The following is a 115,343-nucleotide window of genomic DNA, read 5'->3' as shown; positions in this document are numbered from 1 at the left end:
ACCTCCCCCCTGCAGGCATCAGCCATACCCGTCGCAGTTCATACTTTTTTTCAATTTATTCAAACCTTCACAACGCTTTTGCCGTAAAACGTGCGGCTGTTTCCGTTTCGTTTTAGAAATTTTCTCTCCCGTGCAATTAAGGATGAAGTGTTGAAAAGGCGTCTGCTGTTCACCGTTACCGCTACTGTTTTTTGGGCCTCGCTGGCACAGGCTGATGCGATTCCCTTTCCTGTGACGCCTCCGGCGATTGATGCGGCTTCCTGGGTGCTGATGGATGCCACCACAGGACAGGTTCTGACCGCTGGCAATCCCGATGAACGCCGTAATCCCGCCAGCCTGACCAAACTGATGACCGGTTACGTGGTTGATCGCGCCATTGACCAGAAGAAAATCAGCCGTGACGACATGGTTACGGTCGGAAAAGATGCCTGGGCGGCGGGTAATCCGGTGTTCAAAGGCTCCTCGCTGATGTTCCTGAAGCCAGGCGATAAGCTGAGCGTCCGGGATTTAAGCCGTGGCGTCATCATCGACTCCGGTAACGACGCCTGCGTTGCCCTGGCTGATTATGTGGCGGGCAGCGAAGCGAACTTCGTCGGCATGATGAATCACTACGTTGAGAAGCTCGGCCTGCAGAATACCCATTTTGAAACGGTTCATGGTCTGGATGCGCCGGGTCAGTTCTCCAGCGCGCTGGATATGGCGAAACTGTCACGCGCCATTATTGATGGTGAGCCTGATTTTTATGCCATGTACAGTGAGAAGACCCTGACCTGGAATGGCATTACCCAGAACAACCGTAATGGCCTGTTGTGGGATAATAATCTCCACGTTGATGGGTTGAAAACCGGTCACACTGAGACCGCGGGCTTTAACATCATCGCCTCGAATGTGGTGGGCAAGCATCGCCTGATCGCCGTCGTCATGGGCGGTAAAAGCCCGAAAGGCCGCGAAGAGCAGGCGCGTAAACTGCTGGTCTGGGGACAGAACACCTTTGATACCGTTCAGCTGTTCCATGCCGGTAAGAAAATTGGCAGCGAAAACGTCTGGTATGGCAATCCTCATCAGGTGGATGTGGGTACCGCAGAAGATGTTTATCTGTCACTGCCGCGCAGTGAAGTGCAGAACGTGAAGGCGAAGTACGTCATCGATCGCAAAGATCTGGAAGCCCCGCTGAAAGCCAACGAAGTCATTGGTGAAATTCAGGTGATGGATAAAGATCAGCAGATTGCCCACTATCCGCTGGTGGCGCTGAGTGCGGTTGAACCTGCAGGCGTCATTACCCGCCTGACGGATTATCTCAGGCAGAAGTTCTGATTAGCCGATTGTCAGCACTAAAACGGGTAGCCTGCGGGCTGCCCGTTTTTACTTGCACGCTGGCTGCCCTGAATGTGTTACTGAGAGCCGATAAAGGTTAAAAAATCGCATTAAGTTGTTTTTAACTACCGGGAAAGTATGTGAGGCGGATGTTGATAATTGTAAGCGAACGTCAAAACTGTTTTAAATATCCGGCCCGCGCTAAGCCTGAGCCGCGTTCAGCGTTAAGATAGCCACACCATGTTCCCGCAACCGGAAAGTCATTTTGCGTCCCGATAAGCCCATATCAAAACTGGAGTTCTGGTTTTATCGCCATTATCGCTCCGTCCACGGTGTGCGTATTGCCATCGCCTTTTTGCTCTGCTTTATCTTTGTGCGGGCGACCGATATCCCTGAAGGCACCTGGCCGCTGATTACGCTGGTGGTGGTGATGGGGCCCATCTCCACCTGGGGAAATGTCTTTCCACGTGCACTGCAGCGCATCAGCGGCACGGTCGCCGGGTCAATATCCGGTCTGATCGCCCTGAAGCTGGAGCTGATCTCGATGCCGATGATGCTGGCCTGGTGCGGCATCATCATGATGATCAGTGGCTACCTGACGCTGGGCAAACATCCCTACATGGCGTTGTTGATCGGGATTACACTGAGCGTGGTCGTGGGCGCACCAACCGGCGATTTCACGATGGCACTGTGGCGCGGCGGTGATGTGATTCTGGGATCGCTGATGGCGCTGCTGTTTACCGCTATCTGGGCGCAGCGTGCCTATACACACTGGCGCATTCAGCTCTCCGACGCGCTGGCGGAAATGGCAAAAATCTATCACGCCGGCTTCTCGCCAAATCTGGTTGAAAAGCCACGCCTGAACAAGCCGCTGGGCAAATTGCTGAGCAGCGTGATCAAAATGCGGGCGCTGCTGGAGCCGTCAAGCAAAGAGACGCGCATCCCAAAATCGGTGCTTGAAGCGATCCAGACCATCAACCGTAATATGGTTTACACCATTGAGATGCAGATTAATGCCTGGTGGGCATCGCGCGAGAGCCATCTGATTATGCTTAACGCGCCTGCATTGCGCCGCACCCAGCAGATGACTGAGAACACGCTGCGGGCGCTGTCGGTCATGGCGATTGAAGGGGAAACGGAAGAGGTGGTGGCTAACAGTCACGAGCTGACCGAAATCAGTGGCGAACTGCGGCGACTGATCGCGGAAGCGGGCAGCGAAGGTCTGGAGGAGACGCCGATCTACGGCTACGTCTGGCTGACACTGGAACTGGCAAAACAGCTGGAACGGATGACCGACCTGATGCGGATGGCGCTGCGCAAATAATCACCTCAGACAATGACTTAATGTGAAACAGGGTTTCTTTGCGCTAAGATAAGAGCCAGTCTGAATTTAGCTGTGAAAATTGCTTACCTGGCGGGCTAGCCGCTAAGCTGATCGTTTTGACTCTCTCCCTGCGTCAGCAGGCTCAAAGAAAGGTGCCATCATGGAAAATGCCAAGCAATCATTTCAGGACGTACTGGAGTTCGTGCGTATGTTCCGCCGCAAAAACAAACTGCAGCGTGAAATTGTCGACAACGAGAAGAAAATTCGCGACAACCAGAAGCGCGTACTGCTGCTCGACAACCTGAGCGAATATATCAAACCCGGCATGAGCGTTGAGGCTATTCAGGAAATCATCGCCAGCATGCGTGTGGATTATGAAGATCGCGTGGATGAGTACATCATCAAAAACGCCGACCTGTCTAAAGAGCGTCGCGAGCTGTCGAAAAAGATCAAAGCGATGGGCGTGGGCGAACACCCGAAAGCGTAAGGGCAGACAGCAGCGCGCAAGCGCCAGACGTCCTATGCCAACCCGCATCCACTCTGGTGGGGCGGGTTTTTTATTGCCTGCGTCAGCGCAGGGTTATTTTCCCGCCAGCCTGCGGGCGATCACCTGTAACTGCTGTGACAGCGCCACTAAATTGACCCGCTCATCAGCAGGCGGGGCGGTGGTCTCTCGGATTACCAGCGTGGTTTCCAGCGCGTTGTCTGACGCCTCTGCTCCCTGAAGCCGGGCCAGCATCCGCTCGACGCTCTGCGCGCCGAGAAATTGCAAATCCTGCCGCACCGTGGTCAGCGGCGGCTGATACCACGCACTCTCAGCGGTGTCATCATATCCAATCACCGATATCTCGCCAGGAATGGCTACGCCATACTGATGTAGCGCCCGCATCGCACCCAACGCCATCTGATCGTTCGCCACCAGCAGCGCCTGCGGCAGATCGTCGGGAAGCTGCGCCAGCAGCGCCTGATAACCCGACTGCGCGCTCCAGTCGCCGCGCAGAGAACAGTGCGGTGTCAGCTGATGATCGGCCAGCGCCTGACGCCATGCATTTTCACGCTGACGGGCCGAGACCGAGCGCAGCGGCCCGTTTAACAAACCAATCTGACGATGACCCAGCGCCACCAGATGTTCAACGGCGGCACGTGCGCCAGACTCATTCGGGTACTGACACTGCGCTACCGCCGCCTGGGGTTCGACATCCAGAAACAGCACCGGTTTGCTGCCGCAGAGCAACTGGATCTGTTGCGCCTCATCTGCCTCCAGTGGCAGGTTGATCAGCAGTCCATCGACCCGCTGTGCCAGCAGTTCATTCACCGTTGCTGCCGCATCGTTACCACTGTCCATGGCGATCACCAGATGATAACCCGCCCCGGCGGCGCGCTGCTGGATCGCCGAGGCGATCTGCGCAGGAGCCATCAGGGCCAGGTCGCTGGTGGCCAGACCTAGCGTGCGCGTCGCCTTACCGGCCAGCTGCTGCGCCACACGATTGGGCACATAATTGAGCTGCAGCATCGCCGCCTCAACCCTTTCCCGCGTGCGGGCTGACACCTGTTCAGAACGGTTTAAAACACGTGAAACGGTTTGATATGAGACGCCGGCAAGTTGAGCGACATCATCGAGGGTCACGGAGCGGGAAGTCATTGAACTCTCCAAAAGATGAAGCGACGAGTGTAGCAAATTTTCCTGCCGCACTGCTGCTGCACACCACACTTTCACGACCACAAAAACCGGGTCCGTTGCGGCACCCGGTCACGGCATCTGGCAGGGCCATTAACGCTGCTGCAGATAGACCTGAAGGTTCACATCCACCGCGTTAAGCAGTGGCGTGGCGAGACTATGGCGTTTCGCCCGCAGCAGCAGGTCACCTATCACCTGATCGGCTTCGATATCAAAGCCCTGGGTTAAATCGCGGTACATTGAGGAGGTCATCGGGGTGGCCGGATCGCTTAACAGCTCAAGAATGCGGGCAGTGGCCGCCGGACGCGTCTGATAGCCTTCGGCAGTAATGACTGACAGAATCTCCGAGAAAACACCCTGTAACAGCGCTTCGCCGCCGCGCGAGGTGAGTATCTGTTGGGTATTTCCGCGCGCCAGGCAGCAAACCGCGCCGAGCGTGCTCAGCAGCAGCCACTTCTCCCACAGCTCATCCATGATGTTATCGCTGAATCGGGTATCGACCTGACAGTCACGCAGCGCCGCATCAACCCGCTGCAGTCGCGCATCGTTGTTACCGTCCAGCGCGCCATAATAGAGCTGATGCAGCGGCGTCATCTGAATTACTTCGCCATTGTCACCCAGCGTCGCGTTGATTTTGCACAGGCCGCCAATCACCCTATCTTCGCCGAAACGCTGTTGCAGCGTTGCGATGTGCCGCAATCCGTTCAGAATCGGCATGATCAATGTTTCCGGGCCCACTGCAGGTGCAATATCCTCCATCACCTGATCAAGGGCAAAGCTCTTCACCGTCACGATAATCAGATCATAGTGGCCCGTCAGGCTGCTCGCCTGAGCCAGCTGCGGCTTTAGCGTTTCAGTGCCCTGTGGCGTCTGCAACACCAGGCCGCTGGCCTGAAGCTGCTGATAACGCCGTTCACGGACCAGAAAAGTCACGTCCTGGCCCGCCTGAGCCAGCCTTGCACCAAAATATCCACCGGTCGCGCCGGCGCCTGCCATCAGAATGCGCATCCCACTCTCCCTCTGCTGAAAACCTCTACCTTAGAACGCCGTGACCGGGCTTACCAGTCTTAGCCTCGGTCAGAGCGCGTCGGGGAGCATGAAATGAGAGGCCGGGAAAGCGCGGGCAGGGAGGTGACGATGCAGAGAAATCAGATTTTCCCTGCCCGGTAAGCAGTTCGAAACAGAGGGGTGTGTTACAGCCGGGTGACGCCCAGCGCGGCAGCCTGCTGTTCCCACGCCAGCACGCCCTGATAATCGTCTCGCTGCACCGGGCTGAATCCGCCGATCAGGTTATCGTCGCAGACGGTGCGCCAGGCGGGATCGTTCACCAGCTGATGCAGTGCCGAGCGGAGTCTCTCCAGCCGGTCCACTGACGTCGGGGCTGCCGTGATCAACGGCAATCCGGGTGCGGCTGGCGTCTCACCGATGATATGCAGGCCGCGCAGCGCATCCGGCTCATAGCGCGCCAGCAGCGCCCAGCTGACGCAGTCGATAGCCGCGATATCCGCCTGTGAATCGCGCAGCGCCGCCAGCGACTGACGATGCCCGCCGCTCAGCAGCAGCTGCGAAAACCTCACGCCCTGAAGCGCAGCCACAAACCGCAGCGCGTTATAGCCGGAGTGAGAGTCCAGGCTGTTAGCTACGGCCCGCTGGCCGTTAAAATCGGCCAGCGTCGCCTGTTTGTCCCGCGCCACCAGCCAGCTGCGATAGTCACGGCCGGTGCAGCCTGTGGCCTGATAGTGAAAGGTGCCGACCAGCTGAACCGCAGGAAGCTGGCTGACCAGCGGATAGCCGCAGGTCTGGCTCAGCAACAACCGGTTATCCTGCCAGTGTGTCAGCAGGTCCTCAGGCCAGACCGGCTGCGTAGCGATGCCGTGCTGCGTCAGCAGGGCAACCACAGCCTGCATCAGTGCCCGTGTGGCGGGCGGGTGAATCGCATACATCGGCAAGGCGAGCAGGTTATTCATGCGTTTTCTCCGCTGATCGTCCCGGATGGACATTGACCCCGACCGGTCTGACCCAGAACTGACGCAGCCAGACCCGATAACCCGCCACGCGAAAGCCATGATTGCGCTGGTAGTAATGCTCGCGGTCGCGCAGATAGAGACGACGCAGGCCATACCAGGGGACGCCGGGGAGGTCGTGATGCACTGAATGGTAGTTCAGATTCAGGAATAGCATGCGCCACGGCCATGCCGCTTCATTATTCACTGACCGTGCCAGCGGATCGTCCGCCGCACGATGCTCGTAGAAGGATCGCACTTTGGTCAGCGCCAGCGCCGGATAACTCACCGCCAGCAGATACCACAGCGGCGAAAATCCCTGCCGCGCCATCCAGAAAAACAGCAGTGCCAGCAGCGTCCCGTGCAGCAGCCACATCGCTATCGCGGGCCGATCGCCACGGCGCAGTGCCTGCCACATCCCGCCGAAGGTCGCCGCTACATCCAGCAGCGGGCCGAGCAGCAACCGTCCCAAAAAAGTGTTACGCAGATGAATCAGCTGCTGCTGCCAGCGCGGTAACTTCGCCCAGCGAGCAGCGGAGAGGTAGTAGGTTTCCGGATCCTCATCCGGCTCGGTCAGGGTGTGATTGCGATGATGGGCCAGATGAGAATCGCGATAGAGTCCGTAGGGATACCAGACCGCCAGCGGCAGGGTGCCAAATAGCTGATTCACCCGCGGCCAGCGGGTGGGATGCCCGTGAATCAGCTCATGCTGGAGCGACATATACCAGCCAGTGAAGACGATCAGCAGCAGGGTGGCGGGCAGCCGTCCCAGCGTCTGCGCGTTCAGCATCACCGCAAACCAGCCGCCATAGATCACACCGATTAGCAGCCAGGTCGGCAGTTCGCTGCGCCAGAGCCAGCTGCGTGCGCGCGCTTTAAGCCAGGCGCGCTGCTGTAGAGAGAGATAACCGGTGTGCATGATTCACCTGACAGCGGAAGCGGGAATCTGAACAGTGAAAGAAAGGGCGGGCAAAGGCAAAGTGGATAATCTGCTTAGCTATGTCGAAATTCCTGAATATGGCGCTGAAAGATATTGACTATCAGTGGCGGCTCCGGGGGCGTAACCTTTCTCTATCAGAAATCGCCTTGCATCCACGGGCGTTTACCGCCTGTCAGGAGAAATACAGATGAAAAATATTGGCTTCTTATCCTTTGGTCACTGGACGCCCTCGTCGCAGTCCGCCACCCGTACCGCGCAGGATGTGTTACTGCAATCGATCGACTTAGCGGTCGCCGCCGAAGAGCTGGGCGCAGATGGCGCTTACTTCCGCGTCCACCATTTTGCCCGTCAGCTCAGCTCGCCATTTCCGCTGCTGGCTGCCGTTGCAGCGCGCACTAAAACGATTGAGATCGGCACCGGTGTCATCGACATGCGCTACGAAAACCCACTCTACATGGTGGAAGACGCCAGTGCGGCAGACCTGATCTCCAATGGTCGTCTGCAACTGGGTCTGAGCCGCGGTTCACCTGAGCAGGTAATCGATGGCTGGCGTTACTTCGGCTTTGAACCGAAAGCGGGAGAAAGTGATGCGGATATGGGCCGTCGTCACACCGAAGAGTTTCTGGAGGTGCTGCGCGGCGAAGGTTTTGCTAAGCCCAATCCACAGCCCATGTTCCCCAATCCGCCAGGCCTGCTGCGTCCTGAGCCGCTCTCTGAAGGCCTGCGCGACCGCATCTGGTGGGGATCCGGCTCCAATGCCACCGCAGAATGGGCGGCAAAAATGGGCATGAACATGCAAAGTTCAACCCTGAAAGATGATGAAACCGGCGAGCCGTTCCACATTCAGCAGGCTAAACAGATCCGCGCCTACCGTGAGGCCTGGAAAGCAGCGGGGCATCAGCATGCGCCACGCGTCTCGGTCAGTCGCAGCATCTTTGCGCTGGTGAATGATATGGACCGCGCGTACTTTGGCCGCAGCGGTAACGACCAGGATTCCGTGGGCTTTCTCGATGAGAAAACCCGCGCTATCTTTGGCCGCAGCTATGCCGCAGAGCCAGAGGCGTTAATTAAGCAGCTTGCGCAGGATGAGGCGATTGCCGAAGCCGACACCCTGCTGCTCACCGTGCCTAACCAGCTTGGTGTCGCCTACAACGCCCATGTGATTGAGGCGATCCTGAAGTATGTCGCCCCGGAACTCGGCTGGCGTTAAGTGACAGAGCGCCCTGAAGAGCAGGGCGCTGTGAGATCCACCGCAGGCGCAGATGACAAAGCGCCTGCGGTGATTCTTCTGTAAACGCGCGTCATCACTCCCCGCTTTTTCTGCTTTATTCTCTCTGAACTTCTCTCTGAACTTCTCTCTGATGAGCCATTCCATGCCCTGACAGAGCCTTTTCGTCACTCTGTTTCCAGTGTACGGAATATGCAGATTTTGTGACTTATAATTTATTTCGTCACTTATTGCTGAATGGGATGTTTCCTCTGCTCAGGGTGGGTCTGAACCCTTCATCAACGCATCTCCCTGGTTTAACGTGTTTTCATATCCTGCATGAACGGACAATGCTTTACGCAATTTGTGACTATTGACAGTATTGGTCACATGATAAGAGAATGGCGGCACTCTCCTGCTTACTGTTGAAGGTAATCTATGCTCAGGTTCAATCCTGCCATTCTGGTTGTTTGTCTGCTGCCACTGGCGCTGGCGGGTTGCCGGGATAATTCACCCAAAGACGATCCGCGCACGCAGCCGCCGCTGGTCAGGGTCACAAAGGTCATCAGCGCCACCGATGGCAGCCGTGCGTTTAGTGGCGTCGTGGTTGCCCGGGTTCAGAGCGACCTCGGCTTTCGGGTCTCAGGAAAAATCCTCGAACGGCTGGTGGACAGCGGCCAGCGGGTGAAGCGCGGTCAGCCGCTGATGCGGCTCGACCCGGCAGATCTCCGGCTGCAGGCCCAGGCTCAGCAGCAGGCCGTTGCCGCCGCGCAGGCACGCGTCAGACAGGCCAGCGCCGATCAGGCGCGTTACCGCACTCTGGTGGCAACCGGGGCAGTTTCTGCGTCGGCATACGACCAGATTCGGGCCGCTGCGGCCACCGCTCAGGCTGAGCTGAAAGCCGCCCAGGCGCAGGCCAGCGTGGCAGGTAACGCCAGCGGATATGCGCTGCTCCTGGCTGATGACGATGGCGTGGTGATGGCAACGCTGGCGGAGCCGGGTCAGGTTGTGAGTGCCGGTGAGGCTGTCATCAGACTGGCCAGAGCCGGACAGCGCGAGGCAAGTGTTCAGTTGCCGGAGACCCTGCGCCCGGCAGTGGGAAGTGAGGCAAAGGCAACGCTGTATGGTGCGGGCAGTGCGCCGGTTTCTGCCCGGCTGCGCCAACTGGCTGATGTGGCCGATCCGATGACGCGCACCTTTGAGGCGAGATATGTGCTGGAGGGCGCACTGGCCAGCGCACCGCTGGGAGCCACCGTCACAATCACGCTGCCGAATAAACCGTCGCAACCGCTGCTGCAGGTTCCGCTGGCGGCGATCTACGATGCCGGTAAAGGGCCAGGCGTCTGGGATATTACCGGCCAGCCCGCTACCGTTGCCTGGCGGCCGGTGACGGTGGTGTCGATAAGTGATGAGGCGGCCACCGTCACGGGTCAGCTTAATGCTGGCGATCAGATAGTGGCGCTGGGCGCGCATCTGTTGCAGCAGGGGGAGCGCGTGCGCCCCGATGACGCTGCCGTTGCCGGGAGCCAGCCATGAGCCAGGGACGCTTTAATCTGTCAGCGCTGGCCGTGCGCGAGCGCGCTATTACGCTGTTTCTGATCATCCTGATTACCGTGGCGGGCGTCTTGTCCTTTTTCGAATTGGGACGGGCAGAAGATCCACCGTTCACCGTAAAACAGATGACGATTATCTCCGCCTGGCCGGGTGCGACGGCTCAGGAGATGCAGGATCAGGTGGCCGAGCCGCTGGAAAAGCGTCTGCAGGAGCTGAGGTGGTATGACCGTAGCGAGACGTACACGCGCCCCGGTCTGGCTTTCACTATGTTATCCCTGCAGGATAAAACGCCGCCTTCCCAGGTTCAGGATGAGTTTTACCAGGCGCGTAAGAAGCTGGGTGATGAGAGCAGAAATCTGCCTGCCGGGGTCATCGGGCCGATGATCAACGACGAGTTCTCCGACGTGACCTTTGCACTGCTGGCGCTGAAGGCAAAAGGGGAGCCGCAGCGCCTGCTGGTTCGTGAAGCGGAATCACTGCGTCAGCGACTGCTGCATCTGCCTGGCGTGAAAAAGGTCAATATCATCGGTGAGCAGAGTGAACGCATCTATGTGTCGTTTTCACACGATCGACTGGCGACACTCGGCATCACTCCGCAGGCAATTTTTGCTGCGCTGAACGATCAGAATGTCCTGACGCCAGCGGGATCGATTGATACGCAGGGGCCGCAGGTCTTTATACGGCTGGATGGCGCGTTCGATAAACTGGAAAAAATCCGTGAGACGCCGATTGTGGCGCAGGGGAGAAGCCTGAAGCTGGCGGACGTGGCTACGGTGACCCGGGGTTACGAAGATCCCGCCACCTTTATGGTGCGCAATCAGGGCGAACCGGCGCTGCTGCTGGGTATCGTAATGCGTGAAGGCTGGAACGGTCTGGAACTCGGCAAGGCACTGGCGGCTGAAACCGCCCGCATTAACCAGGCGATGCCGCTGGGGCTCTCACTGACTCAGGTCACCGATCAGTCCGTCAATATCCGCTCGGCGGTTGATGAATTTATGGTTAAGTTCGTCGTGGCGTTGCTGGTGGTGATGGTGGTCTGCTTTGTCAGCATGGGCTGGCGTGTCGGGGTAGTGGTCGCGGCTGCGGTGCCGCTCACCCTGGCGGTGGTGTTTGTGGTGATGGAGGCTTCCGGCAAAAACTTTGACCGCATCACGCTGGGTTCGCTGATTCTGGCGCTGGGCCTGCTGGTGGACGACGCCATTATCGCCATTGAGATGATGGTAGTGAAAATGGAAGAGGGCTACGACCGCATCAAGGCCTCTGCCTATGCCTGGAGTCATACGGCGGCACCCATGCTGGCCGGCACCCTGGTTACGGCCGTCGGGTTTATGCCCAATGGGTTTGCGCAGTCCACGGCGGGCGAGTACACCAGCAATATGTTCTGGATAGTCGGCATCGCGTTGATCGCCTCCTGGATCGTCGCGGTGGTGTTCACCCCTTATCTTGGCGTAAAGCTGCTGCCAGCCATCAAAACGGTAGAAGGCGGCCACGCAGCGATCTACAACACCCGCCACTACAACCGCTTTCGCCGCCTGCTGACCCGCGTGATTGCCCGTAAAGGCTGGGTGGCAGGCGTGGTGATTGCCCTGTTTATCGCCGCTGTGCTCGGTATGGCGCTGGTGAAAAAACAGTTTTTCCCGACCTCAGACCGGCCTGAAGTGCTGGTTGAAGTTCAGCTCCCCTACGGCAGCGCCATAGAACAGACCCGCGCAGCGGCTGAAAAGGTTGAGACATGGCTTAAACAGCAGCAGCAGGTAAAAATCGTCACCACCTATATTGGTCAGGGGCCACCGCGTTTTTATCTGGCGATGGCACCGGAACTGCCCGATCCGGCCTTTGCTAAGCTGGTGGTACTGACCGACAGTCAGGACGCGCGTGAGGCACTGAAAACGCAGCTGCGCGCCGCCATTGCCAGCGGTCTGGTGCCTGAAGCGCAGGTTCGTGTAACGCAGCTGGTGTTTGGCCCATACTCCCCTTATCCGGTGGCGTGGCGGGTGATGGGGCCTGATCCGGCCCATCTGCGCGCGATTGCCGATCGGGTGGAAGCGGTCCTGCGGGCCAGCCCGATGATGAGGACGGTGAACACCGACTGGGGCGCCCCCGTGCCGACGCTGCATTTCTCACTGGATCAGAACCGGCTGCAGGCTGTGGGGCTGACATCCAGTGACGTCGCCCGGCAATTACAGTTTCTGCTGTCGGGCGTGCCTGTCACTACCGTGCGGGAAGATATCCGCGCGGTCCAGGTGGTGGGGCGTGCGGCCGGAGAAACCCGGCTCGATCCGGCTAAAATCGCCGACTTCACGCTGGTGGGCGCCGCGGGTCAGCGTATTCCCTTATCGCAGATTGGTGATGTGCAGGTGAAAATGGAAGATCCCGTGCTGCGGCGGCGCGACCGCACGCCGACCATCACCGTTCGGGGTGATATCGCCGATTCCCTGGAGCCGCCTGACGTCTCGACGGCGCTGAACAAAGCCCTGCAACCGATCATCGCGACGCTGCCCGCGGGCTACCGCATTGAACTGGCCGGTTCAATAGAGGAGTCCGGTAAAGCGACCCAGGCGATGGCCCCACTGTTCCCGATCATGATTGCGATCACTCTGCTGATCATCATTCTGCAGGTGCGTTCTCTGTCGGCGATGATCATGGTCTTTCTGACTGCGCCTCTCGGGCTGATTGGCGTCGTGCCGACGCTGCTGCTGTTCAGTCAGCCGTTTGGTATCAATGCACTGGTCGGGCTGATTGCCCTGTCGGGCATACTGATGCGTAACACGCTGATTCTGATAGGGCAGATCCACCACAATGAACAGGAGGGTCTGGCACCCTTTGATGCAGTGGTCGAAGCGACAGTGCAGCGTGCCCGTCCGGTGCTGCTGACGGCAATGGCGGCGATTCTGGCGTTTATTCCACTGACCCACTCGGTGTTCTGGGGAACGCTGGCCTATACCCTGATTGGTGGGACGCTGGGCGGCACCCTGATCACGCTGGTTTTCCTGCCCGCAATGTACGCTATCTGGTTCCGCATCCGCCTGCCGGGCAGCAAAACGGCAGTTGTGAAACCGGCGCTGTCGGAATAGTCTCAGGGTGACGGTTGCCGCTTCGCTGCTCTCTGCAGCCTGGCAGCAACCGTCAATTCATTGTTTTAAGCTTTTGAAGAAGGTGTATAAAAAGGTAAAAGCTATCAAACAGATAGGATGAGACAGGTGTGCGATCCTGAAAATCCTCTATAGAGTAGCGATGAAAATACAAAAAAGAGGTGTGACCATGAGCAATTCCATTGATGAAGATGCAAAAGATGCAAAGCCTATTGTCGAAGCCGATCGCGAAGCGCCCGAGGGCAAATGTCCTTTTCATGCTGGTAAGCCTTCTCAGGAAAATCAGGCGCCGGGCGGCGGAACAACCAACCGCGACTGGTGGCCTAATCAACTCCGGGTTGACCTGCTGAATCAGCACTCATCCCGTTCGAACCCGCTTGATGAATCCTTCGATTACCGTAAAGAATTTGCCAAATTAGATTACTCAGCGCTGAAAGCTGACATCAAAGGGTTGCTCACCGAGTCACAAGCCTGGTGGCCCGCTGACTGGGGCAGCTACATCGGCCTGTTTATTCGTATGGCCTGGCACAGCGCCGGAACCTATCGCTCCGTGGACGGACGCGGTGGTTCAGGTCGTGGTCAGCAACGCTTCGCACCCCTAAACTCCTGGCCAGACAACGTTAGTCTGGATAAAGCGCGCCGCTTACTGTGGCCGGTTAAACAGAAGTATGGTCAGAAGATCTCCTGGGCCGACCTCTACATTCTGGCGGGCAACGTCGCGCTGGAAAACTCCGGATTCCGTACCTTTGGCTTTGGTGCCGGACGTGAAGATGTCTGGGAACCGGATATGGATGTGAACTGGGGTGAAGAAGCCGCCTGGCTGGAACACCGTCACCCGGAATCCCTGGCGCAGTCGCCACTGGGCGCTACCGAAATGGGTCTGATCTACGTGAACCCGGAAGGTCCGGAACACAGCGGCGATCCTGCCTCTGCGGCCCCGGCTATTCGCGCCACTTTCGGCAACATGGGCATGAACGACGAAGAGATCGTGGCATTGATTGCTGGTGGACATACGCTGGGTAAAACCCACGGTGCCGCACCGGCCAGCCACGTCGGTGTCGATCCGGAAACTGCACCGATTGAGGCGCAGGGCCTGGGCTGGGTCAACAGCCACGGCACGGGCGTTGGCGCAGATGCGATTACCTCCGGTCTGGAAGTAATCTGGTCTCAGACGCCAACCCAGTGGAGTAACTACTTCTTCGAGAACCTGTTCAAATATGAGTGGGTTCAGACGCGCAGCCCGGCCGGTGCCATCCAGTTCGTGGCAGCTGATGCGCCGGATATTATCCCGGATGCGTTTGACGCCGCGAAGAAACACAAGCCGACCATGCTGGTGACCGATCTGACGCTGCGATTTGACCCGGAGTTTGAAAAGATTTCGCGTCGTTTCCACAACGATCCGCAGGCGTTCAACGAAGCCTTTGCCCGTGCCTGGTTTAAACTGACTCACCGTGATATGGGGCCAAAAGCGCGCTACATCGGACCTGAAGTCCCGCAGGAAGATCTGATCTGGCAGGATCCGCTGCCTGCACCGGCTTATCATCCAACCGTGGCGGATATCGCGCAGCTGAAAGAGAAAATCGCTGCAACCGGCCTCAGCGTCAGCGAGCTGGTTTCGGTTGCCTGGGCATCGGCATCAACCTTCCGTGGCGGCGACAAACGTGGTGGTGCCAACGGTGCCCGCCTGGCGTTGCTGCCGCAGCGTGAGTGGGACGTCAATGCCGTCGCGGCACGCGTGCTGCCGACGCTGGAAGCGGTGCAGCGTGAAGCGCACAAGGCTTCACTGGCAGATGTGATTGTGCTGGCGGGTGTGGTCGGCGTTGAGCAGGCGGCGAAAGCAGCTGGCGTTGAAATTGACGTGCCATTTACTCCGGGCCGTGTTGATGCGCGTCAGGATCAGACTGATATCGAGTCATTTGATCTGCTGAAACCGCGTGCAGATGGTTTCCGTAACTACGGTACTGGCTTCGGCAAAACCACAACCGAAAATCTGCTGATCGATAAAGCGCAGCAGCTGACCCTGACCGTGCCGGAGTTAACGGTGCTGGTTGGCGGAATGCGTGCGCTGGGTGCTAACTTTGATGGCAGTCAGCACGGCATCTTCACGCACCACACAGGGACGCTGAACACAGACTTCTTCGTGAATCTGCTGGATATGCGCACCGAGTGGAAAGCCGCCGATTCGACCAATGAGAAATTCATTGGACGGGATCGCGTCACTGGCGAAACCCGTTTCACCGCCACGCGCGCCGATCTGGTGTTTGGCTCCAATGCGGTGCTACGCGCCTCGGCAGAAGTCTACGCCAGCAGCGACGCCCGTGAAAAATTCGTCAAAGACTTTGTTGCCGCCTGGACCAAAGTGATGAATCTGGATCGGTTTGAACTCTGATTGCTGTTGACGTTGTAAAACCTGAAACCCGCTGATATTAGCGGGTTTTTTTATGAGAGCAGGTGAGTTATTCGACCGCTTAACTATCCTTTTACAACCCAGGTACAACAGGTTAATGGCATCATTTAAATTTCGGTCACTGCCAGTAACGTGATTCTTCGGGCCACGTAGTCAAGTACTGCTTCCCGCTGCGATTCAGGCATATGACTTTCATTATAAGTATCGATAATAAGCTGATGATGACTCACCACCTCGGAAAGCCATTTTCGTGCCAGTGTCGGATTAATATCCATACCCTGGGCAAGCAGGATAAAGTCTGCACCCAGATATTCTCCGTACTCTGAATTGATCCCCGGTGCGTTTCCTGCATCATTTTCTTCACGTTCCAGCAGGGGCAAAGCTAAATACTCTCCAAACGCTGCAGGGTAGGGCACAACGCTGATAAAGTCATAAACCGGGGCCAGCCAGGGTGAACCCTGCGGAGGCAGGATAATCCCGATATTGCGCAGATGAAAATCATTGTTTCCCAGTACATAGGCATACACGATGCGCAAAAAGAGGTCACGTTTACTCTTTAAACTGCTGTTCACTCTGGTATTCAGGAATTTAGCGGCTTTCTCATAACTGATGGCTTTATGATTATCAATCCTGCCATATTTATCGCCGAGACCCATCGCGCCATCCAGCTGTTCCTGATGTAATCTCGCGTTATCTGACGCTGTCCGGTCATACCTTTTAATGACAAACGCCAGTTCTTCTGGCCGATTTTCATCGTGTCTGAATGGCATCAGTCCGAACGGGGGTACGTCAAATTTCAGACGCTGCATAACACACATAGTGGCATGCTCGTTTTCTGCCAGGTGTGGGTATTCTTCCGGAGAGGGTTTCAGGATATAGGTGCCATCATTGCTGACGACCACCAGTTCTCCCTTTGCCAGGCGAAGCGACAGTTTGGGTTGATAGCCTGAAATGCTCATGCCTTTCTGACGTTCAGGGAGTTCCTGAATAAACTGACTGCGCGTAAACGGCAGGCTAAGAGCCACATTCAGACTACCCAGCAGATGCCGGATGCCTTTTGTTGAGTAGCCGGTTTTTAGCTCAGATTCTTTAAGCCGTTTTAATGTGATCAGGCAGCGTTCTGAATTCATGATGTTATCTCTTTAAAGACGACAGCCCCAAGCAAATCGTTACCATTTTCCATCAGTAAGCCGAACAGATCTTTATCATCAATTTTTTGAATTTCAGAATAGCGTTTTCGCAACCAGCCTTCCGGCGCTAAACCTTTAAAGAAGGGATGTAGCTCTTCACTTAAATAGGGCTCAGGTCTTACCGGCATGCTGAGAGATATCGCACAGCCGACATAAGTGGGCAGGTAGCAGAAAGTATAACCGTTTTGCCCTTCACTCAGCGTTCCTGCCAGCGTGTTGTAAAGCCACACCTCTATTTTTCGAGCCATACTTTTATACCCAGTTCTTTAAGTAAGGCGTGAAGATTTATTGCCTTTGCAGAAGATGGTTTAGCAATCAGTCGTTTAAATGTTGAGAGTGATACACCAATCTGAATCGCCATCTCTTCATAGGTGATGTTTTGTCGTTTGAGTTCATTGGCCAGTAATTGTGGCAGTGTCGGAAACGTCAGATCACTCAGCTCCGATCGGGTGTCCGGTTTGTCCGCATTTATTGCTTCTGTTGTGGCTTCTCTACTCAAAGCTAACCCCGCCAATACCTTTTGCCGATCTGACTCAGAAAGGCTCAGCAGCGAAGAGTTAATCTCATCAAGGTTCATTTTTGACCTTTTCTGCAGTTTCAGTACGTTTTTGAAACGATATGGTCCGACTATAGTACTAAAAGGGTCATTTTTGAACCTATTAACGGCAGCATCTTCTCAGCTTACAGCCAGAGTGTGAAATATGCGAATGAAAGGTCATTTATGACACTTTAAGCCACTGTTAATGCATTTGTTAAAGAGAGTATGAGATGTAGGGGTCAGAAATGAACCTTTAAGTGAGGGCGGAACCGAATGTCTAAGTATCTGGCAATAACGAAAAGAACGGGGAATTTGAAGAGGAAACAGACTGAGTAAGACGCAAAAATTTTATCAGAAGTATGAAAAGCAAAAAGCCCGCTTAGTTTCCTAAGCAGGCTTTTCTAATTTGGCTCCTCTGACTGGACTCGAACCAGTGACATACGGATTAACAGTCCGCCGTTCTACCGACTGAACTACAGAGGAATCGTTTGAACGGGGCGCATAGTAACGGCCACGCCGGGCCATGTCAAAGCTCTTTTTCATAAATTAGCGCGACTGCTGAAATAGTCGCCACTATGGCGTTTTAAGCACTGAAAGAGCTGCCTGTGCGGCTGACTCATCCGGCAAAACGGCACGTGTAAAACTGAGGTGTTTATGAGGTGTTATGGCGCTGTATAGCCCTTGTCAGGCGGCCAGGCGCGTGATTTAACCGGATAGTTTTTTATGGGCGTCACAAAGTGTGGATTCTGGCTTTGTCAGCAATAAAAACGAAACGTAGATTCCATTTCAACCCTGAACTGAATCTCTGGAGTTGAAATGAACAAAGTCAGAATCGGCATGATTGGCAGCGGCTATATCGGACGCTGCCACGCGATTGCATATGCGCAGGCTCCCACCGTATTTGCGCTGAAAGGCGAAATCGTGCGGGAGATGCTGGCTGAAGTGAACCCCGAGCTGGCCGCCCGTCAGGCGGCGACCTTTGGTTTCGCGCGCTCGACGGGTGACTGGCGCGCGCTGGTCAGCGACCCGGCGATTGATGTCGTGGATATCTGCGCCCCCAACTTCCTGCATAAAGAGATGGCGCTGGAGGCGATACGCCATGGCAAACACGTCTATTCAGAAAAGCCGCTGTCGTTAAGCGTGGCGGATGCGCAGGAGATGGTGGCGGCAGCCGATGCGGCACGGGTTAAAACGCTGGTGGGCTTCAACTATATGAAAAACCCTACCAGCCAGCTGGCGAAAGAGATCATTGCCAATGGTGAGATAGGCGACATAGTGCATTTCTACGGCACCCATAACGAGGATTATCTCGCCAGACCGGAAACGCCGCTCGACTGGCACTGTCAGAAAGCGCTGGCAGGCCTCGGTGCGCTGGGCGATCTGGCGGCGCATATCGTTAATATGGCGCACTACCTGGTTGGTGACATTGCTGAGGTCAGCGGCGACATGATGACGGTGATCGCCTCCCGGCCCGACCCGAAAGAGCCTGCGCGGCAGTTACCGGTCGAAAACGAAGATCAGGCCAGCGCGCTGCTTCGCTTCCATAACGGTGCGCATGGCGTGATTGAAACCTCACGCATCGCCTGTGGCGCAAAGATGGGACTGACTTACGTTGTCACCGGCACCAAAGGCACACTACGCTACACCCAGGAGCGCATGGCGGAGCTGGAGCTTTATCTGCATGACGAACCGGCCGGGCGTCAGGGATTTAAAACTATTCTGACCGGACCAGCGCACCCTGACTACGCAAATTTCTGTGTTTCTGCCGGGCACGGCATCGGCTTTAACGATCAGAAAACGGTGGAGATTCGCGACCTGATCAACGGCATCGCAGCGGGCGATCGCATGTGGCCCGATTTTGCAGAGGGATTGCAGGTTCAGAAGGTGCTGGAAGCGATTGCTCACTCAGCAGTGCAACGCCGCTGGATTGAGGTATAGGGCAGAATCAGAGGGATAGAGGGTATTGCCGATGTGTTGATTAACCCAGGCGGGCAGGGCGGGAAACGTTGGCTTCCCGCCCACAGCCGATCAGATCAGACCGCTTTTTTCCCACCACAATTTATCCAGCGCATAAAAGCGATCGCGCTGACTCTCGGGCTGGCTGAGATCGCGTTTCCACGGTTTTGCCAGAATATAGTGCAGGTTCTTCACCTCTTCATCGTGCCAGAGACCGCTGTGCTGAAACGGCAGCGTTTTCAAGGCATTGTAGATGTAAGAGAGCGGCTTCCAGCGATCGGCAAACACTTCGTTCAGCAGATCCTGCTCGGAGAAGGGATAGTTACTGAGATCATCAATGGCGGCAATACGCTTTTCCAGTGCGTCGAACATCGCATTATCGGGCTTCAGCACCAGAAAACCGCCGTTCAGGTAAAGATCCACACTCTCTGGCGCCTTTTCACCGCGCGCCTGCCAGGTATAGTGGCACTGCTCAGGCTGCCACTCTGCCGGATAAGAGGCAATCTGGTTGGGATTACAGCGGCAGGCGTGACAGGCGGCGAGCGGGTTATCGCCCAGATCCAGGGTAAACAGCTCATCCATGTTTTGAAGGACCAGCATATCGGCATCCAGAAACACGACGCGCTCATAATCGGTGAGCTGCCAGGCGCGCAGCTTGGTCCAGACTTCGCCGAACTGCGCCGATGCGTAGTGCTGATCCAGATCGTCGCGCGGATAGAGGGGGTCGACCGGTTTAATGACACAGCCCTCATCCTGCAAAATCTGACAGTCAGACGCTGAAATCGCCGGCGTGGTCATCACCACCAGCGGCCACTGGCTGTGGCTCTGTTGCAGCGAACGGTGCAGCGCTTTCACGCCCACCAGATAATCGGGTTGAGTTAACAGCGTTACCCAGGCAAACATAGCTTTCCTCAATCAGTCAAAAAGTGGCGTGATGTAGTCGTTACCCAGTCGGCCATTTGGGTCGAGCTGGCTGCGCAGGGCGCGGAAGGTGTCCCACTGCGGATAGATCTCACGCCAGTTGTAGCGTTCTTCATCGTAATATTTGCCCCAGTGCGGGCGTCCGCCCTCTTCGGCCAGCAGTTTTTCCACTTCAGTCAGGAAGTGCAGGCCTTCCTGTGACAGCGAACCATCGTCGGCGTAATAGACCACGAAGCCGAAAAAGCAGGTTGGCTGGTCAGCGGCCGGACTGAGCCAGGCCGATGATGCACCGGTGCAGCGCAGGATAATCGGGTAGTGCATATGCGGACGGTTCTCGGCATACCACTGCTTGATGCGGCGAATGATGGCCGGGGTTTTTGCCAGCGGCACGCCGATTTCCACATTGATCTGCGGCACCGCAATGCCGCGGCAGAAGAGCTGGTAAATGTCACCGGTAACATCGGTGAAATCACGAAAACGGGTGACGGTGCGAAACTGTTTTCCCCCTTTGCCCTCAATCTGCGTATCGCGGTGCATATGTGCCAGCGTCTGGTCGATGGTGTCGTTGAGGCTTTCGTCAACGTCGCCCTCATGTTCCACCACCTGACGACCCTGCGCTTCGTAGCGCTGACGCTCTTCATCACTCGCCTCATGGGCGTTCCAGACGTGCATCAGGTTGTCATCGACAAACCACCAGGCTTTGCTCAGCGGATAGTCGTTGTTCCAGCGCAGCAGATCCTCTTCAAGGGTATCGGCAGAGACGGCATATTTGTGGCAGGTGAAGATGCTAAACGGCTGGGTACGCAGGGTTACCGCGGTAACAATGCCTAGTGCGCCCAGTGAGACCTGCGCTGCCGGGAAGTCAGCGTCGCCACGAACAAATTCGCGCACGCTGCCATCGGCCAGCACCATTCTGATTGCCAGCGCTTCGTCGGCAATCGAACTCTGCTGCAATCCCTGGCCGTGCGTTCCGGTCGCCATCGCGCCCGCCAGTGTCTGAATCGCAATCACGCCTGGCGATGAAGCCAGCATGCGGTTCATTTCGGTCAGGCTGCGATAGACCTGCTCAAGCGGGGTCGCGCCACCAAAGGTCACGCTCTGTTCATCACTGGCAAGCTGGCCGCTCAGGGCGCTGAGATCGAGCAGCACATCGTCATCACTGACATGCAGCATACGACCAGGCGACAGCTTGCTGCCGATCACCCGAATCTGGCCGTGTGACTCCCGGATAAGTCTCTGTAATTCCGCTTCACTGGCGGGACGCTGAACCTGGTGACGGCTGCCGATTTGCGCGTTCTGCGCCCAGTTCCACAGCGCATCATCATCGGGTTCAACATGGGTCTGACGAAGCGGATAGAGGCGTGCATCTCTGCTCACAACAGCATTCCTTATTATTGCATTTTAGTGACAAGTATCAGTAAGCGTAGACTATGGCTAAGCGCAGCCCGGCCTGCGGGCAATTATTTGCGGATATAGCGTAACGTTGCGGTTACAGCCAGCTGACGATTGCGGCGGATACTCTCTGCTTCGCTGTTGTCCGGGCTGAAAAGGGCGTTGAAGGTGTAGCGGTTTGAGACGTGATGAACGCAGATACTGCTGATCAGGCGATGGACATCGATGGTCTGCACATCGGCAGTGAACACGCCCTGTTGCTGACCGCGTGCCAGAATGTCATCCAGCAGATCCAGCGCGCTGCGATTAAGGGCTTTAATCTGCGGCGACTGGGTGATGTAGCGCCCGCGCAACAGGTTCTCACTGCAGACCAGCCGGATAAAATCGGGATGCTCGACATGGTAATCAAAACTGGCTTCCACCAGGCGGGTCATGGCCAGTTCCGGCTCCATCGCCGCCAGGTTCAGGCCGGTTTCGTGCTGACGTATCTGCTGATAAACCTGCTCCAGCACGTGGATATAAAGCTGCTCTTTACTGCCAAAGTGATAGACCACCATGCGTTTAGTGGTTTGCGCATGCTCAGCAATCTGCTCCAGCCTGGCACCCTGCATACCAAACTCCGCGAAGGTTTTCAGTGCGCCTGCGATAATGCGTTTTTTCAGCCCTTCAGGGTCATTTTTACGTTTTGTTAGCTCTGACATGGTGCTCAATAAGGTGATTTTGACCGGGGAATGTTAGCACAGTGTTGAGAGGCTGCCCGCAATCGCGGGCGTGGCAGGTGCGGCAACCTGGTACAGCCCGGATGATTACAGGTATAATCCCGGACATTATTTCACAGGTTCAGAGACGACAATGACAAAACTCACCTTGCAAGAGCAGATGCTGAAAGCGGGATTAGTATCCAGCAAAAAAATGGACAAGGTTCAGCGGACAGCGAAGAAATCCAGGGTTCAGGCACGCGAAGCCAGAGCGGCGGTGGAAGATAACAAAAAAGCGCAGCTTGAGCGGGATAAGCAGCTGAACGAGCAGCAGAAGCTGGCTGTGCTGTCTAAAGAGTACAAAGCGCAGGTCAAACAGCTGATCGAAATGAACAAAATTGACGTGGCAAGAGGCAACATCAGCTTCAATTTCACCGACAATAACCTGATCAAAAAGATTATGGTGGATAAACTGACGCAGACTCAGCTGATCAATGGGCGTCTCGCCATTGCCCGCCTGGCGGCTGACAATAATGGCGAGAGCCAGTACGCTATCATCCCGGCCAGCGTAGCGGATAAAATTGCGCAGCGTGATGCCAGTGCCATCGTATTAAACAGTGCATTAAGCGAAGAAGCACAGGACGAAGATGATCCTTATGCTGATTTCAAAGTGCCCGATGATTTGATGTGGTAACAGCGCGCTGACGCATTCAGAACGGGCTGTCGGCAGAGAGTTGCAGCGTGCTGCCGCTGACAGGATGAACAAACGTCAATCCGCTGGCGTGCAGCATCAGTCTCTCTGCCTGATCCGCGCCAGGCAGCAAAAGCCCGCCGTAGAGATCACAGCCCAGAATCGGGTGCCCCAGCTGCTGACAGTGAATGCGCAGCTGATGGGTGCGCCCGGTTTCCGGCATCAGTTCAACCCGCGTGACCGGCAATCCCTTTCCCTTTTTTTCCTGAAAATAACTTTCCTGATAATAACCGCGTTCCATGACCCGGTAGCGTGAGCGCGCAGGTTTCCCCTGGATCGGGCAAATCACCATCCGGGGAAACTGCGCCGGATCTTTCGCTATCGCGGCATCAATGACGCCTTCGTCATCGGCAAGGTGCCCGCACAGCAGCGCCTGATAAGTTTTACGCACGCTGCGCTGGCTGAATTGCTGGCAGAGTGCCGCGTTAATCGTTTTGCTGCGTGCGACGACCATCAGCCCGGAGGTGCCAAAATCGAGCCGATGAACCAGCGTGCAGCCAGGAAAAAGCTTCACCAGCCGATGATGCACCGAATCGAGGTTTTGCGGATTTTTGCCTGACAGGCTCAGCAAACCGCTGGGTTTATTGATCACCAGCAGATGGTCGTCCTGAAAGAGGAGGGTTATCTCATCAAAGCAGGGCGGGGCGATAAACGTATCGATAATGGCAGACATCGGGTAACCGGCAGGTAAGTGGCAACGGATCATAACCGATTGGCCAGTCACTGACGATGCCGCGCGCAGCCATTATTCTTCGCTGATCGTTTCCCCGCTTTGCGTGAAGAGTGACTGGTCAGACGCATGAGTTTCAAATTTGCCATGGGCAGCAAAAACGGAGCAGACCGTTGCAGCCAGCAGCGTAAGGAGAATGGAAAGTTTCATGGTGACATCCCATCGTGAATTTAAAAGCAAGTCTGACAGGAAGGGCGGCAGAGACAAACAGAACAATCCGGAAAAAAATATTAAGAACATTTGTTCAGCAAGTTGCGCGATTTTTAGTGATAAATTCGGGCAGTTCTCTCTTTTACGACTACAGTCTCTGGTGAGGTTGTCATCAATTCGTATCTAATGGAGGATTTTCTGTGTTATTTCAAAACGACGAGAAAGGCCACGTCATTATTGGCGAAGCGGCACTAAGCCTTGCCCTGGGTGAAAAAGAAATCAGTATCGCAACACTCTTTACCCAACTGGGTTATATGGCGAAATCTGAAAGCAACGCGGATCGGCTGACGAAAATCGCCGAAGCCAGAAGCTGGCTGAGTAGTTTTGAGTCACCGGCGATTGCTCAACAGCAGGTGCCGTACCTGCAGACGCTTGCAAGCCTGAACGAAGAGCTGAACTAGCAGTAACGGAACTGATGCCAATGGACGTAGTCCGGCTCCGGCCGGAAAACGACGAAGCGGACGACCTCATCGGTTGCGCGAAAGCGTAGACCGGCCGGAGAAGCTGTCAGGGACGACAACTCTCTCTCTATCGCTTTCTGTACAGACCGATCGCGATTCTTATCTACCCTCATTTCAAAGCCAGCCGGGATATAAACCGGAATCATCAGGCACGAGCCAGCTTGTTTCAGCTGTCGTGGCCGAAATATGACCTTCCCTCAGTTTCCGGATGCTCGCCTGACCCTGTCATTCGCGCGTTAACCGCTACGGCTTATTATCTTATGATTAATCAGATCACTTATTTGTCTGAAGAGGGCTGTTATTTCAGCCAGCCTCAATCAATTAAGGCTGGCTCTATTTACGGTCAGACAGAATTAACGCTTCGCTAACCGTTAAAAGCTTTCCCAGCTGGACTCTGCGGATGCATTAACGGGCACTGCGGGCACTAAACGCGGCGACAGGGCAGGTGCGCCCCGGCTGACGCTGCTTTGTCCGGGAGAGAGACGGAATACGGCCACTGTTTTTTCCAGTTCATCAGCCTGAGATTCAAGTGAGCTGGCTGCGGCGGAGGACTCTTCAACCAGCGCGGCGTTCTGTTGCGTCGTGGTATCCATCTCGGCCATTGCCGTGGCGATCTGAGAAATGCCGCGGTTTTGCTCGTCAGATGCGGCAGCAATTTCACCCATAATATCTTTAACCTGACTGACAGAGCGGACGATGTCATCCATGGTGGTACCGGCGCGTTCCACAAATTCAGAACCATCATGAACCCGATCAAGTGACTCGCGTATCAGCGTTTCAATCTCTTTGGCGGCCAGTGAACTGCGCTGGGCCAGATTTCTGACTTCACCGGCAACCACCGCAAATCCGCGACCCTGCTCTCCGGCTCGTGCCGCTTCGACGGCGGCGTTAAGGGCCAGAATATTGGTCTGGAAAGAGATGCTGTTGATGACGTGAATGATCTCGCCGATTTTGCCCGAACTCTGGCTGATGTTGTTCATGGTTTCGATAACGTCACGGATAATCTCGCCACCACGTCCGGCATTCACTGACGCGTCTGTCGCCAGCTGACTCGCATGGTGAGCGTTCTCCGCATTCTGTTTCACCGTTGAAGAGAGCTCTTCCATGCTGGCCGCGGTCTGAACCACTGCGGCAGACTGCTGTTCTGTGCGGGATGAAAGATCGGTATTACCTGCCGCGATTTCCGCCGAGGCACGCGCCACGCTGCTGACGCCATCACGCACGTTGGTGATGATGTTCTGCAGGCTGATGTTCATTGCATCTACCGCCTGCATCAGCTGACCTAACTCATCACCACGTGTGGTTTTCAGTGAGGTTGTTAAATCACCGCTGGCAATACGTTGCGCTGCGTTCAGCGTCTCTTTCAATGGCAGCGTAATGTTGCGGGTGATCCGCCAGGCAATCAGCAGACTCAGCACCACACAAATCAGCGCGGCAAAAGCAATGCGCCACTCCGCCTGTTTGATAAATTCAGAGGATAGCTGGGACTGATAGGCAAAGGTATCGGAGACCGCCGCATTGAGCCGCTCTGCGGTGGTGGTCAGGCCCGCCGATTCGCTCTTTTCTTTCTCTGTCGCATCGACATAGCGCGTTAAAGCCTGGCGTTGCTGCGTCAGAGTGCTGAGCACATTTCGCGTTACGTCATTAATATTCGGCTGGGCGAAAATATCCAGTTGCTCGCTCAGGGTGTTGATAGCGGTGTATTCTTCAAGAATCGCCTCTCTGCTGGCCTCAGACGGCTTATCGAGAAACGCTTTTTCAACATTGGCCGCATCAAACAGCGCTGCGGCCAGGTGCATGACCGGCAGCGCCGCGTCGGGTGTCAGAGCCATATCGAGTGATTCAAACTGATGCGCAAGCGCAATCAGGGCACCCGGTTTAATGGCATCAAAGGCGCTGCTTGTCGCCTGCGCAGCCGTCACGAATGTCTGGCGCTGATTCTGATAATCGTTAAGTAACTGCCCCATCAGCGCGACTTTCTGCTGGCCCATCTCATCCCATTTGAATCCATCCAGCCGTTTATAAAGGGCATCTAACTCCTTCAGGGCCTGAACGTTCTGCGTGGCAAATTTGGGATCTTTGGTGTACTGGTAGAGGGTGCGGTTAAGGCGTGCCTTGCTTAACGTGTTTACCATCTCCACGGTAATCGTGCGCCGGGCGGAGTTGTCTTTAATACTGCGAAAACAATCGAAAGCGATAAAAGTAATGGCGAGGGAGGCAGCAATGACGACGATAAAACCGACGCCCAGTTTTTTCCCAATTTTAATATCGGAGATGCGTTGAGCAAGGCCCATAAGGTTCACCTTTAGTGAGATATCAGAAGCAGAGAAGAGGCTGTTAAATAATTCAAAGATAATCTTCTTATCGTCAGCGCCAGACGAAGCTTTAATATTATTTATGCTTACTCAATGATCTGATTAATGAGGCTTTCATTATTCTCAAGGGAAACTATCTGCCTGCTAATCTTTGATTTACTTCGTGTAATGTATTGATAATTTTGATTAAAATTATGATTCCCGTGCCTGCTGCAGTCTTTACATTACCTGAATAAATAGTTATTGATTTTGATCAAATAAGTCCCGGATAAAAGAATCGGTCAGGCGCAAAGAGATGATTTTTCAATAAATACTTATCAATGAAATTATATTTTTATTAATCATCAGAGCCTGGCTGTGCCAATTAATTAACCGCAGTATGACGTTTTCTCGCCTCGCCAATCCTTACCAAACTGCTCATCTCTTCGGTCACAGGATGCCCGCGCCTGTTCAACAGGCTGGCAAGGCGCGCCATTGCCATATTCCAGCAAAATATTCCCGGTTTTAGCATTTGTGATCGCCGCCGGTCTTCACTGAGAATGACAACAGAACGTTACGAGAATGATAAAAGCTCTGGAGCCCGCCGCTTATCTGGCTTTCTTTCAGCGCTGACAACAGGTCACGATCGCTTTTCCCTCTGGGGGAACATTTTAAATATCAGGAGAAAGGTTCCGGTGAAATTGATAAAAAGAATGACCCTTTTCACACTCGTGCTCAACGCATCCGTCAGCTTTGCGGCAGAACCCTCAGTGCCTGCTGACAGCAGCATACATGTTAAAGCCGATCCGGCGCTGAAAACGCTGATTCCTGCGGATATCCTCAAGCGTGGCTACATTGTGGCAGGAACAAACCCGAATACGCCGCCAACTACCTTTTATAAAGAAGATAATAAGACGCTGGCCGGTCGCGAAATCGACATCATGAATGCGGTGGGTGAACGTCTGGGTATCGCGGTAGAGTGGCGCGACACGGGCGGCTTCGACAACATCATTCCCGGTCTGAAAACCGGACGTTACGATGTGGCGCTGTCGAACATAAATGCCACACCGACCCGCCTGAAACAGATCGACTTTGTCGGCTACTACAACGCCAGCCTGCTGGGAATTATTTCCCGAAAAGACGCCAGTATCGCCCCGTTTAAATCACTCAGTGACGTCTGCGGCAAAGAGGTCGGCGCCGGTTCCGGTACCACCCAGGTTACGCGGCTGGAAGAAGCCAGTAAAGCCTGTGAGGCCGCAGGTAAGCAGCCCATCAAGGTAGCGATATTCCCGGATCGTCCGGCTGGCGTGCAGGCGGTGGTCAGCGGTCGCGTACCGCTGTTCCTGGGTCCCTATGAGGGGCTGCTGTGGCAGGTTAAGGTAATCAAACCGCTGACCATGAGCGGCGAAATCACCGTTAACGATGCACCGGTCTCTGTCGCTTTCCCAAAAGCCTCTCCACTTGAACCTGCCGTGCAGGCCGCGCTGAACTCATTAATCAAAGATGGCAGCTACCGGAAAATCCTTGATAACTGGGGAATCGGATTTGGTGCTGTGACCGAAGCCCGACGCAACGAAGAGATTTTTAAATGAGTGAGATTCAGAACCACACTGACGATCTGAAAATCGTCAGTAAACGCTACTACGGACGCTGGCTGAGTGCGCTGGTGGTGCTGTTGTGCGTGGTGGCGATGGCACATTCGATGATTAACAATCCGCGCTTTGAGTGGGGGATCATCGCAGAAAACTTCACTGCGCCCTCCATTCTGCAGGGGGTGTTAATGACGTTGCAGCTCACCGCCATTTCAGTGGTGCTAGGCTTTGCCTTCGGCACGGTGCTGGCGCTGATGCGTCTCTCATCAAACCCGGTTCTGGTTGCGGTGAGCTGGGCATACACCTGGTTTTTCCGTGGTGTACCGATGCTGGTGCAGCTGTTTCTCTGGTACAACATCGCGGCGCTCTATCCCAGAATAGCGCTGTCGATTCCCGGTTTAGGTGAGATCTGGAGTGCACAGTCCAACGCGCTGGTCAGCCCGTTTAGTGCGGCAGTGATCGCGCTGGTCATGCATCAGTCCGCCTATGCCGCAGAAATTGTGCGCGCGGGTATCCAGAGCGTGGGTAATGGGCAGATTGAAGCGGCACGCGCGCTTGGATATCGCCCGGCTCAGATTTTCCGTCATACCGTTTTACCGCAGGCGATGCGCGCCATTATGCCGCCAGCGGGTAACGAGATCATTGGCCAGTTGAAAACCACGGCAGTGGTGTCAGTGATTTCTCTGCAGGATGTGCTGTTTTCGGCGCAGATTATCTATCAGCGCACCTATGAAGTGATCCCGCTGCTGCTGGTCGCCACCCTGTGGTATCTGCTGATGACCTCAGTGCTGTCAGTGGGCCAGTATTACGTGGAGCGTTATTTTGGCCGCGGTGTCACGCGACGTGAAAAGCGCAGCCTCTGGCCGTCGTTGCCGCGCTTTTCGCTGCCGAAAACTCAAAGGAGTGTGAGCAATGGCTGAAGCAATTGCACTGCGCAGGGTCACCAAGCGCTTCTCTGGCGTAACCATCCTCGACGACGTTAACCTGGATATACCTGCCGGGTCGGTCACGGTGATTCTGGGGCCATCCGGCTCCGGTAAATCCACGCTGCTGCGCTGCATTAATCACCTTGAGAAGCTGGATGGTGGCACCATCCGTATCGGCGGCCAGATGGTGGGATACCGACAAAAAGGCCAGGCGCTGCACGAACTCAACAGCAGTGCCATTGCACGCCAGCGGGCGGAAATCGGCATGGTGTTTCAGCAATTCAACCTGTTCCCGCACCGTACCGTGTTGCAGAACATCACGGATGCGCCGATGCGGGTGAAAAAGCAGAGCCGCCATCAGGCGACCAGCAAAGCACTGGCGCTGCTGAAACAGGTGGGGCTGTCTGGTCGCGAAGATGAGTGGCCGCAAAACCTTTCCGGTGGTCAGCAGCAGCGCGTTGCGATTGCCCGCGCACTGGCGATGGATCCTGGCGTTATGCTGTTTGATGAACCGACCTCGGCGCTTGACCCGGAACTGGTGGGTGAAGTGCTGCAGGTCATTAAACAGCTGGCGCATTCCGGTATCACCATGGTGGTTGTCACCCATGAAATCGGATTTGCCCGCGAGGTCGCCGATAACATCGTCTTTATGGAGAGCGGCAAAATTGTAGCGGCTGGCCCGACGCAGCAGGTACTCAACGATCCGGACAACGGACGCGTCAGAAACTTTATCGCAACGGTGCTCTGAGCACCGTTTCTTTTGTGATAACCAGGAAGCAGGATGACGCAAAAACCGGTAATGCACAGCGCCCACTGGGGCGCTTTTCACGCTGAGCGCAGCGGCGATCAACTGCTTATTGAGCCGTTCGGGGGCGATCCCGACCCCAGTCCGCTGTTGCAAAACTTGCGTCATGCACTTAATCACCCGGCACGCGTCGCACGGCCGATGATACGGCGTGGCTGGCTGGAAAACGGGCCTGGCCCGGATCGGCGTCGTGGGGCAGATGAATATGTCGCGGTTAGCTGGGAGGAAGCCAGTCATCGGGTTGCACTGGAGCTTAAGCGGGTCGGTGAGGCTTACGGCCCGGCGGGGATTTTTGGCGGATCTTACGGATGGTCAAGCGCAGGCCGTTTCCATCACGCCCAAAGTCAGGTGCACCGTTTCCTGAACACCACGCTGGGCGGCTATGTTCGCTCAGTTAACAGCTACAGCTCCGGCGCGGCATCGGTTTTGCTGCCGCATATTGTGGGCGACATGAATGAAGTCGCCCGGCGTGGCGTGAGCTGGGAAGAGATTGCCGGTCACAGCGAGGTGGTGCTGGCGTTTGGCGGGCTGGCGCTGAAAAATGCCCAGGTGGCCAGCGGCGGCCTGAGTGAGCATACCGAGCGCGGTTTTATGCAGCGTGCAGCACAGCGCGGCACCCGTTTTATCTCGGTAAGCCCACTGAAAAGCGATTTGCCAGAGGAAGCACAGGGTGAGTGGCTGGCGCTGCGACCCGGAACGGATGCGGCGTTTATACTCGGCCTGCTGGCGGTATTAATCACCGAAGGGTTAACCGATGAGGCATTTCTGGCGCGCTACTGTGTCGGCTGGCCTCAGATGGTGGCCTACATCCGGGGTGAAGAGGATGGCGTGGTGCGTGACGCGCCCTGGGCGTCCGCGATCTGTGGCGTCAGCAGCGACCTGATCAGGCAGTTCGCCCGACAGCTGCACGGCAAGCGCGTACTGGTGACGGTCGCCCATGCCTTACAACGCGCCGAGCATGGCGAACAACCGGTGTGGCTTGGCCTTGTGCTGGCGGCGGCACTCGGACAGCCCGGGCTGCCCGGCGGCGGCTATACCTATGCACTGGGTGCGCTGGGCCATTATGGCAAACATAACAATCTGGTCAGCTTTCCGTCCCTGCCGCAGGGCAAAAATGGCATCGACCGCTTTATTCCGGTAGCCCGTATTGCCGATATGCTGCTCAATCCTGGCACCAGGTTTGACTACAATGGCCGTCAGCTTACTTATCCTCATATCCGGCTGGCTTACTGGGCGGGTGGCAATCCGTTTCACCACCATCAGGATCTGGCCCGGCTGCGTCAGGCGTTTTGCCAGCTGGATACGTTCATCGTGCATGAGAGCGTCTGGACCGCCAGTGCGCGTCATGCTGATATCGTCCTGCCCGCCACCATGACCCTGGAGCGAGAGGATATCGGCGGTGCGCCGACCGATCGCCATTTAATCGCCATGCAACCAGTGGCACAGCCTTACGCCGAAGCCAGGGACGATTACATGATTTTCCGTGAGCTGGCCAGGCAACTTGGCCGGGAAGAAGCGTTTAGCGAAGGGCGCGATGCGCGAGGCTGGTTGCAGCATCTTTACCATCAGCTACAGGAAAAACTGGCGGCGCATCAGGTGCAGACACCGGATTTCAATCAGTTCTGGCAGCAGGGCATTCTGGCGTTGCCGCAGGTGAAGGATGGTGGACGGATGATCAATGCGTTTCGCGCTGACCCTGACGCCGCACCGCTGCCCACAGCAGGCGGCAAAATTGAGATCTTCTCCGCCACTATCGCCAGCTTTGGTTATGACAACTGTCCCGGCCATCCGGTATGGCGTGAACCGCAGCAAAAACCCAGCGCCGACTACCCATTCTGGCTGATTGCCAATCAGCCCGCGACGCGTCTGCACAGTCAGCTCGATTTTGGTGATTTCAGTCAGAGTGGCAAGCGTGGCGGGCGTGAAGTCTGCAGCCTCAACAGCGAGGATGCGGCAGCCCGGGCTATCGCGGATGGCGACATCATTGAGCTTTATAACGATCGGGGCCATGTGCTCGCCAGCGCACGTCTCACCGACACGGTTATGCCTGGCGTGGTACAGCTGCCAACCGGTGCCTGGTACGATCCGGTCGACGCCACTGCCGCCCGTCCGCTTTGTCGTCACGGTAATCCCAATGTGCTGACGCTGGATATCGGGACGTCATCTCTGGCGCAGGGATGTAGCGGGCAGATTACGGTGGTACAGGTGCGTAAATTTGCCGGGGAAGTCACGCCGGTGCAGGCCTTTATTCCCCCGTTATGAGTCGGTTACAGGGCGCTCAGCACTGCGCGGCCCAGCGCCTGCAAATCTGCCGTTGAACGCAGCTCACTGGCTGCCAGCAGATCGGGCGACGACGCCTTCAGCGCCAGCTGCAGTTTCCTGTTTACATCCACACTCTCTGCCAGTGACTGCTGGCGCGTGCGGCGCTGATGCAGCTTTGTGCTATCACTCAGCGTCAGCGTGACGTCATGGAAGCGCAGGGCGGGATTGATCGCATCGGGTGGCGCGCTGTTAACAGGAGTACGACGGACGCGGGCGGCCAGCGGCATAATCTGATGATTAAGATCGCCTTCGGCGAAATCCTGCAAACGCAGATCGCCGTAGATCAGCATCGCAGCAATCACATATTCCAGGCTGAAACGCGCTTCAATGCCGTGCGTCGGAACTGATATGGAAGCGGCGATGTCACCGCCTGGCGGGAAGGCGACGGTGATATCGACAATCTGGCTCAGCAGCGCATCAAGAGGTTTGCCGGCTGCCAGCCACTGCTGGCGCAGCATTTGTGCCGCTTCCGCTGCGCTGTGGGTGCCCGCGCAGGTTGGGAAAGGTTTGAACTCCAGTCCGGGCGCGCTAATCCGCCAGGGGCGGCCCCAGTTTTCCAGCAATTTCTCCGGCTGCGCCTGACCCGAACTGCTGGCTGCCAGAAAAGCCTCAATCACACCCGCCTGACGGCCATCTATTCCGGCCAGTGTCAGCAGAGCCGCTGACACCGCACGTTCTGCGGCAAAACCAGCGTGCAGTGGTTTCACCGCCGAACCAAACTGCGCGCGTAGCCCGCTGGCCTGGGTGGCAGCGATCCCCAGCAGGGTCGCGGTTGCATCACTCTCCAGCGCCAGCAAACGCGCCAGTGCCGCCGCCGCTGCCAGGGTGCCCAGCGTTGCCGTGTTGTGATAGCCCAGCGCGTAATGTTGCTGGCTGACAGCCAGTCCCAGGCGACCTGCCATTTCCACACCCGTGACGTAAGCATCCAGAAAACGGTTCAGGCGCTTTGGCTGATATTGCTGCCAGGCGAGCAGGGCGGGCAGGATCACTACGCTGGGGTGACCGCGAAAATCGGCATGAAAATCATCGTAGTCCAGCGCATGTCCGGCATAGCCCAGCAGCAGCGCCTGCGAGCGCACGCTGCCGTCGCGGTAGATTGTGCGCAGTGCCGGTAAGCCGCTATCCGGCACCTCGCCCTGTAACACCGGCCAGCTCACCGCCAGGAAGTCCCGCACACCTTCACGCGCGTGCTGGTGCGCTGACTCATCCGGCTGACTATAAAGGATATGTTCAGCCAGCATTGCGCTCAGGTTCATTGCGGTCGCTCCGGAAAACGGTGCAGTTCGTGGCGAAACGCGATCGGCTGTTCGCCCAGTGATGCGGGATTATCGCTGCTCATAGCGGGTTTCCTTCTGCTGCTGTCTGGCGGCTCAGCCAGGCATCATGTGCCGCCGGGTCCAGTACTTTTTTCATATAGAGGGTGATGTGACCTTTACCGAGATCGCGGGTATGCATCGGCTGGAAGCCACGTTTCAGATACATCTCTTTCAGCCAGGGGTGATGGGTGGCGGTGCCCAGCGAGACCGCTGGGGCATGCAACTGATCGATCAGGATTTCCTGCTCTAACCGATCCTGAACCTGGCGACCAAAATGGTGGCCGGGATAGTCGGGATGCGCGCCAAACCAGCCGATATGCGGCAGCCCAAACGGGCCGGGCAGCGGCCCCCAGGGATAGCGAACGGTCACTGATGAAACCATCTGGTCACGCATGTAGAGCGCATACACGCCATGATTCTGCAGATGGCGTAATGCTGTAGCGCGGTCAGCCGTGGCGGCATCAAATTTAATGCCCAGTGCTTTAACGGGTGCATAGGCGGCATGCATCAGCGCCAGATAAACATCTACCTCATCTTCTCTGACCTGACGAAAATCGAGTTGCATAATATTTCCCGGAAAACTGCCAGGCAGGCAGTTAATTCATTCAGCCAGAATGAGAGATTAACAGTAAAAGCCGGGTCGCTATGTGTGAAAAATAACTAACCTAATGCGGATTTGTGAATATGAAATGGCCGGTTTTTGATTGCTTAAATTGTTATTTGTCGTAGTATTCAGAAAAGAAATTAAATTCCATGAAACGCTATTAACTCACTGTAATAAAAGTCTTTTTCTATTTTATATAATCAGGATGCTGCTGTGTTAGCCATTACATCTCCGCGAGCCTATGCGCATGAGGCGGGCCTGCGCATCCGCGCCGGTCAGTTTATTAAACCCTATGCCACCCATATTCGTATTTTTACCTCTCCTCAGGCGTGGCAGGCGGTTAATCCGGAATTAAGCCAGAGTCTTGAAGAGAATGGCATCCGCTGGCAGCTCGACTATTTAGAGGGCGAATGTACCGATCAGGCCATCGCCAGCTTAAAACACCATACCGAACAGCAGGGCGCAGAACTGCTGCTGGCGATTGGGGGCGGACGCGTGCTGGATGCGGCTAAAGCCGCTGCCAGCCAGTTGCCGGCGGTCACACTGGTTAACTTTGCGACCCAGGCGGCAACCTGCGCGGCCTGGTCACCGATTGCCATCATCTATAACGAGCAAGGCGGCCATCTGCACAGCCAGCCGCTGGGGAAAATGCCGGAGCTGGTGCTGGTGGACAGTGAAGTAATCGCCCGGAGCGACGTGCGCTACCTGAAAGCGGGTATTGTGGATGCGCTGGCCAAATATTATGAATTCCGGCCTTACCAGCAGCACAACCCTGATGATCTGGCTTTGGATCTTAAGGTGATGACCGCGCGGCAGGCGCTTGACACTTTCCGGCAGCAGGGAGACGCCGCGATCCTGGCCTGCCAGCAGCAGCGGGTCACGCCTGAACTGGTCAGAGTCATTGATGCCACTATCGTGCTCGCCGGACTGGCGAACAGTGTGCGCGACCTGCTGCCGACGCCGGGCTTTGCGCACGCCATTCACAATCGACTGACGCACCTGCCGGAGCTGCATCACTGGCTGCACGGTGAGAAAGTCGGCTTCAGCCTGCTGGTGCAGTCGCTGATGGAACATGACGGCGTCGCGGATGCGGAACTCCTTGCGCTGCTGCGACACTACGATATGCCGCTGAAGCTGCCGGTGTTACGCGGCGATCGCCATAGCGCGCTGCGCAACATCGCGCAGCAGATTAAATTCCCCCAGGCCTGCGCAGAACGGCTGCCGTTTAGCGTCTCCGCCCGCGCGCTGGAACAGGCGCTGCTGGCGACGGACACCCTTTTTTAAGCGCGCGCTGCGGCGCGCCTTTTCACCTTACAGACCAGGAATCGTTCATGAATCATTTCACTCCATCACGTCGCCTGCGGCTCGGCCTGTTTGTTCAACCGGTGGGTCAGCACGTGAGCGGCTGGCGTCTGACGGAACAGCTGGGCGATCCCACTGACATCGACTGGCTGATCACGCTGGCTAAAAAAGCCGAAGTGGGTAAGTTCGACCTGTTCTTTGTGGGTGATGCACTGGCAACCAGCATGTATCGTCTGCCGTCGACCATGGCACGCCTTGAACCGCTGACGATGCTGGCGGCGCTGGCGGTCAACACCAGACGTATTGGCCTGGCCGCAACCGCCTCTACCACCTTCAGCGATCCCTTTACGCTGGCGCGCAGTTTCTCGTCACTGGATCACATCAGCCGTGGCCGGGCCGCGTGGAACGTCGTGACCTCGTTTTCCACTGACGTTGCACGTAACTTCAGCCGCAGCGATATGCCCGACCACGCTTCCCGCTATGCCCGTGCGCGGGAGTTCCTTGAGGTGGCAGACAAATTGTGGCGGGGTTGGGAAGCGGGGGCAGTACAGCCCGACAAAGCGACCGGGGACTATTTTGTTGATGAGAAGATCAAACCGATCAACCATCAGGGCGAGCATTTTCAGGTACAAGGCCCCCTGAACATCACGCGTTCGCCACAGGGACGTCCGGTGATTATCGAAGCAGGTTCTTCTGCTGATGGTCAGAAGCTGGCGGCTGAGACAGCGGAAGTGATCTTTACCGCCTCCGCCAGTCTGGAGGAAGCGCAAGCGTTCTATCGCACTCAAAAGGAGCAGGTCATTGCCGCCGGGCGTAACCCGGATCATGTCGTGATCATGCCCGGTGTCATGCCGATTATTGGCCGCACGCGTGAGGAGGCGAAGGCGCTGTGGAAAAAGCTGAATACGCTGGTGGATATTGAGAACGGGCTTCGTCAGCTCTCACTGCGGTTCAGTATGGATCTCAGCCAATATCCACTGGATGGCCCGGTACCGGAGGTTCCGCTGGGCGAAGGTAATCAGAGCCGCGTTAAGCTGATGACCGATATGGCAAAGCGCGAGAATCTGACGCTGCGTGAGCTGGCCGCCGTCGCCGCCGGTTCACGCGGACACCGCGTGATTGTCGGTACCGCTGAAGATATCGCCGACGACTTCCAGCAGTGGCTGGAGCAGGGCGGCGCGGACGGCTTTAACATCATGCCAGCCATTATGCCGGAACAGCTGGATCTGTTTGTGGAGCTGGTGATCCCGGAACTGCGACGTCGCGGACTGTTTCGCGATGAGTATGAGTTTGCCACGCTGCGGGAGAATCTGGGGCTTAAAGTGATAACCGAAGAGAGTTAACAGCCACGGTCATCACGGGAAATATTACCGCAATACTGCATGCAGTTTGCTGGAAAAGGATATGCGGTTAACTCAGCAGGGAGGCTGGAGACTGTATTGTGCCGCACTATTTTCCAAAAGCGTTCTGCAAACCCATTCATACCCGATATAGTGCAAATCTATCCTCTGGGATGTGAGATCGCTGAATGTCAGAATACAGGTTCTATACCAAAGGCAAATACACTGTTGCACTTGAAAGATCGGACGTAACACGAGCTTTCGATCTGACAGAGCAGGGTTATAAAAAACAGTTCGAGGAAGTTCGTGCCTCAGATGAAAAACAGGCACTCGCACGCTTCGCGGATATCCGCAGGGACAAACGCATCGACCAGCACAACTTTCTGGCGGGCGCGGCCACGATGCCCCTGATTGGCGTATTAACAGCGATTGCTTTCTCTCTCTTCTGGCGAAAAAAAACGGGAAAATAACCCTGTGTTGATTCACTTTGCAGGGGTTTAGCTTAGCCTGATATCAGAATAACCAGGGAGCAGGACGCCGTTCCCTTTTCACCTAAAAGGACTTATCCATGAAAAAGATCATTCCCATTTTCTGCTGTGCCCTGTTAGCCGGTTGTGCGCCTCTCACTCCACACGAATGCATTAAAAAAAGCGCACTCGAAACCTGCAGCTATAACCGTTCAGGAAAAGTCGGGGACAACGATATCTATGGTCAGCAGGCATCTGGCATAAAAAAAGCGCTGGATGCTGCACTATCAGAGCCGCACGCCTGGAAGGGGAAACGCTGTAATGCCCATCTGGATTTCAAAATTGATGGCACCCTGGATAATTTTATTATCAAAGGGGGCGATAAAGATTATTGCAACGCGCTCAAAGTGGCGGCAAAACGCGCCAGATTTCCGGCTTTCACCGACCAGCATGTTTTCGATGTGATGGGATCAGCGCGCTGGAATATGGAAGGACAGCCCTGACACGCATCATGCCCGTTAAATCAGCCCACCAGACAGCCCGCAATCGCGGGCTGTCTGGCCTCTCAGCTCACCATTATCAGAACTGATAAGACACGCTGATATTCACGTTACGTGGCTCACCGTAAACGTAGCTGTTCATATAGCTGTAATATTCACGGTCAAAGAGATTATCGACGTTGGCCTGTACGGCAACCTGCTTATTCACCTGATAGCGGGCAAACAACGAGGCCAGCGGGTAGCTGCCCTGATAAACCCGAACGCTGTCGCCGCTGGCATTGGTCACATCTTTAAACACCCGGTTCTGCCAGTTAATTCCGCCCCCAACGGAGAGCTCGGGGATCGCGGCTAACTGATAACGGGTGAAAAGCTTGAATGAGGTTTGCGGCTGATAGCTGTTGAACCGGCCACTTTTATCGCGTGCCACATAGCGGGTTGCGCCAAAGGTCAGCTGCAGATTATCGGTCAGCGCGCCATTCAGCTCGAACTCGGCACCCTTACTCACTGCACCTTTGGCGGCGTCATAGGCCTGCTCATTGCCGCTCAGATAAACGCCATCAATCGCCTGTCCGACGTTATCCTGCTCGATGCGGAAAATTGCTACGCTGGCGGTCAGCAGGCCATCGTTCCAGGCGGATTTCAGACCGGTCTCGTAACTTTTACCTGTCACCGGTGAGAGGTAACTGCCGTGAGTATCGCGATAAGTCTGCGGCAGGAAAATGGCGGTGTAGCTGCCATAGGCGGACCAGGTGTCATTAATGTCATACACAAGCCCTGCATAAGGCGTGGTGTTATTTTTGGTCATCTCTCCGCTGCTGCCATGGGTGCTCCATTGGGTATAGCGAGCGCCAATAATCAGCGATAGCGGATCGGCCAGCGACAGACGTGCAGCGCTATAGACTGATTTCTGACGAACAGTGTCATCATCGTTGAGATACCAGCCCTGCCATTCAGGCTCCGCAACGTTACCGGTCCAGCTATTATTGAAAATTCCCATATCGGCGGCAGTGATTTCACCCGCCTCCGCATCGCTGAATCCATCCTGGCTGTAGGCGGCATTATGCTGGCGGCTGTAGCTTGCCCCGGCCATCAACAGGTGCTGACGACCCAGCAGTTCAAACGGGCCGCTGGCAAAGCCATCGATTGAATCCATTTTACGCTTGCCGCGATCCATACTGCCATAACCGGTAGTGCCTTCACCGCTCTCCTGATCGGGATTGCCCATCACATAGAGCAGCTTATCGCTGAAGGTATTCTCGGCGTGCGTGCCGTTGATATGAATATTCCAGCCGTTATCGAAGTTATGGTCGATATCCGCAAAAACTTTGCGCGAGTTAGTGTTGTAACGCGCCCAGTTAGCTGATGAATTCAGGCTGCGGTCGTAATGTGTCGTGGCGTTATTACTGTAAAACATCGGCAGGCCACCCCAGGTTGGATTGCCGGTGTTGTCATCTTCATAGTCGTAGCCCAGTGACAGCGTCGTCTTCTCGGTAAGGTCCGCATCAATCACGCCATAGATGAATTTTTTGGTTTTTTGATAGCGATCCAGCCAGCTCTCCTGATCGGTATAACCGGTCACCACGCGGCCGCGCAGGCTGCCATCGCTGTTAAGCGGGGCAGAGAGATCCGCCACGTAGCGCTGCTTGTTCCAGCTGCCATAGCTGGCACTCAGCGTGCCGGTCGCGGTTTTGCTGTCAGCATGTTTACGCACCATATTGATCGAGGCCGAAGGGCTGCCCGCTCCGGTCATCAGGCCGGTCGCACCGCGCACGATTTCAATACGGTCATAGATTGCCGTGTCGGACGCCGCGTCGCCGTAATTCCATGTATCGTTAACCGAGGTCGGAATGCCATCGAAAGTGAAGTTGCTGACTTTGAAGCCGCGTGAATAGTACTCGGAGCGTTCACTGTCGATAAGATTGGTGGAGATACCGGTGGCGTTGGTCAGCACATCATTAACCGATTGCAGATCCTGATCCTGCATTCGCTGCTGCGTCACCACGCTGAGTGACTGAGGCACATCTCGCGGTGTCAGCATTAATTTGGTGCCCGCACGGGTGGTCTGCACCGCGTAATTCTGCTTACCGCTGTCACTGGTTTCGTCAGTCGTGGCGCTGACCACCATATCCTGCGATGTCTCCGCCGCCGCCAGGGCGGGGTGGAAGAGAGCGTGTATCGCCAGTGTCAGTAATGAGACGCTAAAGCTGTTTCTGAAACCTGATTCCCTGCCACTACGAGCCATAAAATTTTCCATTAAAAATTGGTATTGAGTTAAACCGTTGTGTCTTTGGTTGTTATTTTTTATCCACTCATCTTCTGGAGAAAGACGCTCAGCCAGTTGTGAGAACGCCAATGATAATCATTTGCTTTATATATTCTTCAAAGGATTCAATCGAAAGTGTAACTTTATGTTAATTATTTATAATTCAATGTGATAGGAAAATTTAAAGCCTTTTAGTTGCTGGTGTTTATCAGATTTGAAAGCAGAAAAAGGGCATTCAGGTGGAATTTAACGGGGCAGTTAAGCGGTTTAACGCGGGTAAAATGACCGGACAGGTCTGGATAGCAGCGTCGACATTTGATTACTGGCTGTTAATGCGTATGATTCTCATTCTTTATTTCCTGACGGAGTTCAGCATGAAATCGTTAAGCCCGCGCAAAGCCGCTGTTGCCATGGCAGTTGCCGCTGCCTTTAGCCTGACAGCGTGTCAGGCACCAGCTAAAAAAGCCGATGCGCCTGCCGCTGAAGCCCCAAAACCGGTTAATACCGCAGTGATACAACGCGCTCTGGGTGATGGTCTGTACGAAATGGCTTACTCCCCTACGTCAAAAGCGTTGTTTGTCGCCAGCGCGCAGGCGTTTAAGGATGTGAACGGCGGCATGATCTATCGTCTCGATCCGGCCAAGCTGACGACCAAAGGCGAAACGCATACCGACATGAAAAACTTCGGTACCGCTATCGATGAAAACGGTCAGGTGTTCTACACCACCAACTCACTGGATGGCGCGATCTCCAAAGTGGATGCCCAGAGTGGCAAAGTGCTGCAGCGTCTGGTGTTCCCGGGCAAGATCAGTAAAGAGGGCTATCCGGCGGGTGCGCGTGAAGTCCTGTGGCACGGCAACGAGCTCTATGTCGGTCGCGTAGCCGAACCGGGCTATATCTCCGTCGTAGATACCCGAACCTTTAAGCTGAAAACCGAGATTAAAAACGCCGGGAAATGGGTCACCGGTATCATCTATTCCCCGCTGACTGAGCGCATTTATGCGGCTAACGGCTCGGGTGAAATTCTGGTGATTAATCCACGTAGCCATAAAATCGAGAAGCGCTGGACCGCAGGCGATGGCAAAGAGTATCTGTTCCTGAACATGGCGGAAGATCCTGCTACCGGTCGCCTGTTTGTTACTGACGACTCCAAAGGCAAAACCGCGCTGATCTTTGATGAGCGCACCGGCAAAGTGATCAAGCGTATCGAAGGCGATGCGATGGGCATCAAGTTCAACGCTAAACGCAATGAGCTTTACATCAGCCAGCGCGAATCGAAGAAAGTGCTGCAACTGGATGCCACCACCTACGCGGTGAAAAACAGCTGGTCGTTTGACAAGAACCCAAACAGCCTGCTGATTGGCCCGGACAACAATACGCTCTATGTCACGCTTAAGGCGGAATTCAACAAAGATTCCTCCACCAAAGGCACTGACGAGATTGCCCGTATCGCGCTGCCGTAATCACGCGCTAAAAGCGTCACTCTGCATTGGCAGGGAAGCGATGCGAACAAAGTGAAAGCCCGCTCAGGGAAGCCTGAGCGGGCTTTCTTATTAATAACAATGCCCCACAGCATCTCACTCCATAACCAATCCGGTACAGCTCGCAAAACGATGAAGGTTGTGTGGATTCATCACTGACCCGACTGAACGCTTCTCTCACTTTGCACTAAAAGCACAGGCATCTGAAATCTCCCTGCATCACACTCGATTATCGCTTTACACCTATATAGTATTTAACCTATATTAATAAGGAGATCCCGTGTGGATGATTAAAACGACGGAGAGGTTTGATCGCTGGTTTACCTTGCTTAATGAGAGCGATCGCGCCTGCGTACTGGCAGCATTAATGGTGTTGCGCGAAAAAGGGCCGGGGTTGTCCAGGCCATACGCGGATACGCTAAAAGGCTCTGTTTATATCAACATGAAAGAGCTGCGTATTCAGAGTCGCGGCGATCCGATAAGGGCTTTCTTTGCTTTTGACCCAAACCGAACGGCGATTGTGCTTTGTGCCGGAAATAAGGTGGGCAATGAAAAGCGTTTTTATCAGGAGATGCTTCCGGTTGCCGATCGGGAATTTACACACTGGCTGAATAGTTTTAAAGATGAGGAGTAACCAGATGGGCAGAACGCTTGAACAGCTTATTGCGGATGAAAAACCGGAAGTCGTTGCCGACGCACAAGCGATGGCGACGGATATCCTGCTCAACATTCACCTTGCCGAGCTGCGCGAGAAAGTGCAGAAAACACAGGTCGAAATGGCAAAGGCGCTGGGCATTACACAGCCTACCGTGGCGGGTATGGAGAAGCCGGGCCGCGATCTGAAGCTCTCCACGCTCAAGCGCTATATCGATGCGGCAGGGGGTAAGCTGCGGCTGGTGGTGGAACTGCCGGACGGCTCGCACTACGGGTTTGAGGTGTAAGCCATTCAGACGGGGATGTCATGCCGTAGTGACCGAAAACATAAAAGCAAAAAGCCCGCTCAGGTTTCCCTGAGCGGGCTTTTCTAATTCTGGCTCATCTGACACGCTGCTCTTTTTCCGAAGCGGACATTCCTGCATTCATATTTTCCCCAATCTCTTAATATTGCGATGGCAAGAAAGAATTCATTCTGAATGCGAAAAGCCTTATCCCTTTTTTACGGTAGAGAGAACGAAGGCACGTGCAGATGGAGACAGCTGGCGATAGCCTATGACGAGATCGAATTCAGTTTCAGGGTCTGATAAAGGATGATAGCTAATCTGGTCTCCACGAAAGCCACTCATACTTTGAGGAATGACAGATACGCCTCCCCCAACCGAGACCAATGACAGCACTGCATGCATCCCATGTGCTTCCTGAGTAATCGTGGGCACAAAGCCTGCTTTAGCACACAGGCGTATAACTTGCAGATGAAAGCTGCGGCCCTCAACCATTGGCCACAAAATAAAGGGTTCATCGGCAAGATCGGCAAGCGTCAGTTCTGACCGCTTACTCAAAGGATGATCTTTGGGGATCGCCATACACAGACGATCTCTGTCGAAAAGTGCCAGTTCGACATCCTCAGCCTGCTCAAGAGGGGGGATCAGAATGCCTATATCTAACATCCCATCACGCAGAGCAGTAATCTGTGCCGTGGTTGTTGCTTCTCGCAGTTCAAGTCGTACCTTCGGATGGCTTGCCCGGAATTTACGAATAACGTCAGGCAACCGACCATAAAGTGCGCTTCCCACATAACCCAGGCGTAAAACACCGGTTCGTCCTTCAGCCACATCAACAGTAGAAATGATGGCTTTTTCAGCCTGCCGAAGGGTTTCACGTGCCTCACTAACAAATGTTTCTCCCGCGAGAGTCAGGCCAAGTACACGATTACCGCGCTCGATAAGCGTGACGCCAAGGTCCTCCTCCAGCTTTTGTATGGCACTGGTCAGTGGAGGCTGCGACATGTTCAGTCGTTCTGCGGCCCGGTGGAAATGTAATTCCTCTGCGACAGCAATGAATTGCTCCATTCTTCGTAAAGTGATCCGTGCCCGACTATCTGTCGTCATATCCGCCTTCCCGCTTGTTAATGGATCAATCTGCTTACGATACAATTAAAGTATTATCAGACACTATAAATAGTATTTTATATATCAAAGGCTTCGAGCTACGTTGTTTTCTCGATAAGTTACTGGAAACGACGAGAGCGAAATGGTGGATTTTAAAGGTCAGGTAATACTTATTACCGGTGCGGGACGCGGACTGGGCTTCGCATATGCCCGGTGTATTGGTCAGCTCGGCGCAATGGTTTTGATTCACGATAGTGGTGCCAATGCTGAGGGTGATGGTGTCGATCTTCAGATTGCAGAACGGGCGGCAGAGAGACTTCGTCTGGAAGGGCTGAATGTACATGCGATCCCGGGAGAACTGGCCTCACGCGAGGGCTGCCACAAACTTTGCACAGACGCCCTTAAAGTCGCTGGTCAACTGGATGCCCTAATCCACAATGCGGGTTGGGTCGCTTACCAGAATATCGAGTTGATTGAGGAAAGTGCTTTTGACCATATGATGGCTATTGCTGCCAAAGCACCTCTTTGGCTCGCGCAGGCCGCCTGGCCTGCGATGAAAGCTGCGGGTTATGGCCGCATCATTATGACGACCTCTTGCCGGGCGCTCTATCCGCAATATGTTCAAAAGGGTCTTACCTCTTATGCCGCAGCTAAGATGGCGGTAATAGGGCTTACGAATGTCCTGGCTTCTGAAGGCAAAAGCGATGGCATTGTCGTCAATGCGATATCCCCCGTCGCTCAGACACGTATGTGGGGTATCGAGGGAGAACCTGCCGAATTGCATCCCTCAGAGGTGGCTCCGGGTGTAGCCTATCTTGCCTCTTCAGCGTGCACAGAAGGGGGATGGATACTTCGTGCCGCGAATGGGCAGTTCCATGCGACCAAAATGATTGAGGCCACAAATGTGGACTATCCACGAAATCTTCGCGCTGTCCGGGCATTAACTGCTCAGGAGGTTGCGGAGAACTGGCCGTGGATCGCTATTACGAATGTGGAACCACGAAAGTGAATGGCATATCAGTGATATTTTCAGGCAAGGCTCTACTGGGTGAATCTCCGGTCTGGAGCCGGTCAAGAGCCAGGCTTTTATGGGTTGATACCTCAGGTGCTTCTCTTAATTTTTTTGATCCCGCAACGGGCCGGAATGTTGAATATTCCATGCCTGGCCCGCTGGGCTTTGTTGTGGAGAAAAATACGGGTGAGTTACTCGTTGGCATTGGTTGCCATATAGAATTAATTGACAGAGCAGGTAAGAGACAAAGAATCGCCACTGCGCCACACGCACAAGAGGGCTTTCGTCTTAATGATGCGCGCCTGGACTCATCCGGCCGCCTGTGGGTTGGCCTGATAGATGAAGAGCTGAAACAGGGGTCAGGCTATCTTTATCGTCTTGATCCAGACGGCAAATGGCACATTGTCGATTCGGGTTTCACGCTTATCAATGGAATGTGCTGGAGTCCAGACTGGAAAATACTCTACGTCACAGATTCCCGACGTGGGATTATTTACGGCTATGACAACGATCTCCGCTCAGGTGAAGTCAGTAATCGAAGGGAAGTTGTCACTATTGATCCCAAAAAGGGTAAGCCCGACGGACTGATTGTTGATCAGGATGGATTTCTACTGAGTGTACTCTTTGATGGAGCTGCCATCGCGCGGATATCGCCAGAAGGAGTCATTGAGTGATACATTAATCTTCCCGTCCAGCGCCCTACAAGTTGTGCCTTTGCCGGTGATAATCGTTATCTGTATGTCACGTCAGCGCGACTTGGGCTATCGGAAAAGCATTTAGAAAAGATGCCATTTTCAGGGGCTCTGCTGATGATCGACTATAAGCGCGCACTTAAGCAATGAGCGCCTGTTCGGAAAATAGCATGCAATGAGCTAATCATCTTGTCCCAGGCATCAGTGCTCTGTCCCTGAACTCATATCAAAAGCAAAAAGCCCGCTCAGGTTTCCCTGAGCGGGCTTTTCTAATTCTGGCTCCTCTGACTGGGATCGCCTAAGCCAATAAGTGGCTAATATGTAAGCTAAACCTTAATCCAAGGTCTGTCAAGACCACCAGAATGACCACCTATTGTTGTGATAACGTCAGTGCGAGAGAGTTGCTAGGTTTAAGCCAGAATTAAGCGACGAACGATGTCTTATCTGAGTGGATGTGAGTAAGAAATGTGATGTTAATCAACCTTTTCAATTTGCTAAGTTGACTTTTTTTGATTGATTTTTGATGGTTTTATGCGCAACCTATTGAATTTATACGTTTTTTGTTTTTTTGGCTTGAGGTTGAAAATGAAATTTTAGGATGACTTGAAGGTGACTTTGGATTAAATTTTTAGTATGTAAAAATTTTGAAGGGACTCTGATGCATCCTCTTAAGATTCGGTTATTACCATCTGGTAATGGTGACTGTATATTGATCTCATCAGAAACGAGTTTTTTCCTTTTCGATGGTGGAACAGCTTCTTCTTACAAAGAATGGAAGAATGAAATTTTAACCTTACCAAAAATTGATGGTTTATTTATTACGCATATCGATAACGATCATATTAGCGGTATAATCAAACTTATACAAGAAAATGAGAAGCACGCAGCACCTAATCTTATTGAAATAGGAGATGTATTCTATAACGGTGTGGAACAAATCTTAAAAGATAAAATCATCAATGATGTTTCAAATCAGAATGAATTTTTGCGGTTAAACGCTTACTTCGATACTAGTGTTCAGGGAAAAAATATTGGCTATAGTGAAGGTACAGGGTTGTCCTATCTTCTCAAAGAATTCGGTTACCCAATAAACCGTGGTTGCACTAATGGCAAGTTTTGTCGAGAAACCACACCAGGCTTATCATTATCGGGGATGGAAATTGATGTAATAGGTCCTAGTATTTCCGTTCTTGATAAAATGAAGAACGATTGGGATAATGAATTACAAAGACAACGCATCTCTAATCGTATATTAAACAAAATACACGCTCAGTCTTTTGAAAAGTATGTGTCAAATATATGTAGTGATGAGGATTTCGCGGGGGATATTTCATATAGTGTCAGAAAAAATCTGGATGCACTAGCAAACTCTCCTTATCATACTGATGACTCGCTGGCAAATCGATCAAGTATCTGTCTGCTTGCTGATTTTTCAGGAAAAAAGATTATGATGCTTGGTGATACTAACTGTGAGACAGTGATAGACTGGTTGAATAATAAAGCTATTTCTTGCTTGTCTGTTGATGCAATAAAAATTTCTCATCATGGTAGTAAAAAAAACATAAATAAAGAATTGATAAAAAGAGTAAAAACAAAGAATTATATAATATGCACAGATGGAAAGTTACATAAGCATCCTGACATGGAAGCTTTAGCAAGAATTGTGTATTATTCGACAGAGCAGGAGGTTTTTTTTCACTTCAATCATCAGCATGATTATCTGGATTATGATTTGTTAAGTACTATGCCGGGAAAAACGGTTTCATTTAATTTTTCCGGAGAAGTAGAAATATGAGTTTTGAAAATAAAAACGCTAGTTACTATATAATCGCTCAGTTTGATTCTGAAGGGTTTCTTATTTCTCGAGCTACGTCATTTAATTTAGATAATGAAAATATCTTAACTGCTAGTCATTTTATAAAAGAATCTCCAAGGTGTGATTTTAGAATATTTTTGACACCTGATGACTATGGGAAATCAAATGGAAAAGTGGTTGAGCTAAAAATAAATAGACCTGAACTAGATATTGCAATTTTCACATGCCCATGGAATTGCTTATCATTAACTCCAAGTCTCGGTGGTTATGCAGTTCCAGTTGGTGCTGAAGTTTATGTTAACGGCTATGCTGCTGAGAAAGGAAATATCCCCTCTCTGTTTTTCTCTGATATTGTTACTGATCTAAGAGCTATTGATACGTCAATCTACTGCTATGAAATTACGCAATGTAAAAAAAACACCATTACAAATTATTCTGGTGTCTCTGGCGCTCCACTTTTATATAAAGGCACCATAATAGGTATTGTTTTATTTCAGCAGAAAAATAACACACTATATTGTGTATCACTTGAGAAAATAATACCGATAATATCATTGGATATAGGTAAGGATTATTTTCTTATCTCGGAAGAAGAAGTTGATTATTTAGCACCCAAATGTCCTAAAGAGCCATTTAACCTTATCTGTGAGATAAACACAAACTCGCCAATTACAAAAGGATTAAGTGTACAGTTTTCCTTTAATCGATGGAATTTAAGTGAGTTCTCGAAAGAATTATCTGAATGGCTTGTTGATTATGTGATATCACCAAGTAAAATAATAGATTACGAGAATAGAACGCGAGCCGCGGTTAAAGTTGCTGAAAAACATTTTGTTAAAGTTAGTGAAAAGGAGTTCTTGGACCTTTTATTACATATAGCTATACGAAAAAGTTTCAAGACCATACCTGTAATAAATAAGATATTTACAGTTGGTAATGAACTTATACCTAGCTGCTCTCATGCAGTGATAAACAGTGGTAGATTAGAGTTATGGCTTGGTGTTTCTGGGTATGAGAAAAACATAGCGGGTGCCATATCTAATGTTAATGACACGATATCAAAACTAATAACCGCTGACAATATTTCAGAGAGGTTTAAATTAATAATTAATGATGTCAGTAAAGAATGGCCGTTATTTGAGAAATTAAAAAAACTTGGTGACAACTCATTACCATTAGACCAACGTGTCGATAAAATCATAGTGCCTGTTTTTATTTGCTATGAAGCTAGTATCGTCAAAAACTATAACGATGAAGAAATTTTCACTGATGCTTTTAAAAAGGAAATTTTAGAGCTTCAAAGTGGTTTTACTGAAAAATATAGGCATTCATTTATTGATAAAGTCGATATAAGGCTCTTCTCATTCCCTTTGGATTCATTTCAACAGATATTAGAAAGTTTTATTGAGGAATTATCATGATTATTGAAAAAGGATTAGAAGTTGTTTTAAGGGAGCAATTAAATTCTGGTTCTATTGAACCACAGAGTTTTCTTCTAAATCTAGTTGAGCTACATAACACTCATAGTAGTGAAAGGAATGTCCAAGATTTAATTATAAGGTGTCTTGAAAATCGGGAAGAGTTTAAAAGATATGGCCATATTTTAGATTATTTGCTTGAGGCTAGAGGGCTTTTCCCATATAAAAAATTCGATGATAACTTCAAAGATAAAATAACGGAAGGCATAGTAACATCGCCTTTAATTAATGAGGGAGGGGGGAGTAAATTATTCCATATTAAGCAGTTTGACGTATATCAGTTATTGATGAAACGAAAAAGTGTTATATTAAGTGCACCAACAAGCTTTGGGAAAACCCTTTTAGTTGAGGCATTAATTGCAACTAGAACGCTTTCAAATATAGTTATTGTAGTACCCACTCTTTCACTTATTGATGAGCTTAAAAAGAAGTTTCATAAGTACACAGTCGATAGTGATGAGTTTGTAGTGAAATATAAAATTATAACCCAAGTTAATCAAGGTCATGGAAAGAATAATATTTTTCTCTATACTCAAGAACGGGTAATTGAAAAGGAAGGGTTTCCTGTAATAGATTTTTTTGTAGTAGATGAGTTTTACAAATTGATGCCGCAAGGTATGGACGATTACAGAAGTGAACGCCTAAACATTGCATTTAAAAAATTACTATCATTGTGTAGTTTCTTTTATATGCTTGGTCCTAACATTAAAAATATTAATCCATTGACATTATCTAAGTTAGGATGTAGATACATTGATGAGTCTAATTTTATTACTGTAGCAACGAATGAGTATACCTTTAATATACCTCCAGGAAATGATGCTGAGCGAGATGTTACGAGAAATGAGTATTTAAAGAAGGTAATGAATAATATTTCAGGAGAGCAAACGATTATTTATTGTAAATCGCCTAAAAGAGCCAGTGTTTTGGCTAATTTGTTGAGTGAAATTATTCCCCTAAAAAAAGAGCATGATCTCAATTCTCTATCAAATTGGCTTAAAGAGGCTTTTCATCCAGATTGGTCTCAGTCTAAGATAATACAACATGGCATTTGTGCTCATCATGCTAAACTACCTCGTTCCATTGCGAGTCTTTTTGTTGATCTTTTTAATGAAAAACGTATTAATGTATTAGTTTGCACTTCAACTTTAATTGAAGGTGTAAATACTAATGCTAAAAATATCATAATTTATGACGATTGCATAACTAAACGAGTTCAGCTTGATTCTTTTACTTATAATAACATAGCTGGAAGAAGCGGCCGGATGTTCGAACATTTTGTAGGAAATGTATTTTTCTTCGGTGAAAAACCAACAGATGGTTTGAATCAAATTGATATACCAATTATTTCACATTCTGATAATGTGCCCGACTCGTTGCTGCTTCACTATGATGAACCTTACTCTGAAAAAATAAAGGGTCGGCTTAATAAATATTTTGATCAGGATATTTTGAGTATTGATGTAATTACTAAAAATTCAGGGGTACCTCCAGAGTCACAATTAGAATTCGCAAATGATTTAATGGAGAATTTTCAGTCATGGCATAAGTTAATGTGTTGGAATAACATGCCAAACAGTGGTCAATTGAATCATATAAACAAAATGGCTGAGAAATACTTTAATATAAAAAGCTTTGCTTCTGGCGCTGTAAAAAGTGATGTTCAGTTATCTAGAAAAATTGTATCCATATTAAAAAATGAAACGTTAAAAGATATTATTGATCAGGATTACGAATACTTTAGTGAAAATGATGATAGTTTCACAATAGATGATGCAGTGTTAAGAAACTTTGATTTTAGACGTAAAATACTTGGACATTACTACCCTGTGATCATTAATGCTATTAATAACATTCAAGAATATGTTTTTAGTAAGTTTGGATATAAAGCAGGGAATTACAAAGCCTTTATACTACGTGTTGAAAGCTTAAATGTCACGCCTTCACTTATGACGTTGGAAGAGTATGGTATACCAATTTCTATATCTCTTAAAGCTAATAAAATTTGGAAGGTTAAAGATTCTGATAGTTTCGATGAGGCGATTGATAAAATAAAATCCTGCAGTTTTTCTGATGATTTTAAATTAAGTGAATTAGAGCTGAAAATTTTAGAAAAAAATATTGTTTTTTTATAAAAGGATATCTTAATGAAAAAATGGCTTCAAACTCGACTAACAGATGAGGATTATGCATTTAATCCGGATTTTGCATTTTTAGGTACAGTTAACTGGATAAACTGTCTTGCTCAAAATTGCAATGTTTTTTATCCTGTTGAGAGTATGTTTGTTCCTGAGTTACAGGAAAAAGCTAACTCTTTATCTGTTTCAAATGAAAATAGAGTTTTTGAATGCTTATTCATGGCACAGCATTCCTTAGTAGGATTAAACACAATAGTTGAAAATATTACTTTCCCCAGTGATGTGTGCAAATTATGTGTATATGCTTGGTATGATTGCATTCTAAATTCAATAAGAGCTATGGTGATATCTAACACCGGAATCATCCCACAAAATGAAATTCAACTTGAAAAATTGTGGTTCGAACTAGTCGAAGAATTTGACTTCATTCCGGTGCCTTTCAGACTACAGATCAAAGATCTTACTGAACATAATGTTAAAAATGAAATTGAATCTCTGCGTAATGGAAACTCTTTTACGTTGAATAGTTTTGCTAGTAATTATGAACAAGCGTTTGGTGGATTGGTTTCATACTTAAGTGGGACTATTAAGTATTATGTTGATTGTGAAAAAAATAAACTTTTAGAAAGTGAGTTATTTATGTCACTAAATATTTTAAATTTTAGAACTAATAAGGCCAAGGAGTATAGGGATGCGCATTTGAGTAATTTAACAATCAGTTTCTTGTCATGCCTGACCAGATTTAAAGGGAAGGTGCTTGAGCGTGACTCAATATTTTTATCTTATGGCAATGTTCAGGATGAAAAAGTGACAAAAATGCTCAATGACTTATTGCTTGTTGCAAAATGTTTTTCTGATATTGCAGAGCAATTTTGTGCTAAAAATATAGACTCTAGTACATGGAGACTTTTCAGAGCCGATCTAGATGAAAACTCCAGGTTAACAGCTATTTTTTGAACTGGCAGGTTATAAATAAATTATTGTTTTTTTAATTGGGTATGGTTTTATCTAACTCATAGAGGAGAGATGAATGTGAATGAAAATATTTTTATGTCAAAATTAGAGACGGCAATTAATGGTATTACTCATCCTCGTTTTTACGAATCAGAAAGAGGTTATCAAGGCGCTCTTGTTTCCGAATTGAATAAAACATTGCCAGATTTAGAGCTTAATGGCGCAATTGTTGAGCAGGAGTACCAAAAAAAATTGAAAAACATGGGATTAGAATTCGCCCTGATATAATAATCCATGTTCCTTTTGATAGTAATGATCATAACTCTCGCAGTGAGGGAAATTTTATAGCCATAGAGTTGAAACTTGGTGGTAATTTAACTGAGAAACAGGCGGTTGCTGATTACTATAGTTTGGCATTAATGTGTGAGCATTTATCGTATCCTTTTGCAGTGTTTATTGTAATTAATGGCAGTAGTACTTATTTTGAAAAATATTCTGGGCCTCACAAAGATAAAATTAAGGCATGCATAATAAATCTAATTGATGGTGTTGTTGATTTTAGAAAAACAGAAAATCCATAGTTTTATTTAAGATGTTGTAAATATTCTTTGGAAAGATATATACCTGAACCTGTAAATAATTCTGCGTAAATTCTTTCGTATTAAAGGTGATCGCTCAGGCGGTCACTGAACTCGCTAATAAAACGGTTTGGCAGAGCATATACTAAGTTCTCTGAGCCATACTTATGACACCGAGGGATGCAATCCAGATCCCTAACGGTTATGGATAATAATAAGTAAACGGAAGCCTCAGTCTGACGTATAAGCATATTGCCACTTCTTATATGATTAAATCAGAACCCCCAATCCCATTTCACCGCTGCGGCCTAAGGGGCGCTACGCCCGGCTATACAGAGTCAGATTTTTCTCCCGCGTGATTTCTGTTCTCGTATCAGCTTCCGGTTAAGCGTTTCCCAACACAACCCGTCCCGCAAGGGTGAATGGCACGCATGCTGCGCCCTTGCTGGCCGGAATGATGCCGGGAAAGCGAACCGTCAGGCGATACGAAGACGAAAATCACACACTGATGGAGAAAAAACCATGACGATTTCCCTGCATACCCAGACTAGCGCCCCTAACGCCGCAGCGGCGACCAGCGTATCCCCGCTGGACCCGTCAGGCTCCACAAAAACGAAATTTTCTAAAACCAGAACGGATATTTATCAGACTGTTACCGACAGCATCATTGCAGCACTTGAAAGCGGTGTAAAACCGTGGTCCTGCCCGTGGCTACGCGTATCGGGCATGTCTGGTTTGCCATCTAATTACACAACCGGAGCAGCCTATGTAAATAGACCCGTTTTATTTCCATGCATTTTTTTGAGATCCCGGCCAAATAATGGTGCTGTCGATATTCTTCCGGCGTCATATTGTTCAGTAATTCATGCGGGCGTTCACAGTTATATTCTGACACCCATCTTTCCGTGATTTCCTGCACTTCATTCAGCGTTCTGAACAGATAAAATCGAGTATTTCTGTACGGTATGTCCGGTTAAAGCGCTCAATAAAAGCATTCTGTGTAGGCTTACCCGGCTGGATAAACTCCAGTTTTACTGCATGTTTCTCTGCCCATTCAGCCAGTGCAAGTGAGATAAATTCCGGACCATTATCCATGCGTAGCATGACCGGATAACCACGGTTTGCCGCGATCCTGTCGAGCACATGGACCACGCGCAGAGCTGGCAGATTCAGATCGATTTCAATCGACAACGCCTCACGGTTAAAGTCATCAACGACCTAGAACGTGCGAAAACGACGGCCACAGACCAGTGCATCATGCATAAAGTCGACAGACCAGCTCTGGTTCAGCGTTTCCGGAGTGGCCAGTGGCGAGGGATTACGCACCGGCAACCGCTGTTTGTCCTTACGGCGAAAATTCAGTTTCAGCAGGCAGTAAATACGGTGGATCCTTTTGTGATTCCACGGGTGTCCCTGCCGCCTCAGAACCTGAAAAAATTTCGGAAAACCGTATCGTGGGTATCGCTCGACCACTGCCTGCAACGCGACAATAACGGGTTCGTCACGCGTGGTATCCGGACGGTAATGGTAAACCGTTCTGCTCAGGTTCAGACTCCGGCAGGCCTGACGGATACTGAGTCCAAATGTCGTTATCAGATGAGTGACCAGCTCACGCTTAAAGGCTGGTTTTATAGTTTTTTTTCGATAACGTCTTTCAGCGCCCGGTTCTCAAGTCTCAGGTCAGCAAACATCTGTTTGAGACGCCGGTTCTCGTCCTCAAGATCCCTGATATTTTTAATATCAGAAGCCTCCATGCCGCCGTATCTGGACTTCCAGTTGTAGTAAGTGGCCTCAGAGATACCGGCCTCCCGGCAGACATCTTTAACGGTTCGTCCGGCTTCAACCCAGTTAATCACAGCGATGATCTGATGTTCAGTAAAACGGGCTTTACGAATAGCGATCTCCTTCGTTGGCAGATTGATTATGCCGGAGGATCTCTAAATGTGAATGGCACGATTATGCGGGATACTTACAAGTACAGCATCGAAAGCACATCGCTATTTGATGGATAAACTCTGAGTCGTCAGAGATTCACCAATCACACAAAAGCAAAAAGCCCGCTCAGGTTTCCCTGAGCGGGCTTTTCTAATTCTGGCTCCTCTGACTGGACTCGAACCAGTGACATACGGATTAACAGTCCGCCGTTCTACCGACTGAACTACAGAGGAATCGCTTGAACGGGGCGAATATTAGCGGCGCAGATCCCGCTTGTCAAAGCCCTGTTTACCGAATTGCGTTCAGATGCTCGTAAAAGCAGCGGATTGGCGATTTTTACCCGATTCTGCTGGATTTTCAAACTGCCAACAGGATCTCACTTTGCGGGCATTTCTCCGCAGATGTTAGAGGCATGTCAAAGTTTTGTTGTTTGCCGATGTTAAAACAACCGTTTCAGTGCTTTTATGATAAAAATTTCAAAACGTGATTATATGGAATAAATAAACTGCTTATCATCACGGTCGTCATTATCGTCTGAAAGTGAAACGCTATTTTGAAGTTAACTGTTTGCAGATCAAGTGATTGTGAAAAGGAGTGGTCGATCACAAAAATAGTCAGAACCTGAAGTCTTACCTCAAATTTCCCGAAACAGACGCCAGACAGGCTGGGTGAATGTAAAAGATATTTTTCATTCGCGGTCACAGCCGCTGAGCAAGTTAACAAATAAGAAGGGTCCCTATGAACATTAAAAAAACGATTGTCGCCTCACTGTTAGCCTGCATGTTACCTGCCGCGGTTATGGCAAAAGATATCTCAGTTGGTGTCTCCATGGCGCTGTTTGATGACAACTTCCTCACCATTCTGCGTACCTCAATGCAGAAAGAGATGCAGAAAGATGGCGTTAAAGGGCAGGTTGAGGATGCAAAAGGCGACGTTTCACAGCAGCTGCAGCAGGTTCAGAACTTTATCGGTCAGGGTGTTGATGCCCTGATCGTCAACCCGGTCGATACCAATGCGGTGAAACCGATTATGGACCAGGCGAGCAAAGCGGGTATCCCGCTGATCTTTGTCAACCGCCGTCCACAGGCTGAGCTGACCGGCAAAATGGCCTACGTCGGGTCCGATTCGGAACTGGCCGGACGCTTACAGATGGAAGCGCTGGCTAAAGCGATGAACGGCAAAGGCAATGTTGCCATCCTGATGGGTGACCTGGCGAATGAAGCGACCCGTGACCGTACCAAAGGTGTGGAAGAGGTTGCGGCTAAATTCCCTGGCATCAAAATTGTTCAGAAACAGACCGCCAAATTTACCCGTAACGATGCGGTAGACGTAGTCAGTAACTGGATGACTGCCGGTGATGAGATCAATGCCATCGCTTCTAACAACGATGAAATGGCGATCGGTGCGCTGCAGGCACTGGGTAAAAATCCGGACAAAATCCTGATCGCTGGCGTCGATGGCACACCCGATGCGCTGCAAATGCTGAAGCAGGGCAAGATGGTCGCCACGGTATTCCAGGATGCGCAGGGCCAGGGTGAAGGTGCGGTGCAGACGGCAATCAAACTGGTGAATGGCGAGAAAGTTCAGAAAGTCATCAATATCCCCTACCAGTTGATTACTAAAGAAAACATGGAACAGTTTACCAAGCGTAACCTGAAATAGTCGTTCCCGACCCAGCTGTACGGAGGTGATGTATGAACGCTTTTGCGCTTGAAGCCGAAGGCATCAGCAAGTTCTTCCCCGGCGTTAAAGCCCTCGACAACGTCTCGTTGCGGGTGCGTCCGGGAACGGTACATGCCTTGATGGGCGAAAATGGCGCGGGCAAATCCACTTTAATGAAGTGCCTGATCGGGATGTATCGTCCCGATCAGGGCACCATCAAAATTAAAGGGGAGCCGGTGCAGTTTCAGGACACCATGGACGCGTTGCGTTCCGGCATTTCAATGATCCACCAGGAACTCAACCTGGTGCCTTACATGACCGTCGCCGAGAATATCTGGCTGGGTCGCGAGCCGATGAGATTTGGCTTTGTCGATCACGCCCGACTTAATCAGATGACGCAGGAACTGCTCAACCGCCTGAATATCCGCCTGAAAGCCGATCGGATGGTGGGCGAGCTGAGCATCGCGTCGCAGCAGATGGTTGAGATTGCCAAAGCAGTTTCATGGGATTCAGACATCGTGATCATGGATGAGCCCACCTCCGCGCTGACAGAAACCGAAGTGGCGCATCTGTTTACCATCATTCGTGACCTGCGGGAGCAGGGCAAAGCGATCATCTACATCAGCCATAAGATGGATGAAATTTTCACCATCACCGACGAAGTCAGTATCTTCCGTGACGGCAGTTGGATCGCCAGCGATCAGACGTCGAAATATACCCGCCAGTCGCTGATTACCCAGATGGTGGGACGCGAACTGACCCAGCTGTTCCCGAAATTCAACAGCGCAATTGGTGAAGAGGTGCTGACGGTGCGTAATCTCACCTGCAAAGATCGTTTCACCGACGTCAGTTTCAGTGTGCGCCGGGGGGAGATCCTCGGCGTCGCCGGACTGGTGGGTGCGGGTCGCAGCGAGGTGATGGAGAGCCTGTTCGGCATGGAGAGCTTCGACAGCGGCGAGATCCTGATTGATGGCGTGCCGGTGACGATCGACTCACCCTCAACCGCGATTGAAAAGGGCATGGCGTTCCTCACCGAGGACCGTAAAAAGTCCGGCCTGTTTCTGGTGCTATCGGTAATGGAGAACATGAGCATCGTTAACATGCCGGAGTACAGCGGTAAAAGCGGGTTTGTCAGCCATGTGAAGATGGCGCAGGACTGCATGGATCAAATCCGTCGTCTCAACATCAAAACGCCGACCATGGATCAAATCATCAATAACCTCAGCGGCGGTAATCAGCAGAAAGTCCTGATTGCCCGCTGGCTGCTGGCGCAACCGAAGATTCTGATTCTGGACGAACCGACGCGCGGCATTGACGTCGGCGCGAAAGCGGAGATTTACCGCTTAATCAGTGAACTTGCCAATCGTGGCGTGGCTATCATCATGGTCTCCTCTGAACTGCCGGAAATTCTTGGCATGAGCGACCGGGTAATGGTCATGCACGGCGGGCGTATAACCGGCATCCTCGATAAAGAAGAAGCCGATCAGGAAACCATTCTGTCGTTGGCATCCGAGTGAGGCGCGAGACCACTATGAGCAATATGAAAGCTACTGCCACCCCGGCAGCCCCGCAGCAACCCTCTTTTTTTGCCAGCCTGCGTCATAAATTGCCGAAAGATACCGGCATTTTCGTGGTGATGGTGGGGATTGCGTTAATTTTTGAAATGTTCGGCTGGTACGTGCGTGACCAGTCTTTCCTGCTCAACACCAACCGTCTGATCCTGATTGTATTGCAGGTGGCGATTATCGGGATTATCGCCGTCGGCGTGACCCAGGTCATCATCACCACCGGTATCGATCTCTCCTCCGGGTCCGTTATCGCCCTGGCGGCGGTGGTGGCCGCGAGCCTGGCGCAGACCTCTGACAGCCTGTCGCCAATGTATCCGTCGCTGGTGAATATGCCTGCGGTGATCCCTATTGCGGCCGGTATCGGCGTCGGTTTGCTGGCGGGTGTGGTCAATGGTGTGCTGATCACCCGCACCGGTATTCCGCCCTTCATTGCTACGCTGGGCATGATGGTGTCGGCACGCGGTCTGGCGCAGTATTACACCCAGGGCAATCCGATCAGCTTCCTTTCCGATGGCTTTACCTCAATCGGACAGGGTGCCATGCCGGTAGTGATTTTCCTGGTGGTGGCGCTGCTGTTCCACATCGCCCTGAAGCATACCCGCTACGGCAAATATGTTTACGCCATCGGCGGCAACATGACCTCGGCGAAAGTCTCCGGTATCAACGTTAATAAGTATCTGATTATCGTCTACACCATTGCAGGCGCGCTATCTGGCCTGGCGGGTGTAGTACTGGCGGCGCGTGTCAGCAGCGGTCAGTCGAGCATGGGGATGTCGTACGAGCTGGATGCGATTGCCGCAGCGGTTATCGGTGGCAGTAGCCTGATGGGTGGCGTAGGCCGTATCACCGGTACATTAATTGGCGCAGTGATCCTTGGCCTGATTAAAAGCGGATTCACCTTCGTCGGTGTCGATGCGTACATTCAGGACATCATCAAAGGGATGATTATTGTGGCTGCGGTCTCAATCGACATGCACCGTAACCGCAAAAAACGTTAATCAGTAGCCGTTGCCTTCTTCCGGATGCGGGAGAGGGCAACGGTTGCTTTTTATCATCCGGCATTCGTCAGCGATAAGAAATCCTGCTGATAGCGGTTACATTCACTCCCTGTTTTTCACGCCTCTGTTCAGGCCCTGCAAGCCTTCATCAGGTGCAATGCGTTTCCACTGCACTCAAACTGTACAACCTGTCATCACTTTTCTGCACGTCTGACTCGCAGCGTCTGCACTGTCACAGTGCGCCTGACGGCTTTACTCTCTCTTCTCAGCCATTCCTGATCCTTATTAACCCATAAGAGGTAATCAGAAACGCTTATTTTCCGGGCCGTTAGGAAAAATCTGGCTGCCTGATGGCCTGAGTTTTTTAAACCTGGCCTGCATCTTGCAAAATCTCTGTTATCAGGGCGATGGGATCAGACCCATTTCGCTATTCGGGGTGAGTGACGGAGGCAAGATGAATTTAAGACGACTGAAGTACTTTGTGAAAATCGTCGATATCGGCAGTCTGACGCAGGCAGCAGAAGTGTTGCACATCGCCCAGCCTGCACTCAGTCAGCAGGTCGCGACGCTGGAAAATGAACTGGATCAGCAGTTGCTGATTCGTACCAAGCGCGGCGTTACGCCAACTGAGGCGGGTAAGATTCTCTATGGTCATGCGCGCACCATTCTGCGCCAGTGTGAGCAGGCCCAGACTGCGGTAATTAACGCCGGTCAGGTGCTGAGTGGACAGGTATCGATTGGGCTTGCCCCAGGCACGGCGGCTTCATCGCTGACCATGCCGCTGTTGCAGACCGTGCGCGATCAATTTCCGGAAGTGCTGGTTTACCTGCACGAAAATAGCGGCAGCGTGCTGAATGAGAAAGTGATGAACGGTCAGCTGGATATGGCGGTATTGTACGATCGCGCGCCCACTGCCGGGATCACCAGCATGCCGCTGATGAAAGAGGATCTCTTTCTGGTAGGCGCCACCGATTACCCGGGAGCCAGCGTCGATCTGGCCGATGTGGCGCAGATGAGTCTGTTCTTACCGCGTGATTACAGCGCAGTGCGCAAGCGGGTCGATGAGGCCTTTTCGCTGCGTCGGCTAAGTGCACGCATCATCGGTGAGATCGAATCGATTTCAACCCTGACCGCAGCCATTTCCAGCGGCATGGGCGTGACCGTATTACCTGAGTCCGCCGCCCGTTCGCTGGTGGGTTCCACCGATGCCTGGATGTCACGCATCAACAGCCCGTCATTGAGTCTGCCGCTGTCACTGAACGTCTCCGCCCGGTTGCCGCTGTCGCCTTCAGCGCAGGCAGTGAAGAACATTCTGCTGTCGCTGCTGAATAAGCCGCTGAGTGAGGAGCGGGAGTTAATGTTAGTGAGTTAAGAGGTCGCTTGCAGCGGGCTGGCAACCAGCCGGTTTCGCTTTGCAGCGGGCTTGCACTGAGCGGGTTACGCCCGCCAGGCGTATGGGAGTTTCAGGTCACTTAGCCGCGCGTTAGCGCTGAGCGGTTTACGCCCGCCAAACATATGGGAGTTTTAGATCACTTAGCCCCGCGTTAGCACTGAGCGGGTTACGCCCGCCAGGCGTTCGGGAGTTTCAGGTTGCCTGAGCAGGCGGACGCGTCAAGGGGCGGACGCCCGCCCCTTAACAATCCCGGCGTCCGGCTGCCTGCGCGCCCCGCTGTGCGGGGTGCCTTCGTCACGCCCTGCGGCCGACGGACCGTCCGGACTCGCCATCCCTGGCTCGTACCGCCCTTTCGCCGACGTCCTGTCGGCTCATCCTTGCCTGCGGTTGTTCCTCAGCGCTCCGGACGCCTCTGGTAAACCTTCGTCTGTAATTTCTGTATTTATTTGCTGCACAAAGCTGTTTACTGGCTGGACAGGAAGAGGTTCTATCTTTCCATTTCGACACAATGTGAACTTCATAGCACGAATGATAAATCCATGTTGGCGTGAAGAATTGCTGATGCGACTTTTAAATTATTCTGAATAGCTTTTGGGCACGTTTTTATTTCCCTGATACCGGGTTATTCCGCGATCTCTATATCTGAAACAATAAAACTTCAATCAGGTTGATTTTACGCTGTATGAAAATTGATCTGATGTTTGCCGGAAGATAGTTTAATCAGGCTGTGAAAGCAGTGGGCCTGTCAGCAGAAAACAGGCTGGCTTTCTCTTTTTAAAATGGAGTTTAAAACGATGGCTATTCCAGCTTATCTCTGGCTTAAAGATGACGGTAACAACATTATTGTCGGATCAGTCGACGTGGCAGGTCGTGAAGGCGCTATTGAAGTCCTCGGCCTGAATCACGGCGTCATGCTCTCCACAGACAACGTGACGGGTAAAACAACCGCTGTCCACGAACACGCTTCTTACAGTTTTGATAAAGAGATCGATAAGTCCAGTCCCTGCCTTTACAGGGCTGTGACCTCAGGTCAAAAGCTTTGCTCAGCGGAAATAAGATTTTACCGGATAAATGACGCGGGGCAGGAGGTGGAATATTTCAATACTTTGATGGAAGGCGTAACCGTTATCTGTGTGGGCCCGATGATGTATGACGTTAAATCCCGCTATGGTGAGGCGCGGGATCATCTGGAAACTGTAGAGCTGATTTACGAAAAAATTACCTGGCGATATGCAGACGGAAATATCGTCCACTCGGACAGCTGGAATGATCGAGTGACAGCATAAAGGAATATAACGATGACATGGACATATGAGCAAAGCACGGGTCACTTATACCACAACAGTGAATTTATTGAGGCCGGCTACTCAGGTAGTCTGACTAACAAAAATAATCCCGATCGCCAGCATGTAAGAGGGATGGGGCCCCTTCCTCAGGGAACGTACAGAATTGCAGGGCACTCCACATCAAAAGGACCCCTGACCATTATTCTGGTGCAGACTTCCGGAGAGTCTTTTGGCCGTTCGGCATTTCGCATTCATGGCGAAAGGGTCAATAAGCCAGCGGGCTTCGCCTCAGAAGGCTGCATCATTATGTCACTTGCAACCCGGCGACGCGTGCTGCGTGAAGGCGGGACGCTGGAGGTGGTCCGATGAAATATCTGATATTGATTGGCCTTCTGCCCTTCGCGGTCTGGGCTGGAGCGAATACATCCGACTGGGAAAATTCGCTGAAGGGCATCGCGTCAGGAGAGCAAGCCTGGCTTGCAAAAGTGCCCCAACTGGCAGCTACGGCTGATGTTCAGCAGGCAACCCGGATGGAGGATGCCCTTGCCTCGGCGTTAGCAAAGAATACCCCGGGCGTGCTGGAGACGCTCCGGGTTATTGACGCCAGATCCTGGCCCCATATGGCAGGTACAGACATTGTCTGCAGCGTTCCGGCTGAGCAACCTACAGCCTTTATAGAGGATTTTTATCAACAAACCCGTCTGGCGCTACTGGCAACTGACCAGGGTGCGACCTGTCTGTGGATCCTGGAAGCAAGCTATGAAGAGATGAAAGCAGAGAGCGCCAGAATGCGTAATCTATCGCCTTCTGTAAAATAGCCTCTCCCCCAGGCCGGGTTTCAGGTCAAACTCTGAAGTCCGGCCGCCCATCTCAAACCTCTCTGCACCCCCAAAACCCACCCCGTTATTCCCTAAAGTCATAAATCCGAATTTTTTAGTATTTCCGGTTATCAATAATAGTTCTTACCATCAGATAATCAGATTATGTAAAGGGAGGTAAATACCGTGAATTTCCAGCAGCTTAAAATCATCCGCGAGGCGGCCCGCTGTGAGTTTAACTTAACGGAAGTCGCTAATACGCTGTTTACCTCCCAGTCGGGAGTAAGTCGGCATATTCGTGACCTGGAAGATGAACTCGGGGTTGAGATCTTTATCCGTCGCGGCAAGCGCCTGCTGGGGATGACCGAGCCGGGCAAAGCGCTGCTGACCATCGCTGAGCGTATCCTGGATGAAGCGGGCAAAGTACGACGTCTGGCCGATGTCTTTACCAATGAAACCAGCGGCATCCTGACCATAGCCACTACCCATACTCAGGCGCGTTACAGCCTGCCGAAAGTCATCAAAGCGTTTCGTCAGCTCTATCCTAACGTCCGGCTTGAACTCAATCAGGGTTCGCCGCAGGAAATTGTCACCATGCTGCTGGCGGGTGAGGCGGACATTGGCATCGCCAGTGAATTACTGGTCAACAACAGCAGCCTGGCGGCGTTCCCCTGGTTCAGCTGGCATCACGCCTTACTGGTGCCGAAAGGACATGAACTGGTGCAGAACCAGCCGGTTTCACTGAGCACGCTCAGCCGCTATCCGCTGATCACCTACCGGCAGGGTATCACCGGACGTTCGCGGGTTGACCGTGCGTTTCAGACGGCCGGTTTAAAACCAGATATCGTGCTCAGTGCTCAGGACTCCGATGTGGTGAAAACCTACGTCAAACTCGGTTTAGGCGTGGGGATACTGGCCGATCAGGCGTGTGAAACTGAAGAGAGTGAAGAGCTGGTACGCCTCGATGCCACCCATCTGTTCGATGCCAGCACCGTATGGCTCGGCCTCAAGCGCGGCCAGCTGCAACGCAACTACGTCTGGCAGTTCCTGGAACTCTGCAACGCCAACCTGTCGCTGGAAGAGATCAAGCGTCAGGCGCTCTCCTACAGCAATGACGACGAACCGGTTATCGACTTCCAGATTTAAGCACACGGCGCATCCACCCGGATGCGCGCCTGTTTCCGCACGGCATAAAATTTCAAATCATTGCGAAAATCTCCCCTATCGACCTTTCTCACCCCGCACAACAACATCCTGCGCTGACCCGGCGCGATAAAGTGGAATCAGCTGACCACAAGGGGATGATATGTCGCGACTACAACTTAACGATAGCGATCTGCTGCGCCAGCAGGCGCTGTTTAATGGACGCTGGCAGGATGCGCATCAGGGCGCCACGCTGCCGGTTATCGATCCCGCCACGGGCGAAACCCTGGCGACGATTCCGGCACTGGGTCGGGCAGAAACCGGGCAGGCGATAGCTTATGCGGAAACGGTGCGCATCAGCTGGGGCAAAACTACCAATGCCAGCCGTGCCGCGCTGCTGGAAAAGTGGCATCAACTGATTATTGAACATGCTGACGACCTGGCGATTATCATGACCGCCGAGCAGGGCAAACCGCTGGCGGAAGCCAGAGGCGAAGTGCTCTATGGAGCCAGCTTCGTGAAATGGTTCGCGGAAGAGGCACGCCGCATCTATGGCGACACCATTCCCGCGCCCAGCGAGGACCGGCGAATCCTGGTGCTGAAACAGCCGGTAGGCGTTGCCGCCGCGATCACGCCGTGGAACTTCCCGATTGCGATGATCACCCGCAAGGTGGCGCCCGCGCTGGCCGCCGGATGCCCGATTATTGTTAAACCTTCTGAGTTGACGCCGCTGTCGGCGCTGGCACTGGCGGTGCTGGCAGAGCGCGCGGGCTTCCCGTCCGGCGTGCTGCAGGTGCTGACCGGCCTGCCCACGGAGATTGGCGCGACGCTGACTGAAAGCCGCACGGTACGTAAAATCTCCTTTACCGGTTCAACCCGCATCGGACAGTTACTGATGCAACAGAGCGCCGACAGCATCAAGCGCCTGAGTCTGGAGCTGGGTGGCAACGCGCCGCTGATCGTGTTTGATGATGCCGATATTGAGATTGCCGTCGCGGGGGTCATGCTCAGCAAGTTCCGCAACGCAGGACAAACCTGCGTCTGCGCTAACCGCATCCTGGTGCAGCGAAGTATCTATCCGCGTTTCACCGCCCGGTTGCTGGAGGCGGTCGCCACCCTGAAAGTGGGGGATGGTTTTGCGCCCGACAGCACTATTGGTCCCTTGATCAACAGCCGCGCGGTGGAGAAAGTGAACGGTCATATCGATGATGCGCTCAGTCAGGGTGCAACGCTGCTGACCGGCGGCATCAGCCAGGGCAACGGGACCTTTGTGCAGCCCACGGTGCTCGGTGAGGTCACCGCCACCATGCGCATCGCCCATGAAGAGACGTTTGGTCCGGTCGCGCCGCTGTTTATCTTCGACGATGAAGAGGAGGCGATCGCGATGGCAAATGACACGCCCTACGGCCTGGGTGCCTATTTCTTTACCGAGAACATCCGGCGCGCATGGCGGGTAGCGGAGGCGCTGGAGTTTGGCATGGTCGGCTTTAATACCGGCGCCATTTCCCTGGAGGTCGCGCCGTTTGGCGGCGTGAAACTCTCCGGTATTGGCCGGGAAGGTTCCCGCTACGGAATTGATGAATATCTGGAACAGAAAACATTTCACATTGGCAGTCTGTAACTAAAAATGAAAAAAGGCCAGCCGGATAATCCGGCTGGCCTTTTTTTGCCTGAGGCTCCGTAAAAACTTACCGGCGTCAAATAATTGTTCTGAAAAATTAAAGAATTTATCAGGGATGTGAAGCGGGTCGTTAAATCGGCGGGTCATGTGAACCGGATTGAGCCGCCTGACCCGAAATATCCGCTTTGGTGCAATTTCCGTGCAGGTTGCACCAGCAGGGCGCATAAATTTTGTGAAGTAAATCATCTGTTTAATTGTTCGGCAATTCCACAAAAAATCCCCCGCCAATACGGCAGAAAATTTTTTTGCACTGTTTTAAACGCATTTTAATTTTTTGCCCGGCTGGCATACTTTCTGCATTAGCTTATTAACAGCGCAGAAACCGGCAGTTTTAAACGCTAATAAACCAGCAACTGATGGGTGTAACAAATAAGGAATTCTTCCATGTTAAGTTTCGACCCGGAAAAAGTTTCTCTTCCAGCTGGCCATTATATTGGCGGCCAGCACTGCCAGAGCCAGGGCGCATCCTTTGAGGTTAAACGTCCCTCCGATGGCAGGGTCTATGCCACGCTGCAGGACGCCACGCCGCAGGATGTTGATCGTGCCGTGACTGTGGCGCATCAGGCGCTGAAAAGCAGCGGCTGGTCCGGTTGTCCGCCGCGCGAACGCGGACGGGTACTGCGCCGCTGGGCCGATCTGATTGAGCAGGACGCGCTGCTGGCACAGCTGGAAGCGCTGGGCTCGACCCGGCCGATCAATGACGTGGTGCTGCACGAAATTCCTTTTACCGCCGAAGCGATTCGCTTCTATGCCGAATGCGCTGACAAATACAGCGGGGATCTCTTTCCCACCCGCGACAGCAGCCTGGGCATGCTGATTGCCGAACCTTATGGCGTTATCGCCGCGATTACCCCGTGGAATTTCCCGCTGTCGATGGCGTCGTGGAAATGTGGACCGGCGCTGGCGGCGGGCAATGCGGTGGTGCTTAAACCCTCTGAACTGACCCCGTTTTCTACCGTGCGCATGGCCGAACTGGCCATTCAGGCGGGCTTACCGGCGGGCGTGCTGAACATTGTACAGGGCAGTGGCGCGGTGACCGGCAGCGCGCTGGTAAAACATCCGCTGGTGCGCAAAGTCTCGTTTACCGGCTCGACCCTGACCGGTCAACGCATTATGAGCGATGCCGCCCAGCACGGCATGAAACCGGTGACGCTGGAACTGGGCGGCAAAAGTCCACAACTTGTGTTTGATGACGCGGGTGACCTGGAGGTGCTGGCCCAGCGGATTCTGCGCGGCTTCACCGCCAACGGCGGTCAGGCCTGCGTGGCGGGCACCCGACTTATTGTGCAGCGCAACATTGCCGATCCGCTGGTTGAGCGGCTGGCTCAACTCTGCCGGGAGGTTAAACCGGGCGTGACCTGGCAGGAGGACAGCCGCTATGCACCGCTGATCGACGAACGACAGGGCAACAAAGTCTGCTCGGTTATTGAGGCGGCAAAAGCGCAGGGCGCAGAAGTGCTGGTGGGCGGTGGGCGTTTTGCCGACACCGACGACGGCTGGTTCTGGCAGCCCACGCTGCTGAGTCACGTGACGCAGGATAACCCGGCGGTCCAGCAGGAGATTTTTGGTCCGGTGCTGACGGTGCAGACGTTTGATGATGAAGAGCAGGGACTGGCGATGGCCGCCCATGACACCTATGGCCTCTGCGCCGGTGTTCACACCCTGAGTCTGCCGCGCGCGCTGCGGGCAATGCGCGCCATTGACGCGGGCACCGTCTGGATCAACCGCTATGGGCGTTCCGGCGACTTCATCATTCCGACCGGTGGCTTTCTCGGCTCCGGCATTGGTAAAGATTTAGGCCGCCAGGCGTTTCAGGCCTGCCAGCGCCAGAAGAGTGTACTCATCGATTTCTAAGCGCAACTGACAATGACGAGGGTGTTACATGGCACTGTTTAAACCGAAATTCATCACGTTTGACTGTTACGGCACGCTGATTCGCTTCGATATGGCGGGTGCTGCGCAGCGCTGTTTCAGCGATCGCGTCGACCCGGACGCAATGCACGCCTTTACCACCGACTTTTCCAGCTACCGGCTGGATGAGGTGCTCGGCGCGTGGAAACCCTATTACGACGTGGTGAGTAATGCCCTGCAGCGCACCTGTAAAAAGTGGGGCGTCCGCTGGGACAAAGCCGACAGCGACTTTATCTATACCGACTGCGCCAGCTGGGGTCCGCATCCCGACGTGCCCGCCGGGCTGGCAAAGGTGGCTAAGGAGTTTCCGCTGGTGCTGCTGACCAACTCGATGAAAGACCTGATCCCGCATCACGAACCGCGTCTGGGCGCACCTATCTATATGGCTATCACGGCAGAAGAGACGGGAGCCTACAAACCACAGATGAAGGGCTTCGAGTACATGCTGGATAAGCTCGGCTGCGGCCCGGAGGAGATCCTGCACGTCTCCTCCAGCTTCCGCTATGACCTGATGACTGCCCACGATCTCGGCATCAAAAACAAAGTCTGGGTCAATCGCGGTCATGAACCGGCGAATCCGTATTACCAGTACACCGAAATCAACGATATCGGCGGCCTGCCTGGCGTCGTCGGACTCTGAGGAACACCCCATGAAACTGGAATCGTTCTGGCAGGCTACCGCTCCGGCCTTTACCGGGGCCGCACGCGAACCGCTGCCCGCAAGGGCGGACGTGGTGGTAATTGGCGGTGGTTTCACCGGCATCTCGGCGGCCCTGAACCTGGCGCGCAGCGGCATCAGCGTGGTGCTGCTGGAGAGTGGCGACGTGATGAGCCAGGCCTCTGCGCGCAACGGCGGCCACTGCAACACCGGTGTGGCGCAGAACTTCGCCTCGCTGGTGGCGAGCCAGGGTCTGGAGCAGGCCAGCCGCTTCTACCGGGCATTTGATGAGGCGGTGAGCTATGTCCAGCAACTGATCCAGGATGAAGCGATTGACTGCGATTTCCGGCTGTGCGGCAAACTTAAGCTCGCCAGCAAAGCGTCGCATGTGGCCGGGCTGCAGGAAGCGTATGAACTGATGCGCCGCACCGTTGACCCGGAGATCGAACTGCTCGACAAAACGGCAGTGCGTGACGAGATCGCCAGCGATGACTTTCATGGCGGCCTGCTGCAGAAACGTGGCGGTCAGATGCACATGGGCAAGTTCGGCGTCGGGCTGGCTGAGGCCGCCGCCCGCAGCGGCGCGAAGATTTTCCCGCACCACGCCGTGACGAAGTTAGAACGCCTGAAGGGTTATCAGCATCGGGTAGAGACCGCGCAGGGCACCATTCTGGCGGACAAAGTGCTGATGGCGACCGGCTGCTCCAACGTCGGCCCTTTTCCCTGGTTTCAGCGCCGCATTGTGCCGGTTGGCAGCTTTATCGTGGTGACGGAGGCGCTCGACCCGGCGCTGCTGCGCCAGGTGCTGCCAAACGATCGCACCTATGTCACCTCACTGAATATCGGCAACTACTTCCGTACCACGGCCGATCGCCGTTTGGTGTTTGGCGGGCGGGCGCGGTTTGCCGTCAGCAACCCGACGTCGGATTCGCGTAGCGGCGAGATCCTGCGCCGGGCGATGACGCAGATGCTGCCACAGCTTGGCCAGTCGCAGGTGGATTACTGTTGGGGCGGTATGGTCGACATGACCGCCGATCGTCTGCCGCACGCGGGTGAACAGGATGGCCTCTTCTATTCACTGGGCTACAGCGGTCACGGTACCCAGATGTCGGTGTGGATGGGACACGTCATGGCCAGTCTGCTGGCTGAAAAGCGCACTGAAAATCCCTGGCAGCGCGACACATGGCCCGCGCTGCCCGGTTATCACGGCAAGCCATGGTTTTTACCGCTCGCAGGACTCTATTACAAAGCAAAGGATCGCCTTTCATAACGTCCCGTCGGGTGCTGACCGCCAGGTTATCAGCACCGCCAGAACATGATCCCCGGTTCGCCTGACTATTGAGGGTACAGAGATGAGTAAATTTGATAATAACGACGCTGATGCGGTAAATCCGGCACTGACGCGCATGATCACCGAAGGCTCACTTTCACGTCGCAGCCTGATGAAAATGCTCTCAGCCGGTGCGGTGATGAGCAGCGGCCTGATCACTTTTTCAGGGGCGGCACTGGCGGACGACAAGCCGGTCAGGGGCGGTAAACTGCGGGCGGCGATGTCGAATGCCTCGGCCACCGATACACTTGATCCGGCCAAAAGTAACAACAGTGCGGATTACACCCGCCAGTTTATGTTCTACAGCGGCCTGACCGAGCTGGATAAAAACCTGATGGCGCAGCCAGCGCTGGCCGAATCGCTGGAATCCAGCGACGGCATTACCTGGCATATCAAACTGCGTAAGGGGGTCACTTTCCATGATGGCAAACCGCTGACTGCCAAAGATGTCATCTACTCGCTCAGCCGTCACAAAGATCCGGCCATCGCCTCTATCGCCTTTAAGCTGGCCGATCAGTTCAAAACCTTCAGCGCGGTCAATGATAATGAGGTGCAACTGGAGCTGAGCAGCGCTAACTTCGACGTCCCTTATATGCTGGCGACACCGCCGTTTCTGATCGTGCCGGACGGCACCAAAGATTTCAGCAAAGGCATCGGCACCGGTCCGTTTGTCTGCAAAGCCTTTATGCCGGGTGTGCGCACCATCGGCACCAAAAATCCCAACTACTACAAGCCTGGTCTGCCGCATCTGGATGAGGTAGAGCTGATTGGCGTCACCGACGGCGCAGCGCGCGTTAATGCCCTGATGTCGGGCGATCTGCAGATGGTCTCCACGCTGACCGCTGCCGACTGCAAGCGCATCAAAGCCAGCAGCGAATTTGGCGTGCTTGAGAGTAAATCGGGCATGTACACCAACCTGATTATCCGCACCGATGTGAAGCCGGGTAACAACGAAGATTTCGTGCTGGCGATGAAATATCTGCAGCCACGTGAAATGCTGGTGAAAACGGTGCTGCAGGGTTACGGCGACGTCAGTAATGACACCCCGGTGCCGCCGTGGCATCCGCTCTATAACGCCGATCTCAAACCGCGTGCGCTGGACATTGAAAAAGCGAAGTTCCACATCAAAAAAGCGGGCATGGCCGGCTCCACGGTGGAGATTATCACCACGCCGAATATCGAAGGGGCAAATGAAGGCGGTCAGATGATCCAGCAGATGGCGCGCGGGGCAGGGCTGAACATCAAAGTGCGACGTGTGCCGTATGACGGTTACTGGTCTTCGCACTGGATGAAAGATCCGGTGGGATATGGCTCGATAAACCCGCGTCCGACGCTCGACATGCTCTTCTCACAGTTTTATCTCTCTACCGCACCGAATAACGAATCGGGCTGGAAAAACCCTCAGTTTGATCAGCTGGTGGTCGCGGCACGCGGTGAGCGCGATCAGGCGAAACGCAAGCAGATGTATGGTGACATGCAGAAGTTGATTTATGACCACTGCGGCACCCTTATCCCGACCTTTATCAGCTCCACAGATGGCTACAACAAAAAGGTCAAAGGGGTGGAGGCCTGGCCGTCAGGCATGATGATGGGCTATCGCTTCCATGAGTTTGCGTGGCTGAGTGCCTGATACGTTATTTGAGGAAGGAGTGCGCCGATGAACCGATACATGCTGTTCCTGATTGCCCGGCGAATTGGCGCCGGCATCCTGACTTTGCTTATCGTCTCGGCGGTGGTGTTTTTCATCACCAGCCTGCTGCCGGGCGACGCAGCGCAGATGATCCTCGGCCAGAACGCCACGCCGGAAACGGTGGCGGCGTTACGGCAGCAACTGGGTCTCGATCAGCCTTTGCTGATGCGCTACTTCCACTGGCTGACAGGCATGGTGCAGGGCGACTTTGGCACCTCGTTTGCCAGCCATTTGCCGGTCTCGCAGCTGGTGGCGCAGCGCATTCCCGCCACCTTTGAACTGGCGGGTATCACCACGCTGATCTGCGTGCCGCTGGCGCTGATTATCGGCATTATTGCGGCGATGAATCGCGGTTCCCGACTCGATCGGGCGCTGGTCATCGGCACCATGGCGACGGTTGCCGTGCCGGAGTTTCTGGTAGCGACGGTGGCGGTGCTGATTTTTGCCGTCAAGCTGCACTGGGTCTCGGCGATGTCGTTCGGCAGTCCGGATAGCGACCTGCTGAGTTACCTCAAAGCCTACGCGCTGCCGGTGCTGACGCTCTGCTGCGTGCTGGTGGCGCAGATGGCGCGTATGACGCGGGCAGCCATTATCAACCAGCTCGACAGTCCTTATCTGGAGATGGCGCTGCTGAAAGGGGTTTCACCGCTGAGAGCGGTGCTGCGTCACGCACTGCCTAACGCGGTCGGCCCCATCGCCAATGCCATTTCACTCAGCCTCTCCTATCTGTTCGGCGGGGTGATCATCATCGAAACTATCTTCAGCTATCCCGGTCTGGCCAGCCAGCTGGTGGATGCGGTCAGTAATCGCGACCTGCCGGTGGTGCAGCTCTGCGTGATGCTGTTCGCCGCCTGCTACCTGGTCCTGCTGCTGGCGGCAGACATTCTGACTATCGCCTTTAACCCGAAATGGAGAAGCGCATGAATATTCTCTCGTTGCCCTGGCGTTTCTTACAGTCGCTCTCCTGGTCGGGACGGCTGGGTCTGATAATGTCGCTGTTCTGGCTGCTGATGGCGGTATTCGGCACCCCGCTGGCCCCGCACAGCATTGATGACATCGGCGGCGGCCCGCTGATGGGCGGCCTGACGTCTGATAACCTGCTGGGCACCGACTATCTTGGGCGCGACATGCTGAGCCGCATTCTCTACGGCGCGAAGTTCTCTATTGGTCTGGCGCTGAGTGCGGCGCTGCTGGCCAGCCTGATCGGCACGCTGCTGGCGCTGCTGGCAGCGGTGGCGGGGCGCTGGCTGGAGGAGTTACTGGGCCGCGTCAACGACGCGCTGCTGGTACTGCCGGGTAAAGTGCTGTCCCTGATGATAGTCGCGGTATTTGGCTCCTCACTGCCAATGCTGATCCTCACGGCGGTCTTCACCTACTGGCCGGGCGCATTCCGTATCGCGTTTGCCATGGCCAGCTCGCTGCGCAGCATGGACTACGTCCGGGCGTCACGGCTGCGGGGGGAAAGCCGCTGGTATATCGCCATTCACGATATCCTGCCCAACATGGTGCACCCGATGCTGACTGACTTTGGTCTGCGCTTTGTCTACATCGTGCTGCTGCTGAGCGGCCTGAGCTTCCTCGGTCTGGGTGTTCAGCCGCCCTACGCCGACTGGGGCACGCTGGTGCGTGAAAATATGCAGGGGCTGTTTGACGGCTCGCCTGCGGTGCTGATGCCCGCGCTGGCGATTGCCAGCCTGACCATTGGTGCCAACCTGTTTATTGACAGCCTGCAGGCGATGCGTCCGATGACGCTGGCGAAGGAGGGAGCATGAACGTGACACCACATACCGCGATGCCGGTGATTTCGGTGGATAAACTGCGCGTCACTGCGCAGACCGATCGCGGCGAAGAGATCGACCTGGTTTCCGACATTCACTTTACCGTGCAGAAGGGCGAAGTGCTGGCGCTGATTGGCGAATCCGGCTCAGGTAAAACCACGATCGCGATGGCGCTGATGGGTTACGCCCGCAGCGGCTGCCGCATCGCCGACGGCAACATTCACGTTGCCGGCACCGACGTTAACAGCCTGACGCCGGGGCAGTTGCGCGCTTTCCGTGGCAACAAAGTCGCCTATATCGCCCAGAGCGCGGCAGCGTCGTTTAATCCGGGCATGAAGATCCTCGACCAGGTGATTGAGCCGGTGGTTATCCACGGCACCCTGACCCGCAAAGCGGCAAAAGCCAAAGCGATTGAGCTGTTCCGCGAACTGGCGCTGCCCAACCCCGAGACCATTGGCGACCGCTTCCCGCACCAGGTGTCGGGCGGTCAGTTACAGCGTCTGATGACGGCGATGGCGCTGATTGGCGATCCTGACGTGGTAATCCTTGATGAACCTACTACCGCGCTGGATGTGACCACGCAGGTGGAAGTGCTGAAGGCGTTTCGCCGCGTGGTGGTGCAGCGCGGCGTCACGGCAATTTACGTCAGTCACGATTTAGCCGTGGTGGCGCAGATGGCAGACCGGATACTGGTGCTGCTGCGCGGCAAAATGGCGGAGTATGGCAGCACCGCGCATCTGATCGGCGCGCCGCAGGCGGAGTACACCCGTTTACTGATGGAGGCGGCGCGGCAGAAAGAGCGGCCCAGCAACTGGTGCCCGGTTGCAGCCGATATTCAGCCGCTGCTTGAGGTGCGCGACCTCAGCGCAGGTTATGGCCCGCGCGGCAGCGATGGCTACCCGAAAATACGCATTCTGGAGGATATCAACCTCAGGCTGTGGAAAGGGCAGGCGATTGGCATCATTGGTGAGTCAGGCTCAGGTAAAACCACCCTGGCGCACGCTATTGCCGGACTCAACGCTCCAAGCCACGGCCATATTCTGTTCAACGGCCACTACATCGCGGGCGATATGCAAAAACGGCCTGACAACGAGCTGCGCCGCATTCAGTATGTGTTTCAGATGGCAGACACCGCGCTGAACCCGGCTCACAGCGTTGAACGCATCCTGTCGCGTCCGCTAACGCTGTTTCACGGTCTGAACGGTGCGGCCCGACAGCAGCGGCTTTATCAGCTGCTGGATCTGGTGCAGCTCCCGCGCAGCGTGCTGTGGCGGCGTCCCTGGGCGCTCTCCGGCGGGCAGAAGCAGCGCGTCAATCTGGCGCGCGCGCTGGCGGCTGAGCCGGATCTGATTCTGTGTGATGAAGTGACCTCGGCGCTGGATACGGTGGTTGCCGCCGCCGTCCTCGACTTAATCAGCGAACTGCGCCGCGAACTGGGACTCTCGGTGATCTTCATCAGCCACGACATGCATGCGGTACGCGCGGTGTGTGATGAAATCGTGGTGATGAAGAGCGGTCGCATCGTCACCCAGCTGGCGCGCAGCGACTACGACAAGCCGACCAGCGAATTGTATTTCGAGCGGCTGAAACGCGCGGTGCCGGAGCTGCGTCAGGGCTGGCTGGATGAGCATGAAGAGATTTTAAAAGCAGAGTGAGTTGCCTGAAGCAACGGGCACCCTGATTAATCCGCCTGCACAGCACTGATGTAATGCGCGGGCGGCACGGGTCAGCACACAGCGGTGATATCGCTCTGCGCTAATCAGATACTGACAACAGAGGTATTCTTGTTATGCCTGCACCGATTCGTTATGTACAGGACAGTGCGAATTTTCCCGATTCCGCCGATGTAGTGGTGATTGGCGCCGGTATCGCCGGAGCCGCCGCCACCTGGGAGCTGGCGAAGCAGGGACTGAAGGTCGTGCTAATCGAAAAAGGCCTGGTAGGAGCGGAGCAGTCGAGCCGTAACTGGGGCTGGTGTCGCCAGCAGAACCGCGATGAACGTGAATTGCCGCTGATTATTTATGCGCTGCAACGCTGGGGTGAGCTTAACGATGAAACCGGCGAGGAGCTGGGTTTCCGCCGCAGCGGGCTGGTTTACGCCACGCAGGAAGAGTCGGACATCGCGGCCTGGGATAAGTGGATCCAGATGGCAAAAGGCTATGGCGTGCGCAGTTCGATTCTCACAGCGGAGCAGGCTAAAGCGATGACGCCCGGCAGCACCACAAACTGGCGGGGCGGTCTCTCAGCGCCAACCGACGGTCACGCCGAACCACGGCTGGCCGCACCGGGGCTGGTGGCGGGCGCGCTGAAAAAAGGGGCGCTGCTGTTTCAACAATGCGCGGTGCGCGGGCTGGATATCGCCGCCGGTCGGGTCAGCGGCGTCTGGACCGAGCGCGGCCTGATCAAAACCAGCCGGGTGATCTGTGCCGCCGGGGCCTGGACCTCCATGTTTTGCCGTCGTCACGGTATCGATCTGCCGCTGGGCAACGTGATTGGCACCGCCTTCCGCACGCAGCCCATTGAGCAGGCGATCGCCATGCCGCTTTACACTCCAGGCTTTGCCTGTCGGCCACAGATGGACGGCAGCTACACCGTATCCGTCTCGGGTCGCGGTCGTCTGGAACCTGGCGCGCAGGGGCTGCGCTATGCTCGCCAGTTCTATCCGACCTTTAAAAGTCGCCGCAAGAATCTCACCCTGAATCTTGGCCTGTCGCCTTTCTTCAACGGCCCGGAAGCGATGGGTGGCTGGGCATTTGACCGCGAGTCGCCGTTTGAGCGCATGCGCATTCTCGATCCGGCAGCCGATGCAACGATCGTGGAAGAGGGACTGGCGGCGATGCGGCGTGAATACCCGGCGCTGGCGAACCTGCGGCTGGCGCAGTCGTGGGGCGGCATGATTGACAGCACCCCGGATGCGATTCCGGTGATCTCCACCGTGGCGAAACTGCCGGGGCTGGTGCTCTCGGCGGGCTACAGCGCCCACGGCTTCGGTATCGGACCGGGTGCCGGACGACTGGCAGCCGATCTGGCGACCGAAGCCACGCCAGTCGTTGATCCCACCCCTTATCGCTACAGCCGTCTGGTTGACGGCAGCGGACTTGAAACGCCAGGCATGATGTAAGGAGACCTGCAATGAGCCTGAAAATACGCGCAATGACGCCGGACGATCTCGACCCCTGTTTCACCTTAACGCAGGCACTGAAATGGCCCCATCGACGTGAAGACTGGCAGCTGGCGCTGCAGCTGGGCGAGGGTACGGTGATTGAAGAGCAGGGCAAGCTGATAGCGAGCGCGGTGCTCTGGCGCTGGGGCGAGCGCGCCGCCACGCTGGGGCTGGTGATCGTCGATAACCAGCAGCAGGGGCGTGGCCTGGGCAAACAGCTGATGCTGGCGCAACTGGAAAAATTACCCGACTGTAATGTGCGTCTGCACGCCACCGAAATGGGCAAAGGTTTGTATGAAAAACTCGGGTTTGTCAGTTGCGGTGAAATTCGCCAGCACCAGACCCGCGCAGTGACCACCCTTCCAGACGTCGTGATCCCAGCGGGACTGCAGCTGCGTCCGGCAACACAGGCCGATCACGCCACACTGGTGACGCTGGATCAGCAGGCGCACGGCATGCATCGTCCGGCACTGTTCGACCACCTGCTGCGCGACTGCCAGACGGTGCTGTTGCAGGATGATCATCAGCAAATTCAGGGTTTCGCCAGCCTGCGCCGCTTTGGTCACGGCTGGGCGATTGGCCCGGTGATCGCGGCAGATTTTTCAGTCGCGCAGGCACTGGTCGCCACATTGATGCAGACGCTGCAGGGGGAGTTTCTCCGCATTGACACCGATGCCGCGCTGCCGATGGCCGCCTGGCTACAGAGCCTCGGCATCCCTCAGGTCGATGCGCCTGCGACTATGGTGCGCGGCACGCCGTGGACGCCGCAGGGTATGCAGGCGTTTGGACTGATGACGCAGGCGATGGCCTGATGCATATCGTCTATAAATCGGAGCCGGAACGTGGCCGCATCTGGCAGCGCTGGCTGGCAGCGCATGCGCCTGACATTCATCTGCATATCTGGCCTGAGACCGGCGATCCAGAGCAGGCTGAGGCGCTGGTTGCCTGGCAGCCACCGGCTGACATCACTGCGCTTTTCCCCCGGCTGAAACTGCTGTTCTCCGTGGGTGCGGGGGCCGATCAGTTTGACCTTGGCGCGCTACCGCCCGAGCTGCCGGTGATAAGAATGATCGAACCAGGCCTGACCCAGGGCATGGTGGAGTATGTCACCTTCGCGGTGCTCGGCCTGCATCGCGACATGCCGCGCTATTTTCATCAGCAACGCCAGCAGCAGTGGCTGGCACACGCGGCATTACCTGCCGCGCAGCGTCGGGTAGGCGTCATGGGGCTGGGCGAACTGGGCCAGGCCGCATTGCAACAGCTGGTGGCGCTGGGCTTTGACTGCGCTGGCTGGAGCCGCACACCGCGGCAGATTCCCGGCGTCCGCTGCTGGCACGGTGACGATCAGCTCGATGCGTTTCTGGCGCACAGCGAGATTCTGGTCTGCCTGCTGCCGCTGACCGTCACCACACAGGGTTTGCTTAACCGCACCCTGTTTAATCAGTTGCCACAGGGTGCGGCGCTGGTGCAGGCCGGGCGCGGCCCCCAGCTGAATCAGGACGATCTGCTGCAGGCGCTGGAGAGCGGTCAGCTCCGTGCCGCCGTGATCGATGTGACCGACCCGGAGCCGTTACCGCCGGGTCATCCCTTCTGGCACCATCCCGCCATCTGGCTCACACCCCACATTGCCAGCCAGACGCAGAATGAGAGCGCCATTGCGGCACTGCTGGAAAACCTGCGGCGCTATCAGCGTGGCGAGCCGCTGCATGGTGAGATAGACCGTTCGCGAGGATATTAAGATGGAACATCTGGTGGCATTGCGCCGCGACCTGCATGCGCATCCGGAACCGGGCTTTCAGGAGCAGCGCACCAGCGACATCGTGGCGAATTTTTTGCAACAGCTGGGCATTGAGGTGCATCGCGGCATCGGTAAAACCGGCGTGGTCGGGATACTGAAAAAGGGCAGCAGTGAACGCATGATTGGCCTGCGGGCTGATATGGATGCGCTGCCGATGCAGGATCAAAGCGGCACCGAGTGGCAAAGCCGCGCGGAGCAGGTGAGCCACGCCTGCGGCCACGACGGTCACACCGTGATGCTGCTGGGAGCGGCAGAAAAACTGGCGCGCGACGTCAGCTTTGATGGCAGCGTCTGCTTTATCTTCCAGCCCGCCGAAGAGGGGCTTGCGGGCGCAAAGGCGATGATTGACGATGGCCTGTTCAGCCGTTTTCCCTGTGAGGCGGTCTACGCCATCCACAACTGGCCGGAACTGCCGCTCGGCCAGGTACAGACCCGCCCTGGCGCGATCATGGCAGCGGCTGACCGTTTTGATATCCGGGTACTGGGCGGAGGCGGTCATGCCGCGCAGCCACATCTGACGCGCGATACTCTGCTGGCGACCAGCGAGCTGGTGGTGCAGCTGAATACTCTGGTCTCACGCGCTCTGGATCCGTGCGAAACGGCGCTGCTCACCGTCACCCGGATGCAGGGCGGCTTTTCGCACAACATGATCCCGGCGGAGGCGAACATCACCGGCACGGTGCGCACTTTCAGCCCGGCAGCGCAGGCGACGATTGAATCACGACTGCGTCAGATGGCGGAGCACATCACCGCCGCCCACGGTTTGCACGCAGAGGTCAGCTATCTGCGCTACTACCCGGCGACCCTGAATAGCGCTGCTGCAGCGCAGTTTTGCCTGCAGGCGCTGACGCAGGCGGGCATCACGGCTGAGGTCGCGCCCCAGCCCGCACTTACCTCAGAAGATTTCGCTTTTATGCTGCAGGCGCGGCCCGGTGCCTATCTGTGGCTGGGATCGGCACCCTGCAAGCCGCTGCATCATGCCGCCTACGACTTCAACGATGCGCTGATCCCGCATGGCGTTAACGTTTTTGTCACGCTGATTCGTCAGGCGCTGGCAGAGAAATTTCCCTGCTGAATGCCGCAGGATTTTGACAGGAAATGCCGCTGTCTGGGGAATTACGGCAGCGTGACAAACCAGCGGGTTGCGATACTTGAGCCAACCGAACGTTACGTGGATGAGGGTTTAAAATGCAGAATGTCATGGCAGAGCAGCAAGCATACTCCGATAACAACCTGTTACTGGATGCACGCGAGCAGAACGTGCCGCGCGGCGTAGTTACCGCCCATCCGCTGGTGATCGAACGCGCCAGAGGCAGTGAAGTGTGGGACGTGGAGGGCAATCGCTATCTCGACTTTGTCGGCGGCATCGGGGTGCTGAATGTCGGCCACAATCACCCGGCGGTGGTCAATGCGGTGACCCGCCAGCTCGGCCTGGTCTCTCACGCCTGCTTTCAGGTGGTGGCCTATCCGGGCTACATCGAGCTGGCGCAGCGGCTGAACAAACTGGTCGGCGGCGATGAGGCGTACAAAAGCGTCTTCTTTACCAGCGGCGCCGAAGCGGTGGAAAATGCGGTGAAGATTGCCCGCTCACACACCCAGCGCTCTGGCATTATCGCTTTTGATGGTGCGTTTCATGGCCGCACCCTGCTGGGTATCACCCTGACCGGCATGTCCGCGCCTTACAAACAGAATTTTGGCCCGTTCCCTGGCGATATTTACCGTCTGCCCTTCCCGAACCCGCTGCACGGTATTACTGAAGCGGACTGCCTGAAAGCGCTGGATCAGCTGTTTGCGGTGCAGATCCTGCCGGAGCGGGTAGCGGCAATTATCATTGAGCCGGTTCAGGGCGACGGCGGCTTCCTGCCCGCTGGCCCGGCATTTATGCAGGCGCTGCGTCGCATCACCAGCCAGCACGGTATTATGCTGATTTGTGATGAAATCCAGTCCGGCTTCGGGCGTACCGGCACGATGTTCGCCTTCCAGCAACTGGGTATTAAACCCGATTTAGTCACGCTGGCGAAAAGCCTTGGCGGCGGTCTGCCGATTTCCGGCGTGGTGGGGCGTGCAGAGATCATGGATGCACCCACACCCGGCGGGTTAGGCGGTACTTATGGCGGCAACGCACTGGCCTGTGCGGCGGCGCTGGCGGTACTGGATCTGTTTGAGCAGGAAAACCTGTTGCAGCGCTCCTGCCAGCTTGGTGAGCAACTCAATGCACGACTGCGGCAACTGGCGGATAAATATGCCTGCATCGGTGACGTCCGCGGCGTAGGCTTTATGCAGGCGGTGGAGATCCTCGATTTCGAAACCGGTCGCCCGGATGCGGCCTTAACCCAGAAGATCCTCGACAGCGCCTGCCAGGAAGGATTGCTGCTGATCAAATGCGGCCTGCATCGCAACACCATCCGTTTCCTGGCGCCGCTGGTCACCACCGACTCACAGCTTGAAGAGGCGCTGCATATCTTCGATATTGCGCTGGCCCGCGCCACAGGCCGGTTGGGGTAAAGTGCGATTCCTCATTGATATTGTTAAAGTAATTTGAAAATCTCCCGCTGGTATAACCACTGCGAAGCGCTGGCGCGTTTACGGTAAAGCGTGATATACCTTCGGGAGGTTCTGCACATTTAATTAAGCGTCTATCCCATCAGGCTATTTCATTTGTCAGTCTGAACCTGGTCAGTGCTTACAATCCTCACGTACGCCATGTACGCGCCGGTTGTTGCGCGCTGTCCGTCTCCAGACTGCCTGTAACAATGACGCCTGGCTGGACAGGCTCTGACAATGAGGGGGGTGCTATGAACGGCTTAATGAAACTCGACCGCATCGACATCAACATCCTGGTGCAACTCCAGAAAGATGGCCGTATCAGCAACGTTAACCTCGCCGACGCCGTAGGCCTTTCGCCCAGTCCCTGTCTGCAACGGGTCAAACGTCTGGAACAGGCCGGTTTTATCACCGGTTATGAAGCGCACATTAATCTCACCCGCATTACCGATTCGGTGACGGTCTTTACCGAAGTCACTCTGTCAGGCCATCGCCGCGAAGACTTTATGAAATTTGAAAGTGCGATGCGCGACGTCGATGAGCTGATGGAGTGCCATCTGATCACTGGCGGCTATGACTATTTGCTGCGCTTTATTACCCGCAGTATTGAACATTACCAGGAAGTGATTGAGAAGATGCTCGACGCTCAGATCGGCATCGATAAATACTTCAGCTATATCGTGATCAAATCCCCGATCATGAAAAGCAGCGTGCCGTTGCGATCGCTGATCGGCAAGCACAATTCGGTGGAGTTCGGCGTGTAACGGGCGGCCAGGCGTCGCCCTCGCCATGTTTACCGGTGGAGAGAGGGCCGTCACCTGCCTTGTTTCTGCTTACTCTTTCGCGATTCACCCCAGCCACACTGTTATTCACGCATCTGCTTCACCTCGCCCTTTAATCAGCCCGACGTCTCCTCAGCATAAAATTTCTTCATGACGCAAAATTCAGTCGCAATAGCCGATTCTGTAGCGCGCTAAAGCCTCAACCGTTGGGCGAACCCTTTTACACTGTTTTCAACCGATACAAGGAGTTGTCATGGACTCATTACAGATTGCTGACCAGCAGTGGCAGCGCGATGCGTTCACCGTCTCTACCCGCCGCCAGCAGCTCGACCTTAACTGGATCCACATCCAGCTGGCGGAGAAGTCCTACTGGGCCAAAGGCCAGCCGATGGCCAAAACCGTGCGGGCGATTGCCGGTTCGCTGCCGTTTGGCCTCTATCACCAGCAGAGACAGATTGGTTTTGCCCGACTGATTACTGACTACACCCGGTTTGGCTGGTTGTGTGACGTGATGATTGATGAAAACTGGCGCGGTCACGGGCTGGGCAGCTGGCTGGCAACCTGCGTCCGTGAACACCCGGAGCTGCAAACGGTGCATCGCTGGATGCTCTCAACCCAGGATGCCCATCAGGTCTATCAGCGGCTCGGCTGGCGTGTGGTGCAGCATCCCGAGGCGCTGATGGAATTTCCCCCTTCCTGACACTGGAGTTACCCTGATATGCGATACCGCGTTGGCGTGGATATTGGTGGATCCTTTACCGATTTCGCCGTGCTCGATCAGCAAACGAACCAGATTCACACCCTGAAAGTCCTGTCGCGACCGGATCAGCCAGGCAGCGAAATCGTTACCGGACTGGCGCAGTTTCAGCAGCATCAGGGCATTGACCCCGCTGAGATTGGCTACTTCACCCACGGCACCACGGTAGGCATTAACGCGGTGATCCAGCGGCGTGGCGTGCGGCTGGCACTGTTCGCCACGGAGGGCTTCTGCGATGTCCTGGAGCTGGCCCGGCTTAAAATCCCGCATATTCACGACCTTTTCTCCCGGCGTCCTGCTCCGCTGATCACCCGCGATCGGGTGTTTGCCATCCGTGAACGCAGTGACGCGCACGGCAACGTGCTGCACGCGCCTGATCGCCAGAGCGTGCTCGACGCAATCGCTCAGGCACGCGCGGCAGGCTGTCAGGGCATTGTGGTGTCGCTGCTGCACAGCTATCGCAACCGGCACAATGAAGCGGCGGTGAAGGCGATTATCGACGAGGTGGCACCCGAGCTGCTGACCTCCTGTTCCGCTGACATCTGGCCGATCATCCGTGAATATGAACGCACCATTACCGCCACCATTAATGCCTACGTGCAGCCGATGGTGATCCACTACCTGGAATCCTTTGAGCAGGCGCTGCAACGGCTCGGTGTCAGGCCGCCGCCGCGCATCACCAAATCCAACGGCGGGGTGATGGGCGTCGATCAGGCGAAACGCGAATGCGTGCAGATGGTGCTCTCCGGCACCGCATCCGGGGTGATTGGTGCCAGCTATCTCGCCAGCGCCTGTGGTTTTGACAAAATCCTCAGCCTGGATATCGGTGGCACCAGCGCCGACGTGGCGGTGATCATCGACGGCAAAGTGGCACAGGGCAACGGCGAAATCATCGGGGATTTCCCGATCTTTATTCCTTCTGTCGCCGTCACTTCGGTGGGTCAGGGCGGCGGCTCGCTGGCGTGGATCGATGGTCAGGGCGTGCTGCAGATGGGCCCGGACAGTGCCGGATCGCTGCCTGGCCCGGTCTGCTTCCAGCGCGGCGGCACGCAACCCACTGCCACCGATGCGTTCGCCGCCTGCGGCATGATGGGCCATGGCGCGCTGGGTTATAACGCCGTCACTGTTGATGTGGACGCCGCCTGTGCGGCCTGGCAGCCGCTGGCGGATGCGCTTGGCGTCACGGTGCAGGAAACGGCAGAAACCGCCATCCAGCTGGCGATCTCCAGCATGTACAGCGACACCAGCGGGCTGCTGTCGCGCTTTGGTCTCGATCCGCGTGAATTCTGGTTCCTCGCCTTTGGCGGAGCGGGTCCGATGATGGGCTGCTTTCTGGCCCGCGAACTGAATATGAAAGGGGTGATTGTGCCGCCGACGCCGGGCGTGCTGTCCGCGCTGGGCGGGCTGGTAGCAGATATCCGCAACGATTTTATCCGCACGCTCTACGGCGATCTGACACCCGCCCTGGCCGACACCCTGGCCAGTGAAGCCGAAGCATTACAGCAGCGCGCCTGTGGCTGGCTGGCCCAGGAGCACGGCAGCGATATGCCTTACAGCCTGCAGTTCAGCGCGGATATGCGCTATCGCGGTCAGTCGTTTGAGATCGACGTACCGCTGGAGGCGAACTGGCTGGCGCAGGCGGATTTCACTGCGCTGCATGACGCCTTTGATCGCCAGCACCAGCAGCTGTTTGGTCACTGTGATCCGCAGGCGCCGGTGCAGCTGATCAACCTGCGGCTGGTGATTGCCTCACCGACGCCGAAACCGGTGATTAACCCACTGGCTTCGGCCACGGAACCGGTGCCGGTACTGAAACAGACCAGGGCGTGGATCGACGGCGGCTGGCATCAGGTTGATTTAGTGCTGCGTTCGGTGCTGCGTGCCGGACATCAGCTCAGTGGCCCGGTCATCATCGCCCAGGATGACTGCACCACCTGCGTGCCGCCCGGCATGGGCGTCACGGTCGATTCATTCGGTAATCTGCTGATCACGGCGAACGAGGCATAACATGGCGATTGATGGACGTAACTTACAGATCCTGGCGAACTACTGCGCCGCCGCTGCCGATGCGATGGCCTTTACGCTGATGCGCACAGCGCACTCCACCTTTGTTAAAGAGACGGAAGATTTCTCCTGCCAGATTGTCAGCCGCAGCGGCCTGGCGTTTGCCTCGCCGCGCAGCTTCGGCGCCCCTTGGTACAGCGGCATCGACTATGCGCCGGTGCTGGCACTGATTGAAGAGTACGCTGACGGCGACATCTGCATTACCAACGACGCCTACGCCGGCAACGTGGCGACCCACTCGCCCGATATCCATATCTGGAAACCGGTGTTCCACCAGGGTGAAATTGTCTGCTTCGTGGTGGGCCACATTCATAACACCGACGTCGGCGGCGCGGTGCCTGCCTCGCTGTCGCGCTCGCTGACCGATATCGTGCAGGAGGGGATTCGCATCCCGCCGCTGAAGATCATGCGGCAGGGTCAGCTCAACGAAGAGGTCGCCAGCATCATGCGGCTCAATGTGCGGGTGCCGGATCAGAACTGGGGCGATTTCAAAGCCCAGCTGGCGTCGGTGAACGTCGGCGAGCGTAAAATCCACGACATTATTGCCCGCTTTGGCATCGCCGACTTTTTGCAGGGCATTGAGGGCATTCTCGATTACGCCGAAGCGCAGGCGCGCAGCATTATCAAAACCATTCCCGACGGGGAATACTTCTATGCCGACTACGCCGATGAAGATGGCGAGGGCGGTTATCCCTGCCGTATCGCCATTACTCTGCGGGTGCAGGGCGATCAACTGGAGCTGGACTACACCGGCAGCGATCCGCAGCTGGCCTCGTCGCTGAATATGCCGACTGGCGGACGTGAGCGGCATCCGCTGGCGCTGGTGGGTGTTACCTATGTGCTCTCTACGCTGGACCGTTCACTGCTGCTTAACGCCGGTACGCTGCGTCCCACCCGGGCAATCCTGCCGCCTGGCACGGTCATGAACTGTGAAGCGCCCGCAGCGGTAGGGATGCGCTCCCTGACCTGTGCACTGTCGCAGATTGCCACTATCGGCGTCTTCTCGCTGGCGATGCCGGAGCGTTTGCCCGCGAATTCACCGGGCGGCAACTCAATCATGAACATCCGTACCCAGACGCAGAATCGCAGTGTGGTCGCCTCGCTGGGTCCGGTGGGCGGCGGCGCGGGTGGCACGCCGCGTCACGATGGGCCTGACGGCTCCGGCGGTCTTTCAGCCTTTCTGAAAAACACCCCGATTGAGATCAACGAAGCGGAAGTGCCAATCCGCTTTCATCGCTACGGACTGGCCCAGGACAGCGCCGGAGCCGGTCGCTATCGCGGCGGTTTAGCCACCGAAATGGCATTTGAGGTTTTCTCGCCCAATACCACCATTACCGCGCGCAACCGTAACCGATCGGTGTTTGCCTCGGCGGGTGTCGTCGGCGGCCAGAGTGGGGCGCTCTCTTACTTCCGTACCCGGCGCGACGGTGAGGTCATCAATCACGGTAACACTGATGTGATCCACTGCCTGCCGGGTGACGTGGTCGAAGTGCGCGGACCCGGCGCGGGCGGTTATGGCCTGCCGACACAGCGCGATGCCGATGCGGTGATGCAGGATGTGCGCTGCGGTTATCTCAGCGTCGCGGCAGCCAGGACGCAGTATGGCGTGGTGGTGGTTGATCACCACGTGGATCGGGCAGCAACGGAGCACCTGCGCGCCACGATGCCGCAGCAGGCTGCGCACCATTTTGAGCACGGCGAAGCACGGAGTCGCTTCGAAATGCTCTGGACGCCACAGCGTTATCAGTTACTGACCGCCTTTCTGGCAAGCGCGCCGGTGAGCTGGCGTCACTTCCTGAAAACCCAGGTATTCCGGGCGGTGGCAGAGATAGGCGAAACGGCGGATATGGCACAAATATTCAGTGATTTGCGTCAGCGATACCCGGCAATGGCGAACAATTAACGGCGATTGCGCATCGTCTACTACGCTTTAAGTCTGCATGGACTACAAGGGGAAACGCGACGATGAGCATGAAAACCAGTGATTTTTTTGTCCAGCGCCTGAAAGAGTGGGGCGTTACACGCATCTACGGCTATCCGGGAGATGGCATCAATGGGGTGCTGGGTGCCATTCAGCGTGCTAACGCCAAAGGCGACGGCATCGAATTTATTCAGGTACGCCACGAAGAGATGGCGGCCTTTATGGCGGCCGGACACGCCAAATTCACCGGTGAGCTGGGCGTCTGCCTCTCTACCGGCGGGCCCGGCGCGACCCATCTGCTGACCGGACTCTATGACGCCAAAATGGATCATGCTCCGGTGCTGGCGATTGCCGGACAGGCGGAAGCGACCGCGCGCGGCTCCAGTTATCAGCAGGAGATGAACCTGGATCGCATCTTCTCGGACGTTGCCAACTTCGTTCAGGAAGCCTCGACTTCGACCCAGGTGCGCCATCTGCTCGACCGGGGCGTGCGCATCGCCAAAGCGCAAAACGGCGTGGCGGTGATCATCATCCCTAAAGATATTCAGGATGAAGAGTGGCAGCCGCCGCAGCATCTGCACGGTTTTACCCATTCCGGCAGCGGCTATCAGCGTCCCAAAGTGATCCCTTATGAAGCGGATCTGCAACGCGCCGCTGAGGTGCTGAACGCCGGCAAAAAAGTGGCGATTCTGATTGGCGCAGGCGCACGTAACGCCGCCGTCGAGGTGGTACAGGTCGCGAATGTGCTGGGTGCGGGCGTGGCAAAAGCGCTGCTGGGCAAAGATGTGCTGCCGGACGATGCGCCGTTTGTGACCGGTTCGATTGGCCTGCTGGGCACGAAGCCCTCATCCGATTTAATGCAGAACTGCGACACCCTGCTGATGATCGGCAGCGGCTTTCCGTGGACGGAGTTCCTGCCGGAAGAGGGCAAGGCGCGTGCGGTGCAGATAGACATCGATCCCGCCATGCTCGGCCTGCGCTATCCCAGCGAAGTGAACCTGCATGGCGATGCGGCTGAAACCCTGCGCGCCCTGCTGCCGCTGCTGGAGCATAAAAAGGATCGCAGCTGGCAGGAAGATATTGCGCTTCAGGTACGCGACTGGTGGACGCTGATGGAAGAGCGCGCCATGGCACCGGCTAATCCGGTCAACCCGCAGCGGGTGGTGTGGGAGATGTCGCCACAACTGCCGGATAACGCCATTGTCACCTCGGACTCCGGTTCCTGTGCCAACTGGTTCGCCCGCGACTATCGGGTTAAGCAGGGTCAGCGCGCCTCGCTCTCCGGCGGTCTGGCCTGTATGGGCGCGGCGGTGCCTTATGCGATTGCCGCAAAATTTGCCCATCCCGACAAACCGGTGGTGGCGCTGGTGGGTGACGGTGCGATGCAGATGAACAATATGGCAGAGCTGATCACCATCCAGAAATACTGGCAGCAGTGGGCCGATCCACGCCTGATCGTCTGCGTGTTCAACAACCAGGATCTCAATCAGGTCACCTGGGAGCAGCGGGTCATGGAGGGGAATCCCCGCTTTGACGCCTCGCAGCAACTGCCGGACGTGAAGTATGCTGAGTTTGCGCAGTCGCTGGGGATGGTCGGTATTTTTGTCGATAATCCTGACGATCTGGCGGCGGCCTGGCAGCGTGCGCTCAGCGCCGATCGCCCGGTATTGCTGGAGGTGAAAACCGATCCGGAAGTTGCCCCGTTACCGCCGCACATCACCTTTAAACAGGCGAAAGCCTTTATGGCGTCAATGGTGAAAGGCGATCGCGGCGCGGCACAGATCATCAGCGACACCGCCAGCCAGCTGTTCAATAAAAAGCATTAAGGGCTAAGTAGGGCGGTCGCGCCTCGCTAACCTTAAATCCCGGATGCACTCGCGTCCGGGTCTCCAGTCACTTCATCATCATCAACGGGAGTCTTACCATGACTGCTCACTCCAGCCCTGTCTGGTTAATATCGGGATGTTCGACCGGATTTGGTCGTGAACTGGCGCAGCAGACCATCGCGCGTGGTTTTAAGGTCGTCGTGACGGCACGTGATACATCTTCCATTGCCGATCTGGTTGAGGGACACGATAACGCGCTGGCAGTAGCGCTGGATGTGACCCACCAGGCGAGCATCGACCAGGCCGTCAAAACGGCACTGGACAGGTTCGGCACCATTGATGTGCTGGTAAACAACGCCGGTTACGGCTATCAGAGCTCGGTGGAAGAGGGTGTGGAAAGCGAAATCCGCGCGCAGTTTGATGCCAACGTCTTTGGCCTGTTTGCCCTGACCCGCGCCGTGCTGCCCGCGATGAGAAAGGCGCGCAGCGGCCACGTCATCAACATTACCTCGGTGGCAGGCTTAATTGGTTTTGCCAGCTCAGGCTACTACTCTGCCAGCAAACATGCGGTGGAAGGCTGGTCAGATTCGCTGGCGCTGGAAGCGGGGCCGCTGGGCATTCGCGTCACCTGTGTTGAGCCAGGTCCGTTCCGCACCGATTGGGCCGGACGCTCCCTGCATCAGACGCCGAGCACGCTGCCAGACTATGCAGAGACTGCAGCCGCACGGATGAAAGCCACCGCCGAATACAGCGGCACGCAGAAGGGCGATCCGGCGCGGGCCGCCACGGCGATGATTGCCATCACTGAGCATGATAACCCGCCACGCCATCTGGTGATGGGTGCCTGGGGCCATGATGCCGTAACCAGCAAGCTCAAAGAGCGGCTGGCTGAGATCGAAGCGTGGAAACAGACGTCGGTGGAGACGGATTTTCCGGAGTAACAGGTGAGTTGCGGGTGGCGAAAAGCCGTCTGCGAGTGAGCCAGAAGCTGATAAAAATACGAAAGGCCCGTTATCGGGCCTTTAAGCGTTAAGCGCTGATCTTAGCTTTCTGCATTTCGCGCGCATTCAGCTCTTTCAACTTGCGGCGTAACAGGGCAGACGACGAGCGTTTTTTCCTCTGAGCTAACTGGGCTTTAATGGCGGGCAGATCGGGTCTGGCCAGCCATTCAGCAATCAATAGTGCCCTTAACTCCCTGTTCTCGGCATCAGCCGCATCTGTGATGCCATCGTATTTATCGTAAAACGACATAGCAAGCTCTCCCTGTAGTCACTACTTTATAAGCCCGGAAATATTTCGGGATTAAAGGTTGCGGCGCTTTCTTAGGCAACCCTGTTCGGCGATTGTAGCGTAGTTCATTTTTTAACCCAAGCAAAGCGTCGTAGATCTCCTCAAGGGGTGTCGGGCGATTGCGGTCAACGATCTCTCCTGATGCAGCCTGGAAAACAAAACCGCCTATAAAGAAGCTTTCATAGTGTGCCATTAACGCCAGGAGTACGCTTTTGAAAACGACAGCACTGCCTAATCCTGCAAAGCTGATATGGCGGAAATCGCCGAGGCACTCCAGACCATCGAACACGTCAAAACAGACTTCAGCCAGCCCTTTAACCGGAAAGGCGATACCGGGTGGCATCTGGTATCCGATGCGGGTAAAGGTCTGTTCATCCATTAGCTTGCCCACGATGACAGTGTAATTCTCATTACCGGCAACAAACGCGTAACTGTAATGAATACGCCGATCGTAAATGAATTTTTTCCGCCTGATTTCGTAGTTTTCAAGATAAATATCTTCTTCAATGCGCACTTATCATCCCTGCAGGCTGCATGTGAATCTTTAAGCCGTGATTTTTTAGTGCCTGCTCAGACCGGTCAAACCTCCCTGGTAAAAATGTGGTTATTCATTCCAGCATATCGGCCGCTGTTGCTGATAACCGACATCGTTTTGTAAAGCAGCCCGCAAAGCATTCAGCTATTACGCCCCCTTATCGCGCAGCCCTGCGCCATCATCGTGCTGGAAAAATAAACAGTCGCCTCCACCTGGCATCATAAGAATTCGATCTTGTATCCCAGACCGTATTCCATCTGGCATCCCCGTTTCAGACCGGATGAATCACCGCTAACTGGCACGCTTCATGCACTAGCTGACAGGTACACTTTTGGCGAGGTAACCCATGTTTGACTCCTTATTAGACGAAGATGCCACCACGATGGCCGCTCTGATTCGCAGCGGGGACGTGTCGGCGTGCGAGCTGACCGTGGCGGCGCTGGCGCGGATGGAACAGCGGGAACCGGCGATACAGGCTTTTTGTACCCCGACGCCTGAACTGGCGATGGCACAGGCCAGAGCCGTGGATGCCCGACGGGCACGCGGTGAAACACTGGGCGCGCTGGCAGGCGTACCGCTGGCGGTGAAAGATTTAATCTGCACTGCAAACGTCAGAACCACCTCCGGTTCGGTGGCGTACAAAGATTTCGTGCCGGAAGATGATGACATCACGGTGGAACGGTTGCTGGCCGCCGACGCCATTCTGCTTGGCAAAACCACCGCACCGGAGTTTGGCTACAGCGGGGTCGGGCACAATCCGCTGTTTCCGTCGCCGCGCAATCCCTGGGATTTGAGCATGACGCCAGGAGGGTCCAGCGCCGGTTCGGGTGCGGCGGTGGCGGCGCGGCTTTGCCCGATTGCACTGGGCAGCGACGGCGGCGGGTCGGTACGCATTCCGGCGGCGCACTGCGGTATTTTCGGCTTCAAGGCGTCGATGGGCCGGGTGCCGCTCTGGCCCGGCTGTCGTGATGAACGCTACCCCGGCGTGTCGAGCTGGGAGTCACTGGAGCACATCGGTCCGATGACGCGCAGCGTGCGCGATGCCGCGTTGATGATGTCACTGATGGCCGGACCAGATATGCGCGATCGCCACTCGATTCCCTGCAGCGATGTCGACTGGCTGGGTGCGCCACACCATCTGCCAGGCAAACTGCGCATCGCCTTCAGCGCGGATTTTGGCTATGTGGCCGTTGACCCGGAAGTGCGGGCAGTGGTCAGCGCGGCGGTGCAGCGTTTTGCCGCTGAAATCGGTGCTGAACTGGAACTGGCCGATCCGGGCTTCCCTGATCCGTCGGCGGCCTTTGGCGCGCTGGTGGCGATGGAGAGCGATCTCACCGGTATGCGCCGGATGCTGGCGGAGCAGGGCAGCGAGATGTCGCCGCATCTGGTCGCCATGCTGCAGCGCGACTGGCGGGCGGAAAACTTCACCGATGCCATCACCACCCGAAAAGCGGTCAGCAACTGCCTGTGGCGCTTTATGCAGCGCTTTGACCTGCTGATTACCCCGACGCTGGCGGTGCCGCCGTTTCCGCTGGGGATGCAGGGACCGGAGATCATTGATGGCCGCATGGTCCGCAGCGATCACTGGCTCTCGTTCTGCTACCCCTTCAACTTCACCGGTCAGCCCGCCGCGTCCGTTCCCGCCGGTTTTACTGCCAGCGGCTTGCCCGTCGGTCTGCAGATTGTCGGACGTCATCTTGATGATGCCTTAGTGCTGGCTGCCAGTGCCGCTTTCGAGCGCATTCAGCCGTGGAATCACCTTCAACCCGGAATCGCCCAATGAAAACGTCTACTACGCCTGCGCTGGAGCAGGAGTTTGAACATGAGCCGGTACCGCTGTCGCACCGTCATTCTACCCGCTCCGTCTCGGCCGTCTGGTTTGGCTTTCCGATGATCCTCACCAATGCGCTATTTGGCGGCATCATCACCTGGCATCTGGGGTTCTGGCCCGCGCTGATCGCCATTCTGCTGGGAAACCTGGTGCTGTTCGCCTATGTCGGCGCGCTGAGCTGGTACGCCGGTAACAGCGGAATGAACTTTGCTTTACAGGCCAGACGCACCTTTGGCAGCAAAGGCTACATCCTGGTCTCGGGTTTTCTCTCGACGGTGGTGATCGGCTGGTACGCCTTCCAGACCGGCCTTACCGGCACGGTCATTAATCAGACCTTTGGCTGGAATGCGCTGGCGGTGACGGCCTTCGCCATGATCCTCTATACCGGCATTACTTTCCTGGGCGTGCGGGCGCTGTCGGTGCTGGGGATGATCGCCGCGCCGCTGTTTGTGGTGCTGGGAATGGTGGCGCTGTGGCTGATTAGCAAACAGCACGACTTCTCCGTGGTGACGCAGTGGAAGGGCAGCGCCAGCGCAGCCGGTGCAATGAGCATGGGCACCGCCGTCACCATGGTGGTGGCCGGTTTTGCTGACTCCGGCACTATGACCGCTGACTTTACCCGCTGGTCGAAGAATGGTCGTTCGGCGGTGATCGCCGCGTTCTCTGCCTTCCCCGTCGCCAACGTCATCTCCTATCTGTTCGGTGTGGTGATTGTGGCCGTGGGCGCCGCGGTTGATCCGCTGACCAATGGCGGTAACTTCCTGCCGATGCTGATGGGGCACAGCGCCTTTTTGTCGGTAGTGGCCTGCCTGTTTGTCTTTATCAATCTCGGATCGGTCTGCACGCACTGCCTCTACAACGGGGCGGTGGGCTTCAGTCATCTGTTCAGCAGCAAAATGCGGCTCTGGACGCTGATCCTGGGTGCCATTGGCGGCGTGCTTGCGCTGGCGGGTGTCTGGTCTTACTTCCTGGAGTGGCTCAGCCTGCTTGGCATTGTGGTGCCACCGTTTGGTGCCGTGATGATCGTGGATTTAATTTTTATGGCGCGCATCAGCGAGCAGCGTCCGGCGCAGCGTTTTCGTGGTACTGCGTTTGCCGCCTGGGCGATTGGCAGCCTGTGTGCGGTGATCGCCCACGTCGCTTTCCCTCAATTCGGTGAAGCGGTTATTGGTCTGGTGACTGCCGCCATCAGCTACAGCGTGATCAGCAGAATGCGCATGCCGCGCCCGGTAATGGAGAACAGCAATGCCCGACTACAGCGTTAATTCAACCCCCTACGCCTGGCCGTTTGACGGCACTTTTACGCCGGCTGACACCGCGCTGATCGTGATTGATATGCAGACCGACTTCTGTGGCGTGGGCGGCTATGTCGACAGCATGGGCTATGACGTGAGTCTGACCCGCGCGCCCATCGCACCGTTGCAGCAGGTGCTGGCGGCGATGCGCGCCCGGCAGTTTCCGGTTATTCATACCCGCGAAGGGCACCGGCCCGATCTCAGTGATTTGCCCGCCAACAAACGCTGGCGCTCGCGGCGAATGAACGCCGGGATTGGGGATGAGGGACCGTGCGGCCGTATTCTGGTGCGCGGTGAACCGGGCTGGGAGATTATCCCGGAGCTGGCACCGCTGCCGGGTGAAGTGGTGATCGATAAGCCGGGTAAGGGATCGTTTTATGCCACCGATCTGGAGCTGATATTGCGCAGTCGCGGCATCCGTAATCTGATCCTCACCGGCATTACCACCGACGTCTGCGTCCACACCACACTGCGCGAAGCCAACGATCGCGGCTTTGAGTGCCTGGTGCTGTCCGATTGCTGCGCTGCGACCGAGCTGCGTCATCATGAGGCGGCGCTGAGCATGATCCATATGCAGGGTGGCATCTTTGGCGCGGTCGCCCATTCTGCCGCGCTGCTGGATAGCCTGGGGGTTTAATTTCCCGCAACAACGGGTGAAGGGTGATGTTGATCTTCTGATCTCAGATGCATCACGCAGCCGGAAAGCCTGAGCACAGAGCTGCGCTCAGGCTTTCCACATCAGTATCACTCATGCTGCGCGTTGTCTGGCACAATAGTTTTCATCAGTGCTGAGAGCTGATCGGCGGGCACCGCCTGACTGAACAGATAGCCCTGCAACTGATTACAGCCTGCATCTGCCAGCGCAGACATCTGTCCTGGCGTCTCGACGCCTTCTGCTGTCACCATCAGACCCATGGCATGACCCAGCTTCACCACCGATTCAACAATCGCCACTGAATTTTCCGCCACGCCCAGCGACTGGGTGAATGAGCGATCGATTTTGATTTTATCCACCGGAAAGTTGCTGAGATAGTTCAGGCTGGAGTAACCGGTGCCAAAGTCATCCAGCGCAATCCGGAAGCCCGCGTCACGCAGTTCCACAATAATGGCGCGTGCTTCGCGTTCATCTTCGATTAACACCCCTTCGGTGATCTCCAGTTCAAGGCGCTTCGGATCGCCGCCGTTCTGGCTGACAATCGCCATCACCCGCTCAACAAAGCCGGTAGAGCGGAACTGCACCGGCGAGACGTTGACCGCCACCAGCAGTTCGGGAAAACGCTGCTGAGTGACGCAGGCTTCAGCCAGTACCCATTCGCCCAGCGGAATAATCAGGCCGGTCTCTTCGGCAATCGCGATAAATTCACCGGGCGCAATCAGGCCGCGGGCTGGATGGTGCCAGCGCAGCAGCGCTTCGATGCCCACCATCTGCTGGCCGCCAATATCCATCAGCGGCTGATACCACACCTCCAGCCCCTGACGGTTATGTAGCGCCGTACGCAGGTCGGCAGCGATGGTCTGTCGGGTCCGTACCGACTCATCCATCGCCCGTTCAAACTGTCGATACGTGCCGCGCCCGCCGCTTTTGGCCTCATACAGCGCAATATCCGCTTTGCGCATCAGCTCCAGCCGATCAACCCCATCTTTGGGTGCCAGCGCCAGTCCGATACTGGCGCCACTCCAGATATCGCTGCCAAACAGCGTAAAAGGCTCACTCAGTTCATCGATAATGCGCTGCGCCAGGCTATGTACCTGGCCGATATTATCGACGTCCGGCATTACCACGATAAATTCATCACCGCCGATGCGTCCTACCGTATCGCTGGCCCGCACGATACGGCTCAGACGCTGTGCGACCGCGATGATCAGTTCATCTCCGGCATGATGACCGTGGGTATCGTTGATGGTTTTAAAGCGGTCGAGGTCGATGAGCAGCAGCGCCACCCGCTGATCGTGGCGCGTCGCCAGAGCCAGCGCCTGGGTTAAGCGGTCTTCGACCAGTGCGCGGTTCGGCAGGCCGGTCAGCACATCATGAAACGCCAGGTGCTGTGCCTGAGCCTCCGACGCGCCGAGCCTGAGCATGGATTGCGAGAGGTTCACCGAGGAGTTCCAGAGTCGCCGCACCATATAAAGGCAGAGCAGGGATATCGCCAGTACCGCCAGCCCGGTAGATGGCCCGATGGTGCGCAGCATCTGCGCACCGGGACGGGAGGGGATCCAGTTCAGATAGCCAACCGCCTCACCCGCCTGCGCGATCAGCAGATAGCGCGCACCGATTCCCGGCTGTGGCGTGCCGTCGGAGAAGTGCAGCCCCTGCAGCTGATTGCGTTCCGCCAGGCCCGCCAGATAGCCGTCATCAAGAAATTTCAGGCTCACCAGCCGGAAACGCGGCAGGGCATTGCTCTCCCGCTGGATGTTACCTACTGCCAGCGCGGCGGCCCGGTTTGTCACACGGGCATAATCGGCGTTATCGTGGCGTGCCGGATCGTTGACCAGCGGGCTTTGCAGCACCTCACCAATCAGTGGGTCATTTTCAGAGGCGGAGACCGGCTGGCCTTCGCGCCAGACTCTGACGATCTGATTTTGCTGGTCCAGCACCAGAATCAGCTGATGGCCGAACATCTCATACAGCCACAGTCCAATGTTCTCATCCAGCCACCTGCTGCTGTTGCCCTCTGCCAGATGCTGCTCAAAGGGTCCCCAGCGCGACAGGCTGTGCAGCTGGCGCAGATGCTCATTCAGACTCTGTGAAAAAGAGGCTTCAATCATCCGTTGCTGCTGATGGCGGGCCTCCGTATTGGTGAGTGAGGTACCAACAAAGAGCGCAGCGCCTGCACCTACAAACGTCAGCAGTAAGATAGCGACCAGCGGCACCAGGACTTCACGCAGGAAACTGCGACGAAAATCAGAGGAAAGTTTAAGGGTGTTAATCATATTGTTGTTTTTCTCAGCAGCAGGGGAACAGCTTAAAAATTAGCAGATGGCACAAAAACGTCCACGCAAAGCGTTACGCTTAGTGATTCTGGCAACGTTTTTGTTGCCGGATGGCCAGGGCAGCCTAAATAATGGGGAGTGAAAAAGTGGCCGTGTTGTATCAGATATTTTAATGGGGTTAGCTGGCTGGACGGTGACATGAGGGCCAACATTCGGCCTCTGTATCAGTAGCCATAAGGCTGGCGCGCGACAGCCTCTCTGGACGCATCACCGTGCATTTCCTGTTAACTTCGCCGCTATGGTTCATACTCATGTGCGCTGATTGTGTTACGAACGGATAGCCGTGAAGACAACGGTTACTGAGTTTGTCACTTATCTGACAGCCTGAGGTTGTCAGCTTACTATAAGGGAAAATAATGCCATTGTTATTCGGTGAGTTATCTGGTTTCCCGTCATGGGTGCCTGTTGTATTACTCGTCTCGCTCTCTTTTGTGCTGGGATTTCTGGCCCGCCTTATCCTGCTCCGGTTCATCCGCTACTGGCAGATTCGTGACAGAAAACTGTTTAAATCCCTTGAGAAGCATCTTAGCGGCTCGATGTTCTTTTTTATTCCGTTATTAATGATTAATGTCGGCGTTAATTACATCGATTTCCAACCGGAATCTCTCTCTTTAATCACCAATATCATCAATGTCTTTATTATTATGTCATTTTGCTCGGTCTTAATCCGGCTGACCAATGTGGCGCAGGATATGCTTTATATCCGCTATGACATTAATATTTCCAATAACCTTCGTGCGCGCAAAATTCGCACGCAGATTATCTATGTCAAAAAAGTAGTTATTGTTATCCTGGTTCTGTTCTGTGTTTCGCTGATTCTGCTCAGCTTCCCTGGCGTCCGGAAATTCGGCACCACCATCCTGGCGGGTGCCGGTGTCGCCGGTATCATTATTGGTTTTGCGCTGCAAAAGTCGCTGGTCAATCTGTTCGCCGGTATTCAGATCGCCTTTACCCAGCCTATTAAAATTGATGATGCGGTAGTGGTGGAAAAAGAGTGGGGCTGGATTGAAGAGATCAACCTGACCTATGTGGTGGTGCGCATCTGGGATTTGCGTCGGCTGGTGTTGCCGATCACCTACTTTACCGAAAATCCGTTCCAGAACTGGACGCGTAATAACGCCCAGATCTTAGGCTCGGTGTTTCTTTACGTGGATTACTCCATGCCGCTGGAGCCGCTGCGCAAGCATTTTGAAAAAGTGCTGAGCGAAACCAAGCTTTGGGATCAGGAAACCTCTGTGCTGCAGGTGACCGACACCACCGAGAAAACCATGACCATCAGGATGCTGATGACCGCGCAGAACTCGCCGATCGCCTTTGATTTACGCTGTTACGTGCGTGAGAAGATGATTGAGTTTATTCAGCAGAATTACCCGGAAAGCCTGCCGCAGGTGAGAGCATCACTGACGGATACCGGGCGTGAGAAGGTGGGAATAGGGACGGCAGAATAGGGGCAAGCTGGGAGCGGCAGTCTGCGTGGGTGTGTGCATCCTGATGGCTGTTGCTCCGTTGTTCTTTCAGGGCAGGCGATGGTGTGTTTGTCCGCCTGGTGTCTGAAGCGGACATAATTGTTTTGGCCATCTTCTGGTAGGCCCGATGTCTGCAGAAGAAGCTGCAGACATCAGCCTGACTCAGTTAAAAGCTCACCCACGGATCGCTTGAAACTTTTTCTTTCACCTGAACAGACGGTATGGCCGGGGAGCGTATGTCTGTCACGACCGCACCAGTCTGCAACCTGAACCGGCTGGTAATCGCACTTAACGATTTAACCTGTTCCTCCAGTACACCCGTAGCAGCAGCAGAAGCCTGAACCAGCGTGGCGTTCTGTTGAGTCACACTGTCCATTTCGGTTACAGCCGTGCCGATCTGATTTATTCCCTTACTCTGTTCAGAAGACGCCGCCGCAATCTCTCCCAGCAGCGAGGTCACGCCGGTCACATCGCTGATAATTTTTTCTGTTGTCAGCGAAACCTGAGCCACTTTCTGCTCACCCAGACCGACGTTCAGATTGGATTCAGCAATCAGCTTTTCAATTTCCCGCGCAGACTGTGTGCTGCGTTGTGCAAGCGTGCGAACTTCGTTAGCAACCACAGCAAAACCGCGACCCTGGTCGCCTGCACGTGCTGCTTCTACCGCTGCGTTCAGTGCCAGAATGTTTGTCTGAAAGGCAATGCTGTTTATTACGGAGGTAATTTCACTGATGGCCATTGCGCTGGTTTTGATGTCTGCCATCGTGCGCACCACTTCCCGCATTGCCGCGCCGCATTCCGAAGCGGTTCCGGAAGCCGCAGAGGCCGCGTCGCTGGCGACTGAGGCATTACCGGCGTTGAGTGAAACAGTAGACGAGAGCTCCTCCATGCTCGCCGCGGTCTCTTCGAGCGCTGCCGCCTGTTGCTCCGTGCGGCTGGAAAGACTGTGGTTGCCGTCGCTTATCTGCGTGGTAACGCGAGCCACTTCGCTTACGCCATTGACGATTTCACTGACCATCGTTTTCAGGCCAAGCTGCATATTTTCAAGCCCCTGCAGTAGCTTGCCCATTTCATCGTTGCGGAGATTGTGGAACTCCGATGTCAGATCGCCGGCACCAATGGCTGCCGTTACTTCGCCAGCACGACGCAGGGGCTTGATCAGCACATTTTTCAGCACCGCCGCCACAATGACTGAGGCCAGGATAAAGAGTATGATCGACACACCCGCAGCAACATAAGCAATGTGCGTATCGGTATCGGCCTGCTGGGTGATGTTTACGGCTGACTGTTTATGTATGGCAATAACCTTGTCCAGCGGAACGCGGTAAGCCTCATCAAGTGCCACGACTTTTGTACCAGCAAGCATCAGAAAAGCGGGTACATCCCTTTTCTGCAGCGCGGTGAAAAGGGCACCAACGCCTTGCTGAGTGTAATCGTTGTAGCGTGCGGCCAGCTCCCGTGACAGTTCCGCTTCACCGGCCATTTTTGGTGCAGCCTGATAGGCCTGCATAAAGCGCAAGCCGCCATCATAGTAAAATCTGGCCTGGGCCAGCGCGGCATTAAACGCTTCTGGATTGCTGCCGTCAGCATAAGGGACAGCGGCCAGCAGTGTGGTGCGAGCGGCACGTATCCAGTTAGTCGTGTCAGCGACGCCAAGGGTGGCAGAGACTTCATGGTTGAGATTTTTGAGAGACTCCGCGCTGCGATTCAGATAGATCACACTCAGCAATGAAGAAGCAAGAAAGACAAAAAACAGGAACAGTCCGGATAACGTCAGGATCGTGGTGAGACGTGTATTTTTCAGCATGGCAGTAAAGCTCCAGGTAAGATGTCTTACGATTATCGGCCTGGAGCAGCCAGAGATTACTCACGGTTATTAACCAACGGCAGTGCAAAAATCGCGCATAAATTTAAGAAGGCAGGCTTCAGTAAAAATAAAATGACAATTTAAATTATGATGTTGAATCAGATGGTTTATTTATTTTTTAAGGTTTTGAATATTCAGATTAACTTAAAAAATAGTGGAAAATTACAATGTTAATTTGAGAGGGAATGATGGAATACCATCAAAAGGGCATCAGAATTTTGCCAGCCGGGATGCTTTTTGATTCAATTATCTGCGACTTCTACTCTTTTTCAGTTTTTGAAAAAGCCTTCGGGACATGATCAACTGTTCAGGGATTACGTCCGTTTTCTTTCATTGAATACCTGACCCTGGTTACATCATTATCCTCTTCAGAACCTGCTGATATTGCAGCATAAGCTGAGGGAATAGCGTGGCTACTTCTGTTTTACCGGTTTTAATCCCTGAGGGTAGGGCAACATGCAGCCTCAGGTTAAAACGTTGATTGCCGTTAAGGGTGCGGGCTGAACGCGGTCAGGGCTAAATGCTTGTCTGGATAATGATATCAACGCACTCAGCAGGCGATAATTCTGCGGTATCCAACAGCAGATGGTCTCTGGTCCACGGTTCATAAACACGATCCACAACGGCTTGCCAGTCAGGCACTTTTAAACCAGGAATATCTGAGATTCTGTTCTCTACACGGGCACGATGCTGTTCTGGATCCGAACAGAGGATTTCAATTTCCAGAAAGGGAACACCTGATGATAGTGCGATATCACGAAAACTATCGCGCACCAGGTTAAGATCATTCACCGAGTCAGTGACAACAGGTGATCCCAGTCTGAGATTGTCCCGCGCAAGCTCATAAAGGATGAAGTAGCCTTCGGGGCCAATATCCCTGAAAGTTGCTGAACTATTACGCAGAGCCTGTTCGATCGTATCTACGCGTAAATACACCGCTTTCAATTTTTCAGATAGCATTTTAGCGATAGTGCTTTTGCCGCAACCCGGAAGGCCACTTAAGATGTAGAGCATAACGACTCCTGTTTTAACCCGCGCTCCAGTGGTAAAGCAGACACATTGATACATCAATCTGCGCGAAATTATGCGAACCTGTGTCGGATGATCGCCACCCTTTGCCAGCAGCGGGCAGTGTTTATTCCACTTCTGCCCGGCTATTCATCTGGCAGTGCTTCAAGGTCTGCGGAGATAATTGCCGGTAGGTTTTGAGTAATCTTTTCTACCGGCCAGTCCCACCAGGCCAGCTTCTCTAGTCGGGAAATGGTTTCATCAGTAAAACGCTGTCTGATCACTCTGGCCGGGTTGCCACCCACAATCGAATAGGCCGGGACATCCGACGTCACAACAGAACGTGACGAGATTATTGCGCCGTTACCGATTTTAACGCCTGGCATAATCAGCGCCTGATAACCCATCCATACATCATTACCAATCACCGTATCGCCTTTATAGGGAAGATCGCCGGCCTGAGGCTGGGCTGTTTCCCATCCATTTCCGAAAATGTAAAACGGAAAAGTGGAGAAACCTGCCATGTTATGGTTTGCCCCGTTCATGATGAACTGAACGCCTCTGGCTATCGCGCAGAATTTACCAATGATCAGTTTGTCACCAATAAAAGGGAAGTGATAAAGGACATTGCGCTCGAAGTTTTCTGAGTCTTCAGGGTCATCATAATAAGTAAAATCCCCAATTATGATGTTGGGGTTTTTCACCGTATTTTTGATAAAACAAACCTGTGGGAAGCCTTTCATTGGATGGGGATTGGCGGGATCCGGTCCGTACATATTCTCTCCATTAAGCGCAACGTTAGTTCGTTCCAGTGTACACCAGGCAGCCAGTCGTTCTATGCGAACAGGCTCAATGCCTGCTTGCTGTAAATCCCTGACTACCACATTCACCTCTCCTTCACCACCCCGTCACGGTTCTGTCATCTGATCCCCTCAAGCTAACACCATCCCGCAGCGTCTTTTCACTGCGTTCCCACTCTGTAACCCGTGAGGATTTCATCGTGATGGAGTTATCCAGACATCCGACCACTGTCTATCAGGCTGTTGCCGCACAACTGGAGCAGGCGCTGAAAGAGCGCTACCGCTGCGGCGACTATCTTCCTTCCGAACAACAGCTGGCCGATCACTATGAGGTTAATCGCCACACGCTGCGTCGGGCGGTGGATGAGCTGGTGCACAAAGGGCTGCTGCAGCGCCGTCACGGCGTCGGCATCCTGGTTTTGATGCGCCCTTATGACTATCCGCTGCATGCCCAGGCGCGATTCAGCCAGAACCTGCTGGAGCAGGGCAGTCATCCCACCAGCGAACGGCTGCTGGCGGTGCTGCGTCCGGCCAGCAACGACGTTGCCAATGCGCTGGGCGTGAAAGAGGGTGAAAACGTCATTCATCTGCGCACCCTGCGTCGCGCCAACGGCGTGCCGCTCTGCCTGATCAACCATTTCCTCGCCGACCTCAGCTGGTGGCCACAGCTTCAGCAATTTAACAGCGGGTCGCTGCACGACTTCTTGGTTGAGCACACCGGCAAGCAGCTGGTGCGCACCCAGACCCGCATCAGCACCCGCCGGGCGCAGGCCAAAGAGTGTCGGCAGCTCGACATCGCGCTGCATTCGCCGCTGCTCTGCGTACGGACCCTGAACAAAACCAGTGATGGCGCGGTGGCGGAATACTCCGTCAGCCTGACGCGCGGCGACATGATTGAACTGACTCTGGAGCACTAATGGAACAGCAAACGGATCGCCAGCGCTGGCTGTCGGTGCTGGCGCACAGCAGCGCCGCCTTGCTTGAGACGCACTGGCAGGCGCTTAACCTCCAGCCCGCCTTTACCCTGATCCGTCCGGCAGAGATCGGGCTGACACGGTTGCAGGCGCGGATGGGGGCCACCGGCAAACGCTTTGTGATGGGCGATGCCACGGTGACGCGCGCGGTGGTGCAGCTCAGCGACGGCACACTGGGTTACAGCTATCTGTTAGGGCGTGACAAAGCCCATGCCGAACGCTGCGCCCTGCTGGATGCGCTGTTGCAGCAGCCGGAAACCCGGCAACTGCTGGAAGAGAAGATTATTACCCCGCTGGCGGCGTGGCGCGATGAGCAGCGACAGCTGCGCGCCCGCGAGATCGCCAGCAGCAAAGTGGATTTCTTTACGCTGGTTCGCGGAGATAACTGATGACTTTACTGGCAAGTTTTAACCATCCGGTGGCGGATGCGCAGCGCGCGTTTCGCCGCATTCTGAAAGCGATGAGCGAACCGGGCGTGATGGTCTCGCTGCCGCTGCAACAGGGCTGGGGCGCACTGTCACCGGCGGCCACGGCGCTGCTGCTGACGCTGGTCGATCAGGAAAGCCCGGTCTGGCTGGATGCGAAAATCGACAACGAACAGCTGCGCAACAATCTGCGCTTCCATACCGGCGCGCCGATCACCACACAGCAGGATGCGCCTTTTGCCCTGAGCCATGCGGCTGCGCAGCCCGACCCGACGCAGTTCGCGGCCGGTGACAACATGTCACCGGAAAAAAGCACCACGCTGATTATCGAAGTGCCGTCACTGAATGGCGGCCTGACGCTGCGCCTCTCCGGCCCTGGCCTGCGCGAAACCCGGGCCATCGCGCCACAGCTGCCGGAAAGCGTGCTGGAATATCTGCGCACCCGTCCGCATCCGTTTCCACAGGGCGTGGATCTGATCTTCACCTGTGGCGAAGCGATCATGGCCGTGCCGCGCACCACCGTTGTGGAGGTGTGCTGATGTATGTCGCGGTGAAAGGGGGCGAAAAAGCCATTACGAACGCCCATCAGTTGCAGGCCGATCTGCGGCGCGGCGATCGGGCGGTAGCCGAACTCGGCTGCGATCAGGTGGCGCAGCAGCTGGGACTGGCGGTGGATCGGGTGATGACCGAAGGCGGGATTTACGATCCCGAACTGGCGGCGCTGGCGATTAAACAGGCCAGCGGCGATCTGGTGGAGGCGATCTTTCTGTTGCGCGCCTATCGCACCACGCTGCCACGCCTGGCGGAGAGCACGCCGCTGGCGACCGGTGCGATGCGCATCGAACGCCGCATCTCGGCGGTCTATAAAGATCTGCCGGGCGGCCAGGTGCTGGGACCAACTTACGACTACAGCCACCGTCTGCTCGACTTCACCCTGCTGGCCAATGGCGAAACGCCCGCCGCGCCGCGTGACGATCGTTCGGTACCTGACCAGTGCCCGCACATGTTCAGCATGATGAGCGATGAAGGGCTGGCCGCCGCCGAGATGGATGACGGCAGCGAGCCTGTCGATATCACTCGCGAGCCGATGAGCTTTCCCGCCTCACGCGCTGCGCGGCTGCAACAGCTGGTGCGTGGCGACGAAGGCTTTCTGCTGGCGCTCGGCTACTCGACCCAGCGCGGCTATGGCCGCACCCATCCGTTTGCCGGCGAGATCCGCACCGGCACTCTCAGCGTCAGTATCTGTCCCGAAGAGCTGGGTTTTGAGCTGGAGATCGGTGAGCTGCTACTGACGGAGTGTGAAATGGTCAACGGCGTTGCCCAAAGCGACGACACGGCGCCGCACTTTACCCGGGGTTATGGGCTGGTGTTTGGCCGCGCCGAACGTAAAGCGATGGCGATGGCGCTGGTGGACCGGGCGCTGCAAAGCCGCGAACAGCATGAGCGTGTTACCAGCCCGGCGCAGGACGAAGAGTTTGTGCTGTCGCACGCCGACAACGTGGAAGCCGCAGGCTTTGTCTCGCATCTCAAGCTGCCGCACTACGTCGATTTCCAGGCGGAACTGGAACTGCTGAAACAGCTGCAGCACGATTATCAGGAGCGTAACCATGGCTGAACTCACCGGCTATAACAACGGCTATCTCGATGAGCAGACCAAACGCACCATCCGCCGCGCCATCCTGAAAGCGGTGGCGATCCCCGGCTATCAGGTGCCGTTCGCCGGACGTGAGATGCCGATGCCCTACGGCTGGGGCACCGGCGGCATCCAGATCACCGCCAGCGTCATTGGCGATCAGGATGTGCTGAAGGTGATCGATCAGGGCGCAGATGACACCACCAATGCGGTGTCGATCCGTCAGTTCTTTAAGCGGGTCAGCAATGCTGCCACCACCGAGCGCACCGCCGATGCCACCCTGATCCAGACCCGGCACCGCATCCCGGAAACGCCGCTGGAAGAGGATCAGATCCTGATTTTCCAGGTGCCGATTCCGGAGCCGCTGCGCTTTATCGAGCCGCGCGAAACCGAAACCCGCACCATGCATGCGCTGGAGGAGTACGGCATCATGCAGGTGAAGCTGTATGAAGATATCGCCCGCTACGGCCACATCGCGACGACTTACGCCTATCCGGTCCGGGTCAACGATCGCTATGTGATGGATCCATCGCCCATTCCCAAATTCGACAACCCGAAGATGCACATGATGCCCGCGCTGCAGCTGTTTGGTGCCGGGCGTGAAAAACGCATCTACGCCTTACCGCCTTACACCCGCGTGGAAAGCCTGGACTTCGACGATCATCCGTTCACCGTGCAGCAGTGGGATGAACCCTGCGCGCTGTGCGGCTCGCGCCATAGCTATCTCGATGAGGTGGTAATGGACGATCAGGGAACGCGGATGTTTGTCTGCTCCGACACCGACTTTTGCCATCAGCAGCAGGAACAGCAACATGCACAGTGAACAGCCGCTGCTTGCGGTGAACCAGCTCACCCATCTTTATGCGCCGGGCAAAGGGTTTGAGCAGGTCAGTTTTGATCTCTTTCCCGGCGAAGTGCTGGGCATTGTCGGCGAGTCCGGCTCCGGTAAAACCACGCTGCTGCAAAGCCTGTCAGCGCGTCTGACGCCGCAGCAGGGCAGCATTCTTTATCAGAACCGCGACCTCTATCAGATGAGTGAAAGCGATCGCCGTCGCCTGCTGCGCACCGAATGGGGCGTGGTGCATCAGCATCCCATGGACGGGCTGCGTTCGCAGGTCAGCGCGGGCGGCAACATCGGCGAACGGCTGATGGCGACCGGACAGCGCCACTATGGCGACATCCGCGCCGAGGCGAGCCGCTGGCTGCAGGCAGTGGAGATTGACGCCGGTCGCATCGACGATTTGCCCACCACCTTTTCCGGCGGTATGCAGCAGCGTCTGCAGATCGCCCGGAACCTGGTGACGCAGCCGCAGTTGATGTTTATGGATGAGCCGACCGGCGGGCTGGATGTGTCGGTGCAGGCGCGACTGCTGGATCTGCTGCGGACGCTGGTGCGCGAACTGAATCTGGCGGTGGTGATTGTCACCCACGATCTCGGCGTGGCGCGACTGCTGGCGCATCGCCTGCTGGTGATGAAGCAGGGGCGGGTGGTGGAGAGCGGTCTGACTGACCGCGTGCTGGACGATCCTCATCATCCTTACACTCAACTGCTGGTCTCTTCGGTGCTCAATTAAATGACAACTATCACTCCGCGCCTGCGGGTAGAGAATTTGTGTAAAACCTTTGTGCTGCATAACCAGAACGGCGCGGCGCTGCCGGTGCTGCACAACGCCAGCCTGACGGCAGGCGAGGGCGAATGCGTCGTGCTGCACGGTCACTCCGGCAGCGGTAAATCCACACTGCTGCGCGCGCTTTACGGCAACTATCAGCCCGACAGCGGCCACATTCGGGTCGCGCATCAGGGCGAGTGGATCGACATGGCGCAGGCATCGGCGCGCCAGATTATCGCCCTGCGCCGTGACACGCTGGGCTGGGTCAGCCAGTTTCTGCGGGTGATCCCGCGCGTGCCGACGCTGGAGATTGTGATGCAGCCGCTGCTGGAGCGCGGCGTCGAGCGCGCCTTATGTGAAGCACGTGCCGCCGAACTGCTGACCCGGCTCAACGTGCCGCAGCGTCTCTGGTCGCTGGCCCCGTCCACTTTCTCTGGCGGAGAGCAGCAGCGCGTCAATATCGCTCGCGGCTTTATCGCCGACTATCCGGTGCTGCTGCTGGATGAACCCACCGCCTCGCTCGACAGTGTCAACAGCGAGGCGGTGGTGAGCCTAATTGAACAGGCGCGCGCCCGTGGTGCCGCCATCGTCGGTATTTTTCACGATCGGGCGGTGCGCGAGCGGGTAGCGGACCGGCTGCACCTGATGCACCCAATCGAGACAGGAGCGCAGGCATGATCATCAATAACGTCAGACTGGTGCTGGAAAACGAAGTGGTAACCGGATCGCTGGAGTTTCGCGACGAGCGCATCAGCAGCTTCAGCGAAACCACCAGCCAGCAGCCGGGCGCGCTGGATGGCGAGGGCGCCTGGCTGCTGCCGGGTCTGGTGGAGCTGCACACCGATAACCTCGATAAGTTTTTCACGCCGCGTCCGAAAGTGGACTGGCCGGCACACTCGGCGATGAGCAGCCACGATGCGCTGATGGTCTCCAGCGGCATTACCACGGTGCTGGATGCGATTGGCGTCGGGGATGTGCGCGACGGCGGGCACCGGCTGGATAACCTCAGCAAGATGATCGACGCCATCCGCGACAGCAACCGCAAAGGACTGAACCGGGCCGAGCATCTGCTGCATCTGCGCTGTGAACTGCCGCATCCCACCACTGCGCCGCTGTTTGAAGCGCTGATGGGCACGCCGGAGCTGGCGCTGGTGTCGCTGATGGACCATTCGCCGGGTCAGCGTCAGTACGCATCCCTGACGAAGTATCGCGAATATTATCAGGGCAAATATCAGCTCAACGATGCGGAGATGGATCAGTTCGAGCATGACCAGCTCACCCTGGCAGCAGAATGGTCACAGCCCAATCGTCAGGCGATTGCCGGACTCTGCCGGGAACATGGCATCGCCATTGCCAGTCACGATGATGCCACCGCGGCGCACGTTGAAGAGTCTCACGCCGCGGGCAGCCGCATCGCGGAGTTTCCGACCACGCTGGAGGCGGCACGCGCCTCGCGTTATCGCAATATGCAGGTGCTGATGGGCGCACCTAACATCGTGCGCGGCGGCTCGCACTCCGGCAACGTCGCCGCCTGGGAGCTGGCGTCACACGGCCTGCTGAATATTCTCTCGTCTGATTACTATCCGGCGAGCCTGCTGGATGCGGCGTTCCGGCTGGCAGATGATGAGCGCAACAGCCTCGGCATGGCGCAGGCGATTGCACTGGTCACCTGTAACCCGGCGCGCGCCTTAGGGCTCGAAGATCGCGGGGTAATCGCCGAAGGCTGCCGCGCCGATCTGGTGCTGGCGCATACCGCACACGGCTACCCGCACGTGCGGCATGTCTGGAGCAAAGGCCGGCAGGTGTACTGATGGCGCGGCTGATCTGGCTCACCGGTCCCTCGGGTTCGGGTAAGGACAGCCTGCTGGATGCGCTGCGGGCGGCACCTCCGCCACGGCTGCTGATCGCCCATCGCTACATTACCCGCGCCGCCGATGCGGGCGGCGAAAACCATGTGGCGCTGACCGAGGCGGAGTTTGCCCGTCGCGCCGCGCTGGGACTGTTCGCGGTGAGCTGGCAGGCGCACGGTTTCAGCTATGGCATTGGCTGTGAGACGGAGCAGTGGCTGCTGCGCGGGCAGAATGTGGTGGTGAACGGTTCGCGGCTGCATCTGGCGCAGGCGCAGGCCCGTTTCGGCTCGCAGCTGCTGCCGGTCTGTCTGCAGGTCACACCCGCCGTGCTGGCAGCGCGGCTGCGCCAGCGCGGACGGGAAGATGAGGCGGAGATCGCCCGGCGGCTGGCGCGCGCCGCACAGCCGCAGCCCGATGGCTGCCTTATCCTCAACAACGACGGCGCGCTGGCGGATACCGTGTGCCTGCTGCGTCAGATACTGGAGGCGCATCAATGAAACTCTCTTATCCTGGCACCGGCGGTGACAGTCCGGCATCGACATCCGCTACCAACGGCGCATCAATGAAACTCACTTTTCTGGGTACTGGCGGGGTCACTGCCGCACCGCTGCCGGGCTGTGACTGCCGCGCCTGTCAGCGGGCGCAGCTCAACAGTGGCTACGCGCGTGCACCCTGCAGCGCGCTGATTGAGTTTGGTCGCGAGCGCATCCTGCTGGATGCCGGTCTGCCGCTGCTGGCGTCGCGCTTCCCGCCCGGCACGCTGACGCGCATTCTACTGACTCACTACCACATGGATCATGTGCAGGGGCTTTTTGCACTGCGCTGGGGAGTGGGCGCGCCGATTCCGGTCTGGGGTCCACCCGATCCGCGAGGCTGTGACGATCTCTATAAACATCCTGGCCTGCTCGATTTCCGTCCCGCCTTAACCCCGTTTGTAGCGCACGCCTTTGGAGAACTGCAGGTCACACCGCTGCCGTTGCAACACTCGAAGCTGACGCATGGCTATCTGTTCGACTGGCACGGCACCCGGCTCGCCTGGCTGTGTGATACCTGCGGATTGCCACCCGACACCGCCGACTTCCTGCGCGGCCAGCCGCTGGATCAGTTAGTGATTGACTGCAACGATCCGCCGCGCCCAGAGCCGCGTAACCATAATGATGTGACCCAGGCGCTGGCGATAGCAGAGATGCTCCAGCCGCGTCAGACCTGGCTCACCCATCTCAGTCATGAGATGGATAACTGGTTAGCTGAGAACCCGTTACCGGACGGCGTGCTGGCTGCCCGTGACGGCCAGACATTGCTGTGCGGCGCGCACTGGCCTGTCACGGTTTGATCATCTGACTGTCATCTCGTGTTCATCGCGTCACGCCTTAATAACCCGCAGAACGCAATCAGCGATGACGGAGAAACCATGGCACAGGCACTTCTGAAAACGGTGGTCGACAACGACCTGCCACCGGCCAGCCTTAGCGGACAAAAAGTGTTGTCGGTGCAGAAACTGAGCAAAGCCTACGGCGACACTCAGGTGCTGGATCAGGTCAGCTTCGACCTGCACGCCGGTGAGCTGGTGGCGGTGATTGGCCGCTCTGGCGCGGGTAAATCGACCCTGCTGCACATGCTCAACGGCACGATTGAAGCGACTTCCGGCGCGATTATTAGTCTGCATCATGGCGAAGCGGATCGTAACGTGGTTACGCTCAACAGCCGCCAGCTGCGCGAATGGCGCAGCCAGTGCGGCATGATCTTTCAGGATTTCTGTCTGGTGCCACGCCTCGACGTGCTGACCAACGTGCTGCTGGGCCGTCTGAGCCAGACCGGTACGCTGAAATCCTTCTTTAAAATCTTCTCCGACAATGACCGGGCGCACGCCATCGAACTGCTGCAGTGGATGAACATGCTGCCGCAGGCGCTGCAGCGGGCGGAAAACCTCTCTGGCGGTCAGATGCAGCGTGTGGCGATCTGCCGTGCCCTGATGCAGAACCCCAAAATCCTGCTGGCCGATGAGCCGGTGGCGTCACTCGATCCCAAAAATACCAAGCGCATCATGGATGTGCTGCGTCAGGTCAGCGAGCAGGGCATCAGCGTGATGGTCAACCTGCACTCGATTGAGCTGGTGAAAAGCTACTGCACCAGGGTGATTGGCATTCAGCGCGGCGTGGTGCTGTTTGACGGCCATCCTTCAGGACTGACCGACAGCCTGCTGCACCAGCTGTACGGCGATGAACTTAACCAAATCCATTAACTTCCACAGCAAGAGAACAACCCCGAATGAAACTGACTTCTTTAGCACTCCTGACCAGTGTAATGGCGTTTGGTGTCAGCGCAGCGGATGCGCCGAAACAGCTTAATCTGGGGATTCTGGGCGGTCAGAACGCCACCCAGCAGATTGGCGATAATCAGTGTGTTAAGACCTTCTTTGATAAAGAGCTGGGTGTGGATACCCAGATGCGCAACGCCTCCGACTACTCTGGCGTGATTCAGGGTCTGCTGGGTGGCAAGATCGATATGGTGCTGAGCATGTCGCCAGCCTCGTTTGCGTCGGTCTACATTCAGGACCCGAAAGCGGTGGATGTGGTTGGCATTGTGGTGGATGACAAAGATCAGTCACGCGGCTACCACTCGGTGGTGATCGTCAAAGCGGACAGCCCCTACAAAAAGCTGGAAGACCTGAAAGGGAAATCTTTCGGTATGGCCGATCCCGACTCGACGTCCGGCTTCCTGATGCCTAACCAGGCGTTCAAGAAAATGTTCGGCGGCTCAGTGGATGACAAATATAACAACACCTTCTCCAGCGTCACCTTCTCCGGCGGCCATGAGCAGGACATTCTGGGCGTGCTGAACAACCAGTTTGATGGCGCAGTGACCTGGACCTCACTGGTCGGTGACTACAACAGCGGCTATACCTCTGGCGCGTTTGGCCGTCTGATCCGCATGGACCATCCTGATCTGATGAAGCAGATCCGCATTATCTGGCAGTCACCGCTGATCCCCAACGGTCCGGTGCTGGTCAGCAACAAGCTGCCCGCTGACTTTAAAGCGAAAGTGGTGTCGGCGATTAAAAAGCTGGATAAGGAAGATCACGCCTGCTTCGTGAAAGCGGTGGGCGGCGAGCAGCACATCGGTCAGGCGACGGTTGCCGATTATCAGAACATCATCGATATGAAGCGCGACCTGATGAAAGGCAGCCGCGGCTAAATCCAGCTACTTCTTATCTTCTCCGCTCAGGCGGGGAAAGCGGGACGCAGCAAACTCGCCTGCGTCCCGCTGCTTTAGCGCCGGAGATCCCCTTTGACCGAATTCGAACACTACTATCAACGCATCCGCCGCCAGCAGAAACGAGACACGCTGCTCTGGTCACTGCTGCTGGTGGCACTCTACCTGGCGGCGGGCAGGGTGGCAGAATTTAATCTGCACACCGTCTGGCAGTCGCTGCCGCACTTCTTTGACTACCTGCACGAAATCCTGCCGGTACTGCATCTGCCGCTGCTGTTTGCCGACGGCAAGACCGAAGGCTCGCTGGCTTACTGGGGCTACCGTCTGCCGATCCAGCTGCCGCTGATCTGGGAAACACTACAACTGGCGCTGGCTTCGACGCTGGTGGCGGTGGCACTGGCCGCGGTGCTGGCCTTTTTCGCCGCCGACAATACCCAGACGCCGGTCAGCGTGCGGATGACGATTCGCGCCTTTGTCGCCTTCCTGCGCACCATGCCGGAGCTGGCGTGGGCGGTGATGTTTGTGATGGCCTTTGGCATCGGTGCGATCCCCGGTTTTCTGGCGCTGGCGCTGCACACCGTGGGCAGCCTGACCAAGCTGTTTTACGAGGCGATTGAGTCGGCGTCGGATAAGCCGGTGCGCGGCCTGGCCGCCTGCGGAGCCAGCAAGCTGCAGCGGATGCGTTTCGCTTTCTGGCCACAGGTTAAGCCGGTCTTTCTCTCCTACAGCTTTATGCGACTGGAGATTAACTTCCGCTCCTCAACCATCCTTGGGCTGGTCGGGGCGGGCGGCATCGGCCAGGAGCTGATGACTAACATCAAACTGGACCGCTACGATCAGGTCAGTATTACGCTGCTGCTGATCCTGATTGTGGTGTCGCTGCTGGATACGCTCTCCGGCCAGCTTCGTCGCCGTGTGACAGGAGACAGGACATGATAAGCACCGTTCCCGATATCGCGCTAATGAAGCAGCAGCATCGTGAACTCTTCGCCGCACAGCCGCGCTATCTGCGTCGCCTGGCGCTGATGACACTGGCAGTGCTGCTCTATTACCTCTTTTTCTTCTCGGTATTTGGTCTGGAGTGGTCGCGTTTGCTGATGGGCTGTCAGCAGCTGGGGCGCTATTTCCTGCGGATGTTTGTCTGGCACGACTTCCTGAACTGGCCGTTTGGCTACTATCTGTCGCAGGTCGGTATCACCTTAGGGATTGTCTTTGCCGGTACGCTGACTGCCTCGCTGCTGGCGCTGCCGCTGTCGTTTCTGGCGGCGCGCAACGTGATGCACAGCCGAACCGCGAAACCGCTGGCGTTTCTGATGCGCCGTCTGTTTGACGTGTTGCGCGGCATCGACATGGCGATCTGGGGGCTGATCTTCGTCCGGGCGGTCGGCATGGGGCCGCTGGCCGGGGTGCTGGCGATTATCCTGCAGGATGTCGGTCTGCTCGGCAAACTCTACGCCGAAGGGCACGAAGCGGTGGAGCGTTCACCGGGTCGCGGACTGGGCGCAGTCGGCGCCAACAGCCTGCAGAAACACCGCTTCGGCATCTTCACCCAGTCATTCCCGCAGTTTCTGGCGCTGAGCCTTTACCAGATAGAGTCCAATACCCGCTCAGCGGCGGTGCTGGGCTTTGTCGGCGCCGGGGGCGTCGGTCTGGTTTACGCTGAGAATATGCGCCTGTGGAACTGGGATGTGGTGATGTTCCTGACGCTGATTCTGGTGGTGGTAGTGATGGTGATGGATGTGATCTCCAGCCGCCTGCGCAAGCGCTACATCAGCGGGAAGCCGGTGCCGTTGTGGCAGCCTGCTGCGCGCGATTAAGCCTTTCGCTGCGCTGCCAGGCGCGCTGTAACGCCTGCACCAGCTGTGCCTGCTGCCAGGGTTTCGCCAGCCGTTCGCACAGCGGCAGCGTCACCGGCTGGTGGCGCAGGTCCTGACCGCTGATAAGCAGCGTCGCCAGCTGCGGCCAGTTCTGCTGCGCCTGGCGGATCACCTCCGCGCCGTTAATCTCGCCGGGTAGCATCAGGTCGCTGATCAGCAGGTCGATATCAGGTGTCTGGCGCAGCAGCGCCAGCGCCTCTTCACCGTCACCACACTCCAGCGTCAGATAACCCAGTTGATGCAGATGCTCACAGAGTGTCTGGCGCACCGCCGGTTCATCATCCAGCACCAGCACCAGCCGGTTACTGGCCGCCTCAATGTCCGTCTCAATGTGCACAGTCGATGGCGGGGCGATCACTGCGGCGGCAGCAGCTTCCGGCGCGCGTGGCAACAGCAGTCGCACCGTGGTGCCCTGGCCTGGCGCGGTTTCCAGTTCGATCTGGCCGCCAGACTGCCTTACGAAGCCATAAACCATCGACAGGCCCAGCCCGCTGCCGCTGCCGGTAGCTTTGGTGGTGAAAAAAGGCTCAAACACCTGCTCACGAACCCCTGCCGACATGCCGCAGCCGTGGTCTATCACCTCAATTGTGACCCTGTCACGCTTCTCATCGCCCTCCAGACGACGCTGATTCCAGATGCGCAGCCGGATTTCGCCGCTTTGCTGATGCATCGCATCTCGGGCATTCACCACCAGATTCATCAGCGCATTTTCCAGCTGGCTGGCATCAATCCAGGCGGGCCAGCCGGGACGCTGTGCATCAATAATCAGCTGCTGACCGGGCAGCAGCGAGTGCTGTAGCAGCCCCTGCAGATTATCCACCAGCGTCACCACCGACACCGCACGCGGATAGAGAGCCTGCTTGCGTGAGAACGCCAGCAGCCGCTGGGTCAGCTGGGCAGCGCGGTCGGCCGCCTGTCGCGCCCGATCAATCCGGCTGGCCAGCGGGCCGGGCGTCAGCTGGCCTTCGGTCAGCGCCAGACTGCCGATAATCACCGCCAGCAGATTGTTGAAGTCATGCGCCAGTCCGCCGGTCAGCTGGCCGACCGCCTTCATCTTCTGGCTATGCTGCAGTGCCTCCTCCAGCGTTTTACGCGAGGTCCGGTCCAGCACGGTATTGACCATGCCGCGCCGCGGAATCGGGCTGAAGCGCAGCTCCAGCGTACGACCATCGGCCAGCCGGATCTCCTGCGGTTCACCAGGATCGTGCAGATCCACCGCCAGCGGCGCCAGCAGTTGCTGCCAGGGAACGCCGCGATGCAGTTCATGCGGCGCGATGCCGAGCAGCTCCGCATACTGGGCGTTCCACACCACCAGCTGACCGTTGTTATCAAACAGCGCAAAGCCGTCGCGCATCGCCAGAAAGGTGGATTCCAGCTGATTACTCTTCTCTTTCAGCAGCCGTGAGGTGTGAGCCAGTGAGGCGGTGTTACGGGCAAAGACGTTAAACGCCCGCGCCAGCTCGCCCAGCTCGTCGCGACGTTGCAGCCCTGGCACGCTGACGTTCTGCTCGCCCTGCGCCAGCCGCGTCATGGCCCCGGCAATCGCCGTCAGGCTCGACCCGAGATTGCGGTAGATGTAGATACCGGCATAGCCGGTAATTGCCAGCGCCAGCAGCGCAAACAGCGCGATAAAGCCGATGATGGAATCCAGCTCACGGTGGGTCGCCAGGGTGCGCGCCTCACTCTGTAACGCCACCTGCTGCACCGAGGCGCTGATATCTTCATTCAGCATCGCCACCAGCGCTTTAATCCGGTAGGTGGCATAGGCGATCGCCAGGTCGCTCTGCTCCAGCGCCTCTGCCAGCGGCAGCAGGCGCTGCTGGGTGGCCAGCAGTCGCTGCACGTTTTCGCCGGTCACGCCCGTCAGCGGCACGTTGCGCCACTGCGCCATCACCTGCTGGAGCTGTTCGATGACGGCGATGGGCGAGGGTGTGCGGATCGCGATGGTGATCAGCCGTTCGGTTTGCTCCCGCAGCGCGGCATCCGGCAGCGTCCGCTGTTCCCGCTGTACCAGCTGGTCGATATGGCTGAGCAGAATCTGTGTCTGCCACAGGTCGCTCAGCATGTTGTTGCGCTGCAGATGACGCTGGTGGCCGGTCAGCAGCAGGCTGTTAATCGTCTGTTCCAGCATCAGGCTGCGGGCACGGATCCGGGCGATGCGCTCCGGCTGACGCGCCGCCAGCGGCGCACTGGCCAGCAGGCTTAGCGACTGCTGCAACGCCTGCTGATTCTGCTGCAGCCGCTGTGATTCGCTCTGATACTCCAGCGCGCCCACCACCTGTGACAGCCGCACCGCCGCTGTTGCCACGTTGGCGGTATCCCGCGCCAGCGCCAGGCTGCCGTTCATGTCGGCCAGGGTCTGCGCCTGCGCCTGCTCCTGAATCGCCCCGGCATGACGAAAGCCGAAGATCGCCACCACGCTGACCATCAGCGTGACCGACACCACCAGCAGATTGAACAGCAACAGGCGTCCACGTGCCCCGGCCTGCCACGGATAAGTGCGCTGCATCCCACGACCTCTTATTCACTGCAACGATGGGCCGAGTATAGGAGCGTGCAGGCGGGCGTTTATGACAAATATGAACGGCCGCTGACATTTTCCGTTTATCTGGCGTTGCTTTACTGACGGCTATCCACAGTCCGCAGGAGCGAGGCGATGACAGCCACACCGATACTGGAAATGCGGGGAATTACCCGGCGCTTCGGCAGCTTTTATGCCCTGAAGGGCGTCGATCTCACGGTTTATCCCGGTGAGGTCCACGCGCTGATGGGGGAGAACGGCGCAGGTAAAAGCACACTGATGAAGATTCTGGCCGGTGCCTATACCGCCAGCAGCGGGGAAATTTTAATTGAAGGCAAGCCCTGGGCGCTGAAAGGGCCGAAAGAGGCACTGGCCGCCGGGATCACCCTGATTTATCAGGAGATCAACCTGGCACCCAACCTGACGGTGGCAGAGAACATTTTTCTCGGCAGCGAAATCGCGCCCGGCGGGCTGGTGAAGCGGCGGCAGATGGCCGAAGAGGCGCAGCGGGTCATTGACCGGCTCGGCGCGCAGTTCAGCGCCTGGGATCTGGTCAGCCGTCTGAGCATCGCCGAGCAGCAGCAGGTGGAGATCGCCCGCGCGCTGCAGCGCAACAGCCGCATTCTGGTGATGGATGAGCCGACCGCCGCGCTCTCCAACCGCGAAACCGAACAGCTGTTCGCGCTGATCAAACGGCTGCGCAGCGAAGGCATGGCGATCATCTATATCAGCCACCGCATGGCGGAGGTGTATGAGCTGTCCGATCGCGTCAGTGTGCTGCGCGACGGGGAGTATGTGGGCAGCCTGACCCGTGACCAGCTCAACGCCAGCGAACTGGTGCGGATGATGGTCGGACGGCCGCTCAGCGACCTGTTTAACAAAGACCGTGCTATCCCGCTGGGTGATATCCGGCTGGCGGTCAATCACCTTACCGACGGCGGCAAAGTGCATCCCAGCAGTCTTGAAGTGCGGGCCGGAGAGATTGTCGGGCTGGCCGGGCTGGTGGGCGCAGGCCGCAGCGAACTGGCACAACTGATTTTTGGTGTGCACAAGCCGAAAGAGGGCGAGATCTGGATCGATGGCGAGAAGGTCACCATCCATTCACCGCGCGATGCAATTGCACGCGGCATCGGTTTCCTCACCGAAAACCGCAAAGAGCA

99 protein-coding genes, 2 tRNA genes and 2 pseudogenes (1 of these 103 cut by a window edge) are annotated in these 115,343 nt (G+C 55.5%); 76 read left to right on the top strand and 27 right to left on the bottom strand.

The genetic code is table 11. The annotated features are described in order from the left end of the window. Positions 1 to 150 precede the first annotated feature (150 nt). The 3 genes from dacD to tmaR all read left to right on the top strand — a co-directional run bounded on the left by dacD (position 151) and on the right by tmaR (position 3,125). The gene (gene dacD, locus PAG01S_RS05700; protein ID WP_022624996.1) at positions 151 to 1,314 is read left to right on the top strand and encodes a serine-type D-Ala-D-Ala carboxypeptidase DacD; all 1,164 of its coding nucleotides are present in this window, start codon (positions 151 to 153) and stop codon (positions 1,312 to 1,314) included. Positions 1,315 to 1,579: 265 nt separating this feature from the next. Continuing rightward, positions 1,580 to 2,638: an FUSC family protein gene (locus PAG01S_RS05695; protein ID WP_010670945.1), complete on the top strand. Its 1,059-nt coding sequence runs from the start codon at positions 1,580 to 1,582 to the stop codon at positions 2,636 to 2,638. 160 nt (positions 2,639 to 2,798) lie between these two features. Continuing rightward, positions 2,799 to 3,125 carry a PTS system regulator TmaR gene (gene tmaR, locus PAG01S_RS05690; protein ID WP_004571340.1) on the top strand — a complete coding sequence of 109 codons (327 nt, stop codon included), beginning with the start codon at positions 2,799 to 2,801 and terminating at the stop codon, positions 3,123 to 3,125. Between the two features lie 93 nt (positions 3,126 to 3,218). Here the strand turns inward: tmaR and PAG01S_RS05685 are convergent, their stop codons facing one another. The 4 genes from PAG01S_RS05685 to PAG01S_RS05670 form a co-directional block, all read right to left on the bottom strand. Beyond that, complete coding sequence (locus tag PAG01S_RS05685) at positions 3,219 to 4,280, bottom strand: LacI family DNA-binding transcriptional regulator (protein WP_062757985.1); 1,062 nt, start codon at positions 4,278 to 4,280, stop codon at positions 3,219 to 3,221. 129 nt (positions 4,281 to 4,409) lie between these two features. Beyond that, the gene (locus PAG01S_RS05680; RefSeq protein WP_062757983.1) at positions 4,410 to 5,324 is read right to left on the bottom strand and encodes a ketopantoate reductase family protein; all 915 of its coding nucleotides are present in this window, start codon (positions 5,322 to 5,324) and stop codon (positions 4,410 to 4,412) included. Between the two features lie 185 nt (positions 5,325 to 5,509). Next, positions 5,510 to 6,283 (bottom strand): phosphate/phosphite/phosphonate ABC transporter substrate-binding protein, encoded by a 774-nt coding sequence (locus PAG01S_RS05675; protein ID WP_062757981.1) that lies wholly within the window; start codon positions 6,281 to 6,283, stop codon positions 5,510 to 5,512. Further along, positions 6,276 to 7,238, bottom strand: coding sequence for a fatty acid desaturase (locus PAG01S_RS05670; protein ID WP_062757979.1), 963 nt, complete (start codon positions 7,236 to 7,238; stop codon positions 6,276 to 6,278). Before PAG01S_RS05670 ends, PAG01S_RS05675 begins: the two co-directional genes overlap by 8 nt. 208 nt (positions 7,239 to 7,446) lie before the next feature. On the opposite strand from PAG01S_RS05670, the gene PAG01S_RS05665 reads away from it, so the two are divergent. From PAG01S_RS05665 to katG, 4 genes are all read left to right on the top strand, one after another. Beyond that, positions 7,447 to 8,469, top strand: coding sequence for an LLM class flavin-dependent oxidoreductase (locus PAG01S_RS05665; RefSeq protein WP_062757977.1), 1,023 nt, complete (start codon positions 7,447 to 7,449; stop codon positions 8,467 to 8,469). Between the two features lie 435 nt (positions 8,470 to 8,904). Beyond that, positions 8,905 to 10,002, top strand: a complete 1,098-nt coding sequence (locus tag PAG01S_RS05660; protein WP_062757975.1) for an efflux RND transporter periplasmic adaptor subunit — start codon at positions 8,905 to 8,907, stop codon at positions 10,000 to 10,002. After that, positions 9,999 to 13,094 (top strand): efflux RND transporter permease subunit, encoded by a 3,096-nt coding sequence (locus tag PAG01S_RS05655; RefSeq protein ID WP_062757973.1) that lies wholly within the window; start codon positions 9,999 to 10,001, stop codon positions 13,092 to 13,094. The genes PAG01S_RS05660 and PAG01S_RS05655 overlap by 4 nt, the downstream gene beginning before the upstream one ends. A 187-nt stretch (positions 13,095 to 13,281) precedes the next feature. Further along, positions 13,282 to 15,501 carry a catalase/peroxidase HPI gene (katG, locus tag PAG01S_RS05650; RefSeq protein WP_045140267.1) on the top strand — a complete coding sequence of 740 codons (2,220 nt, stop codon included), beginning with the start codon at positions 13,282 to 13,284 and terminating at the stop codon, positions 15,499 to 15,501. Between the two features lie 125 nt (positions 15,502 to 15,626). On the opposite strand, the gene PAG01S_RS05645 is transcribed toward katG, so the two are convergent. The 4 genes from PAG01S_RS05645 to PAG01S_RS05630 form a co-directional block, all read right to left on the bottom strand. Beyond that, positions 15,627 to 16,649, bottom strand: a complete 1,023-nt coding sequence (locus PAG01S_RS05645; RefSeq protein WP_062757971.1) for a type II toxin-antitoxin system HipA family toxin — start codon at positions 16,647 to 16,649, stop codon at positions 15,627 to 15,629. Then, positions 16,646 to 16,957, bottom strand: coding sequence for a HipA N-terminal domain-containing protein (locus tag PAG01S_RS05640; RefSeq protein ID WP_031591302.1), 312 nt, complete (start codon positions 16,955 to 16,957; stop codon positions 16,646 to 16,648). The genes PAG01S_RS05645 and PAG01S_RS05640 overlap by 4 nt, the downstream gene beginning before the upstream one ends. Then, positions 16,942 to 17,286 (bottom strand): helix-turn-helix domain-containing protein, encoded by a 345-nt coding sequence (locus PAG01S_RS05635; RefSeq protein WP_062757969.1) that lies wholly within the window; start codon positions 17,284 to 17,286, stop codon positions 16,942 to 16,944. The genes PAG01S_RS05640 and PAG01S_RS05635 overlap by 16 nt, the downstream gene beginning before the upstream one ends. Positions 17,287 to 17,654: 368 nt before the next feature. Next, positions 17,655 to 17,730 (bottom strand) — tRNA-Asn (locus PAG01S_RS05630). A gap of 333 nt (positions 17,731 to 18,063) precedes the next feature. On the opposite strand from PAG01S_RS05630, the gene PAG01S_RS05625 reads away from it, so the two are divergent. Beyond that, positions 18,064 to 19,185: a Gfo/Idh/MocA family protein gene (locus PAG01S_RS05625; protein ID WP_062757968.1), complete on the top strand. Its 1,122-nt coding sequence runs from the start codon at positions 18,064 to 18,066 to the stop codon at positions 19,183 to 19,185. A 90-nt stretch (positions 19,186 to 19,275) separates the two neighbouring features. On the opposite strand, the gene PAG01S_RS05620 is transcribed toward PAG01S_RS05625, so the two are convergent. The 3 genes from PAG01S_RS05620 to PAG01S_RS05610 form a co-directional block, all read right to left on the bottom strand. Beyond that, positions 19,276 to 20,106, bottom strand: coding sequence for a glycosyltransferase family 8 protein (locus tag PAG01S_RS05620; protein WP_033778851.1), 831 nt, complete (start codon positions 20,104 to 20,106; stop codon positions 19,276 to 19,278). Positions 20,107 to 20,118: 12 nt separating this feature from the next. Further along, positions 20,119 to 21,501 carry a D-arabinono-1,4-lactone oxidase gene (locus PAG01S_RS05615; RefSeq protein ID WP_061703798.1) on the bottom strand — a complete coding sequence of 461 codons (1,383 nt, stop codon included), beginning with the start codon at positions 21,499 to 21,501 and terminating at the stop codon, positions 20,119 to 20,121. A gap of 83 nt (positions 21,502 to 21,584) precedes the next feature. Then, a complete protein-coding gene (locus tag PAG01S_RS05610) occupies positions 21,585 to 22,217 on the bottom strand; it encodes a TetR/AcrR family transcriptional regulator (protein WP_010247970.1) in 633 nt (210 codons plus the stop codon). Between the two features lie 151 nt (positions 22,218 to 22,368). Between PAG01S_RS05610 and PAG01S_RS05605 the strand changes: the two genes are divergently transcribed. Further along, the gene (locus tag PAG01S_RS05605; RefSeq protein ID WP_010247968.1) at positions 22,369 to 22,908 is read left to right on the top strand and encodes a DUF2058 domain-containing protein; all 540 of its coding nucleotides are present in this window, start codon (positions 22,369 to 22,371) and stop codon (positions 22,906 to 22,908) included. Positions 22,909 to 22,924: 16 nt separating this feature from the next. Here the strand turns inward: PAG01S_RS05605 and PAG01S_RS05600 are convergent, their stop codons facing one another. After that, the gene (locus tag PAG01S_RS05600) at positions 22,925 to 23,638 is read right to left on the bottom strand and encodes an RluA family pseudouridine synthase (protein WP_062757966.1); all 714 of its coding nucleotides are present in this window, start codon (positions 23,636 to 23,638) and stop codon (positions 22,925 to 22,927) included. 72 nt (positions 23,639 to 23,710) lie between these two features. Beyond that, positions 23,711 to 23,845 carry a hypothetical protein gene (locus PAG01S_RS22210; protein ID WP_255265340.1) on the bottom strand — a complete coding sequence of 45 codons (135 nt, stop codon included), beginning with the start codon at positions 23,843 to 23,845 and terminating at the stop codon, positions 23,711 to 23,713. 200 nt (positions 23,846 to 24,045) lie between these two features. Here PAG01S_RS22210 and PAG01S_RS05595 point away from each other — a divergent pair, with 200 nt between their 5' ends. Beyond that, positions 24,046 to 24,306 (top strand): hypothetical protein, encoded by a 261-nt coding sequence (locus PAG01S_RS05595; protein ID WP_010247965.1) that lies wholly within the window; start codon positions 24,046 to 24,048, stop codon positions 24,304 to 24,306. Positions 24,307 to 24,737: 431 nt separating this feature from the next. Here the strand turns inward: PAG01S_RS05595 and PAG01S_RS05585 are convergent, their stop codons facing one another. Beyond that, positions 24,738 to 26,660, bottom strand: coding sequence for a methyl-accepting chemotaxis protein (locus PAG01S_RS05585; protein WP_062757962.1), 1,923 nt, complete (start codon positions 26,658 to 26,660; stop codon positions 24,738 to 24,740). A 713-nt stretch (positions 26,661 to 27,373) separates the two neighbouring features. Between PAG01S_RS05585 and PAG01S_RS05580 the strand changes: the two genes are divergently transcribed. Genes PAG01S_RS05580 through PAG01S_RS05565 form a run of 4 tightly spaced genes read left to right on the top strand, consistent with a single transcriptional unit; the run spans position 27,374 to position 32,245 of the window. Then, positions 27,374 to 28,252, top strand: coding sequence for an ABC transporter substrate-binding protein (locus PAG01S_RS05580; RefSeq protein ID WP_010247954.1), 879 nt, complete (start codon positions 27,374 to 27,376; stop codon positions 28,250 to 28,252). Continuing rightward, entirely contained in the window at positions 28,249 to 29,172 is a 924-nt protein-coding gene (locus PAG01S_RS05575) for an amino acid ABC transporter permease (RefSeq protein WP_010247951.1), read from the top strand. The genes PAG01S_RS05580 and PAG01S_RS05575 overlap by 4 nt, the downstream gene beginning before the upstream one ends. Continuing rightward, positions 29,165 to 29,926 (top strand): amino acid ABC transporter ATP-binding protein, encoded by a 762-nt coding sequence (locus tag PAG01S_RS05570; protein ID WP_062757960.1) that lies wholly within the window; start codon positions 29,165 to 29,167, stop codon positions 29,924 to 29,926. Before PAG01S_RS05575 ends, PAG01S_RS05570 begins: the two co-directional genes overlap by 8 nt. Positions 29,927 to 29,959: 33 nt before the next feature. Further along, a complete protein-coding gene (locus PAG01S_RS05565) occupies positions 29,960 to 32,245 on the top strand; it encodes a molybdopterin-dependent oxidoreductase (RefSeq protein ID WP_062757958.1) in 2,286 nt (761 codons plus the stop codon). 5 nt (positions 32,246 to 32,250) lie between these two features. On the opposite strand, the gene PAG01S_RS05560 is transcribed toward PAG01S_RS05565, so the two are convergent. Together PAG01S_RS05560 and PAG01S_RS05555 are read right to left on the bottom strand one after the other, a co-directional pair. After that, positions 32,251 to 33,561, bottom strand: a complete 1,311-nt coding sequence (locus PAG01S_RS05560; RefSeq protein WP_062757957.1) for an MmgE/PrpD family protein — start codon at positions 33,559 to 33,561, stop codon at positions 32,251 to 32,253. A gap of 79 nt (positions 33,562 to 33,640) precedes the next feature. Continuing rightward, a complete protein-coding gene (locus PAG01S_RS05555; RefSeq protein ID WP_033758314.1) occupies positions 33,641 to 34,186 on the bottom strand; it encodes a GNAT family N-acetyltransferase in 546 nt (181 codons plus the stop codon). A 252-nt stretch (positions 34,187 to 34,438) separates the two neighbouring features. On the opposite strand from PAG01S_RS05555, the gene PAG01S_RS05550 reads away from it, so the two are divergent. From PAG01S_RS05550 to PAG01S_RS05535, 4 genes are all read left to right on the top strand, one after another. Next, positions 34,439 to 35,509: an iron-containing alcohol dehydrogenase family protein gene (locus PAG01S_RS05550; RefSeq protein ID WP_062757955.1), complete on the top strand. Its 1,071-nt coding sequence runs from the start codon at positions 34,439 to 34,441 to the stop codon at positions 35,507 to 35,509. A 47-nt stretch (positions 35,510 to 35,556) separates the two neighbouring features. Further along, positions 35,557 to 36,870 carry an LLM class flavin-dependent oxidoreductase gene (locus tag PAG01S_RS05545; RefSeq protein ID WP_062757953.1) on the top strand — a complete coding sequence of 438 codons (1,314 nt, stop codon included), beginning with the start codon at positions 35,557 to 35,559 and terminating at the stop codon, positions 36,868 to 36,870. A gap of 185 nt (positions 36,871 to 37,055) precedes the next feature. Then, on the top strand, positions 37,056 to 37,337 hold the full coding sequence (locus PAG01S_RS05540) for a hypothetical protein (protein WP_010247933.1): 282 nt from the start codon (positions 37,056 to 37,058) through the stop codon (positions 37,335 to 37,337). Between the two features lie 98 nt (positions 37,338 to 37,435). Further along, positions 37,436 to 37,837 carry a cell envelope integrity TolA C-terminal domain-containing protein gene (locus tag PAG01S_RS05535; RefSeq protein ID WP_010247930.1) on the top strand — a complete coding sequence of 134 codons (402 nt, stop codon included), beginning with the start codon at positions 37,436 to 37,438 and terminating at the stop codon, positions 37,835 to 37,837. 76 nt (positions 37,838 to 37,913) lie between these two features. Here PAG01S_RS05535 and fhuE read toward each other — a convergent pair whose 3' ends face one another. Beyond that, positions 37,914 to 40,076, bottom strand: a complete 2,163-nt coding sequence (fhuE, locus tag PAG01S_RS05530) for a ferric-rhodotorulic acid/ferric-coprogen receptor FhuE (RefSeq protein ID WP_073970650.1) — start codon at positions 40,074 to 40,076, stop codon at positions 37,914 to 37,916. A gap of 395 nt (positions 40,077 to 40,471) precedes the next feature. Here fhuE and PAG01S_RS05525 point away from each other — a divergent pair, with 395 nt between their 5' ends. From PAG01S_RS05525 to proR, 3 genes are all read left to right on the top strand, one after another. Then, the gene (locus tag PAG01S_RS05525) at positions 40,472 to 41,560 is read left to right on the top strand and encodes a YncE family protein (RefSeq protein ID WP_062758077.1); all 1,089 of its coding nucleotides are present in this window, start codon (positions 40,472 to 40,474) and stop codon (positions 41,558 to 41,560) included. 298 nt (positions 41,561 to 41,858) lie between these two features. Further along, positions 41,859 to 42,212: a type II toxin-antitoxin system RelE/ParE family toxin gene (locus tag PAG01S_RS05520; protein WP_010670918.1), complete on the top strand. Its 354-nt coding sequence runs from the start codon at positions 41,859 to 41,861 to the stop codon at positions 42,210 to 42,212. A 4-nt stretch (positions 42,213 to 42,216) separates the two neighbouring features. Next, positions 42,217 to 42,519, top strand: a complete 303-nt coding sequence (proR, locus tag PAG01S_RS05515; RefSeq protein WP_010247918.1) for a transcriptional regulator ProR — start codon at positions 42,217 to 42,219, stop codon at positions 42,517 to 42,519. Positions 42,520 to 42,723: 204 nt separating this feature from the next. On the opposite strand, the gene PAG01S_RS05510 is transcribed toward proR, so the two are convergent. Then, complete coding sequence (locus PAG01S_RS05510; protein ID WP_062757949.1) at positions 42,724 to 43,623, bottom strand: LysR family transcriptional regulator; 900 nt, start codon at positions 43,621 to 43,623, stop codon at positions 42,724 to 42,726. Positions 43,624 to 43,765: 142 nt separating this feature from the next. On the opposite strand from PAG01S_RS05510, the gene PAG01S_RS05505 reads away from it, so the two are divergent. From PAG01S_RS05505 to PAG01S_RS21550, 9 genes and pseudogenes are all read left to right on the top strand, one after another. Beyond that, positions 43,766 to 44,632, top strand: coding sequence for an SDR family NAD(P)-dependent oxidoreductase (locus tag PAG01S_RS05505; protein WP_062757947.1), 867 nt, complete (start codon positions 43,766 to 43,768; stop codon positions 44,630 to 44,632). Then, positions 44,596 to 45,309, top strand: a complete 714-nt coding sequence (locus PAG01S_RS05500) for an SMP-30/gluconolactonase/LRE family protein (RefSeq protein ID WP_245006260.1) — start codon at positions 44,596 to 44,598, stop codon at positions 45,307 to 45,309. Before PAG01S_RS05505 ends, PAG01S_RS05500 begins: the two co-directional genes overlap by 37 nt. A 676-nt stretch (positions 45,310 to 45,985) precedes the next feature. Further along, positions 45,986 to 47,122, top strand: coding sequence for an MBL fold metallo-hydrolase (locus PAG01S_RS05495; protein ID WP_062757945.1), 1,137 nt, complete (start codon positions 45,986 to 45,988; stop codon positions 47,120 to 47,122). Beyond that, complete coding sequence (locus PAG01S_RS05490; protein ID WP_062757943.1) at positions 47,119 to 48,564, top strand: HamA C-terminal domain-containing protein; 1,446 nt, start codon at positions 47,119 to 47,121, stop codon at positions 48,562 to 48,564. The genes PAG01S_RS05495 and PAG01S_RS05490 overlap by 4 nt, the downstream gene beginning before the upstream one ends. After that, the gene (locus PAG01S_RS05485) at positions 48,561 to 50,756 is read left to right on the top strand and encodes a DEAD/DEAH box helicase (protein ID WP_062757941.1); all 2,196 of its coding nucleotides are present in this window, start codon (positions 48,561 to 48,563) and stop codon (positions 50,754 to 50,756) included. Before PAG01S_RS05490 ends, PAG01S_RS05485 begins: the two co-directional genes overlap by 4 nt. Before the next feature lie 12 nt (positions 50,757 to 50,768). Further along, positions 50,769 to 51,716 carry a hypothetical protein gene (locus PAG01S_RS05480; protein ID WP_062757939.1) on the top strand — a complete coding sequence of 316 codons (948 nt, stop codon included), beginning with the start codon at positions 50,769 to 50,771 and terminating at the stop codon, positions 51,714 to 51,716. A 75-nt stretch (positions 51,717 to 51,791) separates the two neighbouring features. Continuing rightward, complete coding sequence (locus PAG01S_RS05475) at positions 51,792 to 52,001, top strand: hypothetical protein (protein WP_140417639.1); 210 nt, start codon at positions 51,792 to 51,794, stop codon at positions 51,999 to 52,001. Between the two features lie 68 nt (positions 52,002 to 52,069). Then, a complete protein-coding gene (locus PAG01S_RS22205; protein ID WP_152689869.1) occupies positions 52,070 to 52,294 on the top strand; it encodes a hypothetical protein in 225 nt (74 codons plus the stop codon). Between the two features lie 519 nt (positions 52,295 to 52,813). After that, a pseudogene (locus tag PAG01S_RS21550) lies at positions 52,814 to 53,059 on the top strand (ArdC-like ssDNA-binding domain-containing protein); the annotation flags it as partial. On the opposite strand, the pseudogene PAG01S_RS22200 reads toward PAG01S_RS21550, so the two are convergent. Both PAG01S_RS22200 and PAG01S_RS05460 read right to left on the bottom strand, forming a co-directional pair. Next, positions 53,034 to 54,186, bottom strand: a pseudogene (locus tag PAG01S_RS22200) (IS3 family transposase). The pseudogenes PAG01S_RS21550 and PAG01S_RS22200 overlap by 26 nt on opposite strands. A gap of 197 nt (positions 54,187 to 54,383) precedes the next feature. Further along, positions 54,384 to 54,459: transfer RNA gene (locus tag PAG01S_RS05460), tRNA-Asn, on the bottom strand. Positions 54,460 to 54,964: 505 nt separating this feature from the next. Between PAG01S_RS05460 and PAG01S_RS05455 the strand changes: the two genes are divergently transcribed. From PAG01S_RS05455 to PAG01S_RS05320, 27 genes are all read left to right on the top strand, one after another. After that, positions 54,965 to 55,888 carry a sugar ABC transporter substrate-binding protein gene (locus PAG01S_RS05455; RefSeq protein WP_010247907.1) on the top strand — a complete coding sequence of 308 codons (924 nt, stop codon included), beginning with the start codon at positions 54,965 to 54,967 and terminating at the stop codon, positions 55,886 to 55,888. Positions 55,889 to 55,920: 32 nt separating this feature from the next. Next, positions 55,921 to 57,405 (top strand): sugar ABC transporter ATP-binding protein, encoded by a 1,485-nt coding sequence (locus PAG01S_RS05450; RefSeq protein ID WP_010247905.1) that lies wholly within the window; start codon positions 55,921 to 55,923, stop codon positions 57,403 to 57,405. 23 nt (positions 57,406 to 57,428) lie between these two features. Then, positions 57,429 to 58,454 carry an ABC transporter permease gene (locus PAG01S_RS05445; RefSeq protein WP_170933484.1) on the top strand — a complete coding sequence of 342 codons (1,026 nt, stop codon included), beginning with the start codon at positions 57,429 to 57,431 and terminating at the stop codon, positions 58,452 to 58,454. 454 nt (positions 58,455 to 58,908) lie between these two features. Continuing rightward, positions 58,909 to 59,826 carry a nitrogen assimilation transcriptional regulator NAC gene (gene nac / locus PAG01S_RS05440; RefSeq protein WP_010247899.1) on the top strand — a complete coding sequence of 306 codons (918 nt, stop codon included), beginning with the start codon at positions 58,909 to 58,911 and terminating at the stop codon, positions 59,824 to 59,826. 815 nt (positions 59,827 to 60,641) lie between these two features. Then, positions 60,642 to 61,133 (top strand): type VI secretion system tube protein TssD, encoded by a 492-nt coding sequence (gene tssD / locus PAG01S_RS05435; RefSeq protein WP_062758075.1) that lies wholly within the window; start codon positions 60,642 to 60,644, stop codon positions 61,131 to 61,133. A gap of 12 nt (positions 61,134 to 61,145) precedes the next feature. Next, positions 61,146 to 61,502 carry a tlde1 domain-containing protein gene (locus PAG01S_RS05430; RefSeq protein WP_010247892.1) on the top strand — a complete coding sequence of 119 codons (357 nt, stop codon included), beginning with the start codon at positions 61,146 to 61,148 and terminating at the stop codon, positions 61,500 to 61,502. After that, complete coding sequence (locus tag PAG01S_RS05425) at positions 61,499 to 61,951, top strand: hypothetical protein (protein WP_010670915.1); 453 nt, start codon at positions 61,499 to 61,501, stop codon at positions 61,949 to 61,951. Before PAG01S_RS05430 ends, PAG01S_RS05425 begins: the two co-directional genes overlap by 4 nt. A gap of 186 nt (positions 61,952 to 62,137) precedes the next feature. Further along, a complete protein-coding gene (gene cbl, locus PAG01S_RS05420) occupies positions 62,138 to 63,097 on the top strand; it encodes an HTH-type transcriptional regulator Cbl (protein WP_010247887.1) in 960 nt (319 codons plus the stop codon). Between the two features lie 160 nt (positions 63,098 to 63,257). Continuing rightward, positions 63,258 to 64,715: an NAD-dependent succinate-semialdehyde dehydrogenase gene (locus tag PAG01S_RS05415; protein WP_033767702.1), complete on the top strand. Its 1,458-nt coding sequence runs from the start codon at positions 63,258 to 63,260 to the stop codon at positions 64,713 to 64,715. Positions 64,716 to 65,159: 444 nt separating this feature from the next. Then, positions 65,160 to 66,629: an aldehyde dehydrogenase family protein gene (locus PAG01S_RS05405; protein ID WP_062757933.1), complete on the top strand. Its 1,470-nt coding sequence runs from the start codon at positions 65,160 to 65,162 to the stop codon at positions 66,627 to 66,629. 28 nt (positions 66,630 to 66,657) lie between these two features. Further along, a complete protein-coding gene (locus PAG01S_RS05400; protein WP_010247881.1) occupies positions 66,658 to 67,326 on the top strand; it encodes a haloacid dehalogenase type II in 669 nt (222 codons plus the stop codon). A 10-nt stretch (positions 67,327 to 67,336) separates the two neighbouring features. Next, positions 67,337 to 68,614, top strand: a complete 1,278-nt coding sequence (locus tag PAG01S_RS05395; protein ID WP_062757932.1) for an NAD(P)/FAD-dependent oxidoreductase — start codon at positions 67,337 to 67,339, stop codon at positions 68,612 to 68,614. Positions 68,615 to 68,696: 82 nt separating this feature from the next. Beyond that, entirely contained in the window at positions 68,697 to 70,304 is a 1,608-nt protein-coding gene (locus PAG01S_RS05390; protein WP_033778880.1) for an ABC transporter substrate-binding protein, read from the top strand. A gap of 27 nt (positions 70,305 to 70,331) precedes the next feature. Then, the gene (locus PAG01S_RS05385) at positions 70,332 to 71,288 is read left to right on the top strand and encodes an ABC transporter permease (protein ID WP_010247875.1); all 957 of its coding nucleotides are present in this window, start codon (positions 70,332 to 70,334) and stop codon (positions 71,286 to 71,288) included. Continuing rightward, positions 71,285 to 72,136 carry an ABC transporter permease gene (locus PAG01S_RS05380; RefSeq protein ID WP_031591097.1) on the top strand — a complete coding sequence of 284 codons (852 nt, stop codon included), beginning with the start codon at positions 71,285 to 71,287 and terminating at the stop codon, positions 72,134 to 72,136. The genes PAG01S_RS05385 and PAG01S_RS05380 overlap by 4 nt, the downstream gene beginning before the upstream one ends. After that, positions 72,133 to 73,797: an ABC transporter ATP-binding protein gene (locus tag PAG01S_RS05375; protein WP_062757930.1), complete on the top strand. Its 1,665-nt coding sequence runs from the start codon at positions 72,133 to 72,135 to the stop codon at positions 73,795 to 73,797. Before PAG01S_RS05380 ends, PAG01S_RS05375 begins: the two co-directional genes overlap by 4 nt. Positions 73,798 to 73,931: 134 nt before the next feature. Beyond that, positions 73,932 to 75,263, top strand: a complete 1,332-nt coding sequence (locus PAG01S_RS05370; protein ID WP_010670909.1) for an NAD(P)/FAD-dependent oxidoreductase — start codon at positions 73,932 to 73,934, stop codon at positions 75,261 to 75,263. A gap of 11 nt (positions 75,264 to 75,274) precedes the next feature. Continuing rightward, the gene (locus PAG01S_RS05365; protein WP_062757929.1) at positions 75,275 to 76,117 is read left to right on the top strand and encodes a GNAT family N-acetyltransferase; all 843 of its coding nucleotides are present in this window, start codon (positions 75,275 to 75,277) and stop codon (positions 76,115 to 76,117) included. Next, the gene (locus tag PAG01S_RS05360) at positions 76,117 to 77,043 is read left to right on the top strand and encodes a 2-hydroxyacid dehydrogenase (RefSeq protein ID WP_062757927.1); all 927 of its coding nucleotides are present in this window, start codon (positions 76,117 to 76,119) and stop codon (positions 77,041 to 77,043) included. Before PAG01S_RS05365 ends, PAG01S_RS05360 begins: the two co-directional genes overlap by 1 nt. Before the next feature lies 1 nt (position 77,044). Beyond that, on the top strand, positions 77,045 to 78,178 hold the full coding sequence (locus tag PAG01S_RS05355; protein ID WP_062757925.1) for a M20 aminoacylase family protein: 1,134 nt from the start codon (positions 77,045 to 77,047) through the stop codon (positions 78,176 to 78,178). Between the two features lie 113 nt (positions 78,179 to 78,291). Further along, positions 78,292 to 79,608 (top strand): 4-aminobutyrate--2-oxoglutarate transaminase, encoded by a 1,317-nt coding sequence (gene gabT / locus PAG01S_RS05350; RefSeq protein WP_062757923.1) that lies wholly within the window; start codon positions 78,292 to 78,294, stop codon positions 79,606 to 79,608. A 290-nt stretch (positions 79,609 to 79,898) separates the two neighbouring features. Further along, the gene (locus PAG01S_RS05345; RefSeq protein WP_010247853.1) at positions 79,899 to 80,411 is read left to right on the top strand and encodes an Lrp/AsnC family transcriptional regulator; all 513 of its coding nucleotides are present in this window, start codon (positions 79,899 to 79,901) and stop codon (positions 80,409 to 80,411) included. 271 nt (positions 80,412 to 80,682) lie between these two features. Then, positions 80,683 to 81,129 carry a GNAT family N-acetyltransferase gene (locus tag PAG01S_RS05340; RefSeq protein ID WP_061901323.1) on the top strand — a complete coding sequence of 149 codons (447 nt, stop codon included), beginning with the start codon at positions 80,683 to 80,685 and terminating at the stop codon, positions 81,127 to 81,129. 18 nt (positions 81,130 to 81,147) lie between these two features. Continuing rightward, positions 81,148 to 83,193 (top strand): hydantoinase/oxoprolinase family protein, encoded by a 2,046-nt coding sequence (locus PAG01S_RS05335; protein ID WP_062757921.1) that lies wholly within the window; start codon positions 81,148 to 81,150, stop codon positions 83,191 to 83,193. A 1-nt stretch (position 83,194) separates the two neighbouring features. Beyond that, the gene (locus tag PAG01S_RS05330; protein ID WP_062757919.1) at positions 83,195 to 85,153 is read left to right on the top strand and encodes a hydantoinase B/oxoprolinase family protein; all 1,959 of its coding nucleotides are present in this window, start codon (positions 83,195 to 83,197) and stop codon (positions 85,151 to 85,153) included. Between the two features lie 62 nt (positions 85,154 to 85,215). Continuing rightward, positions 85,216 to 86,997 (top strand): thiamine pyrophosphate-requiring protein, encoded by a 1,782-nt coding sequence (locus tag PAG01S_RS05325; RefSeq protein WP_010670901.1) that lies wholly within the window; start codon positions 85,216 to 85,218, stop codon positions 86,995 to 86,997. Between the two features lie 98 nt (positions 86,998 to 87,095). Beyond that, positions 87,096 to 87,938, top strand: a complete 843-nt coding sequence (locus PAG01S_RS05320; RefSeq protein ID WP_060680509.1) for an oxidoreductase — start codon at positions 87,096 to 87,098, stop codon at positions 87,936 to 87,938. 88 nt (positions 87,939 to 88,026) lie between these two features. On the opposite strand, the gene PAG01S_RS05315 is transcribed toward PAG01S_RS05320, so the two are convergent. Together PAG01S_RS05315 and PAG01S_RS05310 are read right to left on the bottom strand one after the other, a co-directional pair. After that, positions 88,027 to 88,248: a hypothetical protein gene (locus PAG01S_RS05315; protein WP_010670899.1), complete on the bottom strand. Its 222-nt coding sequence runs from the start codon at positions 88,246 to 88,248 to the stop codon at positions 88,027 to 88,029. Continuing rightward, complete coding sequence (locus PAG01S_RS05310; RefSeq protein WP_010670898.1) at positions 88,232 to 88,801, bottom strand: hypothetical protein; 570 nt, start codon at positions 88,799 to 88,801, stop codon at positions 88,232 to 88,234. The genes PAG01S_RS05315 and PAG01S_RS05310 overlap by 17 nt, the downstream gene beginning before the upstream one ends. A 367-nt stretch (positions 88,802 to 89,168) precedes the next feature. On the opposite strand from PAG01S_RS05310, the gene PAG01S_RS05305 reads away from it, so the two are divergent. Genes PAG01S_RS05305 through biuH form a run of 3 tightly spaced genes read left to right on the top strand, consistent with a single transcriptional unit; the run spans position 89,169 to position 92,585 of the window. After that, positions 89,169 to 90,605, top strand: coding sequence for an amidase (locus PAG01S_RS05305; protein WP_052270625.1), 1,437 nt, complete (start codon positions 89,169 to 89,171; stop codon positions 90,603 to 90,605). Further along, a complete protein-coding gene (locus PAG01S_RS05300) occupies positions 90,602 to 91,918 on the top strand; it encodes a purine-cytosine permease family protein (RefSeq protein WP_033778901.1) in 1,317 nt (438 codons plus the stop codon). Before PAG01S_RS05305 ends, PAG01S_RS05300 begins: the two co-directional genes overlap by 4 nt. Next, positions 91,899 to 92,585 carry a biuret amidohydrolase gene (biuH, locus tag PAG01S_RS05295; RefSeq protein WP_062757917.1) on the top strand — a complete coding sequence of 229 codons (687 nt, stop codon included), beginning with the start codon at positions 91,899 to 91,901 and terminating at the stop codon, positions 92,583 to 92,585. Before PAG01S_RS05300 ends, biuH begins: the two co-directional genes overlap by 20 nt. Positions 92,586 to 92,692: 107 nt before the next feature. Here the strand turns inward: biuH and PAG01S_RS05290 are convergent, their stop codons facing one another. After that, entirely contained in the window at positions 92,693 to 94,879 is a 2,187-nt protein-coding gene (locus PAG01S_RS05290) for a putative bifunctional diguanylate cyclase/phosphodiesterase (RefSeq protein ID WP_062757915.1), read from the bottom strand. A gap of 416 nt (positions 94,880 to 95,295) precedes the next feature. Between PAG01S_RS05290 and PAG01S_RS05285 the strand changes: the two genes are divergently transcribed. Further along, on the top strand, positions 95,296 to 96,387 hold the full coding sequence (locus PAG01S_RS05285) for a mechanosensitive ion channel family protein (RefSeq protein ID WP_033758264.1): 1,092 nt from the start codon (positions 95,296 to 95,298) through the stop codon (positions 96,385 to 96,387). Positions 96,388 to 96,571: 184 nt separating this feature from the next. On the opposite strand, the gene PAG01S_RS05280 is transcribed toward PAG01S_RS05285, so the two are convergent. The 3 genes from PAG01S_RS05280 to PAG01S_RS05270 form a co-directional block, all read right to left on the bottom strand. Beyond that, the gene (locus tag PAG01S_RS05280) at positions 96,572 to 98,212 is read right to left on the bottom strand and encodes a methyl-accepting chemotaxis protein (protein ID WP_062757913.1); all 1,641 of its coding nucleotides are present in this window, start codon (positions 98,210 to 98,212) and stop codon (positions 96,572 to 96,574) included. Between the two features lie 576 nt (positions 98,213 to 98,788). Then, a complete protein-coding gene (locus PAG01S_RS05275) occupies positions 98,789 to 99,286 on the bottom strand; it encodes a P-loop nucleotide/nucleoside kinase family protein (protein ID WP_062757911.1) in 498 nt (165 codons plus the stop codon). Between the two features lie 140 nt (positions 99,287 to 99,426). Further along, positions 99,427 to 100,056 carry a Vat family streptogramin A O-acetyltransferase gene (locus PAG01S_RS05270; protein ID WP_062757910.1) on the bottom strand — a complete coding sequence of 210 codons (630 nt, stop codon included), beginning with the start codon at positions 100,054 to 100,056 and terminating at the stop codon, positions 99,427 to 99,429. A 227-nt stretch (positions 100,057 to 100,283) separates the two neighbouring features. Here PAG01S_RS05270 and phnF point away from each other — a divergent pair, with 227 nt between their 5' ends. The 14 genes from phnF (at position 100,284) to phnE (PAG01S_RS05200) (ending at position 111,602) form a co-directional block, all read left to right on the top strand. Next, entirely contained in the window at positions 100,284 to 100,997 is a 714-nt protein-coding gene (gene phnF, locus PAG01S_RS05265) for a phosphonate metabolism transcriptional regulator PhnF (RefSeq protein WP_062757908.1), read from the top strand. Beyond that, a complete protein-coding gene (gene phnG, locus PAG01S_RS05260; protein ID WP_010247802.1) occupies positions 100,997 to 101,443 on the top strand; it encodes a phosphonate C-P lyase system protein PhnG in 447 nt (148 codons plus the stop codon). The genes phnF and phnG overlap by 1 nt, the downstream gene beginning before the upstream one ends. After that, complete coding sequence (phnH, locus tag PAG01S_RS05255) at positions 101,443 to 102,018, top strand: phosphonate C-P lyase system protein PhnH (protein ID WP_062757906.1); 576 nt, start codon at positions 101,443 to 101,445, stop codon at positions 102,016 to 102,018. Before phnG ends, phnH begins: the two co-directional genes overlap by 1 nt. Next, entirely contained in the window at positions 102,018 to 103,094 is a 1,077-nt protein-coding gene (locus PAG01S_RS05250) for a carbon-phosphorus lyase complex subunit (protein WP_062757904.1), read from the top strand. Before phnH ends, PAG01S_RS05250 begins: the two co-directional genes overlap by 1 nt. Then, the gene (locus PAG01S_RS05245) at positions 103,087 to 103,935 is read left to right on the top strand and encodes an alpha-D-ribose 1-methylphosphonate 5-phosphate C-P-lyase PhnJ (protein ID WP_010247794.1); all 849 of its coding nucleotides are present in this window, start codon (positions 103,087 to 103,089) and stop codon (positions 103,933 to 103,935) included. Before PAG01S_RS05250 ends, PAG01S_RS05245 begins: the two co-directional genes overlap by 8 nt. Continuing rightward, positions 103,925 to 104,686, top strand: a complete 762-nt coding sequence (phnK, locus tag PAG01S_RS05240; RefSeq protein ID WP_033778916.1) for a phosphonate C-P lyase system protein PhnK — start codon at positions 103,925 to 103,927, stop codon at positions 104,684 to 104,686. Before PAG01S_RS05245 ends, phnK begins: the two co-directional genes overlap by 11 nt. Then, positions 104,687 to 105,400 (top strand): phosphonate C-P lyase system protein PhnL, encoded by a 714-nt coding sequence (gene phnL / locus PAG01S_RS05235; RefSeq protein WP_033772090.1) that lies wholly within the window; start codon positions 104,687 to 104,689, stop codon positions 105,398 to 105,400. Continuing rightward, a complete protein-coding gene (phnM, locus tag PAG01S_RS05230; RefSeq protein ID WP_062757903.1) occupies positions 105,397 to 106,533 on the top strand; it encodes an alpha-D-ribose 1-methylphosphonate 5-triphosphate diphosphatase in 1,137 nt (378 codons plus the stop codon). The genes phnL and phnM overlap by 4 nt, the downstream gene beginning before the upstream one ends. Next, positions 106,533 to 107,069 (top strand): ribose 1,5-bisphosphokinase, encoded by a 537-nt coding sequence (gene phnN, locus PAG01S_RS05225; protein WP_010670885.1) that lies wholly within the window; start codon positions 106,533 to 106,535, stop codon positions 107,067 to 107,069. Before phnM ends, phnN begins: the two co-directional genes overlap by 1 nt. Positions 107,070 to 107,134: 65 nt before the next feature. After that, a complete protein-coding gene (phnP, locus tag PAG01S_RS05220; protein WP_062758074.1) occupies positions 107,135 to 107,905 on the top strand; it encodes a phosphonate metabolism protein PhnP in 771 nt (256 codons plus the stop codon). A gap of 78 nt (positions 107,906 to 107,983) precedes the next feature. Then, positions 107,984 to 108,814 carry a phosphonate ABC transporter ATP-binding protein gene (gene phnC / locus PAG01S_RS05215; RefSeq protein ID WP_010247776.1) on the top strand — a complete coding sequence of 277 codons (831 nt, stop codon included), beginning with the start codon at positions 107,984 to 107,986 and terminating at the stop codon, positions 108,812 to 108,814. 26 nt (positions 108,815 to 108,840) lie between these two features. Then, a complete protein-coding gene (phnD, locus tag PAG01S_RS05210; protein ID WP_010247773.1) occupies positions 108,841 to 109,767 on the top strand; it encodes a phosphonate ABC transporter substrate-binding protein in 927 nt (308 codons plus the stop codon). Positions 109,768 to 109,860: 93 nt separating this feature from the next. Continuing rightward, positions 109,861 to 110,721 carry a phosphonate ABC transporter, permease protein PhnE gene (gene phnE, locus PAG01S_RS05205; RefSeq protein ID WP_062757901.1) on the top strand — a complete coding sequence of 287 codons (861 nt, stop codon included), beginning with the start codon at positions 109,861 to 109,863 and terminating at the stop codon, positions 110,719 to 110,721. Beyond that, entirely contained in the window at positions 110,718 to 111,602 is an 885-nt protein-coding gene (gene phnE, locus PAG01S_RS05200) for a phosphonate ABC transporter, permease protein PhnE (protein WP_010247767.1), read from the top strand. The genes phnE (PAG01S_RS05205) and phnE (PAG01S_RS05200) overlap by 4 nt, the downstream gene beginning before the upstream one ends. Here phnE (PAG01S_RS05200) and PAG01S_RS05195 read toward each other — a convergent pair. Then, positions 111,556 to 114,171: an ATP-binding protein gene (locus PAG01S_RS05195; protein ID WP_062757899.1), complete on the bottom strand. Its 2,616-nt coding sequence runs from the start codon at positions 114,169 to 114,171 to the stop codon at positions 111,556 to 111,558. The two genes, phnE (PAG01S_RS05200) and PAG01S_RS05195, sit on opposite strands and share 47 nt — an antisense overlap. 147 nt (positions 114,172 to 114,318) lie before the next feature. Here PAG01S_RS05195 and PAG01S_RS05190 point away from each other — a divergent pair, with 147 nt between their 5' ends. Then, positions 114,319 to 115,343, top strand: partial view of a sugar ABC transporter ATP-binding protein gene (locus PAG01S_RS05190; protein ID WP_010247760.1) — the 5' portion only. 490 nt of this gene lie beyond the right edge of the window; only the first 1,025 of its 1,515 coding nucleotides appear in the window; the start codon lies at positions 114,319 to 114,321; the stop codon falls past the right edge of the window.

The sequence above is a fragment of the Pantoea agglomerans NBRC 102470 genome (assembly GCF_001598475.1).
Lineage (GTDB): Bacteria > Pseudomonadota > Gammaproteobacteria > Enterobacterales > Enterobacteriaceae > Pantoea > Pantoea agglomerans.
Note: the sequence above shows the minus strand (reverse complement) of the source record. Positions and strands in the feature narration are given on the sequence as shown.

Excerpts from the sequence above, each read along its gene's own strand:
- tmaR (WP_004571340.1), top strand. The coding sequence starts at position 2,799 with ATGGAAAATGCCAAGCAATCATTTCAGGACGTACTGGAGTTCGTGCGT.
- PAG01S_RS05685 (WP_062757985.1), bottom strand. The coding sequence starts at position 4,280 with ATGACTTCCCGCTCCGTGACCCTCGATGATGTCGCTCAACTTGCCGGC.
- PAG01S_RS05680 (WP_062757983.1), bottom strand. The coding sequence starts at position 5,324 with ATGCGCATTCTGATGGCAGGCGCCGGCGCGACCGGTGGATATTTTGGT.
- PAG01S_RS05675 (WP_062757981.1), bottom strand. The coding sequence starts at position 6,283 with ATGAATAACCTGCTCGCCTTGCCGATGTATGCGATTCACCCGCCCGCC.
- PAG01S_RS05670 (WP_062757979.1), bottom strand. The coding sequence starts at position 7,238 with ATGCACACCGGTTATCTCTCTCTACAGCAGCGCGCCTGGCTTAAAGCG.
- PAG01S_RS05665 (WP_062757977.1), top strand. The coding sequence starts at position 7,447 with ATGAAAAATATTGGCTTCTTATCCTTTGGTCACTGGACGCCCTCGTCG.
- PAG01S_RS05660 (WP_062757975.1), top strand. The coding sequence starts at position 8,905 with ATGCTCAGGTTCAATCCTGCCATTCTGGTTGTTTGTCTGCTGCCACTG.
- PAG01S_RS05655 (WP_062757973.1), top strand. The coding sequence starts at position 9,999 with ATGAGCCAGGGACGCTTTAATCTGTCAGCGCTGGCCGTGCGCGAGCGC.
- katG (WP_045140267.1), top strand. The coding sequence starts at position 13,282 with ATGAGCAATTCCATTGATGAAGATGCAAAAGATGCAAAGCCTATTGTC.
- PAG01S_RS05645 (WP_062757971.1), bottom strand. The coding sequence starts at position 16,649 with ATGAATTCAGAACGCTGCCTGATCACATTAAAACGGCTTAAAGAATCT.
- PAG01S_RS05640 (WP_031591302.1), bottom strand. The coding sequence starts at position 16,957 with ATGGCTCGAAAAATAGAGGTGTGGCTTTACAACACGCTGGCAGGAACG.
- PAG01S_RS05635 (WP_062757969.1), bottom strand. The coding sequence starts at position 17,286 with ATGAACCTTGATGAGATTAACTCTTCGCTGCTGAGCCTTTCTGAGTCA.
- PAG01S_RS05625 (WP_062757968.1), top strand. The coding sequence starts at position 18,064 with ATGAACAAAGTCAGAATCGGCATGATTGGCAGCGGCTATATCGGACGC.
- PAG01S_RS05620 (WP_033778851.1), bottom strand. The coding sequence starts at position 20,106 with ATGTTTGCCTGGGTAACGCTGTTAACTCAACCCGATTATCTGGTGGGC.
- PAG01S_RS05610 (WP_010247970.1), bottom strand. The coding sequence starts at position 22,217 with ATGTCAGAGCTAACAAAACGTAAAAATGACCCTGAAGGGCTGAAAAAA.
- PAG01S_RS05605 (WP_010247968.1), top strand. The coding sequence starts at position 22,369 with ATGACAAAACTCACCTTGCAAGAGCAGATGCTGAAAGCGGGATTAGTA.
- PAG01S_RS05600 (WP_062757966.1), bottom strand. The coding sequence starts at position 23,638 with ATGTCTGCCATTATCGATACGTTTATCGCCCCGCCCTGCTTTGATGAG.
- PAG01S_RS22210 (WP_255265340.1), bottom strand. The coding sequence starts at position 23,845 with ATGAAACTTTCCATTCTCCTTACGCTGCTGGCTGCAACGGTCTGCTCC.
- PAG01S_RS05585 (WP_062757962.1), bottom strand. The coding sequence starts at position 26,660 with ATGGGCCTTGCTCAACGCATCTCCGATATTAAAATTGGGAAAAAACTG.
- PAG01S_RS05580 (WP_010247954.1), top strand. The coding sequence starts at position 27,374 with ATGACCCTTTTCACACTCGTGCTCAACGCATCCGTCAGCTTTGCGGCA.
- PAG01S_RS05575 (WP_010247951.1), top strand. The coding sequence starts at position 28,249 with ATGAGTGAGATTCAGAACCACACTGACGATCTGAAAATCGTCAGTAAA.
- PAG01S_RS05570 (WP_062757960.1), top strand. The coding sequence starts at position 29,165 with ATGGCTGAAGCAATTGCACTGCGCAGGGTCACCAAGCGCTTCTCTGGC.
- PAG01S_RS05565 (WP_062757958.1), top strand. The coding sequence starts at position 29,960 with ATGACGCAAAAACCGGTAATGCACAGCGCCCACTGGGGCGCTTTTCAC.
- PAG01S_RS05560 (WP_062757957.1), bottom strand. The coding sequence starts at position 33,561 with ATGAACCTGAGCGCAATGCTGGCTGAACATATCCTTTATAGTCAGCCG.
- PAG01S_RS05555 (WP_033758314.1), bottom strand. The coding sequence starts at position 34,186 with ATGCAACTCGATTTTCGTCAGGTCAGAGAAGATGAGGTAGATGTTTAT.
- PAG01S_RS05545 (WP_062757953.1), top strand. The coding sequence starts at position 35,557 with ATGAATCATTTCACTCCATCACGTCGCCTGCGGCTCGGCCTGTTTGTT.
- PAG01S_RS05540 (WP_010247933.1), top strand. The coding sequence starts at position 37,056 with ATGTCAGAATACAGGTTCTATACCAAAGGCAAATACACTGTTGCACTT.
- PAG01S_RS05535 (WP_010247930.1), top strand. The coding sequence starts at position 37,436 with ATGAAAAAGATCATTCCCATTTTCTGCTGTGCCCTGTTAGCCGGTTGT.
- fhuE (WP_073970650.1), bottom strand. The coding sequence starts at position 40,076 with ATGGCTCGTAGTGGCAGGGAATCAGGTTTCAGAAACAGCTTTAGCGTC.
- PAG01S_RS05525 (WP_062758077.1), top strand. The coding sequence starts at position 40,472 with ATGAAATCGTTAAGCCCGCGCAAAGCCGCTGTTGCCATGGCAGTTGCC.
- proR (WP_010247918.1), top strand. The coding sequence starts at position 42,217 with ATGGGCAGAACGCTTGAACAGCTTATTGCGGATGAAAAACCGGAAGTC.
- PAG01S_RS05510 (WP_062757949.1), bottom strand. The coding sequence starts at position 43,623 with ATGACGACAGATAGTCGGGCACGGATCACTTTACGAAGAATGGAGCAA.
- PAG01S_RS05505 (WP_062757947.1), top strand. The coding sequence starts at position 43,766 with ATGGTGGATTTTAAAGGTCAGGTAATACTTATTACCGGTGCGGGACGC.
- PAG01S_RS05495 (WP_062757945.1), top strand. The coding sequence starts at position 45,986 with ATGCATCCTCTTAAGATTCGGTTATTACCATCTGGTAATGGTGACTGT.
- PAG01S_RS05490 (WP_062757943.1), top strand. The coding sequence starts at position 47,119 with ATGAGTTTTGAAAATAAAAACGCTAGTTACTATATAATCGCTCAGTTT.
- PAG01S_RS05485 (WP_062757941.1), top strand. The coding sequence starts at position 48,561 with ATGATTATTGAAAAAGGATTAGAAGTTGTTTTAAGGGAGCAATTAAAT.
- PAG01S_RS05480 (WP_062757939.1), top strand. The coding sequence starts at position 50,769 with ATGAAAAAATGGCTTCAAACTCGACTAACAGATGAGGATTATGCATTT.
- PAG01S_RS05455 (WP_010247907.1), top strand. The coding sequence starts at position 54,965 with ATGAACATTAAAAAAACGATTGTCGCCTCACTGTTAGCCTGCATGTTA.
- PAG01S_RS05450 (WP_010247905.1), top strand. The coding sequence starts at position 55,921 with ATGAACGCTTTTGCGCTTGAAGCCGAAGGCATCAGCAAGTTCTTCCCC.
- PAG01S_RS05445 (WP_170933484.1), top strand. The coding sequence starts at position 57,429 with ATGAAAGCTACTGCCACCCCGGCAGCCCCGCAGCAACCCTCTTTTTTT.
- nac (WP_010247899.1), top strand. The coding sequence starts at position 58,909 with ATGAATTTAAGACGACTGAAGTACTTTGTGAAAATCGTCGATATCGGC.
- tssD (WP_062758075.1), top strand. The coding sequence starts at position 60,642 with ATGGCTATTCCAGCTTATCTCTGGCTTAAAGATGACGGTAACAACATT.
- PAG01S_RS05430 (WP_010247892.1), top strand. The coding sequence starts at position 61,146 with ATGACATGGACATATGAGCAAAGCACGGGTCACTTATACCACAACAGT.
- PAG01S_RS05425 (WP_010670915.1), top strand. The coding sequence starts at position 61,499 with ATGAAATATCTGATATTGATTGGCCTTCTGCCCTTCGCGGTCTGGGCT.
- PAG01S_RS05415 (WP_033767702.1), top strand. The coding sequence starts at position 63,258 with ATGTCGCGACTACAACTTAACGATAGCGATCTGCTGCGCCAGCAGGCG.
- PAG01S_RS05405 (WP_062757933.1), top strand. The coding sequence starts at position 65,160 with ATGTTAAGTTTCGACCCGGAAAAAGTTTCTCTTCCAGCTGGCCATTAT.
- PAG01S_RS05400 (WP_010247881.1), top strand. The coding sequence starts at position 66,658 with ATGGCACTGTTTAAACCGAAATTCATCACGTTTGACTGTTACGGCACG.
- PAG01S_RS05395 (WP_062757932.1), top strand. The coding sequence starts at position 67,337 with ATGAAACTGGAATCGTTCTGGCAGGCTACCGCTCCGGCCTTTACCGGG.
- PAG01S_RS05390 (WP_033778880.1), top strand. The coding sequence starts at position 68,697 with ATGAGTAAATTTGATAATAACGACGCTGATGCGGTAAATCCGGCACTG.
- PAG01S_RS05385 (WP_010247875.1), top strand. The coding sequence starts at position 70,332 with ATGAACCGATACATGCTGTTCCTGATTGCCCGGCGAATTGGCGCCGGC.
- PAG01S_RS05380 (WP_031591097.1), top strand. The coding sequence starts at position 71,285 with ATGAATATTCTCTCGTTGCCCTGGCGTTTCTTACAGTCGCTCTCCTGG.
- PAG01S_RS05375 (WP_062757930.1), top strand. The coding sequence starts at position 72,133 with ATGAACGTGACACCACATACCGCGATGCCGGTGATTTCGGTGGATAAA.
- PAG01S_RS05370 (WP_010670909.1), top strand. The coding sequence starts at position 73,932 with ATGCCTGCACCGATTCGTTATGTACAGGACAGTGCGAATTTTCCCGAT.
- PAG01S_RS05365 (WP_062757929.1), top strand. The coding sequence starts at position 75,275 with ATGAGCCTGAAAATACGCGCAATGACGCCGGACGATCTCGACCCCTGT.
- PAG01S_RS05360 (WP_062757927.1), top strand. The coding sequence starts at position 76,117 with ATGCATATCGTCTATAAATCGGAGCCGGAACGTGGCCGCATCTGGCAG.
- PAG01S_RS05355 (WP_062757925.1), top strand. The coding sequence starts at position 77,045 with ATGGAACATCTGGTGGCATTGCGCCGCGACCTGCATGCGCATCCGGAA.
- gabT (WP_062757923.1), top strand. The coding sequence starts at position 78,292 with ATGCAGAATGTCATGGCAGAGCAGCAAGCATACTCCGATAACAACCTG.
- PAG01S_RS05345 (WP_010247853.1), top strand. The coding sequence starts at position 79,899 with ATGAACGGCTTAATGAAACTCGACCGCATCGACATCAACATCCTGGTG.
- PAG01S_RS05340 (WP_061901323.1), top strand. The coding sequence starts at position 80,683 with ATGGACTCATTACAGATTGCTGACCAGCAGTGGCAGCGCGATGCGTTC.
- PAG01S_RS05335 (WP_062757921.1), top strand. The coding sequence starts at position 81,148 with ATGCGATACCGCGTTGGCGTGGATATTGGTGGATCCTTTACCGATTTC.
- PAG01S_RS05330 (WP_062757919.1), top strand. The coding sequence starts at position 83,195 with ATGGCGATTGATGGACGTAACTTACAGATCCTGGCGAACTACTGCGCC.
- PAG01S_RS05325 (WP_010670901.1), top strand. The coding sequence starts at position 85,216 with ATGAGCATGAAAACCAGTGATTTTTTTGTCCAGCGCCTGAAAGAGTGG.
- PAG01S_RS05320 (WP_060680509.1), top strand. The coding sequence starts at position 87,096 with ATGACTGCTCACTCCAGCCCTGTCTGGTTAATATCGGGATGTTCGACC.
- PAG01S_RS05315 (WP_010670899.1), bottom strand. The coding sequence starts at position 88,248 with ATGTCGTTTTACGATAAATACGATGGCATCACAGATGCGGCTGATGCC.
- PAG01S_RS05305 (WP_052270625.1), top strand. The coding sequence starts at position 89,169 with ATGTTTGACTCCTTATTAGACGAAGATGCCACCACGATGGCCGCTCTG.
- PAG01S_RS05300 (WP_033778901.1), top strand. The coding sequence starts at position 90,602 with ATGAAAACGTCTACTACGCCTGCGCTGGAGCAGGAGTTTGAACATGAG.
- biuH (WP_062757917.1), top strand. The coding sequence starts at position 91,899 with ATGCCCGACTACAGCGTTAATTCAACCCCCTACGCCTGGCCGTTTGAC.
- PAG01S_RS05290 (WP_062757915.1), bottom strand. The coding sequence starts at position 94,879 with ATGATTAACACCCTTAAACTTTCCTCTGATTTTCGTCGCAGTTTCCTG.
- PAG01S_RS05285 (WP_033758264.1), top strand. The coding sequence starts at position 95,296 with ATGCCATTGTTATTCGGTGAGTTATCTGGTTTCCCGTCATGGGTGCCT.
- PAG01S_RS05280 (WP_062757913.1), bottom strand. The coding sequence starts at position 98,212 with ATGCTGAAAAATACACGTCTCACCACGATCCTGACGTTATCCGGACTG.
- PAG01S_RS05275 (WP_062757911.1), bottom strand. The coding sequence starts at position 99,286 with ATGCTCTACATCTTAAGTGGCCTTCCGGGTTGCGGCAAAAGCACTATC.
- PAG01S_RS05270 (WP_062757910.1), bottom strand. The coding sequence starts at position 100,056 with ATGTACGGACCGGATCCCGCCAATCCCCATCCAATGAAAGGCTTCCCA.
- phnF (WP_062757908.1), top strand. The coding sequence starts at position 100,284 with ATGGAGTTATCCAGACATCCGACCACTGTCTATCAGGCTGTTGCCGCA.
- phnG (WP_010247802.1), top strand. The coding sequence starts at position 100,997 with ATGGAACAGCAAACGGATCGCCAGCGCTGGCTGTCGGTGCTGGCGCAC.
- phnH (WP_062757906.1), top strand. The coding sequence starts at position 101,443 with ATGACTTTACTGGCAAGTTTTAACCATCCGGTGGCGGATGCGCAGCGC.
- PAG01S_RS05250 (WP_062757904.1), top strand. The coding sequence starts at position 102,018 with ATGTATGTCGCGGTGAAAGGGGGCGAAAAAGCCATTACGAACGCCCAT.
- PAG01S_RS05245 (WP_010247794.1), top strand. The coding sequence starts at position 103,087 with ATGGCTGAACTCACCGGCTATAACAACGGCTATCTCGATGAGCAGACC.
- phnK (WP_033778916.1), top strand. The coding sequence starts at position 103,925 with ATGCACAGTGAACAGCCGCTGCTTGCGGTGAACCAGCTCACCCATCTT.
- phnL (WP_033772090.1), top strand. The coding sequence starts at position 104,687 with ATGACAACTATCACTCCGCGCCTGCGGGTAGAGAATTTGTGTAAAACC.
- phnM (WP_062757903.1), top strand. The coding sequence starts at position 105,397 with ATGATCATCAATAACGTCAGACTGGTGCTGGAAAACGAAGTGGTAACC.
- phnN (WP_010670885.1), top strand. The coding sequence starts at position 106,533 with ATGGCGCGGCTGATCTGGCTCACCGGTCCCTCGGGTTCGGGTAAGGAC.
- phnP (WP_062758074.1), top strand. The coding sequence starts at position 107,135 with ATGAAACTCACTTTTCTGGGTACTGGCGGGGTCACTGCCGCACCGCTG.
- phnC (WP_010247776.1), top strand. The coding sequence starts at position 107,984 with ATGGCACAGGCACTTCTGAAAACGGTGGTCGACAACGACCTGCCACCG.
- phnD (WP_010247773.1), top strand. The coding sequence starts at position 108,841 with ATGAAACTGACTTCTTTAGCACTCCTGACCAGTGTAATGGCGTTTGGT.
- phnE (WP_010247767.1), top strand. The coding sequence starts at position 110,718 with ATGATAAGCACCGTTCCCGATATCGCGCTAATGAAGCAGCAGCATCGT.
- PAG01S_RS05195 (WP_062757899.1), bottom strand. The coding sequence starts at position 114,171 with ATGCAGCGCACTTATCCGTGGCAGGCCGGGGCACGTGGACGCCTGTTG.